General features: G+C 62.4%; 84 protein-coding genes, 1 tRNA gene and 2 pseudogenes. 40 read left to right on the forward strand and 47 right to left on the reverse strand.

All coding sequences use genetic code 11. The features are described from left to right. Window positions 1-48: 48 nt before the first annotated feature. Window positions 49-1,002: an IS21-like element helper ATPase IstB gene (istB, locus tag AC1RLZ_RS26595; protein WP_493191067.1), complete on the reverse strand. Its 954-nt coding sequence runs from the start codon at window positions 1,000-1,002 to the stop codon at window positions 49-51. Further along, window positions 891-1,343 (reverse strand): annotated as a pseudogene (locus tag AC1RLZ_RS26600) (DUF8359 domain-containing protein); the annotation flags it as partial. The gene istB and the pseudogene AC1RLZ_RS26600, both read right to left, overlap by 112 nt. Before the next feature lie 189 nt (window positions 1,344-1,532). On the opposite strand from AC1RLZ_RS26600, the gene AC1RLZ_RS26605 reads away from it, so the two are divergent. The 11 genes and pseudogenes from AC1RLZ_RS26605 to AC1RLZ_RS26655 all read left to right on the forward strand — a co-directional run bounded on the left by AC1RLZ_RS26605 (window position 1,533) and on the right by AC1RLZ_RS26655 (window position 10,493). Beyond that, window positions 1,533-1,688 carry a hypothetical protein gene (locus AC1RLZ_RS26605; protein ID WP_493191068.1) on the forward strand — a complete coding sequence of 52 codons (156 nt, stop codon included), beginning with the start codon at window positions 1,533-1,535 and terminating at the stop codon, window positions 1,686-1,688. A 411-nt stretch (window positions 1,689-2,099) separates the two neighbouring features. Next, entirely contained in the window at window positions 2,100-2,921 is an 822-nt protein-coding gene (locus tag AC1RLZ_RS26610) for a hypothetical protein (RefSeq protein WP_493191069.1), read from the forward strand. Window positions 2,922-2,969: 48 nt separating this feature from the next. Further along, on the forward strand, window positions 2,970-3,464 hold the full coding sequence (locus tag AC1RLZ_RS26615; protein ID WP_493191070.1) for a hypothetical protein: 495 nt from the start codon (window positions 2,970-2,972) through the stop codon (window positions 3,462-3,464). Between the two features lie 70 nt (window positions 3,465-3,534). Continuing rightward, window positions 3,535-4,587 (forward strand): DUF8359 domain-containing protein, encoded by a 1,053-nt coding sequence (locus AC1RLZ_RS26620; protein ID WP_493191071.1) that lies wholly within the window; start codon window positions 3,535-3,537, stop codon window positions 4,585-4,587. Between the two features lie 1,045 nt (window positions 4,588-5,632). Next, entirely contained in the window at window positions 5,633-5,893 is a 261-nt protein-coding gene (locus AC1RLZ_RS26625) for a helix-turn-helix domain-containing protein (protein ID WP_493191072.1), read from the forward strand. 372 nt (window positions 5,894-6,265) lie between these two features. After that, window positions 6,266-7,456, forward strand: coding sequence for an ABC-three component system protein (locus AC1RLZ_RS26630; RefSeq protein WP_493191073.1), 1,191 nt, complete (start codon window positions 6,266-6,268; stop codon window positions 7,454-7,456). Continuing rightward, window positions 7,453-7,959, forward strand: coding sequence for an ABC-three component system middle component 5 (locus AC1RLZ_RS26635; protein WP_493191074.1), 507 nt, complete (start codon window positions 7,453-7,455; stop codon window positions 7,957-7,959). Before AC1RLZ_RS26630 ends, AC1RLZ_RS26635 begins: the two co-directional genes overlap by 4 nt. Window positions 7,960-8,042: 83 nt before the next feature. Continuing rightward, a pseudogene (locus AC1RLZ_RS26640) lies at window positions 8,043-8,168 on the forward strand (ATP-binding protein); the annotation flags it as partial. 96 nt (window positions 8,169-8,264) lie between these two features. Then, window positions 8,265-8,792: a hypothetical protein gene (locus tag AC1RLZ_RS26645; RefSeq protein ID WP_493191075.1), complete on the forward strand. Its 528-nt coding sequence runs from the start codon at window positions 8,265-8,267 to the stop codon at window positions 8,790-8,792. Further along, window positions 8,678-9,880 carry a hypothetical protein gene (locus tag AC1RLZ_RS26650; protein ID WP_493191076.1) on the forward strand — a complete coding sequence of 401 codons (1,203 nt, stop codon included), beginning with the start codon at window positions 8,678-8,680 and terminating at the stop codon, window positions 9,878-9,880. Before AC1RLZ_RS26645 ends, AC1RLZ_RS26650 begins: the two co-directional genes overlap by 115 nt. 217 nt (window positions 9,881-10,097) lie before the next feature. Continuing rightward, complete coding sequence (locus AC1RLZ_RS26655; protein ID WP_493191077.1) at window positions 10,098-10,493, forward strand: hypothetical protein; 396 nt, start codon at window positions 10,098-10,100, stop codon at window positions 10,491-10,493. A gap of 172 nt (window positions 10,494-10,665) precedes the next feature. On the opposite strand, the gene AC1RLZ_RS26660 is transcribed toward AC1RLZ_RS26655, so the two are convergent. The 9 genes from AC1RLZ_RS26660 to AC1RLZ_RS26700 form a co-directional block, all read right to left on the reverse strand. Beyond that, the gene (locus AC1RLZ_RS26660) at window positions 10,666-12,909 is read right to left on the reverse strand and encodes an AAA family ATPase (RefSeq protein WP_493191078.1); all 2,244 of its coding nucleotides are present in this window, start codon (window positions 12,907-12,909) and stop codon (window positions 10,666-10,668) included. A 218-nt stretch (window positions 12,910-13,127) separates the two neighbouring features. Continuing rightward, the gene (locus tag AC1RLZ_RS26665; protein WP_493191079.1) at window positions 13,128-13,898 is read right to left on the reverse strand and encodes a metallophosphoesterase; all 771 of its coding nucleotides are present in this window, start codon (window positions 13,896-13,898) and stop codon (window positions 13,128-13,130) included. Then, entirely contained in the window at window positions 13,895-14,362 is a 468-nt protein-coding gene (locus AC1RLZ_RS26670; RefSeq protein ID WP_493191080.1) for a hypothetical protein, read from the reverse strand. Before AC1RLZ_RS26670 ends, AC1RLZ_RS26665 begins: the two co-directional genes overlap by 4 nt. A gap of 174 nt (window positions 14,363-14,536) precedes the next feature. Continuing rightward, window positions 14,537-15,112, reverse strand: a complete 576-nt coding sequence (locus AC1RLZ_RS26675) for a hypothetical protein (RefSeq protein WP_493191081.1) — start codon at window positions 15,110-15,112, stop codon at window positions 14,537-14,539. After that, window positions 15,109-15,438: an HNH endonuclease gene (locus AC1RLZ_RS26680; RefSeq protein ID WP_493191082.1), complete on the reverse strand. Its 330-nt coding sequence runs from the start codon at window positions 15,436-15,438 to the stop codon at window positions 15,109-15,111. Before AC1RLZ_RS26680 ends, AC1RLZ_RS26675 begins: the two co-directional genes overlap by 4 nt. A 662-nt stretch (window positions 15,439-16,100) precedes the next feature. After that, window positions 16,101-21,194: a hypothetical protein gene (locus AC1RLZ_RS26685; protein WP_493191083.1), complete on the reverse strand. Its 5,094-nt coding sequence runs from the start codon at window positions 21,192-21,194 to the stop codon at window positions 16,101-16,103. Window positions 21,195-21,602: 408 nt separating this feature from the next. Then, window positions 21,603-22,283, reverse strand: a complete 681-nt coding sequence (locus tag AC1RLZ_RS26690; protein ID WP_493191084.1) for a hypothetical protein — start codon at window positions 22,281-22,283, stop codon at window positions 21,603-21,605. A 14-nt stretch (window positions 22,284-22,297) separates the two neighbouring features. Continuing rightward, window positions 22,298-22,525, reverse strand: coding sequence for a DNA-binding protein (locus AC1RLZ_RS26695; RefSeq protein ID WP_493191085.1), 228 nt, complete (start codon window positions 22,523-22,525; stop codon window positions 22,298-22,300). Continuing rightward, window positions 22,522-23,103: a hypothetical protein gene (locus tag AC1RLZ_RS26700; protein ID WP_493191086.1), complete on the reverse strand. Its 582-nt coding sequence runs from the start codon at window positions 23,101-23,103 to the stop codon at window positions 22,522-22,524. Before AC1RLZ_RS26700 ends, AC1RLZ_RS26695 begins: the two co-directional genes overlap by 4 nt. A gap of 110 nt (window positions 23,104-23,213) precedes the next feature. Here AC1RLZ_RS26700 and AC1RLZ_RS26705 point away from each other — a divergent pair, with 110 nt between their 5' ends. The 5 genes from AC1RLZ_RS26705 to AC1RLZ_RS26725 all read left to right on the forward strand — a co-directional run bounded on the left by AC1RLZ_RS26705 (window position 23,214) and on the right by AC1RLZ_RS26725 (window position 27,692). Next, a complete protein-coding gene (locus AC1RLZ_RS26705) occupies window positions 23,214-24,362 on the forward strand; it encodes a tyrosine-type recombinase/integrase (RefSeq protein ID WP_493191087.1) in 1,149 nt (382 codons plus the stop codon). Window positions 24,363-24,667: 305 nt separating this feature from the next. Further along, complete coding sequence (locus AC1RLZ_RS26710) at window positions 24,668-25,984, forward strand: 30S ribosomal protein S2 (protein ID WP_493191088.1); 1,317 nt, start codon at window positions 24,668-24,670, stop codon at window positions 25,982-25,984. 30 nt (window positions 25,985-26,014) lie between these two features. Beyond that, window positions 26,015-26,959, forward strand: coding sequence for a metallophosphoesterase family protein (locus tag AC1RLZ_RS26715; protein WP_493191089.1), 945 nt, complete (start codon window positions 26,015-26,017; stop codon window positions 26,957-26,959). Window positions 26,960-27,196: 237 nt separating this feature from the next. Then, a complete protein-coding gene (locus tag AC1RLZ_RS26720) occupies window positions 27,197-27,325 on the forward strand; it encodes a DUF2937 family protein (protein ID WP_493191090.1) in 129 nt (42 codons plus the stop codon). A gap of 106 nt (window positions 27,326-27,431) precedes the next feature. Further along, window positions 27,432-27,692: a DUF2937 family protein gene (locus tag AC1RLZ_RS26725; protein ID WP_493191091.1), complete on the forward strand. Its 261-nt coding sequence runs from the start codon at window positions 27,432-27,434 to the stop codon at window positions 27,690-27,692. Between the two features lie 401 nt (window positions 27,693-28,093). On the opposite strand, the gene AC1RLZ_RS26730 is transcribed toward AC1RLZ_RS26725, so the two are convergent. Beyond that, complete coding sequence (locus AC1RLZ_RS26730; protein ID WP_493191092.1) at window positions 28,094-30,481, reverse strand: AAA family ATPase; 2,388 nt, start codon at window positions 30,479-30,481, stop codon at window positions 28,094-28,096. Window positions 30,482-31,281: 800 nt separating this feature from the next. After that, window positions 31,282-31,358: transfer RNA gene (locus tag AC1RLZ_RS26735), tRNA-Arg, on the reverse strand. Window positions 31,359-31,553: 195 nt separating this feature from the next. Between AC1RLZ_RS26735 and AC1RLZ_RS26740 the strand changes: the two genes are divergently transcribed. Continuing rightward, complete coding sequence (locus AC1RLZ_RS26740) at window positions 31,554-31,922, forward strand: hypothetical protein (protein WP_493191093.1); 369 nt, start codon at window positions 31,554-31,556, stop codon at window positions 31,920-31,922. Between the two features lie 280 nt (window positions 31,923-32,202). Next, a complete protein-coding gene (locus tag AC1RLZ_RS26745) occupies window positions 32,203-32,970 on the forward strand; it encodes a hypothetical protein (RefSeq protein WP_493191094.1) in 768 nt (255 codons plus the stop codon). A 21-nt stretch (window positions 32,971-32,991) separates the two neighbouring features. On the opposite strand, the gene AC1RLZ_RS26750 is transcribed toward AC1RLZ_RS26745, so the two are convergent. The 4 genes from AC1RLZ_RS26750 to AC1RLZ_RS26765 form a co-directional block, all read right to left on the reverse strand. Continuing rightward, on the reverse strand, window positions 32,992-33,456 hold the full coding sequence (locus AC1RLZ_RS26750; protein WP_493191095.1) for a CAP domain-containing protein: 465 nt from the start codon (window positions 33,454-33,456) through the stop codon (window positions 32,992-32,994). Continuing rightward, window positions 33,453-33,695, reverse strand: a complete 243-nt coding sequence (locus AC1RLZ_RS26755; protein ID WP_493191096.1) for a hypothetical protein — start codon at window positions 33,693-33,695, stop codon at window positions 33,453-33,455. Before AC1RLZ_RS26755 ends, AC1RLZ_RS26750 begins: the two co-directional genes overlap by 4 nt. Window positions 33,696-33,766: 71 nt before the next feature. Beyond that, complete coding sequence (locus tag AC1RLZ_RS26760) at window positions 33,767-34,024, reverse strand: hypothetical protein (RefSeq protein WP_246664137.1); 258 nt, start codon at window positions 34,022-34,024, stop codon at window positions 33,767-33,769. A gap of 488 nt (window positions 34,025-34,512) precedes the next feature. After that, complete coding sequence (locus AC1RLZ_RS26765; RefSeq protein ID WP_493191097.1) at window positions 34,513-35,514, reverse strand: 2-dehydropantoate 2-reductase; 1,002 nt, start codon at window positions 35,512-35,514, stop codon at window positions 34,513-34,515. Between the two features lie 133 nt (window positions 35,515-35,647). On the opposite strand from AC1RLZ_RS26765, the gene AC1RLZ_RS26770 reads away from it, so the two are divergent. Then, window positions 35,648-36,277 (forward strand): YidB family protein, encoded by a 630-nt coding sequence (locus AC1RLZ_RS26770; protein ID WP_493191098.1) that lies wholly within the window; start codon window positions 35,648-35,650, stop codon window positions 36,275-36,277. Window positions 36,278-36,307: 30 nt separating this feature from the next. Further along, window positions 36,308-36,577 (forward strand): GlsB/YeaQ/YmgE family stress response membrane protein, encoded by a 270-nt coding sequence (locus AC1RLZ_RS26775; protein WP_371423010.1) that lies wholly within the window; start codon window positions 36,308-36,310, stop codon window positions 36,575-36,577. A 64-nt stretch (window positions 36,578-36,641) separates the two neighbouring features. Here AC1RLZ_RS26775 and AC1RLZ_RS26780 read toward each other — a convergent pair whose 3' ends face one another. Next, window positions 36,642-37,433 (reverse strand): SDR family NAD(P)-dependent oxidoreductase, encoded by a 792-nt coding sequence (locus AC1RLZ_RS26780; protein ID WP_493191099.1) that lies wholly within the window; start codon window positions 37,431-37,433, stop codon window positions 36,642-36,644. A 263-nt stretch (window positions 37,434-37,696) separates the two neighbouring features. Between AC1RLZ_RS26780 and AC1RLZ_RS26785 the strand changes: the two genes are divergently transcribed. The 3 genes from AC1RLZ_RS26785 to AC1RLZ_RS26795 all read left to right on the forward strand — a co-directional run bounded on the left by AC1RLZ_RS26785 (window position 37,697) and on the right by AC1RLZ_RS26795 (window position 40,918). Then, window positions 37,697-38,761: an acyl-CoA dehydrogenase family protein gene (locus AC1RLZ_RS26785; protein ID WP_493191100.1), complete on the forward strand. Its 1,065-nt coding sequence runs from the start codon at window positions 37,697-37,699 to the stop codon at window positions 38,759-38,761. Between the two features lie 27 nt (window positions 38,762-38,788). Further along, window positions 38,789-39,949, forward strand: coding sequence for an acyl-CoA dehydrogenase family protein (locus AC1RLZ_RS26790; protein WP_493191101.1), 1,161 nt, complete (start codon window positions 38,789-38,791; stop codon window positions 39,947-39,949). A gap of 162 nt (window positions 39,950-40,111) precedes the next feature. Next, window positions 40,112-40,918, forward strand: a complete 807-nt coding sequence (locus AC1RLZ_RS26795) for an enoyl-CoA hydratase/isomerase family protein (protein WP_371423014.1) — start codon at window positions 40,112-40,114, stop codon at window positions 40,916-40,918. 77 nt (window positions 40,919-40,995) lie between these two features. On the opposite strand, the gene AC1RLZ_RS26800 is transcribed toward AC1RLZ_RS26795, so the two are convergent. The 4 genes from AC1RLZ_RS26800 to AC1RLZ_RS26815 all read right to left on the reverse strand — a co-directional run bounded on the left by AC1RLZ_RS26800 (window position 40,996) and on the right by AC1RLZ_RS26815 (window position 46,017). Beyond that, a complete protein-coding gene (locus tag AC1RLZ_RS26800) occupies window positions 40,996-43,122 on the reverse strand; it encodes an acetate--CoA ligase family protein (protein WP_493191102.1) in 2,127 nt (708 codons plus the stop codon). Window positions 43,123-43,239: 117 nt separating this feature from the next. Beyond that, complete coding sequence (locus tag AC1RLZ_RS26805; RefSeq protein ID WP_493191103.1) at window positions 43,240-44,001, reverse strand: VOC family protein; 762 nt, start codon at window positions 43,999-44,001, stop codon at window positions 43,240-43,242. A gap of 2 nt (window positions 44,002-44,003) precedes the next feature. Continuing rightward, the gene (locus AC1RLZ_RS26810) at window positions 44,004-44,792 is read right to left on the reverse strand and encodes an enoyl-CoA hydratase (RefSeq protein WP_493191104.1); all 789 of its coding nucleotides are present in this window, start codon (window positions 44,790-44,792) and stop codon (window positions 44,004-44,006) included. A gap of 55 nt (window positions 44,793-44,847) precedes the next feature. After that, window positions 44,848-46,017: an ABC transporter substrate-binding protein gene (locus AC1RLZ_RS26815; protein ID WP_493191133.1), complete on the reverse strand. Its 1,170-nt coding sequence runs from the start codon at window positions 46,015-46,017 to the stop codon at window positions 44,848-44,850. Between the two features lie 54 nt (window positions 46,018-46,071). On the opposite strand from AC1RLZ_RS26815, the gene AC1RLZ_RS26820 reads away from it, so the two are divergent. Further along, a complete protein-coding gene (locus AC1RLZ_RS26820; protein ID WP_493191105.1) occupies window positions 46,072-47,043 on the forward strand; it encodes a thermonuclease family protein in 972 nt (323 codons plus the stop codon). A gap of 69 nt (window positions 47,044-47,112) precedes the next feature. Then, window positions 47,113-48,576 (forward strand): M48 family metalloprotease, encoded by a 1,464-nt coding sequence (locus tag AC1RLZ_RS26825; protein WP_371423019.1) that lies wholly within the window; start codon window positions 47,113-47,115, stop codon window positions 48,574-48,576. A gap of 84 nt (window positions 48,577-48,660) precedes the next feature. Here the strand turns inward: AC1RLZ_RS26825 and AC1RLZ_RS26830 are convergent, their stop codons facing one another. From AC1RLZ_RS26830 to AC1RLZ_RS26850, 5 genes are all read right to left on the reverse strand, one after another. Then, entirely contained in the window at window positions 48,661-49,761 is a 1,101-nt protein-coding gene (locus AC1RLZ_RS26830) for a CarD family transcriptional regulator (protein ID WP_493191134.1), read from the reverse strand. Window positions 49,762-49,962: 201 nt separating this feature from the next. Beyond that, on the reverse strand, window positions 49,963-50,301 hold the full coding sequence (fdxA, locus tag AC1RLZ_RS26835; RefSeq protein ID WP_493191106.1) for a ferredoxin FdxA: 339 nt from the start codon (window positions 50,299-50,301) through the stop codon (window positions 49,963-49,965). A gap of 151 nt (window positions 50,302-50,452) precedes the next feature. Continuing rightward, entirely contained in the window at window positions 50,453-50,722 is a 270-nt protein-coding gene (locus AC1RLZ_RS26840; protein ID WP_493191107.1) for an RNA-binding S4 domain-containing protein, read from the reverse strand. A gap of 48 nt (window positions 50,723-50,770) precedes the next feature. Then, window positions 50,771-54,259, reverse strand: coding sequence for a helicase-related protein (locus tag AC1RLZ_RS26845; protein ID WP_493191108.1), 3,489 nt, complete (start codon window positions 54,257-54,259; stop codon window positions 50,771-50,773). 387 nt (window positions 54,260-54,646) lie between these two features. Continuing rightward, entirely contained in the window at window positions 54,647-55,495 is an 849-nt protein-coding gene (locus tag AC1RLZ_RS26850; RefSeq protein WP_493191135.1) for a DUF3108 domain-containing protein, read from the reverse strand. Window positions 55,496-55,962: 467 nt separating this feature from the next. Here AC1RLZ_RS26850 and rpmB point away from each other — a divergent pair, with 467 nt between their 5' ends. Beyond that, window positions 55,963-56,265: a 50S ribosomal protein L28 gene (gene rpmB / locus AC1RLZ_RS26855; RefSeq protein WP_089267758.1), complete on the forward strand. Its 303-nt coding sequence runs from the start codon at window positions 55,963-55,965 to the stop codon at window positions 56,263-56,265. A gap of 92 nt (window positions 56,266-56,357) precedes the next feature. Here the strand turns inward: rpmB and AC1RLZ_RS26860 are convergent, their stop codons facing one another. Beyond that, window positions 56,358-56,972, reverse strand: a complete 615-nt coding sequence (locus AC1RLZ_RS26860) for a TetR/AcrR family transcriptional regulator (protein WP_493191109.1) — start codon at window positions 56,970-56,972, stop codon at window positions 56,358-56,360. 69 nt (window positions 56,973-57,041) lie between these two features. On the opposite strand from AC1RLZ_RS26860, the gene AC1RLZ_RS26865 reads away from it, so the two are divergent. The 3 genes from AC1RLZ_RS26865 (at window position 57,042) to AC1RLZ_RS26875 (ending at window position 59,473) form a co-directional block, all read left to right on the forward strand. Then, on the forward strand, window positions 57,042-58,010 hold the full coding sequence (locus AC1RLZ_RS26865) for an NAD-dependent epimerase/dehydratase family protein (RefSeq protein WP_493191110.1): 969 nt from the start codon (window positions 57,042-57,044) through the stop codon (window positions 58,008-58,010). Between the two features lie 67 nt (window positions 58,011-58,077). Continuing rightward, window positions 58,078-58,887 carry a crotonase/enoyl-CoA hydratase family protein gene (locus tag AC1RLZ_RS26870; RefSeq protein ID WP_493191111.1) on the forward strand — a complete coding sequence of 270 codons (810 nt, stop codon included), beginning with the start codon at window positions 58,078-58,080 and terminating at the stop codon, window positions 58,885-58,887. A 118-nt stretch (window positions 58,888-59,005) separates the two neighbouring features. After that, entirely contained in the window at window positions 59,006-59,473 is a 468-nt protein-coding gene (locus tag AC1RLZ_RS26875) for a PepSY domain-containing protein (protein ID WP_493191112.1), read from the forward strand. 222 nt (window positions 59,474-59,695) lie between these two features. On the opposite strand, the gene AC1RLZ_RS26880 is transcribed toward AC1RLZ_RS26875, so the two are convergent. Then, window positions 59,696-60,328: an HAD-IA family hydrolase gene (locus AC1RLZ_RS26880; RefSeq protein ID WP_493191113.1), complete on the reverse strand. Its 633-nt coding sequence runs from the start codon at window positions 60,326-60,328 to the stop codon at window positions 59,696-59,698. A gap of 273 nt (window positions 60,329-60,601) precedes the next feature. Further along, complete coding sequence (locus AC1RLZ_RS26885) at window positions 60,602-61,540, reverse strand: AraC family transcriptional regulator (protein ID WP_493191114.1); 939 nt, start codon at window positions 61,538-61,540, stop codon at window positions 60,602-60,604. A 375-nt stretch (window positions 61,541-61,915) separates the two neighbouring features. Between AC1RLZ_RS26885 and AC1RLZ_RS26890 the strand changes: the two genes are divergently transcribed. The 3 genes from AC1RLZ_RS26890 (at window position 61,916) to AC1RLZ_RS26900 (ending at window position 67,223) form a co-directional block, all read left to right on the forward strand. Then, complete coding sequence (locus AC1RLZ_RS26890; RefSeq protein WP_493191115.1) at window positions 61,916-62,635, forward strand: SDR family NAD(P)-dependent oxidoreductase; 720 nt, start codon at window positions 61,916-61,918, stop codon at window positions 62,633-62,635. A 221-nt stretch (window positions 62,636-62,856) separates the two neighbouring features. Beyond that, the gene (locus tag AC1RLZ_RS26895; RefSeq protein ID WP_493191116.1) at window positions 62,857-64,362 is read left to right on the forward strand and encodes a sensor domain-containing diguanylate cyclase; all 1,506 of its coding nucleotides are present in this window, start codon (window positions 62,857-62,859) and stop codon (window positions 64,360-64,362) included. Window positions 64,363-64,487: 125 nt separating this feature from the next. Then, window positions 64,488-67,223 carry a bifunctional diguanylate cyclase/phosphodiesterase gene (locus AC1RLZ_RS26900; RefSeq protein ID WP_493191117.1) on the forward strand — a complete coding sequence of 912 codons (2,736 nt, stop codon included), beginning with the start codon at window positions 64,488-64,490 and terminating at the stop codon, window positions 67,221-67,223. Window positions 67,224-67,291: 68 nt separating this feature from the next. On the opposite strand, the gene AC1RLZ_RS26905 is transcribed toward AC1RLZ_RS26900, so the two are convergent. From AC1RLZ_RS26905 to cobS, 3 genes are all read right to left on the reverse strand, one after another. Continuing rightward, on the reverse strand, window positions 67,292-68,335 hold the full coding sequence (locus AC1RLZ_RS26905) for an esterase-like activity of phytase family protein (RefSeq protein ID WP_493191118.1): 1,044 nt from the start codon (window positions 68,333-68,335) through the stop codon (window positions 67,292-67,294). 48 nt (window positions 68,336-68,383) lie between these two features. After that, complete coding sequence (gene cobT, locus AC1RLZ_RS26910; protein WP_371421502.1) at window positions 68,384-70,285, reverse strand: cobaltochelatase subunit CobT; 1,902 nt, start codon at window positions 70,283-70,285, stop codon at window positions 68,384-68,386. Window positions 70,286-70,498: 213 nt separating this feature from the next. Next, window positions 70,499-71,506, reverse strand: coding sequence for a cobaltochelatase subunit CobS (gene cobS, locus AC1RLZ_RS26915; protein WP_493191119.1), 1,008 nt, complete (start codon window positions 71,504-71,506; stop codon window positions 70,499-70,501). 146 nt (window positions 71,507-71,652) lie between these two features. Between cobS and AC1RLZ_RS26920 the strand changes: the two genes are divergently transcribed. The 3 genes from AC1RLZ_RS26920 (at window position 71,653) to AC1RLZ_RS26930 (ending at window position 73,560) form a co-directional block, all read left to right on the forward strand. Beyond that, window positions 71,653-71,781: a hypothetical protein gene (locus tag AC1RLZ_RS26920; protein ID WP_371420729.1), complete on the forward strand. Its 129-nt coding sequence runs from the start codon at window positions 71,653-71,655 to the stop codon at window positions 71,779-71,781. A gap of 26 nt (window positions 71,782-71,807) precedes the next feature. Beyond that, window positions 71,808-72,458 carry a DedA family protein gene (locus AC1RLZ_RS26925; RefSeq protein WP_493191120.1) on the forward strand — a complete coding sequence of 217 codons (651 nt, stop codon included), beginning with the start codon at window positions 71,808-71,810 and terminating at the stop codon, window positions 72,456-72,458. 139 nt (window positions 72,459-72,597) lie between these two features. Beyond that, window positions 72,598-73,560, forward strand: a complete 963-nt coding sequence (locus tag AC1RLZ_RS26930; protein WP_493191121.1) for an acetyl-CoA carboxylase carboxyltransferase subunit alpha — start codon at window positions 72,598-72,600, stop codon at window positions 73,558-73,560. 159 nt (window positions 73,561-73,719) lie between these two features. Here the strand turns inward: AC1RLZ_RS26930 and AC1RLZ_RS26935 are convergent, their stop codons facing one another. Then, window positions 73,720-74,667 carry a GlxA family transcriptional regulator gene (locus AC1RLZ_RS26935; protein WP_493191122.1) on the reverse strand — a complete coding sequence of 316 codons (948 nt, stop codon included), beginning with the start codon at window positions 74,665-74,667 and terminating at the stop codon, window positions 73,720-73,722. 120 nt (window positions 74,668-74,787) lie between these two features. Between AC1RLZ_RS26935 and AC1RLZ_RS26940 the strand changes: the two genes are divergently transcribed. After that, complete coding sequence (locus AC1RLZ_RS26940) at window positions 74,788-75,612, forward strand: SDR family NAD(P)-dependent oxidoreductase (RefSeq protein ID WP_493191123.1); 825 nt, start codon at window positions 74,788-74,790, stop codon at window positions 75,610-75,612. A gap of 63 nt (window positions 75,613-75,675) precedes the next feature. Here AC1RLZ_RS26940 and AC1RLZ_RS26945 read toward each other — a convergent pair whose 3' ends face one another. Continuing rightward, entirely contained in the window at window positions 75,676-76,623 is a 948-nt protein-coding gene (locus AC1RLZ_RS26945) for a peptidylprolyl isomerase (protein ID WP_371420734.1), read from the reverse strand. Window positions 76,624-76,991: 368 nt separating this feature from the next. On the opposite strand from AC1RLZ_RS26945, the gene secA reads away from it, so the two are divergent. Together secA and AC1RLZ_RS26955 are read left to right on the forward strand one after the other, a co-directional pair. After that, window positions 76,992-79,838: a preprotein translocase subunit SecA gene (gene secA / locus AC1RLZ_RS26950; RefSeq protein ID WP_493191124.1), complete on the forward strand. Its 2,847-nt coding sequence runs from the start codon at window positions 76,992-76,994 to the stop codon at window positions 79,836-79,838. 201 nt (window positions 79,839-80,039) lie between these two features. Beyond that, entirely contained in the window at window positions 80,040-80,744 is a 705-nt protein-coding gene (locus tag AC1RLZ_RS26955; protein ID WP_493191136.1) for an MgtC/SapB family protein, read from the forward strand. 31 nt (window positions 80,745-80,775) lie between these two features. Here the strand turns inward: AC1RLZ_RS26955 and AC1RLZ_RS26960 are convergent, their stop codons facing one another. Further along, on the reverse strand, window positions 80,776-82,260 hold the full coding sequence (locus AC1RLZ_RS26960; RefSeq protein WP_493191125.1) for a L,D-transpeptidase family protein: 1,485 nt from the start codon (window positions 82,258-82,260) through the stop codon (window positions 80,776-80,778). A 425-nt stretch (window positions 82,261-82,685) separates the two neighbouring features. Next, entirely contained in the window at window positions 82,686-83,342 is a 657-nt protein-coding gene (locus AC1RLZ_RS26965) for a J domain-containing protein (protein WP_371420737.1), read from the reverse strand. Between the two features lie 136 nt (window positions 83,343-83,478). Between AC1RLZ_RS26965 and AC1RLZ_RS26970 the strand changes: the two genes are divergently transcribed. After that, the gene (locus tag AC1RLZ_RS26970) at window positions 83,479-83,751 is read left to right on the forward strand and encodes a BolA family protein (protein WP_493191126.1); all 273 of its coding nucleotides are present in this window, start codon (window positions 83,479-83,481) and stop codon (window positions 83,749-83,751) included. 159 nt (window positions 83,752-83,910) lie between these two features. On the opposite strand, the gene AC1RLZ_RS26975 is transcribed toward AC1RLZ_RS26970, so the two are convergent. The 9 genes from AC1RLZ_RS26975 to AC1RLZ_RS27015 all read right to left on the reverse strand — a co-directional run bounded on the left by AC1RLZ_RS26975 (window position 83,911) and on the right by AC1RLZ_RS27015 (window position 95,700). Next, window positions 83,911-84,132 carry a formate dehydrogenase subunit delta gene (locus AC1RLZ_RS26975; RefSeq protein ID WP_371420739.1) on the reverse strand — a complete coding sequence of 74 codons (222 nt, stop codon included), beginning with the start codon at window positions 84,130-84,132 and terminating at the stop codon, window positions 83,911-83,913. Beyond that, window positions 84,110-84,958 (reverse strand): formate dehydrogenase accessory sulfurtransferase FdhD, encoded by an 849-nt coding sequence (fdhD, locus tag AC1RLZ_RS26980; RefSeq protein WP_493191127.1) that lies wholly within the window; start codon window positions 84,956-84,958, stop codon window positions 84,110-84,112. Before fdhD ends, AC1RLZ_RS26975 begins: the two co-directional genes overlap by 23 nt. Before the next feature lie 15 nt (window positions 84,959-84,973). Then, complete coding sequence (gene fdhF / locus AC1RLZ_RS26985) at window positions 84,974-87,883, reverse strand: formate dehydrogenase subunit alpha (protein ID WP_493191128.1); 2,910 nt, start codon at window positions 87,881-87,883, stop codon at window positions 84,974-84,976. 12 nt (window positions 87,884-87,895) lie between these two features. Beyond that, window positions 87,896-89,467, reverse strand: a complete 1,572-nt coding sequence (locus tag AC1RLZ_RS26990; protein WP_493191129.1) for a formate dehydrogenase beta subunit — start codon at window positions 89,465-89,467, stop codon at window positions 87,896-87,898. Then, window positions 89,464-89,955, reverse strand: coding sequence for a formate dehydrogenase subunit gamma (locus AC1RLZ_RS26995; RefSeq protein ID WP_068729534.1), 492 nt, complete (start codon window positions 89,953-89,955; stop codon window positions 89,464-89,466). Before AC1RLZ_RS26995 ends, AC1RLZ_RS26990 begins: the two co-directional genes overlap by 4 nt. Before the next feature lie 188 nt (window positions 89,956-90,143). After that, window positions 90,144-91,043: a LysR family transcriptional regulator gene (locus tag AC1RLZ_RS27000; RefSeq protein ID WP_149529976.1), complete on the reverse strand. Its 900-nt coding sequence runs from the start codon at window positions 91,041-91,043 to the stop codon at window positions 90,144-90,146. A gap of 276 nt (window positions 91,044-91,319) precedes the next feature. Next, window positions 91,320-91,526: a hypothetical protein gene (locus tag AC1RLZ_RS27005; protein ID WP_371423252.1), complete on the reverse strand. Its 207-nt coding sequence runs from the start codon at window positions 91,524-91,526 to the stop codon at window positions 91,320-91,322. Window positions 91,527-92,006: 480 nt separating this feature from the next. Next, window positions 92,007-93,992 (reverse strand): O-linked N-acetylglucosamine transferase, SPINDLY family protein, encoded by a 1,986-nt coding sequence (locus AC1RLZ_RS27010; protein ID WP_493191130.1) that lies wholly within the window; start codon window positions 93,990-93,992, stop codon window positions 92,007-92,009. Window positions 93,993-94,194: 202 nt separating this feature from the next. Beyond that, on the reverse strand, window positions 94,195-95,700 hold the full coding sequence (locus tag AC1RLZ_RS27015) for a porin (protein WP_493191131.1): 1,506 nt from the start codon (window positions 95,698-95,700) through the stop codon (window positions 94,195-94,197). 348 nt (window positions 95,701-96,048) lie between these two features. Here AC1RLZ_RS27015 and AC1RLZ_RS27020 point away from each other — a divergent pair, with 348 nt between their 5' ends. Beyond that, window positions 96,049-96,594, forward strand: a complete 546-nt coding sequence (locus AC1RLZ_RS27020) for a MarR family winged helix-turn-helix transcriptional regulator (protein WP_371423249.1) — start codon at window positions 96,049-96,051, stop codon at window positions 96,592-96,594. Between the two features lie 43 nt (window positions 96,595-96,637). Here the strand turns inward: AC1RLZ_RS27020 and AC1RLZ_RS27025 are convergent, their stop codons facing one another. Then, a complete protein-coding gene (locus tag AC1RLZ_RS27025) occupies window positions 96,638-97,780 on the reverse strand; it encodes an alpha/beta hydrolase family protein (RefSeq protein ID WP_493191132.1) in 1,143 nt (380 codons plus the stop codon). Between the last annotated feature and the right edge of the window lie 99 nt (window positions 97,781-97,879).

A 97,879-nucleotide genomic window follows, 5' to 3' on the forward strand; every position in this document is an offset into this window, starting at 1 on the left:
GAGGGCTCAATGCTAACGGATCTTTCGCGCCTCGAGCGCTGACCGCAATTACGTCATCGTGTTCAAATTTGACCCCGGATCGGCGTCCAATTTTGACCCCTTTGATCGGGCTGGTTTGGCGGTAGCGCTCGTGTCGTCGGAGCCGGCCGGGGTTGCGGAGACGAGACGAGCGCGAGTGGCTTGATCGTCGTCGCGGCTTTTGAAGCGCCAGCTGTCGTTACCGGTCTCGACGATGTCGCAATGGTGAGTCAGACGGTCGAGCAACGCGGTCGTCATCTTCGCGTCGCCGAACACGCTGGGCCATTCGCCAAATGCCAGATTGGTGGTGACGACGACGGAAGTGCGCTCGTAGAGCCGGCTGATGAGGTGGAACAGCAATTGGCCACCGGATTGTGCGAACGGCAGGTAGCCCAGTTCGTCGAGGACGATGAAGTCCATCCGGGTCAAATGCTCGGCGACCCGACCCTGCCGTCCGCTTCGGGTCTCGATCTCCAGGCGGTTCACGAGGTCGACCACATTATAGAAGCGCCCGCGGGCACCGGATCGGATGCAGCTTCTGGCGATGGCGATGGCCAGATGAGTTTTGCCGGTGCCGGTGCCGCCGATCAGGACGGCATTGCGCTGCTGGGCGATGAAGCCGCCGCTGGCAAGGTCATTGACCAGCGTCTGGTTGATGGGAGTGCCCGTGAACTGGAAGTCCTCAAGGTCCTTCGCAAGGGGAAGTTTGGCGATGGTGAGTTGGTACTTGATCGAGCGGGCCTGCTTCTCGTTGATCTCGGCATTGAGCAGGTCGCCGACAATGCGCTGGGGTTCATGCTGACGCTTGATCGCTCGTCGTGATCGTTCCGCAGGACCTTCCGGCTCTTCAGCTCCTTCAAGCTCGCGACCGGCTCCATCGCGGACACGGATCCGGGGTCCAGCAGGCCGACGGCCGCATGTTCGCCGGCCGAGAGAGCCGCGACGAAGTGCGGCATGGTCAGCTTCCGCGGCTGCGACCACCACAATCCGTTGTCGAAGGACACGACATCGGTGGGCTCGCTGCCGTCGTTCCGGTGAATGCGGCACGCTTGCTGGAGTTCGGAAGATGGAGCCTCCCTGACGAGAACGGGGGTCTTCTCCCAGACGCGGCTCCGAAAACATGCCCTTTTTCCGACGGGAACGTAGACGACGGGGTAGCTGAACCTCACCACGATCGGTTTACCCTGGACGTATTCCTGCGTCTCTCGTTTCGTCCCGACGGCCCAAGGACGTCTGCCGGAGGGTGCGACGACCGTCAGAACGTGCGGTCGAACCTGTCCGCCTTTAGAAATTCGATGCCACATGCCTCGGTAGGAATCCTTCATGATCTCTCTCCCGGATCACACCCGTGGCGTGACGACACGCTGCAAGATGTCTGTTTTTAAGAAATCCGACAACACCGAGAATACACATTGAGGATCGCTCGCGCGCCTGAAGCGCCACCGAGACTTCTTCGAACTGTTTTCGGCGTAGCGCCATCACCCGACGACTTGGTCGCTTCGAGAGTGCTGCGTTTGGACGATCGCGACAAGGTCTTTGTTGAGGCGATCCATGAACGACGCCCTTTGGATCTCGACTTTATCGAGCAGCGGATTGAAGAAATCGACGCTTTGGATCCTTCGATCGAAGAGCGCGCCAAATCGTACATCAGGAGTCTGGAGCGAGCTTGAGCCGAAACTCCGCGGCGTACCCTCATCTTGGGCAGCTAATTTTTCCGGCGTACTACCCAGGCACCCGAACGCCGCTCCAGGTCCCGGAAGGCGTCGAAAGTCACGATAGGCGCTCACGTCGACGTTCGGCATCCTGAGTGGACCAACCCGATCCACGCGGGGGGAGGTACATCTGCCATGGATGCCAAGCTCTGGCAGGCGTCTCTGCCGACGACACGCGTTACGGCTGACTCAGCAGCATGAAGACGCCGTTAAATCTCGCGACAGACAATAGTAGCTGCTCCGGAAAGTTGTTACGAGTTTTCCACTTTTAGTAATTTCTACGAAAACTAATTTCGGTCCGAACCGCGCTATACATCGACGTCATAGTCTCGACGTCGATGGCGACGTCGCCTGCCGGAGTAGCAATCGATGTCGCTCTACACACTGTGCTCTGAAGACGCTCATGGCGAAACGACCTTCATCGGGAGCGGATTGACTCCGGCCCAGGCGGCGGAAGCGATCGCGAGCGATGCCGATAGATACCGGTCGTTCATGCATTCTACGGACTACGAAGCCGATGGATTTCGCTGCTTCGAATTCCGACGCATGTCGCGGACGCCGCCACACGTACTCGACTCCGTCGTCGTCACCGCGACCGTGCCGCTGACGCCGGACCCCGACGCCGATCGGAGCGTGGCCGCCCGCACGATCGAGGCGCAGATCATCCGGAACCACCGGTCGTTCTGGCAGAACCACGTCTACGAGGACGGGCGATATGCCGATATGCTCGCCTCCAGGGCCGAACGCCGGCGCGTCGCCGCGCTCGACCGCCTCATCACGACGCAGCTGATCTCGGCATTGGTCGAGCATGGTTACTCCATCAGGGCGAACGCATTGGACGACGATCCCGAGTTCAGGCGGTCCAGGAACGTCGAAAGGATCGTCGGACATCTGCTCGAACACGAGATGGCGGAGATCGTCGCCGTCAAGGGCAAGACCGATGCCGCGGTCAGGTTCATCTTCGGCGAAGCCGGGTGGGACGTCGTTCAGGACTACACGACGAACATCGAAAGCATCGTCGATTCCGTGATCGAACCGCATCTGCCCTGGAACAGGCCAGATGCGACGGCATCCGATCGCGCGGCCGCATACGAGGTCTTCGTCCTGCCCTCGCCCCGCACGGCCAGCGCCGAGGATATCGATGCGGCACTGGTCAGACTGACGGCAGGAATGTCGAAGATCTTCGGCTAGTCGGCATCCACGGCCGCCATACTTGAAATCGAACAGGAGCCAACGACGATGACGGGCATGAAGGATCTGCTGGACCAGGTCGGCGCGGTCATGAGCATGTCGCCCACCACGAGCGCCTACGCGCGACGTCATGGAATCCGTGCCGCCCCGAGACTGACGGTGACCGACGACGAGATCGGAGCCGGGATCGCGGCGTTGCTCGAGGAACGGATCCGCGGGAAGGTCGTCGTCGACATCGGCGGCGGACATGGGCTGTTGGGAATGCATCTCTCCGACATCGCCGCGCGGGTTTTCGTGATCGAGGCGAATGTCGTCTGGGCGATGAGCTATGTCGACCTCTTCCATCGTTCCAAACCGAAGAACCTGAACTTTCTTTTCGGCAGCGCTCAGGAATTCGTGGGGCAGATCCACGCCGACATCGCCGTCGTCGCGAGCCACTCCGATGTCGCAGGGATGATGTCGCTCGCGGCTGAATTCGCGCCGATTCAGATCGACGTCTACGGCGAACTCGTCGCGAACAATCCGGAGGCCTTCGACGCGTAGGCGCGCGAAGCCAGGATGAAATTCTAGATCGCCCATCCTCCCGTCGGAGCGACGGAAACACGGAATCGAAATGAAACACGCGCTCGTGACCGTCCGTATGGACTACCGCCAGGGATATGTCCGCAAGCATTGCCGAAAGGACGAAGAGACGCCCTTGTTCTCCCTGGAGCAGGTCGTGCTGCGCGAAGTGGATGTCTCAGAGGCCCCCATCGCCTACGTGGTGTCCGACCTCCGCTGCCCGTCGGACGTCTACGTCATCCGCGTCTATGACGGCGGCTTCTGGTGGCCGGTGAGAGGGGAGAATTCGACCCCGGAGCGATTCAGCGCCCTCGCGGCCGAAGGTCATGAAAGGACCGTAGGCGCCATGGGCGTGAAGAACGAGTACGGTCGGACGACGTTGGATGATTTTTGTCGGAACAACCAGATCCGCGAGTTGCTGTCGTCCACGGAGGACGCCGCACGTGCCCGCGTTCATCGAGCCGCCGCGCGGACCATCTTCTGCGGTGGCCGCGTCCTATTCGAAGCGGGACCGCCGGCCTTCGCACGGGCCTACCACGAACCTTTCATGCGCGTCACGCCACTCGCTCCCGACGTGGACGATCTCGGTGGACGCGGCTTCCTCGGCCTGTTGCCCGGGATATCTGCGTACAAGCGCGATGCCGCGGGCGCGGTCGGGACGGTTCTTGGCCTGGACGAGGTGGAGATCGAGCGGACGAGATTGCCCGACGGGCTCTATTCGCCCGAGGTCGGGCAGACGATCGAAGCCTTTGGCGGCACCGCGATGCCCGGCGCCGCGGCGTCGTTTTGCGAGACCGCGCTTCCTCGGGAGCTTCGCAGACGGCTCGCGAACGTCCCCGCCGGGGGCAAGGAATTGACGGTGCTGCTGAAGTCGTTGGATCCGGAACTGGAGAGCTGGCACGAAACGGAAGACGACGATCCGCTGATCGCCCGTCGGCTTCTCCGGAGGTTGGCATTCGGAACGGAGGAGTGTCTGAAGTACGAATTCCAGTTCGAAGCCGAAGCTGCGCGCGCGATCCTGCGGCGGTTGGCGAGGTACGGGCTGGCGGGCAGTATGGAGGATGCCGATGAAGCCGCTCTCCACGCTCTCGGCGAACTCATCTGAGGCAGCGCGTCGAATGTCGGTGCGCGGGGTCATGACGGTCACACGCTGTGCGTAGAATTGGTTGAGCGCCGCAGCGATACCCATCACCTCCGGGCGCTTGCGGTGATGGGTATCGCTTCGCTCAACCCATCCTTTGGCACCGCGTTTGTTCGCCACCTATAGCGCAGGCCCGCCAACGCCGTGCGGCGGTTGGCGTATTGGCAGTAGAAGCCCGACGAGCAGCTCGAAATAGACCGATTGTTCGTGCAGCTGGGCGCCGCACAGGAGGCGGGCGCGATCGAGCCCAGTGACGCATCTGATCAACGGCTCCGCGGTGGGGCCGATGATATCAGCGATGCTAGGCAGAACGATCTACGCGTCGAGCGAAGCGCAGGAGGCCTTTTTCGAAAAGGCGTGGAGGCTGTTCATCGATTGTGCACGAGGCCGCGGTCGTGGGGCGGACTAGCGAAGTGTGGCTCGTCGGCCCAGTTCGGCGCTTTGCGCAGGTTCGGGCTCGTTTCCGTCGGATGCCCGACGACTTCCACATCCGTGCGATCTTCTCGATCACCAGAGGCTTGCCCGCCTCGTCTCGACACGGCGGCGATGCGACCTGGCGATGTCGCGCCTTTCATCGGCGACGGACGCTCCGTCAATGCGGTTGAACAGGTTTTTGTTGCCTGGCCACCGGGTCGACCAGACGATCGGCCTGGTTCGGATCGTGATCGCCCAGATGGTGGGCCTCGGGGCCAGAATGGCGGTCTGTCCAACTTTTCCGGCATCTGCCACCCTTTCTTCTAGTGTTCTGCAACGCCAGCTCTGCGCGCTTTGAGATCTCCGACACCGCCTGTTCGGGTATCGAGTCGTCCCTGGCCTTTCGTGCGAACCTCGTCTCCACTGCCAATCTCCTTCTTCTCTTTTTGCAGTATGTGATATATCGCATAAAAAAATGGACGGCGCCATCGGATCCGGAAGCCATCGTTAACGGACGGTTAATTCGGCCTCTCGGTGGCGCTGACGGTCGTCGTTCGGCACTTGCTTTGCTCGACGCTTGCGGCGACGGTGCGCCATGGCTTTGAGCAAATTCGAAGAGAGATTTCGCGAGCGGGATTCGCCGGCGATAAAAGCGCTGGCTCCCAGGGTCCGCGAACTTCGGAAGCTACGGATGATGAGCCAAACGGGGCTCGCGGGGCTGATCGGACTGGACCAGAACGCGATCTCCCTCATAGAGAACGGAAGAGCGAACCCAACGCTGACCACGCTGGAGCTTTTAGCCGACGCCCTCGGCGTCACATTGCCGGAATTGTTCGGACCGGCACCGTCGAACTAGCGGAACGTATCTCCGGCGATGCCGGAAACGCCGAGCGGGGCCGCGGACCTGTCGGACTGTTTCCGATTTCACAAGATATTCGTCGATAAGGCAGCTTTAAGCCGCGGCGGACGGAGATCGTGGTGAAGGCGGGCGACCGAGTCAGGCGTCGACGTCGGAGGACCGCGCTCCAAGCAGCGCGCTGCAACGCCGCGCTGGGTCGCGGGATCGATGCTCTGGCGTTCCGCGATGTACGGAAGAAAAGCGATGTTTCGGCCTGCACCGCTACAGACGCTGGTCGCGCGCGAGATCAACCGTGGAGATCGGTACTCCAAGCTTTGCAATCATGACGGTACGGTCTAGAAAAGCGGCATTCAACGGAGCGAGGCGGCATTGTCGGAGGCGTTTCAATTCGCGGCCGTCGCGCGGCGAGAGTGCTGTGCCGACATTATTTTCGTCCATGGTCTGACGGGGCATGCGGTCGACACCTGGACGTCGACGGGCGCCGCCGAACCGGAAGGCCAATACTGGCCAGACTGGCTGTCTACCGATCTTCCCTCGCTGAGCATCTATACGTTGGGCTACCCCGCGAGCGTCTTTGCTAAGTGGGTGAAGCGGGAGATGAGCCTGCACGAGCGGGCGAAGAACACCCTGGAGGTGTTGGCCGGCTATTCTTTCGGGACGCGGCCGATCGTCTTCATCTGCCATAGCCTCGGCGGCCTACTGGTGAAACAGATGCTGCGGACGGCCGCCGAGTCGAACGACGACGGCTGGAAGCAGCTTGCCGACCGGTGCGCCGGCATTTTCTTTCTTGCGACGCCGCATACCGGCTCGACCTTCGCCGACTTGCTGAAGAGGTTCGCCGGAAGGCTGGCATCGGTGCACATCGACGGGCTTGAAACGGACAGCGCCGAACTGGACGATCTGAACGACAGCTTCAGGATGTTCTGCCACGGCCGCCGGATAGACGTCTGCGTCTATTACGAGAAATTCAGGACGCATAAGTCCGCGATCATCGTGGACCGCCACAGCGCCGACCCGGGCGTCGCCGGCGCCCCTCCGATCGCCGTAGATGCGGATCACGTCACCATCTGCAAACCGACCAGCCGAAACGACGTCGTCTATCTTGGCATTCTGCGGAGGCTCAGGCAGCTTTCGATCGAGCATGCGCCCGCCGCGGCGCCCGACGCGTTCGCGACGGACGGCCTGCACGAGCTCAGCGAGAACGACAGGCGCACACTTCTGGAGAAGATGGCATCCGCCGGAAGGGAGCACGAATACATGTTCGCGAACGACTCGCAGAATCGCTTCGCCCGCGAGTTCCTCCGGCAAGGTCTGATTACCAGCAGAGCTCAGCTCCATAACAATCTTCTCGCGGACATCGAACAACGCTTCCAGTCCCTCATATTCCATCCGCTGGTCTGCAGCGGTGCGGACAACGCGACCATAGCAGCGGCGATACAGCGGGATGTCATCGAGCCGCTCAGTTCGAAATACAGCGGCAACCAGGCGAGTGCGAAGACGATCATGAACGCGCTCTACTTCCTGACCGAACGGTGCCACATCAGATGGGATAGACCGTGAATTTCCGGCCCTGGCACGCGCAGCTCGACGTCTTCGACACGTTGCGGCGATATCTCGCGATCCTGTCGTCATGGACGGTCGCTTCGCCCCGGCGCGATCGTCTCTTCATCTCCGACTTCTATTTGGTGAACCCGAGCCTCCTGCATTCGACGCAGATGTCGTTGGAGGCCCGGCGGGCGTTCAACGGGTTGAGGATCCCGAAGCCCGACCAGACCTTTCTGGAATATCCATCTCCGCCGTTGCTCTATCACAAGATGGGTGGTGTCCAGACGCTGGCCCTTCATAACCTCATAGGAAGAGGTCTTTGCGAGCTGGATCTCGCCGATCAGGGGCAGTACCGACTATCCGGCGACGGGCGCGAGCTTGCCGCATCGCTCGGCACCCATCTCATCCTACCTCGCGAGCAGGCGGTTCTCACCTTCATCGTCCACGACTTCGCCGCCGTCGGTACGGACAAGGGCGGACTCAAGACAGCCACGGGGCTGAGGAGGCTCGGGACATGACCGCACGCCCATTCTTGGCCATCAGGCGCGTCCGGGTGAGCGAGGGCGGTTCGGTCGCCTAGGACCAGCGCTTCCACCTTGGCGTCAACGTCATCCGCGGCGAGAACAGTTCCGGCAAATCCACGATCGCCGATTTCATATTCTTCGGTCTTGGTGGTGAATTCGAGCGATGGAAGGATGCAGCCGGTAAGTGCACGGCCGTCAGAATCGAGATCGAAACCGCATCGTCCGTGCTCACGTTGCATCGGCCGGTAGGCAACAGGCTGGAGCCGATATCCGTATACTACGGCTCGTTCGAGGACTCTTTGAAGGCCGACATCGAGGCATGGCAACGTTTCCCGATCCGGCGGCCTCCCGGCGGAAAGGACCTCTCCTTCACTCAGGTGATGTTCAGAGCGATCGGCATTCCGGAAGCGCCCAGCCTCGGCAATTCGAACGTCACGATGCACCAGATCCTGCGCCTGCTGTATGCCGATCAGCAGACGCCGCCCGGGAGGCTTTTCCGGTTCGAGACCTTCGATACGCGGGACATCCGCGATGTCGTCGGACAGTTGCTCATCGGGGTCAACGGGTACGATCTCTATCAAGGCCAGATCAGAGTGCGCGAACTGAAGTCCGACTACGCCGATAAGAACCGGACTATCATGCCGCGGTCGCTGCGCTGCCTTCCGCCGAAGGGCTGTCGTCGGTGGCAATCCTCGATGCTCGGGGATCGTCGTTGGCTCAAGAGAAGTCGCGCCTTCTTCGCGAGATCGAAAGCGCCGACGCGTCGATCGGCGTCGCCCAGACCGAAGGCTTCGTTGCGGATCGTCAGAAGATGCAGAACCGGCTGAGGACCTTGTCCGGCACCCTCAATCGCACGGAACAGCAGGCGACCACCTTGTCGGACGAGATCGACGAGATCGTCCAATTCCTTTCGTATCTCGAGGATCAACTTGCGACCTTGATTGCTGCGGACGATCTCGCTGAAAAGCTCGGCAACATCGAGTTTCAGTTCTGCCCCTCATGTTTGAAGCCGCTTCACGAAGATAGGTCCGGCCATTGCATCGTCTGCCACACGGTACTGGACGACGACGCGGCGAGGTCCAAGTATTTCGAAATCAGAATCGACACCGAACTGCAGATCCGCGAGTCCGGTCAGTTGCTGGAGTCGAAAACAAGGGAGCTCGCGGATGAGCGGATCGCGGTCCGCAACCTTCGCCGCGATTATGCAGGCCTTCTTTCGGACTTCACGTCGAGATACGACGTCAGCAACTCTCCGCGCGAGAGTTTTCTGGCCGAGCGCAACAGGCGGATCGGCCGGATCGACTCGGAGATTTCCTATCTCGAGGAGATCAGGGCCCTGGTCGAGCGCATCGACGCGCTTTCCGCCGAGCGAGCGGCTTTGAACGACGAGATATCGCGATTGGAGACCGTGCAGCGGCGATTGTCTGCGTCGGCGACCGCCAGGACCTTGAAGGCGATGAACCTGATCGGATCGATCGGCAGCAATATCCTGAAGCAGGACCTCAAACGGGAGGACTCCTTCGACGACCCAAAACTCTTCTCCGTGAATTTCGCCGACGACGCCATGCTCGTCGATGGCAAGATGAACTTCGCCGAAAGCAGCAACGTGGTGCTCAAGAATGCCACCCTCGTGTCCATGCTGCTCGCGGCCTGCTACGACCCCGACTTCTGGCACCCGCGCTTCCTCCTGATGGACAACATCGAAGACAAGGGAATGGAGGATCTCCGCACCCACAACTTCCAGCGACTGATCATTTCCGAGGGACGGAAGGTCTCGGTACCGTTCCAGATCATCTTCACCACATCGACACCCGATCCCTCGCTCGAAGACAGTCCTCTGACGGTGGGTCCGAAGTACAGTCGACAGAGCAAGACGCTCGCCAACATCATCACGAAGGAAATCGAGAAACCCTGACGTCCTCACATCGGGGTCAGATGCTTTTTGTGTAGCGACCGACCGCAGACCGCGGCGGCGCACCGACACGGCGACGCAAGCCACAGCGCCGCCACCGGCCCTGGCGAACCGATCGAGAAGACGCCGCGGCGAACGCCACGAGTGCCGACGACCCGGGCCCCGCGCCCGCGGCATCGAGCGCCGCTGTTTCTCGACCGCGTCGGGTGCCGTCTACGCGATGGAATACATCACTTCGATCGTTCCGGAGACGGTGGCGGTGCTCGGTCCCGACGAAGGCGGCCATCTCGCCGCGGCGGCGGCTCGACTGGTCGGCATGCACACCTATCACGAGGTCGCCGTGCCGCTCGGCGGCATCGAGCCGGGTGCCGCGGGCTTCGCGAGCGCGTTCGCGCGTCTTTCGAGAGGCCAAGGCGATGATGCCGTATTCACCGACACGGGGACGGCGCGACGGTGGTTTAGACGACGTAGAACTGATGGACGAGCGCCCGTCGTTGTCGCCTGCCGTCCTCACGGCCTGGAACGAACTTGGAAGGGCGCGGCTCTCGTGCTCGACCGGTTCGTGCGTTTCGATCTCGTGAAACGCAAGGATCTCGGCGATCACGCATGGGAGTGAACCGTGGCTTAGGCTTTTTTTTGGGGGGGGGGCCGCAAGCGACGTCTGGACGCCTGATCGATCGCCCGTCCCGCTCCGTCGTTTCGCGTTCCCCCGCCGGCCCGCGCGCCACTATCGCGCGTGCTCCGCGATCCATTCCAGGGACCGTCCCGCGCAAACAGCGTCACCGCCGTCACTGCTTCGGCATGCCCGGCGTGAGGAGCGTGGCCACTTCGGTGCCATCGATGCGCCCCCGCTGCAAGAGACGCTTGGCGACGGCTTCCAACGCGTCGCGGTGGGTCTCGAGGAGCGCGCGGCTTGCCGCCGCGGCCTCCGCCAGTTCGCGGTGGACCGCCATCCGGATATCGTCGAAGGCGAGGAAGCTCAGCGCGTTCTGCATCGATCCGAGGTAAGTCAGAGGAGCCGGCCCGGCCAGTCCCAGACTGCCGGCCATCGCTGCGGCGATCGCGGTGGCCCGCTCCAGGTCCGAGCCGGCCATCCCGCCGGCGCCGTGGGAGCCGTTGCCGAGCAGCAGTTCCTCGGCGACCCGCCCGGCCAGCATCACCTGCAGACGGCGGCAGTAGTCTTCGCGCGTTCCGGCGAAATCGTCCCCGGTGGTCCGCACGGAGGCACCCAGGGAGGTGTCGGTCACCACGGTGGTGGCGAAGATGCCCTCCGGGCCGAAGAGCAGGACGTCGACGGTGATGTGTCCTGCCTCGTGGACCGCCGCGCGCCATCGCAGCTCCGGCGTACGGTCGTCCTCGCCGCCGATGACGTGCACCAAGTCGGCCACGGCGACGTGCCGGCCTGCATGCCGCGCCACGCGACGGGCATCGTTGACCAGCTTCTCGATGTCGGCGCCGGTGCGTCCCAGAACGGCTTCGGCGATCGGTCGGACGTCTTCATGTTCGAGATCGGAGCCGAGCCTGACGCGAAGCATCTTCTCGAGCTCGGTCACGTCCGGAAGCCCGATGCGGACGATCGGGTTGAAGCGCCCCGCGCGCAGCAGCGCCGGCTCGCAGTGCGACAGATCGTTACTGCATCCGATCATGATCAGACCTTCACGACTTCCCATGATGCCGTCGACTTCGGCAAGCAGACCGTCTACGACGGTGACTACGTAGTCGCGATGCGAATGCGTGACGCTTTTCCGGTCCACGAAGGCTTCGATCTCATCGATCAGCAGCACATGGGGCGCCGCGCGCGCGGTGGTGAAATCCTCCCGCATGGCGCGCAGCAGGTGGCCGAGGTGACCTTCTCCCGCGGATTGCCATTTGGCCAGACTGCAGCTGATGATCGGCAGGCCCATTTCGGCCGCCACCACGGCGCTGAATGTCGTCTTGCCGGTCCCCGGAGGGCCCACCAGGGCGATCGCGGACGAAACGGACGACCACGGCAGCTCACCCCGTCTCCATGCTTCGACATCCGCGATGGTCGACATCGCCCAGGTACGCGCCTCGCCCAGCCCGTGCAACTGCGACAAGGTGAGATCGCGCGACTTCTTCTGCACCTGCCTGCGACCGTGCAGGCGGCTCAGTTCGGCGACGCATTTGCCGGGCGACCGGTCGGCCCGCACCGCGATGATGAGCTCGTCGATCCCGATCCTGGAGGCGACATCTTCCCCGAAGACCGTCCGGACTTTCCTGCCGGTGACGATCTCGATCGTGCGCGCCACGACGACGGCGTCCAATCCCTGGATCTCGACGCGTGACGAGCATGCCTTCAGGAGGGCGTCCGGCAGATGGGCGCTTGCCTGCGGCGAGAACGCCAGCAGCGGCAAGCCCATCGACAGCGCCGCCAACGCTCCGGCCTGCGCGGGAGGCTTGTCGCGCGGTTTCGGCAGCTCGCGCACGACGAGGTAAGCGGCATCGTATCTCTCGCGCCGCGGCGTGCCCTCTGAGACGATCTTGTAGAACCGGGTCTCGTCCGGAAACAGAACGTCGTTCCACGTCGACACGATCCGGCTCAGCAGGATCTCTTCGGCGACGTCCACCACGATGACGGCGCCGGAGCGCATCGCATCGAGCAGCCCGGGACGCGCATCGAACGCACGGGCGAGAAGAAGGCGCGCGGCGACGCGGCCCGCGTCCACCGGTGCCGGTGCCCTGCCGGTCGTCTTCCGCGACGACACGAATTCGAGATTTTCGTTCGAATCGCCTTTGTCGTCCGCAAGGTCGCGAAGCCCGGCGAAGCCGCCACGGCGCGGCGGCGCACCTTTGGCCGGCGGTTTCCGTCCGGCCAGCAAGCCTTTCTCGCGGTCCGCAAGCGTAGTCCTAACGTGGCGCCGGTAGTCCAGCGACGCCCGCCATTCCCGTGCGTAGACCTCGGCCTCCAAGGGCCCCATCGGTGCGGGGGCGGCCGCGCCGCCGGCGCCGGGCGCGGCGCGCGATGAACCCGTCGGGGTCGCGCGGGTCTTCGTCTTCGTCTTCTTCTTCATCGTCATTCCATGGGTTGGTGGTGTCGCGGTCGGAGTCCGTCGTCGGACGCCATGGCGGTCGCAGCTTTTCGGGCGCGGCCATGGCGACGATCGACCTGAGATCGATCCTCGGGGTCCCTGCCGTCCTCTTGCGGGTAGGCCGTGCGTCGGCTCGGTGCCGTCCGTCGCCGAGCCGAGCGCGCCGGCGGTCGGAAGTCTCCGCGATGGGATGGCGGCGATCAGTCATCGGCCACCTCGATGGTGAGGCCGGGGTCGAACCCCGTGTCCTCGTCGGAGTATCCGCGAGGATTGGAGATGAGGCCCGTGATGCCCCGGCGGAAGCCGATCGCGTGATGCGTATGCCCCGTCAGCCACCACCGCGGTTGATACCGGTCGACGATCGGCAGCAGCTCCGATGCGTAGGCCGCGGCCGTGATGCTGCGCTGATTGGCCGGCGCCACGGCGTCCATCGTGATCGCGTGATGCGTCATCACCAGCGTCGCCGGATGGGGCTTCGCGAGCTCCGCCTCGATGTAGCGGCGGGACGCCATGTGCAGCTCCCGCGCCTCGATCGGCCGGAAACGCCGCCACGGATCCTTGCGCCAGGAGATGCGCTTGTGGTCGCGCAAGACGTCGGCCGCGCTGCGCATCGCCGTTTCGCGCAGCGCGTGACCGAACAGTTCGTAGTCCGTCCAACCGGTCGCGCCGATGACGCGCAGCGATCTGAAGATCGCGGTGCCGCATTCGAGCAGATGCACGCCCAGCTCGTCGGCGCGGCGGCGGCCCGCCTCGAGCTCGTCGGGATGGCAACGGCCGTAGAACTCGTGGTTTCTGGCGACCGTCGCCACCTCGGTGCGCGGAAACGCGTCGCGCAGATGTTCGACGGCCTTGCCGATGCCCGGGCACGTGTCGCCCGCCACGAGGACCAGCTCCGCGCCGGGCGCGAGCTCGGGAATGCCGCGGGCGCCGGGATCATCGATGTGGAGATCCGACATGAGCTGAACGATCACGATCCGACCTCCCCGTGCCGGACGCGGATCCGGACGGAGCCGGTCACGACCTCGGTCAAGGCGTGCGCGAGCCAGCTCGTGGCGATCCGTGCCTCCGCGGCGCCCGCGCCGGGCACCCGGCGCAGCACGTTCGACATCACAAGGCAGGCCGCGGCGCTTCCTTCCGCGGCGCAGACCGCCAACGCCGTCATCGCCGCGTCGAAAGGGGCGTCGTCGCGGCCAGGCGCGAAGAGACGCAGGACGACGCCGACAGCGGCGGCGGCATCCTGCGTCGCCGCGTCCTTCCATTTCGCCTCGCCGGTCATCCTCACCTTCGCCAGCGCCACCTTCATCTCGCGGACCGCGGCGGCGTCGAATGCCTCCGCCCGCCCGAACCGCCACCAGCTCGTGGGCGGTCGCAGCTGCAGGCGGACGGCACCGGTGCGCCGGCCGTCCGGCCGAAGCCGTTGCTTCGTCGATCCCATGTGCTGTCCTCCATCGAGGCACGGTTTCCCGATCGCGCGGAAAGTCGCGCGTTCGTCGTGCCTGCTTCCGAAATTGGTGGAGACGGCGGGCGTGCCGCTCGTCTCCCTTCCCTCACCTCGCCTCGCCACGCCGGGGCATGACCTGGCTCGCCGGGACACGCCCCGCCGTCTCCGTCACCCGTCGAGCACTTCGACGGTGTAGGTTCCGTTTTGCGGCCTCCAGTCTCCGAGACCGCGTGCGTAGCTCGCCAGTTCGTAGATCTCCCGCACCTCGGCGCGGTTCAGCAGCGACGGCAGGAATTGCGCCGTGAAGGTCGCGCTCCAGAAGTTGAAGCAGGGGCGAGTGCGCATGGTCTTCGCGTTGGTCACGCGGACCGGGACCCTTAGACGGAAACGCTCGTCCAGGTACAGTTCGTCCATGTCGCGGGAGCCCTCGTAGACCAGCGGCGCGTGCTCCTCCACGACGAGGCCGGCGGTCGCCTGGGGTCCGCGGCGGACGAGCCGCGCGGCCTGCACGAACGTCGCCATCAACGCCTCGCAGGGAATGCAGGGCGCGCCTTCGTGAAGCCAGAGACCGCCGTGCCATTCGACCTTCCCGATCTGCTCGTGATCCGCCTCCGTCTTCGCCTTCTTCGAGGTGAGGCGCTTGAGCTCCTTCGCGATCGGATCGAGCGGATCGGCGAGACGGGACGAGTGCATGATGAGCCGCCTGCGGCCGACGATTCGGATCCTGATCTGCTCGGCGTTCATCGCGACGGTCCCCGGGTGGGATCGTTGAGCGGCGTCCGGAAGTCGCGCATCGAGCGCACGTCGGCGCGCAGGGCGGGACGCCGGGCGTAGCGGCGACGGCGCAGGAAGCACGTCACCTCGACATGGCACGGGCGGCACAACGCGATCAGATCCCCTTCGATCTCGGCGCCGAGGCGTTCGTAGGTGGCGTGATGGGCTTCGAGCGGGGACGTCGCGTCGCCTTCCGCCGAGCAGATCCGGCATTTGCCGGCGGCCGAGGTCATCTCGAGGACGCGCGCGGGATTGGTCCGCCACTTCCAGCTGCCGATGTAGTTTTCGTAACGCATGTGGGCCTTCCGTTTGTATTATGGGATATATCACATATCCCGAAGCGAGACGATTTGTTAGCGCCATGTGCCCGAACCTCGCTTGCGTCTCTCGTGATGGTTAACGCGTGGTTAACGATCTCCCTAAATTTTTAGGCAATTGGCCGACACCTCGACGCGCGACGACGTGCTCGCGCCTATCCTGCTTGAGGCGGCGCAGCTTGCTCGGATTGATCAGGGCTTGCCGCGGGGACGGGCATCACGCGGATGAGATAGCGCCGATCGAGACCACGCCGCCGGGACGCATCGATCCCCCCCGGCGTCAAAACTCGGACGGCCTGGACGATGCACGGAGGACGATCTCGGCGTCGTATTCACGTCGGCAGGCGACCCCTCCGGCAAGGAGGCCGGTCGAGAGCCGCACGGGACGATGGATGAACGGCCGCGGATCGTGAAAGGCGGGAAAAACAACCACCGCCGTGCGCGGGAAGACGTAGGTCCGAAATCGCCGGGGCGATGGTCTAGGGGAGCCGGCATGAGCGTTCTGCCGCAGAGATCGAGGCGCTTCAGCTACCGGTCGTATCGGGCAAGATCTTCGTCGCGGCTTTGCCGGGATTTCCGCACAGCGGGCGGCGACGGGTCTTTCGGCATGCTCTCGATCCGCCTTCCGGTTCGGAGCCGCCTCAGGGCTCGATCGGGCTGTCGAACAGTCGCTGGGCTGCTTGGTCCAGCCGGTCGATCTCATGCTGATATGAGTGCTCCCAATTGCTCGCCCTGATCAGCAGCCCTTCGATCTTCACGTACGACCGTGGATCGCGTTCGAGCACCCGCGTGAGCCGCTCGCGGTGGTACCAACCCATCGGCATGCCCGAGACCTCGGCCAGCTTCGGTTGCCAATCCTTGATCTCCTCGAAGCGCGGATGCTCCGCGAGGCGGTCGAAGCCCCGCCAGAATTGATGGGCGGCGTCTAACCGGGGATCCGGATCGATCGGATCGAACCTGCCGGCCCAGCGGTGGAAAAGCGCGGCGAGCACGGGATCGATCTCCGGCCCCTCGATGCGGAGGGCGAGCGAGCAGAGGCCCTCGAAGATGTCGTCGGTGCCGGTGGAGGCGTAGCGCAAAAGGAAGGGCGCCAGACGGGCGTCCACGAAGCCCGCCACCGGCCGGGCGTGAACCGGATTGCACAGGAAGGGCAGCAACGCGTCGGGACGCGCATCGATCTCGGAATACAGGCGGTGGCTTTCGCCTTTCGCTCCGAGACAGGCCAGGAAGGCCGGCACGTAGGCGCTCGCGGCGTATCCCACGGTCAGATCCTCGTGCCATGGAACGACGTCCCCGGCCGGCGCGGCCGCCGAGATCGCAGGTCTCGCGACGAGGCGGATCGGATCGCCGCCGCCGCGCGAGGTGTGGGTCCGCCGGGATGCGACGTAGCCGTCGCGGGTGAAACTCACGCCCGGTGCGAACCGCTCCTCCGAATTCGACGCATCGTTGACCGGCGCCGCCAGCCGCACGAGGCGTTCGAACTGGTCGGCGCTTGCAGGTCCGAGCACGAGGGGGGCCGTGAGTGTCACGCCGCAACCGGGATCCGAAAGCGCGCGCAGGACCAGATCGCAGGCGGTCTCGCTCGGGGGCGACAGGGCCTCGGCGGACGGGGCCGCCGTGCCGGGGACCGGCCCGGCGTCCGGCACGGCGAAGCGTATCTCCTCGACGATCCGCTCCAGCCGATCGTTGCCGGCGACGGCGGACGATGCCACGAGCGCCTTCAATCGCGACTTCAGACCGTCGTCGCGTTCGGCGCACCGCAATCTCTCCAGCACGCCCTTGATGGAGATGAAGGCGCTGTCCGATAGCCCGATCTGCCGCTCGATCAGATCGGCTCGACCGCACATGCGCAGCGCGCGCAGAACCGACGCCTGCAGCATGGGTATGTTGAGCTCGTCGACGACCCGATCGGGGGCCTGCGCGGCCGAAGGCCACCCATGGTGCTGCAGCCTGTCGAACAGCCACCCGGCGGCGGCGGCGCCGGCCGGAACGCCGGCCGGGTCCATCAGGTCGGCGAATGTATCGTCCAGCAACGTTCCGAACACGTCGCAGAACAATGCCTTTCCCCGCATGAACGCGCTCGACACGTCGCGTGGCGAGGACAGAACGAGCCAGGAGACGTTCTGATGGCCCGCCAGGGACAAGTGCGCATCCAGACCGAACGGCGACCGTTCGCTCATCAGAACGGGGACCATGCGGCTCAGGGCGAGATCGTAGGGCAGCTTGCCGGCGGAGAAGACGGCCGCTCTGCGCAGTTGCCAGCCGAGTCTCCCGTCGCAGGCGATAGCGACGAGTTCGTCGGCGGAGGACGCATCGCGCACGCGCCCGGCCAGTATGCATCGCCAGAGCATCACGTTCGGGAAACCGGCGTGATCCGACCGCAGATCCGCCTCGCCGCGCGCTCCGGAGGCGACGATCGCCACCGCGAGCGACGCCGCGGAATCTCCGTCCCGGGCGTTCCCGAGCCTCCCGACCAATGCCGGCAAAGCCGGCCGCGCGCGGCGCCGGCTCAAGCCGATTTCGGCGCAGGTGCGGATGCGGCCGTCCGGGTGGGTCAAAGCCTCGATGAACAGCCTCGTGACCTCCGGCGAAGGCAGTTCGCCGAGCTTGAGCAACGCCGGAACGACGACCGTGCCGGGCGACTTGCCGTCCGCCGCCCTCATCAGGCGCGCGATCATCGGAAGTGCCTCGACGAACGGCGCGCGGCAGCACGCCATCGCGAAAGGCATGTCCCAGAGCTCTTCCGCCTCGCCGGCCGCCATCAGCCTCCGGTGCAGCGCCCCCAGATCGGCGCCGACGAGCGAAAGGACGACGAGCGCGAAGATCCGGTCCGTCATCGGGGCGGCGGCGTCGAACAACCGGGCTTCGTATCGCGGTTCGTCGTTGAAACCTGGAACCAGAGCGGGCGCCAATCGCGCCAAGGTACCGACCGCGCCGTCGCGCGAAACCAGCGGTTCGCACGCGGTGCCGATCGTCGGCTCGCCCAGACCGGCGAGAACCCGGATGGCGTTCAGCGATACGACCGGGGCCGCATCCGCATCGGCCAGTATCGCGACGCAGTGATCGCGGATTGCCCGGCGGACCGCCCAGATCGGCCCGGCGAACGGGCCGAGAAGAGGCGATCGGGTCGACAGCATGGCGGATACCTGCACCGGCGGCATGGCGGCGAGGAATTCGATGGTGTCGTCCATCGACCCGGTCCGCAACGAGAAACGTTCGAAGTGCCCGCCGCGGTCGTCGTCGGGATTGTCCTTGGCGAGAAATTCGAGGACGGGCTTCAGCACATCTCTGCGCCAGTCGACCACCATGAGCGGCATCAACGCACGCTTCTGCTCCCGTGGCCGTGCCGAAAACAGCCCGAGCGTGGCCGTGCCGATCCTGCACCCTGCGCGGCGGGCGGCGGTGGCTAGGCGGAAGATGCCGGATTGCAGCCGTCGCGGGTCCGGATCCGACGCCATCACGAGACAGAGGACTTCGTGCAGACCGTCCGGTTTCGTCTGGAGCAGCGCGTCGACCACCGCCGATCCCCACTGGTAGTCGTCGTGGAAACGCGCCATGTCCGCAGCGAGTACGGCAAGCAGCGTGGCGAAGTCGGGCGGCCCCTGAAGCCTTCGGAAGAGGTAGGCGAGCAGGTAGATCTCGCCTACGGGTTCGGCGGAGGCGACGAGCGGAAGCAGTTCGTGGGCGGATACCAGATTCAAGCGCTCGACATACGGGGCGAGCGCACCCCAATGCTCGCCCCGGAGGAATGCGTCGCGCGCCTGGTCGTGCGCCGCGTCTCGCATCCCGGCCTTTTCCAGGTGGAGTATCCGCGTCGTGACTTGTTCGCGCGTTCCGTACCACCGTGCCAAGGCCGCATGCGCGGATCTGCGCAATTCGATCGCCAGCAGGACTTCGAGGCCCGCCCGCACCGTCTCGTGCATCTCGAGCAGTCCTTCGCCGGACGAGCGCAACAGCCCCAATTCCGACAGCTCGTTGATGGCGAGGCCCACGTTGTCCTCCGGGAAGACGGCTTCCGCGTCCCTGCGCTCGAATGGCACGGCGAAACAGACGAGCTTCTCGGCGGCGGAGCGCGCGCCGGGCGTCACCCGCGCGAACCTTCGTTGTTCCGCCTTGGGAAGCACGTCCTGCGGATCGCTTCTGGAAAGCGCCGCCATGTCCGCCAGCGTCGGCGCCGCTGCGAGCGCGTTTGCGAGTCTGGCGAACAGTCCCGCCTCCCGCCCGGCCGTGACGCGCTGATGGATGTCCCACAATGCTGCCCGGTCGGGGGCCGGATGCCGCAAGGAGACCAGCTGCACGAACTCCTCGTAGGCGAATCCCCGGACGTCGATCCGGCGTATGCCGATGGTATCCCTCTCCGCGCGGTTGAGTTCACGGAAGGCACTGGCTTGGCCGAACGCTGCGACCCGGCAATGCGAAGGTCGCGGCTTCCGCGAAGCCAAAGCCCGCGCGAAGGTTGCGAGGTGGCGCGCGAAGACGTCGGAACAATCTCCGTCGACGAAATCAAGAAGGATGAGCGTTTCCTGCTTCAGTTCGGATAGATATTCCCCGAGCCGCGTCAACGTTTCGTCTTTGGAACCGACGGCGTCGATCGAGGCCGCGAACAGCTCCGGCGCTCCTGCGCGCCTGAGATGAAATCCGACGCCGACCAGCACGTCGCGGAACCTGGTCTCGCTCTTGACCTCGGCGTAGTACACCGCCCGCCCGGGATCCGTGATCTGGGCATGGCCGGTGATCTCGGAAGCGAGCATCGTCTTGCCCGAGCCGGAGATGCCGACCACTTCCACCGCCACGCCGGACCACGCGGTCGTCAGCGGCGCCGCGATGTCCGCTCTGTCGACGTGCCCCTGCTCGAGAGGCGGTGGCCGCCTGACCGTGATCATGTGGGGCCAGACCGAACGAAGCTCGAGTTCGAATTCCTCCCGGTCGAACCCCCGTCCCGGCATCTTTGAGATGTCGCTGATGAATCCGCGCAGATTGCGGAAGAGCGTGTCTTCGACCACGGTCCTGGGGAGCGCGTACTTCGTTTCGAGCAGACCGAAGACGCGCAGCGCGACCTCCTCCTCGCTGCCGTACGTGCAACGGATGGAGGTTCGAGCGAGAATGTCGGGAAGCGAAGCGTGCAGTCGCTTCGCCTCGGTTTCGTAGCGGGATGCCACGTCTCCGGGAGCGCCGCAGTTCTTCGCCTGAGTCGCGAATTCCGCGATGATCGCGGAGAGCGCGGCCGCCGCCTCCACCGACATCGTGGGCGGTGTCCTCACCCGCTCCAGCCGCCGTTTCGCCGCGGCGTCGAGCCGCGAACCCTTGATTGCCGAGGCCCGGGCGAGCGCGTGCACGACGGTCCAGTACGGGTGTGGCGCCTTCAGCGGAGCGTCGTCGCCGGCCTCGACCAGCGACCGAACGTCGGCTTTGACCTCGTCGCCGAGGATCCAGGACTGCTCGAAGGCATTGCCCGCGAGATGCGCGATCGTCTGGGGCAACAGGTCCGCTATCGTTTCGGACAACGTCCACGGAGACGGATTGTCGCGACCGTTCTGATCCTGCGTCGGCTTCTTGACCTGGACGTACCGACGTCGTTCGACCGGGCCGTCCATCCAGTGCAGATCGAGATCGTCGATGTTTTCGGGGCGCACCACGGCATTCGCGCCATGTTGGTCGAAGTGATCGAATAGCAGTTCCAGAGCGACCGTCGCCTGGTAGTCGAACCCTTTGATCGCGCTTATGCCGCCGGACATGACCTGAAATTCTCTGTAGTGCCGCTCGGATCGTATCCCGGCCTGGCCATCACGGATGCTTCGGGTCGCCGCGCGCTCGACGGCGCGCGATGCCTGGTCCGATCGGCGAGAGTCGACGCCGCGCCCGCCGACATGTGGATCTCCAAGCCGTTCTATAGCACCCATCTTTGCGGAAAAGTATCGGGCTCAAGCCCATCGGCTCCCTGTCGCGCGGAATATGCCGGCGGTGCCCGTGAGGCGCACGATACGCTGCTGAGGCGCGCGACGACGTTTGGCCGCGTCGAGAGCCAGGCGCGGAAACGATCCTTGCGGCCGGCGACGCCCAGGGGACCGCGCGACCCGAGCCGGACTGGATCTTCAGGCGTGGGGATGCATGGCGGCATCTGTGGGCCACTCGCGTCCGCGCGGCTACGACCCGCCGCGGCGATCGACATCGTCGGAATATCGCGGCGGAGCCATGGCCGCCGCCAGCTCGCGGATCGTCGCGTGAGCGACATCGAACTGCCATTCAAGCTCCAGCTCGACGTCGGTGAGCCTCACGACGCCGTCGTGGAGTTCGCGGAAGGCGCTGGCCGTCGAATACAGGTTGGTGACATCCAGGCCGGACGGTCGCAGGCAGATCGTGCCGTACAATTCATTCTGCGCACCACCGATCCTGATATGCGGTTGCGCCGGTGGAACATCGTCCCTGTCCGCTCCCAGCAGCTTGGCGAACTGCGGTCCGAAGGCTGGCTCCGCGTCGTCGATTTCGGCCGAAGCCGAGCCGCTTCCCTTGCGATCGACGTCCTCTCCGAACTGGCACTGGAAGTCCATGATGTACAGGCGATCCGCCGTTCGGGGCGTCCAATCTTCGACGGCGATTGACGCGAAAGCCATGAGCATGACCGCCAGGTCCCTGGCCGACGCATCCGCGTACCGGGCGTGATGTGGAATGAGGTTCGCGTCCAGCACGGCGTCCAGCCGCTGGCCGAGCAATCCGACGTCGATGTCGAGAATGCGCGCCGTCGCGTCGCGGAACGACGCGGAACGGTAGTGCGCGGCACGCGACCGTGCCTGGGCGTCGAAGGAAGGGTGATCCGCCTGATGCATCCTGGATTCCGGCTTCATTTCCGCGGCCGCTTTTCGTTGGCCTCTATCCATTCGAGAAGTTTCGTCTTTCGTGCGAACAAGGTCTGCCCGACCTTGAAAGCGGGCAGTTCGTGGCATTCCTTCAGGTGGTAGACCTTTCGCCGCAGACGCTCATCGACCGCGCCGAACAGGAAACGGGTGATCTCGTCGCCACCACCGAGAAGGTCGGCATCTGTCGGAAGTTCTTTCGTCGGCCTGCTCATGAACCCGCCAGGCACGCCGCGATCTTCCGCAACGTCGCATCGCCGCATTGGTGTATCCGGCGCGTATCGGCGGCGCCCTTCCGTCCATACGTCCAGACTTCTGAGAAGAGGCCGCGGACGCCCACGGTCATCGAGGCGAAAGGCTCGGGAGAATGGACTTCGAAACGCGCGAAGATGTCCGCGTCCCTGACGAACGGATTCTCGGAATGGCGGCGGACCTCATCTTCCCGCGCGAACAGCCCGAGCGCTGCGGCCAGGCCTTGCACGACATCGTGCTCCCGTTCGAGCTCGAGCGTGAACACAGGGAAGAAACGCCGGTCGTCGTATTCGTATTTGCGCGGCGCGCGGCGCACCTGATGCATGCTCGGAAGAGATTTCAGATCGAGGACGGTCTTCGCGCTACCCTGCACGGATTGGGATCCGAAGATCGCGCAAAGTAGAGCCGCACCGTCGGCGAAGGTCATGTCCGGCGCAGTCGGCCCGCGTCCCCCCACGCTCACCAGGCCTTTGTCGGCCTCCCTGAGCTCCCGCATGTATCCCGTCACTTTCGATATTGGCTCGCGCGTCGTTTCCGACACGCACTCCACCAACTTCCGAGAATTCGCCATCACACCACGCTTGACATACCGAGCCAAATGGGATTTTCCCATTAGTCAAATGGGATAGTCCCATTTGGAACGAGGGTCAAGTGGCAAACATCCGTAAACGCGTGATGCCGAGCGGTAACACCGTGTGGCAGGTGGACTATCGCGACCTCAAGAAGAAGCGACGGCATAAGCAGTTCCGGACGCGGCGGGAGGCTGACGCCTGGCTGGTCGGCGCGCGGACCGAGATCGCGGCGGGAACGCATGTGCCCGCCAGGGAGTCCGTCACCTTCCGCGAAGCGTCCGAGGCCTGGATCAAGGATTGTCGACGCAATCTGGAGCGCTCCACCGTGGACGTCTACGAGCAGAGGCTGAAGGACTACTCGGTGCCGTTGCTGGGCGACCGCAGGATTGGCGAACTGACGGTCGCCGATGCCACCAGGTTCTACGAGGACGTTCTCGACAAGTCCCTCTCCCGGGACATCGTCCGCCGCGTGCGCATCGAGGTCGGCGCCGTCCTCAGCTACGCGCAATCGATGGGCTGGGTCGTCAAGAACGTCATCAAGCTCACCCCGTACAAGCACGGCAAGCGGAAGAAGAAGCGGCCCCCGATGCCGACGATCGCGGAAGTGCACAAGACCATCGAGGCCACCACTGCCAAGTGGCCCGACTGGCTCGCCATGCTCTTCGTGCTCGTCTTCTGCGGTCTGCGGGGCTCGGAAATCCGCGCCTTGGCCTGGAGCGACATCAACTTCAAGACCAATCAGCTCTCGGTCGTGCGGCGCGCCGATCGGTGGGGAAACATCGACACGCCCAAGTCCGACGCCGGCACCCGCGACATCGTCTTTCCGAAGTTGGTGGCGACGGTGTTGAAGCAGTGGAAGACGCGTTGTCCCGACAGCCACCTCGACCTGGTCTTTCCGACGTCGAAAGGGACGGTTCAGAACCACTCGAACATCATGTGCCGGTGGCTGCGCCTTGCGCAGATCGCCGCCGGCGTCACGTTGAGGAAGCCGACCGCGAAGAACGGCTCCAAACAGGTCAAGACGGTGGCTAAGTTCGGAATGCACGCTCTCCGCCACTTCTGCGCCTCGGTTTGGATCGAAGCGGGTTTCTCGCCGAAACGCATTCAGACGATGATGGGTCATGCCTCGATCGACCTCACCTTCGACACGTACGGGTATCTCTTCGAGGCCCGCATGGACGTCGCGAAGGCGATCGAACGGTCCGCCGAGCTCGTCATGGGCGAGTGATCCGCAGCCGGGTTAGTGGATCGACATCGAGAGATTCCGCGGCTCGCTCCTGGCGCGGCGAAGACGGAACGTGTCGCCGGCGCGTCCTTGGTACTTGCGCAATGCCGGGCATGCTCTACGTTCAAACTTGTGGTGCTCCGGAAAGAACACCGACCGCGGTCCCGGGGCGGACCGGAGTTGCAAGCCTTTGACTTTAATGCACTTTTCTTCTATCTTAAGTGCGGCCGAGCGCCGGCTCGCTCTGCCCCGCACCCCGACGACGGGCGGCACGTCCTGCAAAACCGCCCCTGAGGCATCGGTCCACGATGATTGATCTCAAGATCGAGGGACTTCCGGCGACCCGCCGACCGCGGGGGAGCCCTGGACCGGACGACGTCGGAAGCGAAATCAAGATCGACGAGTCCGTTCTTCGCGCGGTCATGGTCGACGTGCGCGAAGTGGTCGCCCGCGGCGGAAACATCGTCTTCTTCGGAGCGGATTCCAAAACGCGCCGGGTCGCCAAGGAAGCCGCCAAACTTAGTTGTCAGCATTTTCTCGGCGATTGGATTCCGGGGACGCTGCAGAACTGGCAGGCGAACTTCGCGAGGCTACACGAGCTCGCCCACGTACTTTCGGACGCCGGCGAGGGGCGCAAACGCCCTGCGATCAGACGTCTGAAGCAGGAGCGAAACCGGCTGGCGCATTTTCTCGAAGGTGCGCACCGTCTGCACCAGCGTCCGGACATGATCATAGTCCTGGACGGCCTTCATAAACGCGAAGTCATCGAGGAGGCAGCCGGCGCGGGCATACCCGTGACGGCTTTCATCGCGGACGACGTCCGGGAGACCTCGCTAGTGAAGTGGGCATTGCCGGCCGAGGACGAGGCCGCGAGCCTGTGGGTGGGCCTGATCGTCTACGCCACTTTGGACGGGTTCGCCCGGCGCGTCGGCTATCAGGAGACGGCGGACCGGTCGTTCGATTTGGACATCTCTCTCGATTTCGCGCGCTCTTTCCACGATCTGGACGCCGCATCGGACGGTCCGCAGCGCCCTTCCGCGTGGGGGAAAACAGATCTCCCGAACCTTCACCTGCACGCTTTCGCAGAAGACGCCTTTGCCAGCCGCCCCGGCCGGACGATAGTGCCTGCGGGGACATTCGCCTCCCAGCCTTCGATGGAGGGCGCCTTCCGTCCAAGCGAGCGGCTCGTGGATCTGCTTCACCGCGGATTGAGGACGCATGCGAGCGTGCTGCACCACCAGATCGACGCGCAGGCTGACATCGAACTCCGCAGCGAGGCGCGGACGATGCTGGCGGAACGGATTGTGGAAACCATCGCCTCCTATGCCAAGCGCGTTCGCATGGCCGGCGACCACGCCGTTCCGCTCGTCGCCGAGCATGAAGGTTTTGACTACGCGTTCACTCTGGAATTTGCGGAAAATCTGCCATTCCGAATCGACACTCTGGAGACGGCTTTGGCGATCCTCGAGAACGATATCCGGGCGCATCTCGCGGCAGGCGGAAACATCTCTGGGCAGTGGGGACGGCTTCTGCTAAGCGGAAAAACCGTCACGTTCGATCTGAACGCGCGCAAGTCCGAGACCCACGAAGACTGGGAGAGGCCTGCGCGCATCGAGTGGAGCTGACGCCCACGCACTCGGCGATCTCCGCTAATCATGGCACGTTTCCGGCTTCTGCAGGTGACCGATCTGCACGTTTCGATTCCGCCCGACGTCGATGAGGGCGGCGAGTTGGCCCGTTGGATGGCCACTCAGCGCCTCAGTCCCGGAAGGGCCCGGCTGCCACTGCTCAGGGCCACCGCCGAATTCATCATGCAGCGGAGCGCGACGACCGACGCCCTGCTCCTGACCGGCGACCTCGCGGACGACGGCGAAATGCGCAATCTGTCGGCCGCACTCGAATTCCTGGAGGGGCAGCCTCATTCCCCCGCCGACTTCATGACCTCGGACGGCTATCCCACGGTCGCCAACATCGATCGCTCCCGGACCGCGGTCTTCGCCATGCCGGGAAATCACGATCGGTTCGAGGGAACGCTGAGACGGCCCGGCAGCCTCAACTTCGATGTGGTCTTCGCCGACTACTGGACCAAGGGGCTGGGCGGGGTTCAATGCCTCCTGCTTCCCAAGGCGGACGGCGCCTTGGGTCTGGTCGCGGCCGACTTCTGTCTGATGGACGGCGCGGCCTGGTCGCCGAGCATGTGGGGGAACGGCGAGTGCCATGTCGCGACGCTTGCGGGCCTGGAGCGCGAGACGCTTCGACTGCGCGAAGAGGCCGCCGACGTGGCGGTCGTATGGCTTCTCCATTTCCCGCCCTTTCTGGACATCGATCCTGGTCTGAAGCTCAGGTCCGCCGAGCTCGTGCTCGACAAGGCTAGAGAACTCGGCGTGAAGCACATCATCGCGGGTCACCTGCACCGCAACCAGGAAGTGGACTATGCCGGCGTGAAGGTCACCTGCACCGGAAGCGCGTCGAGCGACCTGCATCGCCAATACGGCAATTCGATTAGATTGTTCGAGTTCGAAGTCGCTCCCCAGGTCCTCCGGGCGTCGAGTTCGCTCTTCATCTACGACCGCTTCAACGCGTCCTTCATGCCGGCGTGAACCGAAGGCCCTGGTCGCCGGTGCGATCGGGAAGTCCGCCTACGAAGATTGGAACTACCTGCACGCGTCCGCGATTTCCCCCCCCCAACTGTTCGGGCGACATCGTCAGGCATCCGAAAACCCTCGATCTGGGGGCGATGAGCCGGCCGCGATTGCCGATTTCGCGGATCGCCAATAGATTCGCGATACGATGAGTCGGCTGGCCCGACGTTCATGCACGGAAAAGGAGAGGTCCACATGCGCATCCTCGCCATCGCCGCTGCGGCGATCGTTTCAGGCCTTTTCGCGTTCTATCTCTCGCAGGCACCGGAGTTCGCGCAGCAGTACTTGCAACGGCTGGGCGGCGCGATCAACGAACTGTCCTAGTGAAACACTTCGATGCGAGCGCCGCGCGGCGGAGGATGGACCGCGCGGGCGCTCTCGCCGTCATGGATAACAATGCGGAGCCCTTCATCCGGGATCAGGCCAGGACATGCGAGCCAACGTGGCACGGTTCGCGCGCCTGCAGGATCAGGAGCGGACGATGACACGGGCTGGAACGCTCAATCGCATCGTGACGGTGTCATTCCAGGCGGAGCCGGATCTCTACCGCCAGACTCGCGACAGTTTCGAGATGGCGTTTCGTCCCGACGGGTTGCTCCTCGGCGCACTGGGATTCATCCTATCAGGTGGCATTTGTCCGCTCGTGCTCGTCGCCTTCGCGCCGGCCCGCTCGGGCGCCGCGTCGGGCTAGACGGCCGACGACCCGTACCAGACGCTTCGCGCGTACTCCATGGTTCAGGGGTATTGGGCAAGTTTTGTGACTGTGTATTTTGGTTTCTGCCGGATCTGGCCGTAAACAGAAGATCGTAAGGCGATCGGGGCATACGACATCGAGATCAAGACGCTCAAGAAGAACGGACGTTCACAGCTACGATCAGCGCTGGGCATCTAAGGATCGTGTTTCCTGAACGACAATTGAATCACTGATACAATAATCGATTTGTCCTAGCAGCCGTTGCCGTCGCCTTCATTGCATGGTCGGGCCAGCGTGGCTTGCACGGCAAGCTTCGAACCGGTAGGCCCTTCTCTAACCGGCGCTGGTGAGCCAGTGTCACGCGTACGCATTTTTCTGCCGATCTCGGGCCGAATATCTCAGTCCGCTGTGGATCGAGAAAGAGCAAATGCATCCTTCAGCGCCTTGAGGGACGCCGCGAAAGCCTCGTACCCGACGATCGGCTCGCGTGGGGCACCATCGAGATTGTAGACCTTCCTGAGTTTGTTCAATTCCGATTTCACGACGTCAGCTTCGAGTGAGTCGTCGAGCACCACTTCAATGTTTTCCAGGCAGACCAGCCCTTGTTCCTTTGTTGCCTGGCTTGGATGATCGCGGAGGAAGATGGTCTGTTGGCGGTCCACTCGGGATCCGACCCGCTCCTTTAGATTTTCCCTTTCCGCCCGACGTCGTTGCGTATTCAGCGCTCGGAACAGGATCCGCATACGGTGAAGGAAAAGTTCGATATCTTCAGACAGCTCTTCTACCGGACTTCCCATGCGGCATTGATCTATCACGGCGCGGGCAAATCCGATTTTTTCGACATGCAGACCGTGACGGTCGGCGATAGCATTGACAGTGTCGAACACTCCCGTTCCGGTCGCCGCTTGAGCGCTGAACTCAGCTATCGTCAGCTTTGATGGCGCCATGTCCCGGAACTTGCTGACCTCCGTGAGGAAACCATTCGCCGCTGCAACGGCCAGGATCGGTGGAATCAGGTCTTCGATTTCGATGCTTGCCGGCTTGGTTTCGAACAACCCCTCGATGTCGCCGAGTTGAACGACGTGATCGCCGTCGATCAGCCTTCGCATTTTCCTGTCGTTCTTGCGCATCTGCCGCGTCGCCGCATTCCCGCTCTCGTCCGAATCCAACAGCACGATGACTGGCGGCTTGTCGGCATCGCGCCCGCGGATCAGATAAAGCATGTAGGGAATCTGGCTCGCTGACCCTGCTGGCACGAGTACCAAACGATTGAGATCGAGTGTTTCGCTCTCCGACCCGCCCCCGGAACGCGTCAATCTCGCTGCACCTGAGAGGATGATCTGGTCCGCAGCTCCCTCGATCAGCAGGTTGCAGGCCCCGATGAATGCCGTTTCTCCGACGAACGCGCCGAATGCCGAACGCAGCGGCTCGTAGTGGTTTTGGGTCGCGTTCCGGATGACCCGCGTTCCGTCGAGACCCTTTCCCTTCTCCAGCACCCGGATGCGATCGGCATGGTTTTTGTCGATAAGAAAGGGGGAATGCGTGACGAAGACGACTTGGATCGGCGCCACATTCGCCGCAGGGAAGGCGAAGTCGTCGAATATCTTCAGTAGGTCCTGCTGAGCCTCGGCGGAGAGGTACGTGTCAGGCTCGTCCATCAGCAAAATCTGCGAGCGCCGATGTGTGCGCTCACGCGATTGCGACTGGATTAGATAGGATAGAAAGTACTTCAGGCCACTGCTGCGCTCTCCGAACGTGTATTCGGTACCGGTGCGGTCCCGGATCGTGAAGACCAGGTCCATTTCCCGCGGTGTGACACGCAGTGAGAAATCCCGATCTTGAACCCACCATTTGGGAAAGTTGAGCTGCCTTGCCAGTTGCTCGTTGATGCGAGTCACCAGTGCATTGGCATGTCCATCCTCGCCCTCGGCGATCGCATCGGAAAGGTCTTTCAGCCGGGCCGGCTCCACGTTGCCGAGCCGGATGAGGAGGTCGCGTGCCAGGATCAGGGACTCTTGCGAGATCAGCTCTCCGGACTGCGTCAGTTTGCCGTTCGCTCCGAAATATGGATTGAGGGAGTTGAATATCGTCGGTGCGGCTTGCGCCAGTTGAGCGTGATCTGGTGCCCACTGGCGCGCAATGATACCGATGGATTCCAGAAGCGCGGATCGGGTGCTGCGGGATGCGAGCGCGCCGTTCACGGCCGTAGGGTCGAGGAGCCAATTCAACGGTACCGAGCTTGGAAGAGCGACGTCGGGATGGATTTCGAACGGTTGTGGCAGCACGTCATCGCCGAACGCGAGAGCCTGCTTGCCCTCCAGACGCTCCGCATGAAAACCGCCCTTTCCGTCGGGAAGGTGCACCACGAGAATTTCCGGCCCTTCCCTGAACATGAGGAAGTGCTCGAACACCTCAGGGCCGCCTGCAAGCGACGCCCTGATCTGTTTCGCTTCCGCTGGCGTGACTTCTTCCCATGAGACGCCCAGGTGGGGCCAGCACTCCTGGCCTCTTTCCACGTTGAAGAAGGGAGAATATCTGCAGAGGTCCCTCTGTTTGAAGTCCAGGCCCGTGATCGCCTTCTTGATGGCGCTCAACAGATGGCTTTTTCCCGACTCGTTCGCCCCGACGACGGTGGTGATCTCCCTGTCGACGGGTACTTCGACGTAAGGATACCAGGTGCCTGCGAAATGCTCCCACGGCTTCGGCTTGGCGTCCGGATGTGCCTTTCTGAGATGATCGAAGTTGAAGGATTTGTAGAACCTGGCGTAGACGGTTTTTAGCTTCATTGCTCGATCCGGTTGCGGCGTCCGGCCACGGATCTCCGAGAGCAATGACGCACCTTTCGTAGAACTAGTCATTCAGACTAATCACAACTTCAAGCATAGAAAACGCCCTGTGCGAGTTACGCACCGCCCAATATGGCCGCGGTCGTACTCCGGGTATATCTCGGGCGGACAGGCCCGACATTCCGAACGTCCTTCGCCGAAGCAAAGCATTGCGCTTCCTCTCAGGCTCCGTGTTGTGCGCTACGCAACAAGTCCTCGACGGCTCTCAATGACCCGCCACCGCTGGAGCCCGAACGCCCGTAACCAAAATCCTTACTTCCGGATCGCCGGTGGATGAGATCAGCGCGAAGCCGCGACCTACAACTATTGCGTCGACGCTAACATGCGCGCTTAGGGCAGAACTCGCATGCGAGCCGAAGATGGCCATCCGTGGCAGAGGCTACCAGCGTCTAGCCGATTGCCACCGACTGCCCACCGAAACGGATGGGCGCACCTACGGCTATTTTGCGGGGAGCAATTGAACGCTGCGGAGACGGCGGAAAACGGCATGTCTCACCGAGCAAGTGCCCGCGGCTTTTCGATGGACGCCATCGGAAGTGCGACGAGCTTATCCCATTGGCTGAGCTACCAGTGTTGCATCGGTGTTGCATGGAGCAGACGTGACTGTGTGTAACCCCTTGTTACTGCTCGAACCATACGGAGCACACGGAATCGACCGGATCGACCCGAAATCGATGTCTATGGCCGGCCGTCTTTTGCGGAAAAGCCCATATTTACGGGGATATTCGCGACTTTATCGTTGGCGATCCCGGGAAGACTCGAACTTCCGACCTACGGTTTAGGAAACCGTCGCTCTATCCGGCTGAGCTACGGGACCGCGATCCCGGTCAGGAGCACCGGGCATGGACAGTTCCATATCAGAGCCGTTTGATCATCGCTACCCATTGATAGCTCAAACAGGACGGGTCCGGAACTGACGTCACATTCCTTTGACAGGCCCGGACATCTATTGCGGAACGCCTCGTACCGCCCGTCGTTGGCTGGCTGTCACAATAACGATGGAGAATCCCACATGACAAAGATGAAACTTCTTGCCGCTGCTGCCGTGGCCTCTGGCTTGATGGCTACGCCGGTGATGGCAAAGGATCCGATGAATCGCCGGACACAGGCCACGCAGGAATATCGAGCCGAAACGGCCAATAACGGCTATCGTGATTCGGGCTTCTGGCCGGGTGACGTAACGGCAGGCGTAGTGGGCGGTGCCGTGGGTGTAGCCGGCACGGCCGGGGCCATCGCAACTGCGCCATTCCGGAACAGCTACAATTCCTATGACGGCTACAGTGGCGTCCAGCGCGATTCCTATGCAAAGCGCATGGGCTTCGTTTGTCAGCCGGGAACCTGGTTCCGCGGCGAGGATGGTCGACGGCACATCTGCCAGTAATATAACGGACATCTGAGAAAGGGGCGGCCCAGACGGACCGCTCCTTTTCCGTGCCTGTTGTCCGATAGAGTCGCAGACCCGCGAAACGAAACCACACGACCACTGTCGGACGTAGCTCATCGTGAACTACGTGTGGTCCCGTGTAGGTGATCGCGCGCTGTAGCGACGCGAAACTACTGTCGAGAACAGTTCGAAATACTGAGGTCATCAATTTCGGTGATATGAGAGCAGCAAGAGATCTCTGCCTGAAAGTACTTCCACATCAGTGCGGTATCGCGAAATGGCGCCGATCTACCGACTACATGACCGTACTGATGCGGTGATGCTGCACTTGCTCCAAAAGCGGGGAGAAGTAACACATCCGAGGTTGAAAAACGGCCCACAAATGGCGAGAATTGGGCTTGTTACCAACATCGGAACCCAAGTGGCTCATTCGTCCGCATACAAGTCGCTCACATTTGCGCTACTGACGACCGCATCATTCGCCGGTCTCGCGCTGATGTCTTCGCCTGCTCTTGCGCAATGGTGGACTGCCGCACCTGCGGACTATGAAGATTGCGCCGAGCGCATCGAGAAATCGACGGTTTCGAAAGACACCAAGGCTGCGGCGCTATCGGATTGCGAAAGCAAGTTCGCCGGACGGCGCAAGCGCGGCGGCGGCTATACGTATCACGACTTCATGCAGAACCGCAGCTTCGATATCGCTGGTCCGAACCCAACCACGGCCGAGCAGAAGGCGATCGACGAGCAGTACAAGACCTATCTGGACAATCAGCGTCGCAGCGTCATTGTCGCGGCCTTCGCTGAGAAACAGCGCGAGGTGCAAACCCAGGCCGCGCTCGAAACGGACTTTCGACAGACCGCGGAAACCCCAAGCGACGCGAAGCCAGTCGTGTTACCTCGTCCTCGGCCCAAGGTGCGTGCCAAGGAGCCGGACTGCGCGATCGAGCCGCTTACCTGCGGATGGTCCAAATTGTCATCGGGGCTGAAAGACATCAAGGACGCGCTCTTCGGCACGCCCGCGCCGAACAAGACCAAGCGCACCTGAACCATAACAACCCGTCAAGTATCAATCCGTGATGACCATCGCCCAGAACATCCGATAGGGCGACTTGGGATTGGTCACGTAAGCAACGCCGACCTTGCGTGCCCCGGGCATAAGCAGGTTCTCGCGATGACCTGGACTCTCTTCCCACTGCTTCAACGTTTCGGGAAATGTCAGGAAGCCCGCCGCGATGTTTTCAGCTGCTTTGGATTTGCGGAGCTTCCCCACACGTGCGGAGAAAACACCGCCGACCTCGTGGCTGACCTTGCCACTGGATGACATCGCCTGCGCCTGAGCAAGCGCGACCGCATTCAGCTTGCTGTCCAGCGTGACGGAGGAGAGTTTGTGCGCTCGGCGAAAGGCACTGATCTGGCTCGCATAATCCGCCGCTCTCGCCTCGACCATGGTGACCGCGATCAACGCGCCACACAGCACAAACGACCTCACGGGGCGGTAGTTCATGACAACCCCTTCACGGATCAGATTCAATGACCATACAGACGACGTGGCGCAGGACGTCGCGACAGCGGCTTGCGGGTATGGGCACGCGCCTGCGCTTCAGCGGCACGCCGTTGCTCGGCGAGCCGGGCATCATATCCCGGCGACGGGGTGACCGTCGGAGGGATCGCAAATGCAGGTGCGATGACACCGATGCCTGATATAGCCATGGCCACAGCGATAGTGGCGAAGAATTTTCGCTTCAAGATTCTAAAAAGCAGGGTTCGCATTGATCGCTCCACCCAGGAAAACGGCCCGAAGCGCTCACGCGCTTCAGGCCGGCTTCGGTCGGGACAGAAGCTTACTTCTTGGCCTTCTTGGCCTTCGCGGTCTTGGTCACCTTGGCGGCCTTTGTGGCAACCTTCTTCGCCTTGCGGCGGCGATGACCGAGCGGAATGCCGAGCTTGATGGCTTTCTGACGCAGCGAACCACCGGTACGCTTCATCTCCTTGGAAATCTTTTCGAGCGGTGTCTGGGCCTTCGAATGCGCCTTCAGGATCTTCACGTCTTCCTTGGTGTACTCGCGACGGACGAGTTTCTTTTTCGCTTTCTTGGCCATTGTAGCTCCGATTGTTAGTTGAATAATTCGACCGGCACACGCTTTGCCGATGATATGAAAGGATCAAACGCCCGGCCCAGCGCGCGAAACGCGAACCACCGTCAATCACGCGGCGTTCTATACTAAAGATATGGCGAATGACATAGCCCCAGATGTCACATCATGATGTTCAGTATTGAACTAGCCGTACTCCTGCGAGCCTTCTTCACGACGCGAACTGCTCCTCGTCTGCGAATAATGGGCTAAAAGACTCTTTACATCTCATTTACTGAGAATTCACCGGCGCGCATCGGCAATTGATATTTAACGAATAATCATCGGCTTGATGCGAATACAACGGATAATGGTACCATCGCATTGACTGGCATGCGCAATTGAAGCATTCGGATAGTTGAGTCCACCGATAGCAGCCGAAACGAATAGTAACATTCTCGTAATGATAGCGCGGAGGCCGGTTCAGCACTCCCTTCGGCCCCATCAATGTCGTGCTAACTGCGAATCTGATCCGGCGTGAGTGCGGGTGATCCCCTGCCTGACGTCTCTGCATGCTTGATCAATGTCATCACGCGCAGCGATAGTGGAGCCGTGATCTGATATTGCGCCGCCAGTTCAACGATGACACCCTGCAAATAGTCAATCTCGGTACGGCGATCGCGCTGCAGATCCTCCCACATGGACGAGCGCGCATTTGCGTCGATCTTCATAGTCCGCCCGAGCAGCATATTGAACAGGCTGTCGGGCAGCCGCAGCAAATGCGGCGTTAGCCACGCGGGGATCGGCGTCGCCGAGACGGGCTTGATACCGGCGACTTTCAGAACGGCAAGGCCTTCCGCCATTTGATCGGCGAATAACGAGCGCCACGCGCGCTGTGCCAGCTGCGACCGCAGCGGTGTATCCGACAGCGCATTGAGCGCGTTGTTCAAATTGACCAGCAGCTTACCCCACCGGACACCGACGATATCGTCGCTCGCTAGGACGGCAAGATGCGGTACGGACAGCGCCGAAGCAGTATCGGCCCCATCGCGTTCGATTACGATGTTTCCAGACGTTGCGCGGTGAACATGACCATCGCCCTTTGCGATGACATTAAATGGCACCATTCCGCCGAGGATGCGGCGCCCGGGCAGAGCTGCGCGGAGGACCCCAACATTGCCGACGCCATTCTGCAGGCTGACGACGATGGCGTCTTTCGCAGCATGATCCGCGATCAGCCTCGCCATCTCCGCCGTATCGCCGCTCTTGACCGCGACCAGAATAATCTTCGCCTCATTCATGAGGGCGGGGTCATCCGACAGTCGCAGCTGACCGGGGGCGAGACATCGATCGAGGCCCTCGAAGCTCGTCAGCCTCAGACCGTGCATCTCGATACTGTCCACGATGCGCCGCCGTGCTAGTATGGCAACGTCGCGGCCGGCTGCCGCCAGGACGCCGCCCACGAAACAGCCGATACTGCCGCCACCGGCGATACAAATGGGTCGCGTTTCGATCACGTCATCTCCCGTTCATCCGGCATCCGTTACTAGCAAAATGCCGCAGCGCTGCCTATCGGCGGAACCGACGCGCCTTGTAGACGTCATACCGCGCAGCTATGCTTTCGCCGGGCTGGCAGAACAGGAGACGATCATGGGTTTACTCGACATTCTGAACGGCATGGCCAACGGGCCGCGTGGCCCCGGCGATCCCAACGACAAAAGCGGCGGCATGTCGCCGATGACGATGGCGATCCTCGCGCTGCTTGCCTACAAGGGCTACAAACATATCACCGGCAATCAGCCGGCAACGGAAGGGCAGCCGCAACAGGTCCCCGCGCCGAATACGACCCAGGCCAGTGTGCCGGAAAGCGGCGGCCTCGGCGGGATGCTGGGAAGCCTCCTCGGCGGCAATACAGGCGCCAGTGCGGGCGGCGGCTTGGGCGATCTCCTGAAGGGACCGCTTGGCGGAATGCTGGCGGGTGGCGCAGCTGGCAGCGTTCTTAGTGGCGGCCTCGGCGACCTGCTCAAGCAATTCCAGCAGAACGGCCACGGTGACACGGCGGCTTCCTGGGTCGGCCCAGGCCCGAACAAGCAGATTTCGCCAAACGATCTTGGCTCCGCGCTTGGCGCGGATCAGATCAGCCAGCTGATATCAAGCACCGGCATGTCCCGTGAACAGCTTCTCGCCGAGCTGAGCAATGCCCTGCCCGATGCCGTCAATGAGTTCACGCCGCATGGCCGCCTCCCGACGGCAGACGAGGCAAAATCGCATCTGGGCTAGGGCACATTTAATAAAAGAGGGGACGTTGCCATGTTGTGGATCATTTTCGTCGGCCTGGTCGCCGGTATTATTGCGCGCATCCTGTCGCCGGGACCCAACAATCCAAGCGGCTTCATCCTGACCATTGTGCTCGGCGTCGCCGGCGCGTTTCTGGCGACCTTCGTCGGTCAGGCGATCGGTCACTATGGCCCGAACCAGGGGGCAGGCTTCATCACCGCCACCATCGGCGCACTGGTGGTGCTTTTTATCTGGAACAGACTTGTTGCCCGCAGGGTGATTTCCGATCCGGGCTCGCGATAAGCCGGCGGAAAAATAAGAGCCTCGGTTCCTGACCGAGGCTCTTTTGGCTTTCTTCGTATGCTTTTCAGCGCGTCGATTGCAGATGCATGCCTGCATCCATCCGCACCAGTTCGCCCGTCATATTGCTTGAGGGAGAAGTGGCGAGGAAACAGATGAGCCCTGCGATATCGTCAGCTGTCGAGGCGACCCGCAACGGCACTTTCGCAATCACCGCATCGCGCACCTTCGCTGCCGCTTCGGCACCACGTCCCTTGGTAAACCAAGGCGTGTCGATATAGCCCGGACACACCGTGTTGACGCGGATCAGCGGGGCCAGCGCACGCGCCAGCGAGAGCGTGATGGAATTCAACGCACCTTTGCTGGCCGCATAAGCCACCGATGATCCGGCACCGGTGAGACCGGCCATGGACGACACGTTGACAACGGCAGAGGACTGCCCCGATGCCCGAGCGCCGGCTTCCAGCAGGGATCGCGCAGCGCGCACCATCTGATATGGACCGATGGTGTTGATCGAATAAATCCACTGAAAATCTTCAGCCGAGAGACCATCGAGATCGTGGTGCGGAACGTGCTTGGTCACGCCGGCATTGTTGATCAGCGCATCGATGCGCCCCCAAGGCGCCGCAGCGGCAACGATCTTCTTGCAATCGTCGTCCTTGGACACGTCGCCCTGAACCACGATGACTTCGGTTGCACCAGCATCGCGACACAGCTCGGCGGTAGCTTCGGCCTCCTTCTGACTCGACGAATAGTTGATGACAATACGGGCGCCGTCCTTGGCGAGAATGGCCGCAGTCGCAGCACCGAGCCCCGATGCCGCCCCCGTAATCACGACGCACAAACCATCACTTGCCATCTGCATTTCCTCTGTTTCGCATCGAACCTTGACGCGATCTACCATAGTGCGATCGAGCTGGTATACAACGCAGGGCAAGTTCGCTTCGCGGAATTAAATTGCGCTGCAACAGGCACATATCATGCCGCCACTGCAGGTGCCTCTGCGGCCAGCCCGCTTGTCTTTGCACCGCCTTTTCCCCATCATGAATCATAAGAAAAGTGGCAGCACCCCATGCCCGGCATTCCCTGCCGAATGAGATGCGCTAGCAAACGGGGAACGCCTTGACGGACGCTGACAATATCGTTGCGGAAACTGCGGAACGTATTTTCGCCGATCTCGCTGACGCGCAGACCATCAATCGCGACAAGCAAGGTAACTGGAAGGCGCCGCTCTGGCAGGCACTGACCGATGCTGGCCTGCCGCTATCCTGGGTGCCTGAGGAGTGCGACGGCTCCGGCACCAGCATGGCCGAAGGTTTCAGCGTCCTCAGCGTCGCCGGCCGCGCCGGCGTTGCGGTGCCACTCGCCGAGACCATGCTGGCGGGCTGGCTGCTCGCGCAGGCCCAGATCACATCACCGGAAGGCATGATGACCGTCGCGCCGGCAAGCCCGCGCGATCGCCTCACGCTGAATACGGACGGCACCATCAGCGGCCGCGCGCGTGGCGTGCCGTTTGCCAAGAACGCCAGGCATATCGCCGTCGTCACTTCCGGCATCGGCGGTGCATCGATCGCATTGGTCGAGGCAAGCGCCTGCCGGATCGATAACGGTCTGAGCCTCGCGGACGATCCCTCCGACACGGTGAGCTTCGACAACGTGAAGCCGGTCGCGATCAAATCTGCACCATCGGGCTTCGATCAGAACTCGCTGTTACTGATGGGTGCCCTCGTGCGCAGCCAGCAAATTGCCGGTGCATTGGAAACAATGCTCGGCATCGGCGTGAACTATTCCGGCGAGCGCGTGGCGTTCGAGAAGAAAATTTCGAAATTCCAGGCGGTACAGCACAATCTGGCGAAGCTCGCGGGCGAGACCTCGGCAGCCCTCGCCGCTGCCAGCTCCGCGGCTGACGCCTTCTCCAGCGGCGCTCCCCTCGATGAGGCACTCTTCCTGGAGGCCGCCGCTGCAAAGATCCGTTGCTCCGAGGCCGCAGAGAAAGGTGCCGCCATCGCGCATCAGGTTCTTGGTGCCATCGGCTTCACGCAAGAACACATCCTGCATCGCTACACGCTGCGCGCGTTGGCATGGCGGGATGATTTCGGCAGCGAAAGCTACTGGGCGGTCGAACTCGGCAAGCTGGTCGCCGCACGCGGCGCCGACGAGCTGTGGCCCCTCGTCGCTTCGCGCTGATCGAACACAAGAAACGAGATCTTTCACATGACTGCAGCCCTTCGTTTCGATCCGATCCGCCTGCCGCCCGAATGCGAGCAGTTGCGCAAGGAAGTTCGCGCGTTCCTCGCCGAGGAGATTGCCGCCGGCACCTTCGATCCGCACAAGCCTCAGCGCGAGGACTCGGACAATCCCGAATTCAGCAAGCGCGTCGGTGAGCGCGGCTGGCTCGGCATGACCTGGCCCAAGAAATACGGCGGCCACGAGCGCTCGTTCCTTGAACGCTACGTCGTCACCGAGGAAATGCGCGTAGCCAATGCGCCGGTGCGCCGCTTTTTCGTCGCCGACCGCCAGAGCGGCCCGGTGCTGCTGAAATACGCGCCCGAGCACATCAAGATGGACATCCTGCCGCGCATCTGCCGTGGCGAGGTCTGTTTCTCCATCGGCATGAGCGAGCCAAATTCCGGCTCCGACCTGTTTGCCGCCAAGACCAAGGCCACCAAGACCGACGGCGGCTGGCTGATCAACGGCAGCAAGATCTGGACGACCTCAGCCCATATGGCCGACTACATGATCGCGATCTTCCGCACGTCTCCGCCGACCAAGGAAAACCGCCGCCATGGCCTGACCCAGTTCCTGGTCAATATGAAGAAGCCGGGGATCACGGTGAACCCGATCGCGCAGATCACCGGCCAGTATGAATTCAACGAAGTCGTCTTCACCGATCACTTCGTGCCCGACGACCACATGCTGGGCGAAATCGACAGCGCGTGGAAACAGGCCACCAGCGAGCTCGCTTACGAGCGGTCCGGCCCCGAACGTTTCCTTGAGACCTATTACGTGCTGACCGAACTGGTCCGCGCCGTTGGCCCGAAGCCTGACACCCGTAGCGCCGAAGGCATCGGCCGTCTCGTCGCGCAACTGCACACCATGCGCCGCATGTCGGTGTCGGTGGCCGGCATGCTGCAGGCCGGCAAGGAGCCCGTGGTGGAGGCCTCCATCGTCAAGGATATCGGCACGATCTGGGAACAACAGCTGCCCCATCGCGTGCGCGAGCTTGCCGCCTTCGTGGACGACACAGTCTCGAACCACGCCACGCTGGACGAGATGCTCGGCTTCGCCATCAAGACGGCGCCAAAACTGACCATTCAGGGCGGTACCACCGAAGTTCTGCGCGGCATCATCGCGCGTGGCCTTGGCCTGCGCTGAGACCCGTCGTTCCGGGGCGTACGCGCATCTTTGCGCGTGAACCTCAGCCATTCCAATTGGAGTGGCAGGGAACCTCGAAATAGTTGAACACACCCAGATTCGGGTTCGCGATCGCCAACTGGCGCCCGCTCCCCGGAATGACGACGAGAACCGAGGAAACAAATGACCACCTACAAAGATATCGGCGTCGAGACCCGGGGCCACATTGCGATCATCGAGATCCGCAAGCCGCCGCTGAACTTCTTCGACATCCTGCTGATCCAGCAGATCGCCAATGCGCTCGACGAGATCGACGCCAATCCCGAGATCCGCGCGACCGTGCTGTGCGCGCAGGGCAAGGCGTTCTGCGCCGGCGCCGATTTCAGCGATCCCAACCGCAAGGAAACCGAAGCGGCCGCCAAGAGCGGTGATCCCGCCGACAATCTCGGCTCCATCGGCCACCTCTATATGGAAGCCGTGCGTATCTTCCGCGCCAAGAAGCCGATCATCGCTGCCGTCCATGGCGCTGCCATCGGCGGCGGGCTTGGCCTTGCCGTGTCGGCCGATTTTCGCGTCACCTGCCCGGAAGCGCGCTTCGCAGCCAATTTCACCAAGCTCGGCTTCCATCCCGGCTTCGGCCTGACGGTTGCGCTCACCGAAGTGGTCGGCAAAAACAATGCGGAGTTGATGTTCTACACCTCCCGCCGCGTCGGCGGCGAGGAAGCCCTGAAGATGGGTCTCGCCAATGTGCTGGTGCCGCAGGCCGAGGTCCGCGACGCGGCCATCAAGCTTGCGGAAGAAATCGCCGAATGCTCGCCGCTCGGCCTGCTCTCCACCCGCGCCACTATGCGCAATGGTCTGGCCGACCGCGTGGCGAAGGCGACGGAGCACGAACTCGCGGAGCAGACGCGCCTGCGTGCCACCGAAGACTTCAAGGAAGGCGTTGCGGCGACTGCCGAACGCCGGGTGCCGAACTTCAAGGGGCGCTAAGTCCCCGTCGGGTTTGTTCTTCAAACCTCACTGTGAAATGGCCGGGTTCTCCCGGCCATTTTTATTCGACGGGCGCTTTAGTCCTTCCGCACCACCAACGCATCGACGATGGTGGCTCCCTCACCCACGGGATGCACGAGCACGGGATTGAGTTCGATCTCCGCGATCTCGCCCGCGAACTGCGCCGCAAGCTGCGAGATCTGCGCGATCAATTCCGCTGCTACTGACACGTCGGCCTTTGACGTCCCGCGAAAGCCATTCAGCAATGGCGCGGCCTTGAGTTCGCCCAGCATGGAGGCGGCCTCATCGGCACTTACCGGTGCCGGACGATAGACCACGTCCTTGAACAATTCCGCCGTCACTCCACCAAGGCCGACCATCACCATTGGTCCGAAAGTCTCGTCCAGCATCGTGCCGACGATGATCTCGATACCTTTCCTGGCCATCGCCGCAACCAGAACGCCCTGGAGCGCGGCTTGCGGTCGATGCTGCCGGACGCTGGCGAGCAGCGCATCGTAAGCGGCGACAGCTTCATTCGTCGTGGCGATGCCCACCCGCACGCCGCCGACCTCGCTCTTGTGCGGAATGTCGCGTGACTGGATTTTCATCACCAGGGGGAAACCGATCTTGACAATCGCTGCATCGAGCGCCGATCTGTCGGTGACCAGAACTTCGCCTGGCAGCGCGACACCGGCAATCTGAAGCAGCGTCTTGCTGTCGTATTCGGAGAGCGTCGGCGTGGCCAGATGCTCAACCAGATCGTTCGGCGCGATGGTAGCTGTGGCGACCGGCTCGGCCAGCTTGAACCTGGCGTGATCGACAAGTCGCCGCAACGCGACGCTGACATGCGTGAGGCCGGATAACACGACGACACCGGATTCGGCGAGACCTGTGCGCGCGAAGTTCGACGGCAGCGTGTAAGACCAGAACACCACCGGCTTGTTCTGCGCAGCGATGACGGGCTTCAGCTCCGGCGTCTTGAACGGCATCCGCGTCTCGCTCGACAGCGAAATCACCACTAGGATCGCATCGATCTCGTCAGACTTGTCGAGCAGTTCGATGGTCTTCTGCAGCCCACCACTATGCACCGCCTGGGCCGTGATATCGATCGGGTTACACGGCGACCCGTAGGACGGAATCAACCCGCGAATCGTCGCCTGAATGCCATCCGACAATTCCGGCACCTTCAGCCCCTGTGCCGAGATTGCATCGGCGCCCCAGATACCCGCCCCACCGGAGACGGTGACAACAGCGACTCGGTCGCCCTTCGGCAGCGGCGATGTGACCAGCACGGCCGCGATCGCCACCGCTTCGTCGAGATCGTTGGAGACGATGAAGCCATAGCGCGCGAACACCGCATCATAGGCGGCCGTCCAGCCCGCCATGCTGGCAGTATGCGAGGCTGCCGCGCGCTCACCAGCACCGGAGCGGCCGACCTTGGTCACGATGACCGGTTTGCCGAGTTTTGCCGCCTTGCGCGCCGCGGCGAGAAATTTGTCGACGTCGCGAATGCCCTCGATGAACAGCAGGATTACGTCGGTCGCCGGATCCTGCACCATGTAGTCGAGGAATTCGCCGGCGCCGAGATCGGACTCGTTGCCGGTCGAGATCACAGTGCTCAGAGCAATGCCGAGCGCCTTGGCGCGGTTATAGATCGCAAAGCCGATCCCGCCGGATTGGGCGACGATACCGATCCGCTTCGTGGTAGCGACCAGCCGCGACTGATCGGGCTTCACATCGACAGTCGGGCTGAAAGTCGCGGCAATGCCGGCGATCTGGTTGTAGTACCCCTCCGCATTCGGTCCGGAGATCCGCATTCCCGTACGCTTGGCCAGCGCCGCAATGGCATCCTGCATTGCGATCGAGTCGCCCCCCTCCTCGGCAAAGCCTGAGGAGATGATGATCGCATGCTTGACGCCGAGCTTGGCACACTCCTCCAGTGCGCCGAGCACTACACGCGCGGGAATGATCACGATGGCGAGATCGATCGGCCGCCCGATTGCTGCGATGGTCGGATAACACGTCAACCCATCGATATCCGGATAGTTCGGATTGACTGGATAGATCGCGCCGGAGAACTGGTTTTTGCGCAAGAAAGAGAGAAGCAGGCCGGGGATCTTCGTGACATCGCGGGAAGCGCCGATGATGGCGATGCTGGATGGATCGAAGAACGAGTCCAGCGGATGCGGACGTGTCACAGTCATGGCGCTTCCCGTTTATTGTTTATTGTTGTTGCCATAGCGTTTTCGAGCGAAGTGGATACCGGCTCGTTTGAAGGAAACGCGTCAGAACAAGAAGGGATCGTGCGGCGATTACCGCCCTCACGCAACGACGCGAAACGTGACCCCGGCCAGCAGAAATGCATCGCCAGCGCAGGGACAGCCCCGCTCCCGCGCACTGCCGAGCACCTGCGCGACGTCGTTGACCCGAAATGTGAGCCCGGTCATCGCCTCGGTCTTGCCCTTGGCGAAGCGCAAACAGCCGTTGGTGAACGCGATCTGCGGATCGTCATTCCTCGCCGAGGTCAGCGGCACGCCGATGATATTGCTCCAGTGCTGCGCCAGATCGTAATGGTCGGGACTCTGCAGTTCGACTTCGGTGAGCGCGCGCGTGATATCGTGGCGGATCGCCTCCTGCCAGTCCGGACCGGCCGGCGGATACGGCCCGAAATCGTCGTCGCTGTCTTGAGTATGATTGAACTCGATGAAGGCGGCTCGGCAATCACGTGGATGCAATTGCACGCCGTGATAGGGCGGATGATCGATCACATTGGCGGTGCGCACGCCGATGCTGGCGGCGAAGCGCCCGCGCTCGTCAGGATCCTCGCAGGACAGGATCACCATATAGCCGCCGCGGCCGCCTGATTTCTCTATGAACCGTCCGGCCGCCGTGCCCGGCCGGGTCGGCGCTACCACTTCGAGCAAAGTCGTCTCAACCGGCATCAGCGCATTTTCGAGGCCATATTTGCCGACATGGGGGTCGCGGTAGCAAATATCGAGGCCAAGAATGGCCGCGATATCGCTCACCACTGGCTCCAGATGCGGAGCGACCAGACAAACTTGCCGCAACCGCATCTGGCTCATGATCATTGCCCTCTGAAAACCGGCTTGCGCTTCTCGACGAAGGCCTTGGCGGCCTCCTTGTGATCGTCGGTATCGCCGCAGCGGGTATGATGGATCGCCTCGTTGTCGAAACAGGCTTCCAACGTCATCGTCTCGGCATTGTTGATGTTGGTCTTGATATAGCCGTAGGTGATGCTCGGACCCTGCGCGAGCGACATCGCGAGGTCGCGTGCCGCTGTCTCCACCTCGGCGTCATCGACGACCTTCGTCACCATGCCGAGCGCCAGCGCCTCCTGCGCACTCAGCACCGGCGACATCAGATAGAGCTCGCGCGCCTTGGCGCTGCCAAGCATCTGCGTGAGGAAGTAGGTGCCGCCATAATCACCGGAGAAGCCGACCTTGGCGAAAGCCGTGGTGAGTTTCACCGATTTGCTGGCGACACGGAGATCGCAGGACAGCGCGATCGAAAGACCGGCGCCTGCGGCCGCACCATCGAGCTGTGCAACCACCGGTTTCGGCATCTGGTGCAGAATGCGCGACACTTCCATGCCGCGGCGGAGATTGGCCCGCTTCGCCTCGAACGGCAGCGGCGCACGGCCGGCGGCCATCGACTTAACGTCGCCGCCGACACAGAACGTGCCGCCCGCGCCCTTGATGAGCACGGCACGGACATCGTGATCTTCCTGCGCGCGGCGGGCCGCCGCGACCAAGCCCTGTGTCATCTCCGGATTCAGCGCATTGCGCCGATCCGGACGATTCATGGTGATGGTCAGAAGACCGTTGTCGAGGTCCTGCAGGACGATGTCGCTCATGATTGCGCTCCTTGTTGTTGTTCTTGATCGTCCGACAAGCTTCAGACCCCGACGATTACTTCTTCACCAGCGGGCAGCGCGAGGCTTCCAGCGGCTGGAATGCCTGCTCAGCAGGGACTGTCGCGATCAGCTTGTAGTCATCCCAGCGCCCCTTGGATTCCGAGGGCTTCTTGACCTCGAACAGATACATATCGTGCACCATGCGGCCATCCTCGCGAATCCGGCCATTCTTGGCAAACATGTCGTTGATCGGCGTCTCTTTCATGAGTTTCATGACTGGAGCCGAATCCGTGGTACCGGCGGCTTTCACAGCCTTGAGATAATGCAGCACCGATGAATAGACGCCGGCCTGGGCCGAGGTCGGTACGCGCTTGGTGCGCTCCTGGAAACGCTTGGTGAACGCGCGCGTCTCGTCATTGAGATCCCAGTAGAATGCTTCCGCCAGGATCAGGCCCTGTGCGGTATCAAGACCGACACTGTCGATATCGGAGATGAACGCCAACAGCGGCGACAGTTTCTGTCCGCCGCTGCGTGTCAGGCCGAACTCGGCCGCCTGCTTGATCGCGGTGATCGTATCACCGCCGGCATTGGCGAGGCCGACCACCTTGGCCTTGGAGCTCTGCGCCTGCAGCAGGAAGGACGAGAAGTCGGACGTATTCAGCGGATGCTTGACCGAACCCAGCACCTTGCCGCCCGCCTTGGTGACGACCGCCGTCGTATCCTTTTCGAGATCCGCGCCGAATGCATAGTCGGCCGACAGGAAGAACCAGGTGTCGAGGCCGTTCTTCACAGTGGCGAGCCCGGTCACGTTGGCCTGCGCATAGGTGTCGAACACATAGTGCACGGTGTAGGGACCGCAGGCCTCGTTGCTGAGGCGGATCGAGCCCGGGCCGTTGAAGATGATGATCTTGTTGCGCGCGCGCGCGATCTCACTCGCAGCCAGCGCGGTCGCCGATGCCGCCACGTCGACGATTGCCTCGACACCCTGATTGTCGAGCATGTCGCGCGCGATGTTTGCGGACAGATCGGCCTTGTTGAGATGGTCGGCGGCAATGATCTCGATCTTGCGGCCCAGCACTTCACCACCGAAATCTTCCGCAGCCATCTTGGCAGCGGTCTCGCTGCCGACGCCCGTGATGTCCGCATACAGGCCCGACATGTCGAGAATGGCGCCCAACTTCAACGGCTTGGTCTGCGCCATGGCGCTTGTTGCCGCGAACGCCATTGCTGACGCCAGCAGACCCGTAATGATCTTCTTCAAAAGTCCCTCCCTCAAAACGTGCCGCAGCTTTTTGCGCGGTATTCGTTTTTGTTATCGCGATCATGCCGCAATGGAACAACAGCGGCAAGCGGCGGCGCAGCCAAGAATAGCTGCAATGACATCAAGGTTTTCCGCAAAGCGGAATGGATTGCTGGCTATGATAGACGAGAGGTTGACCGGAGCTCGCAAGGTGGCGTGATGCGTGCCGCATTTGCAAAATATGACGTGTCGCATGCCGCAACACTCTTGCTGGCAGCGATCGCCATTTCGACATCCGTGCAATCTGCGTCCGCCGCCAGCTGCATGTTCACCGCTCAGGGCGAAGGCCGCGTCGCCGACGTCATTGATGTCAGAACATTGCGTCTGAGCGACGGCAACGAGATCCGTCTGGCGGGGATCGAACCGATAGCCGACTCATCGAAGTCGACGAACGACCTCTCCGCATTGATTGCCGGCCGCGATGTCACCTTGTACGGCGAGAGCGACATGCCGGATCGCTACGGGCGGCAACCGGCTTTTGTCTTTGCCGATCCCGCTGCGCCCTCGCTGCAAGCCCAGCTTCTGGCGCAGGGCACCGCCGTCGCCTCTGGCACGATTTCCGACAAAGCCTGCGCGACGGAACTTGCTGCCGCTGAAAGCTCGGCCCGCCGGCTGAAGCGCGGAATCTGGGCTCAAACCAATGTCATAAAAAACGCGGAAAGTCCCGGCGATATCTTGGCCGATGTAGGGCGTTTCGGGCTGGTGGAGGGACGGGTTCTGTCGGTTCGTCAGGCCGGTACGGTGACCTACGTCAATTTCGGGCGTCGCTGGACTCAGGACTTTGCGGTGACTATTTCAAGGCGCATGATGACAGCCTTCGAGGCGGCAGGAATCACGCTTAAGTCCCTTGAAAGACGACATATTCGCGTTCGAGGATGGATCGAGAGGCGCGGCGGGCCGCGGATCGAGGCGCTCGGAGTGGGGCAGATCGAGGTGGTCGGGGACAATTAGACCGCTTGGACGAACAGGCTGCTTAGGCAGAGAGTGGACGACGTGACGGGTGTGGGACGGCAAACCAGCTTGAGCCGCCGCCTTTGGGCTGCGCCTGTTGTGCTGTGCGCCACGCTCACTTTATCGGCCTGCGGCGATGTCAGCCGGTTCGAGGCCGCCTCGTCAGTCAAGCCGACAATGCCGGCCAAGCCGCCGAAGCCTGCCGTGGTACAGACCCCGGCCGCCGAGAAAGAACACGAGCGCATCCTCGCATCCTATGGCGGCGCCTACGACGACCCGCGGCTGGAGTCACTGATCACCAAGACGGTCGATCGGCTGGTCGCGGCCTCTGAGCGACCGGACTTGGCCTACAAGGTCACGATCCTCAATTCCGGCGCCGTGAATGCATTCGCGCTGCCGACCGGACAGCTCTATGTTACGCGCGGGTTGATCGCGCTGGCCAGCGATACATCCGAGATTTCATCGGTGCTGTCGCACGAGATGGCGCATGTACTCGCCAAGCACGCGTCTATCCGCGAGGAACAGGCACGGCAGGCGTCGATCGTCACACGTGTCGTGACCGACATGGGCAGCGATCCCGATCTCACCGCACTGGCACTCGCCAAGTCCAAACTGACAATGGCGAGCTTCTCGCGCGCGCAGGAATTCGAAGCCGACGGCATTGGTGTCGGCATCTCGGCCCGCGCAAAATTCGATCCCTATGGCGCATCGCGCTTTCTCGCGGCGATGGAACGTAACGCCGCGCTGAAGGCCAGCCGTACGCCGCTCGATCCCCGCGCGCAGGACTTCCTGTCGTCCCATCCGGCAACGCCGGAGCGCGTGCAGAACGCACAGGCCAATGCGCGGCAATATTCCTCGCCTGATGGCGGCGAGCGCGACCGCGAGACCTATCTCTCGGCGATCGATGGCATCGTTTATGGCGAGGACCCGAGCGAGGGTTTCGTGCGCGGTCGGCGCTTCCTGCATCCCAAGCTCGGCTTCACCTTCCAGGCGCCGGAAGCCTTTTCCCTCGACAATACAGCGCAGGCGGTGATTGGCGTGCGCGAAGGCGGCAATCAGGCCATGCGCTTCGACGTGGTGCGCGTACCGTCCGAACAGACGCTGAGTGACTACCTGAATTCCGGCTGGATGGAAAATGTCGACAAGGCTACCACGGAAGAGCTGACCATCAATGGCTTCCCGGCAGCGTCCGCCATCGCGCGCGGCGACCAGTGGCAATTTCGCGTCTACGCATTGCGCTTTGGCAGCGACGTCTATCGCTTCATCTTCGCTGCCAAGCAGAAGAGCACCGAAAGCGAGCGCAATGCCCGCGAGACCGTCAATTCGTTTCGGCGCCTGACGCTGGCTGAGATTCAGGCCGCCCGTCCGCTGCGCATCAAGGTGATTACGGTGCAGCCCGGAGACACCGTGGAGTCACTATCGCATCGCATGAACGGCGTCGATCGTCCGCTGGAGCGCTTCCGCGTGTTGAACGGGCTCGAGAACAATGCCAGCGTGAAAGCCCGCGACCGCGTCAAGATCGTGGTGGATTGAGATCCACCCGGCTACTGCTCAATCGACAACAAAAAAGCCCGGCCTCTCGGCCGGGCTCTTCGTATTCAACTTGCGAGACGCTGCTTATGCAGCCTCATCCGCGGCGGCGACATCATCGTCACCATCACTGTCGGCATCATCAGCACCGGCTTCGGCACCTGCCTCAGCCTTGGCGCCGCGGCGCGGACTCTTGGCGAGCTGGCCTTCGATCTCCTTGACCGCTTCGGTCTCGGTGACGTGCTGGACCACAGCGATTTCACGCGACAGACGATCGAGGGCTGCTTCATACAGCTGACGTTCGCTGTAGGACTGCTCGGGCTGCGAGTCGGAACGGAACAGATCGCGCACCACTTCGGCGATGGCAACGATATCGCCCGAATTGATCTTCGCTTCATATTCCTGCGCACGGCGCGACCACATGGTGCGCTTGATGCGGGCACGGCCCTTCAGCGTCTCCAGCGCGCGCTTGACCAGCGCCGGCTCGGACAGTTTGCGCATGCCGACATTCGCGACCTTCGCGGTCGGAACGCGCAGGGTCATCTTGTCCTTCATGAAATTGATCACGAAGAGTTCAAGCCGGGCACCTGCAATTTCCTGTTCCTCGATGGCGAGGATCTGGCCAACACCATGCGCCGGATAAACCACGAATTCGTTGGTCTTGAAGCCTTGACGCTGGGTCAGCGGCTTCTTCGGCTCTTCGACGCGCGGGGCCGCAGCGGGGGCCGGCTTGGCGGCCACGGGCTTCGCAACAACCTTGGCGACTTCCTTCGGCGCAGCAGCCTTCACAGCGGGCGCAGCGACCGGGGCCTTGGCCACAGGAGCCTTTGCAGCCGTCTTCGGCGCAGCAGGCTTGGCAGCAGGGGTCTTCGAAGCAGCAGCCTTCGGAGCAGGTTTGGCAGTCTTATTTGGCATTGCACTTCTTTTATTTTTGGAGGACTTTTCAGCCGCAGCCTTCGCGGCGGTCCGGGTGTCCTTGACAGGGGCCCGGGCACGGCCTTTGGTGACAGAATTCTTCGCAGCAGGACCCTTCACAACGCGGCTGACCGCAGTTGTCTTCTTCAAAGTCTTAGGATCCAAGACTTTCGAAGAGGACGCTTTCTTCGAAGCAGCAGCCTTGGAAACACTCTTTTTACGCGTTTTCTGTGACACAGCCTGCGCGTGGAAACCGCCACGCCCCTGTTTGATGTTTTAAACGGGAACCTGGCAGGGCCAAATCGAGCGGCACCACACGGTCCAGCTTCTTGAATTGTGCCTATTATAGCACATTTCCCGCAAAAATCAATGATTTATGCCCCGTTGCAACCGTTCGGCGGCCGCTAACAGGTCATAATCAGGGGTAGGGTAAATTTCGCGTGGCGCCGGTAACCGGCAAAGAAAATGAGTCGCTTAGTCGCCGGTACCGGGTGCGGCCGAGAAATATTTCTCGAATTTGCCTTCCTGGCCGTCGAATTCCTTGGCGTCGCCCGGCGCTTCTTTTTTCTGAGTGATGTTCGGCCACGTCTTGGCGTGCTCCAGATTGATCTGCAGCCACTTCTCGATGCCACCTTCGGTGTCCGGCTTGATCGCGTCAGCGGGACACTCCGGCTCGCACACGCCGCAATCGATGCATTCGTCCGGATGGATGACCAGCATGTTTTCACCCTCGTAGAAGCAGTCCACGGGACACACTTCGACGCAGTCGGTGTATTTACATTTGATGCAATTGTCGGTGACGACGTAAGTCATCCAGAACTCCGGAAACGATCGATATTCAGTGTTTGCGTAGCGCACCCACCCCGCTGCCGCAAGTGATGCGGCCGGCATAGGTCTGGGCATTTCGACCAAGGGAAAAACCTGCCACGAAACCATCATTGGACGCGGTATATGGCCTAGATAGTTACTCCGGGAGGTGTTGCAAATCGGTATAGAGCACGCGCGCCGCAGTAGCATCGCCGCGCCTTTCCGAGAAACCCTCGACCTTCATCACCCGTATGGTGCGATCCAGCGCCACCGTGAGGACATCGCCGATCTTCACGCCGTGGCCCGGCGACTTCTCGCGCTCGCCATTGATGCGAACCTTGCCGCCTTCCACCAGCGCAGCAGCACTGGTGCGGGCCTTGACCACCCGCGCGTGCCACAGCCATTTATCGAGACGCTGGCGCTCCAATCGACACACCACCAAATGGCGGCACGGAGCCGCCTTGCATGACCTGCATCAATCCTTGCGGCCGCTGAGCTGTTCCTTGAGCGCGGCGAGTTTCGCGAAGGGGGAGTTCGGATCGATCGGACGGTCCCGTTCGCGCGGTGCGGCCGATGTGGCGAACGGACGGGTTGCCCCACCGCGATCACTGCCACGGCCCTCACGACCCTTGTCGCCGCCCTTGAAGGGGCCTTTGCCCTTGCCCTGGAAGCGTTCGCGCTCACGCGGCGGACGGCCACCATCGCCCGGCTTGTTGTCACGATTGCCGCGATTGCCGCGATTGCCACGGTTCGGCGCACCTTCGGCAGAGGCCGCGGCGGCCGGCGCATCGCTGCGCGGACGGCGGAACTCGTTGTTATTGTTGCGGTCGCGGCGGCCCTGGCCACCCCGATCATTACCGCCGCGGTCATGCCGCTCGCGCTGCGCGCCATCGGCTGCGGCGCCTTCGGCGGGAGCCGACTGCGACGCGCCCTGCGGGGCGTTGCTGTTGCGATGGTGGCGGTTGCGATCGTGGCGCGGCGGACGGCGCTCTTCTGAACGACCACCCGGACGCCAGACCTCGACCAGTTCGGGCTCGGCAGCGACGGCCGGAGCCGCAGCGGCTTCGCCCTCGGCAGGCGCAGCAGCATCCGACACTGCAGCGGCTTCGGTCCCGGCAGCAGTCCCGGTCTCGGCAACGGCCGCAGCGGACTCTGGCTGCGCGTCGACGGAAGCCGTCTCTTCGACAGGCGCAGCTTCCGGCGCGGTGCTGGGCACCAGCGCGACTTCGGGCAACAGCGATGCCGACGATACGGCGGCGGCTTCTTCAACCGGAGCTGCATCAGCAGTTACATCGGCGGCTGTCTCGGTCGGCGCGGTCTCAGCCACTTCAGCGGCAGCCTCGACCGCAATGACATTGTCCTCACCGGGCTTGTCAGACTCGGCAAGTCCCACCAGGGCATCGGGTTGATCGGCCGTCTTGTCGTCAGTCTTGTCCTCAATCTTGGGCTCGATCGGCGTCGTCGCAGCGACCGGCTTTGGCGGCGCCGGCGGCAATGGCGCCTTCTTCTCCATGCGATAGCCCAGGGCACGCAGGATCGAGGCGAAATCCTCGCCGGCGGAACCGGTGAGCGAGGTCATCGCCTGCGTCACCACGAAGTGGCGGCCATCGAAGGCACCGGCGGGCTTGTCGCCCGGCGAGGCTTCCCGCCAGGCCAGCGCTGGACGGATCAGATCGGCAAGACGTTCGAGAATATCGACGCGCACCGCGCGCTCGCCGCACTGGCGATAGCCGAGCACGCGATAGGCATCGCGATCGAGCAGCTTGTCGACCGGGAAGGACGTGCGGCCCGAGCCGGCGAGATGCTGCGCATTGGACAGCGCCGACATGTCGACATTGTCCTGCTTCTGCGCCCACAGCAGCGAGGCCAGCGAACGCGCCGCAGGCTTCAGCAGAGCGGGAATATAGATGTGATAGGCGCCGAAACGCACGCCGTATTTCCGCAGCACGGCACGCGACGGCTGATCGAGATCCTTCATCTCGGTCGCGATCTTCTGCCGCTCCAGCACGCCGAGCGCTTCGGTGAGCTGGAAAGCGATACCGCGTGCGATACCGGTAATGTCTTCGGCCTTGGTCAGGTCGAACAGCGGCCCGAGCAGCTTTTCGATATGCGTCTTCAGCCAGAGATCGAGGCGGGCCTGAACCGCATCGCGCGGCGCGCCGGAGAGGCGCTCGTCGGCGATGATGCGGAGACGGGGATGCAGCACGTCATCGGCTGCGACCAAACGGGCCACGGCATCGCCGGTCCAGCGCATGGTGCCGTCGGAGGCGAGCACGAACTGATCGTCCGGCGCGTTGCCGAGTTTCTCGGCGCGCGCGTCGATCTCGCCGGCCAGCGCCTTCAGCGCCGTCGCCTGCAAGGCCTTCGCATCCGAGCCAGCCTCGGCCGCATCGGGCAAAAATGTAAATCCGTCGAGACGGCCAATCACATGGCCCTCTACGATCACTTCGCCCGTCTTACCAATTTCAGTATTCAGCATCGTGTTTTCCCGCAAGCGGCGCATCAATACACTGGTACGACGATCAACGAAACGCTCAGTGAGCCTTTCATGAAGGGCATCTGACAGTTTATTTTCCAATTCGCGCGAAATTCCCTGCCAATGATCAGGATCTGAGAGCCAATCAGGCCGATTTGCCACGAATGTCCAGGTCCGGATTTGCGCGATTCGGCCCGATAACGTGTCGATATCGCCATCGGTTCGGTCTGCTTGCGCGATTTGAGTGCCAAACCAGGCATCGGGGATGCGCCCGCGCTTCATCAGGAAGTCGAAGATGGTGACTACCAGCTCTGCGTGTGCGGCAGGCGCGATGCGGCGATAATCGGGGATCTGGCAGGCATCCCACAATTTCTCGACGGCGGCCTTGCCCTGCGCCATCTCGCGCACATCGATGTCACGGACGGCATGATCGAGCACGCGCAGGTCTTCGGCGATCGGCGCACGGGTCAGCGCCTCGTGGCGCGGCGTTTCAGCCAATGACACCTGCAGCGACGCGATCGATGAGAAATCCAGCTTCGAATTGCGCCACTGCAGCACCTTCACCGGCTCGAAGATGTGGTTCTGCAGCTGATTGACCAATTCAGACTCGAACGGTTCGCAGCGGCCGGTGGTGCCGAAGGTACCGTTACGCGTGGCGCGGCCCGCGCGCCCGGCGATCTGCGCGAATTCCGACGGTGTCAGGCGACGGAATTGATAGCCGTCATATTTGCGGTCACTGGCGAATGCCACGTGATCGACGTCGAGATTGAGGCCCATTCCGACCGCGTCGGTTGCCACCAGGTAGTCAACGTCGCCATTCTGGAACATCGCGACCTGCGCGTTGCGGGTGCGCGGCGACAGTGAGCCCAGCACCACCGCAGCACCGCCATGCTGGCGCTTGATGAGTTCGGCAATCGCATAAACTTCGTCGGCGGAAAACGCGACAATCGCTGTCCTGCGCGGCTGCCGCGTGATCTTGCGATCGCCGGCAAATTCCAGATGCGACAGGCGCGGCCGCGTCACGATGCTGGCGCCGGGGAGCAAACGCTCGATGATCGGGCGCATGGTGGCGGCGCCGAGCAGCAGCGTCTCGTCGCGGCCGCGGCGATGCAGGATGCGATCAGTAAAGACGTGGCCGCGCTCCAGATCTGCGGCGATCTGGATCTCATCGACGGCCAGAAACGACACGTCGAGATCCCGCGGCATCGCCTCGACGGTGGAGACCCAGTAGCGCGGCTTCGCCGGCTTGATCTTTTCCTCGCCGGTGATCAGCGCCACGGCTTCGGGGCCGACGCGATCGACGATCTTGTTATAGACCTCGCGCGCGAGGAGGCGCAGTGGGAGGCCGATGATCCCCGACGAATGCGCAAGCATGCGCTCGATGGCGAGATGGGTCTTGCCGGTATTGGTGGGGCCGAGCACCGCGGTAACGCCGGCGCCGGGAGCCCTGCCGTTCGACAGCGTGGGCGGAGAAGACAAAAAGGCCATGTTTTTCAGATATTTCCGCGTCGCCGCCGGTCAAGACGGACACAGGCTGCGACGCTTCAGAGCCGCGTGTTTGGATGGTCTGGAACGAGTCCGGAACGAAAGCGGCCCGAATCGGTGACTCGGCACCTCCATGGCCGCATCACCCCAACATCTCGCGCTGACATTCTCCGGGCCTGACTAGATCAAGTTTGTGACAGCGCAACAAGGGCCGACAAATCCCTCAAGTTATGAACAGCGCACGGACTCCGATGGCGTTTGGAGTCAAGCCGGAATCCTGCATAAATCCTGCGGCATGTTTGCGACGATGCTCCGATGGCGCACTTTGTCTTGGTCTTGCGACTTTCCTGCGGCAGCGCCGGCGCCACCCGTCGATGCGCTAATTTCGGTTCAGTTCGTCCGGGCCACGGCCTTCGACGGCGCGGCTGACGTGACGAATTCGGTGGCTTCGAGCATGGCGACGCCGAGCGGGGTCGGGATCGTCATGCGATACGGCACCAGCACGCGGGTTCCGGCGATCGGCACCAGGGTCACTTCGATATTGCGTTGGGCGGCAATATATTTGATGGCGGCGCGGTCGGGCACATAGCCGGCGATCGGCGTGAAATAGACGGCGCAGACGATCGCGGGGCCACGATAGCCCTTCTCGGCCTTCACGCTTTCCATGCGCTTGTAGTCGAGCTTGAGATCGTAGCGCATGCGGCCGTCGAAGATCGACGTGCCGGTGCGGCAACTATCCGGCGTCATCAACTCTCCGGTGCCGGGCACGCGCAGCAGCGAGCCGGTCATCGGATCGATCACATTGCGCCGATGCGCATCGGTGATCGCGATCTTCTCGGGATCGAGCGGCGGCTCCGGCTCGATGGAGAACTCCTTCACATAGCCCGGCGTGATCAGCATCTTGATCGTCTCGGACTTCTTCGCGGAGGTGGTGGTGGCACTATAGGTCGACGGCACCAGCGCACCCGCAACCACGCGGCCGGTGGACTGGCCGGAGCCCGACCCGCCGGAAAACGCCTTCAGCAAACCGGCAGTGCCGCCACTGGCCGTCGCGGAATACTGGTCTTCATTGATGTCGATGGACCAGACACCCTTGCCGACCGCGATGCCGGCGAGGCTGGCTTCATATTTGGCTTCCAGCTTGCCGCCGGGCACCACCGCCTGCGCGGGCGCCAGAACCGGAGCCTGGGCCTGACTTTGCGCCTGTGCGGAGGCCTCGCCGGTCAAAACCGGCAGCATCAGGCCCGCGGCAACGGCGAACCGCGCGCCCAAGCGCACCTCAAAAAGCCACGCAAATCTCGGTGTTGCAGGCGCGGCCGCCCGCGCAGTCGTCACCGGTCGGGTCACAAAGCGGGGCGTGTGAAGGCTCACTTTTTGATATCACCTGGTCGGCGATCCCCGGCTCAAGGCGCAGGGCCGCATCGCTTCATTGGGATGGAGGGACCTGTTTCCGGCCCGAATACGTCGTTTATATGATGGGAACCGCGTTGAATTCCATGTGGTTTCCGCGCGTAGGACGGGTTATACAACGGCCCAAGACAGGGGTCTTTGCCGGTTTTGCCGCGACTTTAGCTGGCCGGATATCTTGACGGCCGTGGCCAAGCCCCCTATACGTCCGCCACTCCTGAAATGGACGTGATTTTGAACCCCTGCCCGGCTTTGGGCTCTTCGCCTTTTAGCTGCGGGGATGACAGAGGATTTTCGCCATGTCTCGGCGCTGTGAACTGACACTGAAGGGCCCCCAGGTGGGCCACAAGGTGAGCCACTCGAACATCAAGACCAAGCGCCGGTTTCTGCCGAACCTGGTCAATGTGACCTTCCTGTCCGACGTGCTGGGCCGCGGCGTGCGCCTGCGCGTGTCGGCGAATGCCGTGAAGTCGGTCGACCACCGCGGTGGCTTCGATGCCTATCTGATCAAGGCCCGCGAGAGCGAGCTGTCGCAGAAGGCCGTGCTGCTGAAGCGCGCCATCGAGAAGAAGAAGGCCGAAACCGCAGCAGTCGCGGCCTGAGCCTGACCCGCCGCTCACCTTGAGCGGACTGAAATTTGAAAACGGCCGGATCGCAAGATCCGGCCGTTTTTGCGTTTGGGCGAAAGCTCCATTTAGCTGTCGACTTTCGATCTATATTTGATCTCCCGAAAGCCCGTCCAACATACCTTCATAACAAGATCGACGATTTCGTCGCGACTCGGGCCTGGATGGCGAAGCCACCATTTTGCCAAGGCGTGCAGTCCTTCCTTGAGAAACGCGCCAGCGGCTTCGTGTTGCCAGGCGTCCCCGACGGGAAGATAGGATTTCAGGAGTTGCGAGATTGCAGCCGTCGCTCCCCCCTGTACGACACGCGACAGCTTGGCGGTGACAGGATTGCCTTGCGGTACGATCAGAAGGATTTTTGCTGCGTCGGGCTGCCCTTCAACGAATGCAAAGAAAGTATCGACCGCTAACTGGAACCTGAGCTCATCGCTGAGGGATGACTGTCCAATGGCATGACCCTTCGCCAGCAAATCGTCGCGGATCGAACGCAGCAGCGTCTCAAACAGCGCGTCCTTCGACGTGAAGTGGTCGTAGAGCACCGGCTTCGTAATGCCAGCTGCCGTCGCTATCCCGCTCATCGATGCGCCGTCATAGCCCTTACGGGCAAATATGCGAGTTGCTGCGGCGAGAATTCTGGTCCGTCGCTGATCCAGCGTAAGCCGCTTTCGAGGTCTTGATTTCATGCATAACCGGTTTAGTTTGGTTCAACCTACTCTAGGGTAGGTAACTTAGCGAAACTGGAGGAACCCGCCATGAAAATCTTCATTGCTGGCGCCACCGGCGCTGTGGGGCGTCCGCTCGTTTCCGCGCTGATTGCGGCAGGCCATTCGGTCGTAGGCCTGACACGCACGGCCACCAAGGTCGAATTCATCAGAAAGATGGGCGCGGAGCCGGTGATCGCTGACGGCCTCGATGCTGCTGCGATACAAGCGGCACTCGCGTCGACGAGGCCGGATGCCGTTGTTCACGAGATGACCGATCTGGCCGGGACGATCGACCTCCGGCATTTCGACCGGGTGTTCGCAAGCAGTAACGAATTGAGGACAAAGGGAACTGACATCCTGCTGACAGCCGCACGGGCGAACGGCGTTAAACGCTTTGTCGCCCAGAGCTACTGCGGTTGGCCTTATGCGCGCATTGGCGGCGCGATCAAAACCGAAACTGATGCGCTGGATCCCGATCCGCCTGCCGAACTCCGCACAACGTTGCATGCGATTCAATATCTGGAGCGAGCCGTCACCGACTCGGTGCAGCCGGAGGGTATCGTTTTGCGTTATGGCTCGTTCTACGGACCCGGCACGGGCATATTCGATCGTGCAATGCTGGAGCAGGTCCGTCATCGGCGCGTCCCGTTGATTGGCGACGGCATGGGATGGTGGTCGTTCGTGCATGTCGACGATGCAGCTGCGGCAACTGTCAAAGCAATCGAACACGGCAAGCCCGGCAGCATCTATAATATCACGGACGATGACCCCGCTCAGGTCAGGGATTGGCTTCCGACGCTTGCCAAGATCCTGGGTGCCAAACGGCCGCATCATCTGCCGGCATGGATAGCCCGAATAGTCGCGGGCAAGCATCTGGTTTCGATGATGACGCAGGTGCGTACGGGCTCGAACGCCAAGGCCAAGACGGAACTTGGCTGGCGACCGGCTTATCCATCATGGCGTTCGGGATTTTCCGAGGCCGCACATCGATCCATCGCGCAACTGTCTCCTGCATGAGCTGCGGTGCGACCCGCGCGACGAAAAAATGTTCTCTGCCCGGCGTAAACGTAAAGGAGATTGTGTCATGGAAAATCGCGTTCGCCTGTCGATGACAGATGGCATCGCCGACGTTCGACTCAATCGCGCGGATAAAATGAACGCGCTTGATCCGGCCATGTTCAAGGCCATCGCCGACACTGGCGCTCGTCTCAAGGAGGATACCAGCCTGCGTGCAGTGGTGCTGTCAGGCGAAGGTCGGGCTTTTTGTGCCGGGCTCGATGTCGAGAGAATCATTGCAACGGGGAAGGGCGAAAGCATTCTTCCATTCGCCGATCTCACCAAGCGCACGCACGGCATCGCTAATTTTGTCCAGCACATCGTCTGGATCTGGCGGGAGATGCCAGTTCCGGTGATCGCCGCAGTCCACGGCACCGCCTTCGGAGGCGGTTTCCAACTCGCGCTCGGTGCCGATTTGCGATACGTGGCGCCTGGGACACGGCTGGGCATCATCGAGAGCAAGTGGGGTTTGGTGCCCGACATGGCCGGGACTCAACTCATGCGCTCTCTTGCACGGGAGGACGTGGTCCGCGAACTAACATACACCGGGCGAATCTTTTCCGCAGAGGAAGCGCTCGCCTACGGGTTCGCCACGCGATTGGTCGCGAATCCTCTTGCCGAGGCGCTCGTCACAGCTCGCGACATCGCAGGGCGTAGCCCAAATGCGATCCGCGCCGCCAAACGGCTGCTCAATCAGGCTGTCGCGGGCGACACTCTCGCCGGCCTCACAGCGGAGACCAATGAACAGCGCGCGCTGATCGGCAGTACCAACCAGGTTGAGGCAGTTAGAGCCAATCTGGAGAATCGCGCGCCGCGATTTGCTGATGCTGCGATTTGAACCCACGCTTATGGGCAGCGCGTAGGACGGAATAGTGCAGCGTATCCGTCGACGCGTCTCCGGCGGGGCGGTTCATCGGAGACGATGATATCACAGGAGACATCATGGCCGGAAGGTGATGGGTATCGCTGCGATCGAGCGCCCTCTTCCCACAACATCGCCTCATTTCCTCCCGGAACGCAGTGCAGCGTGCATCGTTCTTAACCCGGTTGCGCCGCATGCGGCGCGTGGGACAGATGAGGAGATTTCGATGCAACAGATTTTGAAAAAAACCGTGTTTTCGAAGGCCTTGCTTCCGCTGGCACTGGCGGGCGCGATCGGTTCGGCTGCGCCGGCGTTAGCCGCCGACGTCTATGTCCGCCAGCCCGCCCCACGGGCGGCCATGGTGCCGGTCCCATCAGGCCCGCTGACGCTGCAGGACGCGCTGGCGATCGCCGCGGGGATCGGCGTGGTGACGGTGCAGAACACCCATTTCGACGACAATGAATGGGAGATCGAGGGCCGCGACAATTATGGCAAGTGGATTCAGGTCGATATCGATGCGCGCACCGGCGAGGTGCGCCATGTGGACCGGTCGATTATCTGATCGGGTGAGGATGTGATCAGGCGGCGCGCGATGAGCGCGCCGTTTGTTTTTGTGTGTGGGATGCTGCTGATGGCTTCCCTCCCCCTTGTGGGGAGGGTGGCGCGTAGCGCCGGGTGGGGGTGCCACGAACGCCGGAGCTTGCGGCCCCCCCACCCCGCCCTCCCCACAAGGGGGAGGGAGCATGACTGCCGGTGCGTCGTTGCTTAGGAGCGACGCCAGCGCCTACCCCAGCTTCAATCCCGTCGCAGCTTCGAGCTCGGCCAGCGCCTGCGCGGCTGAGGTCACCTTGATCGTGGTCATGCCGAGTTCGCGCGCGGGCTTGAGGTTGACGCCGAGGTCATCGAGATAGACGCAGGTCTTCGGATCGACCGCGAGTTTATCGGTCATCATCGTATAGATGCGCGGATCGGGCTTGCGCAGGCCGATCTTGGCTGACTCGATGACGTGATCGAACAGCACCATCACCTCGGCCACATAGAGCGCGCGGCCGTCCGTCGAGCCCATGGCATTGGCCGGCAGGTTGTTGGTGATGCAGCCGGTCTTGAACGCCGCCTTGATGCGGCGCAGCGCCTCGACCATCTCCGGGCGGATCTCGCCCTTCAGCAGCTTGACCACATCGCGGCCCGGCACTTCGGCGCCGAGCGCTTTGGACTCGGCAGCGAACAGCGCGTCGAAGGTGGCGAGATCGATTTCGGCGCGCTCGAATTTCGCCCAGGCATTCTCGAAATGGTTGTCCGCATTGGTGCGGCGGATGATGTCCTTCGGCAGGCCGTGGCTCTGCTCGTAATGCGCAAAGGCCTCGAAGGGCGAGGAGGTGATCACCCCGCCGAAATCAAAGATCACCGCAGAGATCATGGATGCGCTTGCTCCCTCTTTCTTATCCCCTCTCCTCCGCGACGCTGGGCGGGAGAGGGCCAGACAGGGGTTACGCGAAGTCGGAGCGTGCGGAAAGTCCCCCTTCTCCCGCCTTCGCTGCGCCATAGCTGATGCGTTGCATCGGCGTCTCTTTTCAAGAACGGCAGCCGGAGGCTGCCCAGGCACCCTCTCCCACCGCGCGAAGCTGCGCTCCGCCGGGGAGAGAGGGGAAGAAAAAGAGGGGCTCGCGAGGAGTCAGCGTGACAACGTCACTCACCCCGCGATGCGCGCCTCGCCTCCGAGCACGGGGCCGCGCGCGCTGCCGACGTCACGGATCGGCGGCTGGCCGTAGAGCCGGGCATATTCGCGGGAGAATTGGGACGGGCTCTGATAGCCCACCGCATAGCCGGCGCTGCCGACATCGAGGCGCTCCACCAGCATCAGGCGGCGCGCCTCGTGCAGTCTTAGCTGCTTCTGATACTGCATCGGCGTCATCGCGGTGACGGTCTTGAAATTGTGATGCAGCGAGGACTCGCTCATGCCGACGCGGTCGGCGAGATCCTCGATGCGGAGCGGGCTGGCATAGTTGCTGCGCAGCCAGGAAATCGCCTTGGCGACCTTGTTGCTCGGGCTTTCGGCCAGCGCGATCTGCCGCAGCCGCGCGCCGTAAGGGCCGACGAGCAGGCGATACAGCACCTCCTGCTCCAGCAGCGGCGCCATCACCGGAATGTCCTGCGGCCGGTCGAGCAGGCGCAGCAGCCGCAAGGTGGCGTCGAGCAGATCGGCGGAGGCTTTGGCGACGACCACGCCGCGCTCCGGCACGGCGGGATGCGCCGGCGCATGGGCATGGCCGTTGCCGAATCCCTGGCCGAACCGGCCGAGCACGTCCTTGAGATGCTGCGGATCGATGGCGAGGCCCATGCCCAGATGCGGCTCCGCCTCGGAGGCCTCGACGATGCAGGACGACATGGGCAGGTCGAGCGACACCAGCACATAATCGCCGGCGGCGTAGTTGTAGGTCTCGGTGCCCAGTTGCAGCCGCTTGGCGCCCTGCACCACGAGGCCGAAACACGGCCACTGCGCGGTATGCACGAATTGCGTCGGCTCGGCCTGACGCTTCAGGAACAGGCTCTTCATGCCCGCGGCATAATCGCTGCCATTGGCGGCGTAACGGGCAATGATGTCGGCAATCTCACGAATCGTCTCGGTCACACGCAAACCCCTCAGGCGGCAGGCCTTTTATGCCGAGGTCTATCTAGGTGCAGTGCCGTGGCCGGGAAATGGCTGCGCGATCACTTTTGCAGGATCGTGCAAAACAGATGCAGGATCGCGCTAACGCAGGCGTGCCTGCATTTGCGATAAGATCACCAGCCACAGAGCAGATCGGCGAGCCGCCCGCGGGCCTCGGATCTGCCAGGCCATACGGGTATCGGGTCGAATTCCCCGCCTTGCGCGTCCAGACAGTTGTCGGCGCGATAACGCCCGGATCGATTCCACCCAAATCTATGCACACGACTGACGACCAAGACAGACATCATCCCAATTCAAGGACATGCCATGACCAGACTGGCAGGAAAAGTTGCGCTCGTGACCGGCGCCGCGGACGGCATCGGCGCGGGCATTGCGCGGCGCTTCGGCGCGGAAGGCGCGGCAGTGATCGTGCATCACACAGATGATCCCCGCGGCGCGGCGCGCGTGGTCGCCGAAATCGTGTGGCGCGGCGGCCAGGCCATCGCCGTGCAAGGCGACACCGCCCGCTGGCCGGACGTGCGGCGGCTCTATGAGGAAATCGCGGCGACCTTCGGCCGGCTCGACATTCTCGTCAACAACGGCGCTTTCGCGCGGAGCGCGGTGGAAGATGTGGTGTGCGAGGACGAGCAGCGCCGGCAGCGCGAGCTCAAGGTGTTCGGCGCCATGCTGCTGTGCCAGGAGGCGGTGCGGATGTTCGGCATGGACGGCGGCAGCATCATCAACCTCTCGGCGCTCGATGGCATTCCGACAGCGCCCGCATCACTGCCAGACCCCGGCGCGGATGCCGCCATCGATGCCATGACCCGCGGGTTGTCGCGCGCCTATGGCACGCGCAATGTCCGCGTCAGCACCATCGCGCCCGGGATGCTCGGCCCGGAGGAACCCGCCGCCATCGACGTGCTCGACGGCAACGTGCGCAACCGGCAGTTCGTCGCTTTGCCCGCCGCGCGCAACCACACGACCGAAGGCATCGCCGACATCGCCGTGGCGCTGACCTGCGACGACACCGCATATCGCTCCGGCCGCGACATCATGGTGGCCGGCGCCATGCAGTGACGCCGGAAAACGGCTTTCCTGGCCCCCACCGATCCTATGGGCGTGCCCGCGCGGCACGCCCATATTTCATGTCGCGTATTCGCGGCCAAACCCTGCGAATTTTCTTCACTCTCCATTAACCGTCCGTCGCAAAACGGCGAAACCAAACTGTTGATCGTCGCGTAGCTGTCAAAGAATTACCGGTTGCGATGCTATGCATCGGTGATTGCAACGCAGTCCTTTTGATCGACGAAGCCATGTTCGCCCGCAATGCCACCGAAACGACTCGCCGGATTTCTCCGCGCTGGCTGCTGGCCGCTGCGGCGATCGTCGTTGTCGGATTCACCGCGATCTGCGGCAGTGTGTTGATGAGCATGCGGCGCGGCGACGAGAAGCTGGCGCACCAGACGCTCGGCAACCTCGCCTCCAGCATCGATGCCGATATCGCCCGCAATGTGGAACTTTACGATCTGTCGCTGCGCAATGTGGTCGCCAACATGACCGAGCCGGAGCTGGTCGAGATCTCGCGACCGATGCGACAATTGATCCTGTTCGACCACGCCGCCACCGCGCGCCATTTCGGCGCCATCCAGGTGATGGATGTGGCCGGCAATGTGACGCTGGATTCGTCGACGCTGGATCCGAAGCCGGAGAATTTCGCCGATGACGAGTTCTTCAAGGTGCACATGCGGGATCCGCTGTTCGGCCTCTATATCTCCAGGCCGATGCTGCATCAGGGCAGTTACGGCATCGTGCTGAGCCGCCGCATCGCCGCGCGCGACGGGACTTTTCTGGGCGTCGTCTCCGGCTTCATCCGCTACAGCTATTTCCACGAGATCGCCGATCGCCTGCAGCTAGAGCCGGACGACCTGATCACCGTCATCCGGCAGGACGGCGTGCTGATCATGCGCGCCCCGTTCGACATGGAGATCGTCGGCCGCGATCTCAGCCCGGTCCCGGGCGTACAGAAAGCGCTGGCCTATTTCTCCGGCTCCTATATCGGCGATTCCGCTATTGACGGCGTGCGGCGTCTTTTTGTCTGGCGTGAAGGCTCGCATCCGCTGATCGTAATGGTGGGGCGGTCCACCGACGTGATCTATGGCCAGTGGCGCAAGGAAGCGCTGCAGATCGGCGGCGCCATGGGCGCGCTCGGTCTGATCGCCTGCGCGCTGATGCTGATCCTGGCGCGCGAGATGGGCAAGCGCAGCGAGATGGAAGAGAGGATGGCACGCCTCGCCATGACCGACGGCCTCACCGGCCTCGCCAACCGGCGTCATTTCGACGTGGTGCTGGAAAAGGAATGGCAGCGCGCCCAGCGCAACCGCAGACCGATCTCGCTGCTGATGATCGACGCCGACCATTTCAAGGTGTTCAACGACAGTTTCGGCCATCAGGCAGGCGACCTCGTGCTGTGCGGCATCGCCTGGAGCATCGCCCGCCATGCCAAGCGCGCCAGCGACTGCGCGGCCCGCTATGGCGGCGAGGAATTCGCGCTGATCCTGCCGGGCCTCGCTCTTGCCGAGGCCGTCGAACTCGGCGAACGGATTCGCACCGAAGTGGGTGCGCTCGAGCGTGACGGCATGACCACGACCACGATCAGCGTCGGCGCAGCCTGCCTCGTGCCATCATCGCTGACGACCTCGAACGACCTGATCAGCAATGCTGACAGCGCGCTCTATGCCGCAAAAGCGCACGGTCGCAACCAGACCCGACCCGCCGCACCGCAGCAAAAAAGCCTTGCAGCGTAAGTAGATACCACTTGTACGGTTGCAATTAATTCCTGATTCACCTGACTTCCTAACGCGTCTTCCACCCTTGCCCGGGTATTTCTATCCCCGAGGGGTAGGGATCCATGCGGCTGCTGGGGAGGCGAATGACGAACGACGTGCGCGGTTCAGCGCCGGGCGCCGCCGAACATGGCTATGGGCGCTCGACGATCCGTCGCACGCCCGTGCGCTGGCTCGTACTCGTTGGCGCCGTACTGATCGTCACCATTGCCGCCGGCACGGCGATGACCGTGAACAATTTTCGCCAGCGCACGATCGACAATTCCAACCGCGAACTTGAAAACACCGTGCTGCTGCTCAGCCGGCATTTCGATCAGCAATTCCAGGATCTGCAGCGCATCCAGAAGAGCCTTACGGCTCATCTCCTCGCCAACGGCGTGATGTCGGTCCACAGCTTCGCCAGCAGCATGTCGAGCTACGAATCCCACATGATGCTGAAGTCGAAGGTGGATGATGAATTCGCCAACGACATCACCGTCCTCGACGCCGAAGGCCGTCTGGTCAACTGGACAGGATCCTGGCCGGCGCCGGATCTCTTGCTGGCCGACCGTGAATATTTCCAGAAACTCAAATCGCAAGACCTCACTGTTGACGACGAGATCGTGCAGCCGGTCCTGAGCCGCATCACCGGCAAGTGGAAGACGCTGTTCGCACGTCGCATCTCTGGGCCCAAAGGCGAATTCTTCGGCATCGTGACGCGCAGCGTCGAGCCGCATCAGTTCGAGAAGTTCTTTGCATCCGTCACGCTCGGCGAGAACGCGACCATTGCGATGTTCCACCGCGATGGCACCTTGCTGGCGCGCTACCCGCAGATGCCCTCGTCGATCGGCAAGGTCATCAATAGCGGCCCGCTGGTGCAGCACCTGCGCTTCAGCGACACGCCCGCGACCATCCGCACCGTCAGCCCCATCGACAATATCGATCGCCTCGGCTCCATACGCCTGCTGCAAAACTTCCCGGTCGCGCTGATCGCTACCACATCCGTGGATGGCGCGCTGGCCAACTGGCGCGACCAGACCAGCTTTCTAGTTACCCTCGCGACGCTGTCGGCCCTGATCCTGGCAGGTCTGATTTATCTGATGATCCGTCACATCCAGCGGCAGAACCGTGCTGCGCAGTTGCAGACGACGCTGGAGAAAATCCGCCTCGACACCGCCATCAACAACATGACACAGGGCCTGCTGTTGTTCGACGCGCAGGCGCGCGTGGTGGTCTGCAACCAGCGCTATATCGACATGTACAGGCTGTCGCGCGAGGTCATCACGCCAGGCCGTCCGTTCCGCGACGTGATCGCGCATCGCAAGGAGACGGGCTCCTTCGCCGGCGACGTCGACGCCTATGTCGCGGAGGTGACGCGCGACGTCGGACGCTCGAGCATCAATGTCATGCACACCGCGGATGGCCGCGCGATCCAGATCTCGTCGCGACCGGTCGCCGATGGCGGCTGGGTTGCGACCCATGAAGACATTACCGAGCGTCGCAACGCCGAACAGAAGATCGCACATCTGGCGCATTACGATGCGCTGACCGAGCTGCCGAACCGCACGCTGTTCCGCAACGAACTCGAACACGAATTGAAGCGCGTTGCGCGCGGCACCCAATGCGCGGTGCTCTATATCGACATCGACGAATTCAAGGGCATCAACGACTCCCTCGGCCATCCCGTCGGCGACGAACTGCTCAAGGGCATTGCCCTGCGACTGCGCACCTGCGTGCGCGGCTCCGATGTGGTGGCGCGGCTCGGCGGCGACGAATTCGCCATCGTGCAGACCGGCGTCGAAACCCATACCGACATCATCGATCTCGTCGGCCGGATCTATGATGCGATCCGCCAGCCATTCGATTGCCTCGGCCACAGTCTGCTCACCGATGCGTCGATCGGCATCGCGCTGGCACCGCGCGACGGCGCCGACCTCGATACGCTGCTGAAGAACGCCGACCTTGCGATGTACGGCGCCAAGGCCGACGGGCGCCGCACCTACCGCTTCTTCGAACCCGAAATGGATGCGCGGGTGCAGGCCCGCCGCACGCTGGAGCTTGAACTGCGTCACGCGGCCGGTGATGGCTTCGCCAAAGGCGGGTTCGAAGTCTATTATCAACCGCTGCTGACGCTGCGCGACGACACTGTCGTGGGCTGCGAGGCCCTGCTGCGCTGGCGTCATCCCGAACGCGGCATGATCTCGCCGGCCGAGTTCATTCCGGTCGCCGAAGATATCGGCATCATCAATGAGCTCGGCGAATGGGTAATGAACACCGCTTGCGCCGAGGCCACCAACTGGCCCTGCGACATCCGGGTGGCGGTCAATGTCTCGCCAGTTCAGTTCCGCTGCGCGTCACTGGCGCTGAAGGTGACCTCCGCCCTCGCCGCATCCGGCCTGCCGGCGCGGCGGCTGGAGCTCGAGATCACCGAGGCCGTGCTGATCCGCGACGACGATACCGCCCTGGAAATCCTGCACGGTCTGCGCCAGATCGGCGTGCGCATTGCGCTCGACGATTTCGGCACCGGCTATTCGAGCCTGAGCTATCTGCAGCGCTTCCCGTTCGACAAGATCAAGATCGATCGTTGCTTCGTGACCGATATTGCCGAAGCACAGGGGTCATCCTCGATCGTGCAGGCCGTGGTCAATATCGCGACCTCGCGCAACATGACGACGACCGCCGAAGGCGTCGAAACGCTCCGGCAGAAAGAATTGCTGCGCGCGCTCGGCTGTACCGAAATGCAGGGCTACCTGTTCAGCGCTGCCAAACCCGCAAGCGAGCTGCGCGACTTGCTGATCGCCCATCAGGCCAGGACGGCTGACGCGGCCGAGGCGGCTGCCTGACCGTACACAGCGTTTTCGAGCGAAGTGGATGCCGGTTCGCATCAGGAAAAAGCGTCACAACCGGGACTCTAGTCCAGCAGCGTGAACTGCATCAGCAGGGTTCGCTGCAGCATCGAGAAATTGTCGTCCGAGATCAGCGTCAGCACCGTGTCGCCCTCCGCTGTGACGTGCACATCGAGCCCCTCGAAATTGTCGATCTCGTAACCCAGATCGGCATCGAAGATCGTGGGTCCGTCGATGACGGCATCCGGCGCCACGGACGACAGCGGGATACGACGGATGCGCACCCCGGTGTCGCCGAACAGCGAGAACTTGCGTTCGAGCAACAGCAGATCGCCGGATGGCAGCAGCGCCGCATCGCTGATATCGTAGTTCTTGGTACGGCGGACCGAGAACGTTGCAGGCGCCTTGCCGCCAATCATCCAGGCCGAGATGTTGCCGGCGCTGTCGAGCCCGCGCTCCGAGATCGCAAGCAGCATGCCCGCCAGCGGCGATGTTCTGAACCTGTCCTTGCGCACCATCACCAGCGCTTCCAGGCTGCCATTGTTGGGCAGCTTGCGCATACCGGGCGGCTGCGGAATCGACTCGCCTTTGGCCCGTACACCGTCGCGGCCGAAGTCGAATTTCAGGATCTGATGAACGCGTTCGAGGCCGATATAGATCGTCGGTCCGTCCACCGCGATCGACTCGGTGTCGTACCAGCCGCGCGCCGCGATCGGCTTGCCGTCGGTGCCCAGCATCGGCGCCGCCTCGACATCAATGATGCCGACCATGGTATCACCGCTATAGGCGATCTTGCCGGTGAACCAGTTGCCCTTGTCGCTGATGGCGATGAAGCCCTCGCCCTTGTCATCGAGGCGAAGACCGGAGATGCCGCCGAAGTCCTTGTATCTCGACGTCAGGACCAATCCGCTGCGATATTGCAGCGATCCGAACCGGGTATGCGCCCGATCACGCGTATCGAAAGCCGGGATCGGCCGGGCTTCAATCTCGATGGCTACGGGCCCGCGTGCCGATGACGCGGAAGCCGTTTGCGCGCGGGCAACTGCAGGCAGCGCGATGCCGGCTGCAGCAGTCGCAAGAAAGGTGCGGCGGGTGAGATGAGGGGCCAAGCGGGACCTTGTAGGGTGGGCAAAGGGGCTCTTTCCCACCCTACCCTATCAATGCGTCCTGCGTCGCCGACCATGAGTCGGTGCCGGCCCCGCCGTTTCGTTGAACAGCTCCGCCAGCTTCTCGGTAATGGCGCCACCGAGCTCTTCGGCGTCGACAATGGTCACGGCGCGGCGATAGTAGCGCGTCACGTCGTGGCCGATGCCGATGGCGATCAGTTCGACCGGCGAGCGGGTCTCGATCTCTTCGATCACATAGCGCAGATGACGCTCCAGATAGTTGCCGGGGTTCACCGACAATGTGGAGTCGTCCACCGGTGCGCCGTCCGAGATCATCATCAAGATCTTGCGCTGCTCGGGCCGCCCAAGCAGGCGCTTATGCGCCCAGTCGAGCGCCTCGCCGTCGATATTCTCCTTGAGCAGACCTTCGCGCATCATCAGGCCGAGATTCTTCCGTGCGCGGCGCCACGGCGCATCCGCCGACTTGTAGATGATATGGCGGAGATCGTTGAGGCGACCGGGATTGGCCGGCTTGCCGGCACCGAGCCACGCTTCGCGCGACTGCCCGCCCTTCCAGGCCCGCGTCGTGAAGCCGAGAATCTCGACCTTGACGCCACAGCGCTCCAGCGTGCGCGCGAGAATGTCGGCGCAGGTCGCCGCCACCGTGATCGGGCGGCCGCGCATCGAGCCGGAATTGTCCAGCAGCAGCGTGACCACCGTGTCGCGGAACGTCGCTTCCTTTTCATGCATGAAGGACAGCGGATGATGCGGGTCGGTCACCACGCGCGACAGACGCGCGGGATCGAGGATGCCTTCTTCGAGGTCGAAGTCCCAGGCACGGTTCTGCTGCGCCATCAGCTTGCGCTGCAGGCGGTTGGCGAGACGCGCGACGACGCCCTGCAGATGCGCGAGCTGCTTGTCGAGATAGGAGCGCAGCCGTTCGAGCTCATCGTGATCGCAGAGGTCTTCAGCCGCGATGACTTCGTCGAATTTCGGCGCGAAGGCGTGATATTCCGGACCGCGCGGCTCGTTCTTGCCGTGCGAATTCGGGCGCGTGGCTTCGCCGGGCGTCTCGTCGTCGCCCATCTCGCCATCTTCGTCGAACGTATCCGACGCGGAGGCCTGCGCGCTCTCCATCGAGCTGTCGGACATTTCCTCCGACGACTGTTGCGCCTGATCGGCGCTCATTTCCTGCGAGGCGTCGCTTTCGGGCGAGCCTTCGGCGCCGGCCTGATCGTTCTCGCCTTGGCGCTCGTCGTCCTCGCTCTCCTCGTCATCCGGCTCGGCATTGCGATCGTCGCCGAGTTCGAGCACCGACAGCAGGTCATGCACGGCATCCCCGAACTTGGCCTGGTTCTCCGCGAACTGGTCGAGCTGGTCGAGGCGATCGCTGATCTTGTCTTCGAGGATCGGACGCCAGAGATCGACCATCTTCTTCGCGGCGGCCGGCGGCGCCATGCCGGTCAGACGCTCGCGCACCAGCATCGCCAGCGCATCGGCCAGCGGCGCATCGGCACGATCCGTGATTTCGTCGAACTTGCCGCGATGAAAATGATCGTCGAGCATCGCGGTGAGATTTTTCGCCACGCCAGCCATGCGGCGCGAACCGATCGCCTCGACACGGGCCTGCTCGACGGCCTCGAACACCCCGCGCGCCTGCGGATTGCCCGGCATCAGCTTGCGATGGACCTTCGGATCGTGACAGGCGAGCTTGAGCGCGATGGAGTCGGCATGGCCACGCACGATGGCGGCATCACGCTTGCTCATTTTTCGCGCGGGTTCAGGAAGACGGGCTTTGCCCGGTGCGAGACCCGGCCGCTCGGCGGCGAAGGTCACTTCGAGCTCGGGCGCCTTGGCGATCGCGCGCAAACACGACGTCACCGCGCGCTTGAACGGCTCGGTCGGCGCCTCCTTGGAGCCGGGGCGGAATTTGTTGGTGGTCGTCGTGCTCATTGCTCGGTTTCTCCGCGGCCTCTTATCCCTCTCCCTTGCGGGGTCTGGCGGACGACTTCGTCCGCCATGGGTGGCCGGCCGCAGGCCGGTCGGGTTGGGGGGTGCCCCGCGGAAGACCGGCGCCTGGGGTACCCCCACCCCGGCCTCCGCTTCGCTCGGCCGCCCCTCCCGCAAGAGGGGAGGGAAACTACGAGCGTTCTTCGCAACAAGAACTTACGTCAGCGCCACGTTGACCGAACTCTCCGGCAGCTCCGCGTTGAAGCAGCGCTGATAGAATTCGGCGACCAGCGGACGCTCGAGCTCGTCGCATTTGTTCAGGAAGGTGACGCGGAAGGCGAAGCCGATATCGTTGAAGATGTCGGCATTCTCAGCCCAGGTGATCACCGTACGCGGGCTCATCACCGTCGACAGATCGCCATTGGCGAAGGCGTTACGCGTGAGATCCGCGAGGCGCACCATCTTGTTGACGATGTCGCGGCCCTCGGGGTTCTGATAGTGCTTGGCCTTTGCCAGCACGATCTCGACTTCCTCGTCATGCGCCAGATAGTTCAGCGTAGTGACGATCGACCAGCGGTCCATCTGGCCCTGGTTGATCTGTTGCGTGCCGTGATACAGGCCCGACGTATCGCCAAGACCGATGGTGTTCGCGGTCGCGAACAGGCGGAACGCCGGATGCGGCTTGATCACCTTGTTCTGGTCGAGCAGCGTCAGGCGGCCGGAGACCTCCAGCACGCGCTGAATGACAAACATCACGTCCGGGCGGCCAGCGTCGTATTCGTCGAATACCAGCGCAACATTGTGCTGCAGCGCCCAGGGCAGAATGCCGTCGCGGAACTCGGTGACCTGCTTGCCGTCCCGGACCACGATGGAGTCCTTGCCGACCAGATCGATACGGCTGATGTGGCTGTCGAGATTGACGCGAACGCAGGGCCAGTTGAGACGGGCGGCGACCTGTTCGATATGTGTCGATTTGCCGGTGCCGTGGAAGCCCGTCACCATCACGCGGCGGTTGCGCGAGAAGCCGGCGAGAATGGCAAGCGTGGTGGCGCGATCGAACCGGTAATCGGGATCGGCGTCCGGCACATGAGGGTCGGATTGAGAGAAGGCAGGCACTTCGAGGTTGGAATCGATGCCGAATACCTTGCGCACCGAGACTTTGATGTCGGGTATGCCAGTCAACGCGTCGGGCTTTTCTTGCAGTTTGGTCGAGGCGGCGGTCATCAATCCTCCGTGGTCCCGGATATCCCGAAACCAGTCTAGTAATGGCTGCGGATGGGGTGCTGTGTGGAACGTAGCAGAGAGCCGCGGCAGGACAAAGCCCACGACGCCATCAAAGTTCCCGAATGTTATCATCTAGATAGGTTGTGATGATGGTTTTTGAAAGCCAGCCCTGCAAATCGGACGCAGCTGGGATGCCAATGAAACTGCATGGCAATTCAGGGATCGATCTGCGCGGCCCGCAATTTGATCCGTATATTGGCATTACCATTGGTTGAGGCGCCTGGCGCCGGATCGGATATTCGTGACGTCCTTCATCGAGTCCCTGACCCATTTTGTCGCCGCACATAGCTGGCTGGGTTACCTCACTATCTTCCTCGCTGCTTTGCTGGAGGCGGTGCCCGTGCTTGGCACCTTCATTCCCGGCACAACCATCATTCTGGCCTTGAGCGCCCTGATCCCGGCAGGTGACCTCGATCTGGTAGCGGTGCTGCTGGCTGCCGTGGCGGGCGCCGTGCTCGGCGACGGCGGCGCATTCTGGATCGGGCATGTCCGGCAGCGGCAGCTGCTCGATGCGTGGCCTTTATCGAACTATCCGGGCGTGGTGGCGCAGAGCGAGGCCTTCTTCCACCGCTTCGGTACGCTGGCCGTCTTCCTCGGCCGCTTCGTCCCGCCGATTCGTGCTTTCGTGCCGGTCACCGCTGGCGCGCTGGGCACTGCGCCAGCAAGATTCTATGCCGCGAACATTCCCGCGGCACTGCTCTGGGCGCCGGCGCATGTGCTGCCCGGCGTGCTGGCCGTATCGGTCCTGGATCGCCATGGCGGTATCGTCGGCCTAGAAGGCCAAGCCAAACATTACTGGATTCAGGCCGTGATCGTCGTGGCCACGCTGGCCGGCGCCGCCATCTGGTGGTGGCATCGCCACAAGCGCAACACAGCAATGGAATCGTCATAAAAAGGCATTTGAACGTTGAAATATCTCTTTGATTTTTCAGAGTAAATGACGCCTTCGCGGCTTGACTTGCAGCCCCGATTGACTTGAAAAGCCTGCACCGGCAGTTTCGCCCGCCGTCCGTCCTTCCCATATCCAGTGAATGTCCGAACCCATGCGCAGCTACCTCGACTTTGAAAAGCCCGTCGCCGAGCTGGATTCCAAGATCGATGAATTGCGCACGCTGGCCGCCGGCGGCAGCGACATCGGCGAGGAGATCGTGCGCATCGAGGACAAGGCCGTCGCCGCCTTGCACGAGCTCTATGCGAACCTGACGCCGTGGCAGAAGACCCAGGTCGCGCGACATCCGCAGCGCCCGCATTGCATGAATTACGTGGAAGCGCTGATTACCGAATTCACGCCGCTCGCCGGCGACCGCAAATTCGGCGAGGACGAAGCGCTGGTGGCCGGCTTCGGCCGTTTCCGCGGCGAGAGCGTCTGCGTGCTCGGCCAGGAAAAGGGCAACACCACCGAGAGCCGCCTCAAGCATAATTTCGGCATGGCCCGCCCGGAAGGTTACCGCAAGGCTGTGCGCCTGATGGAAATGGCCAACCATTTCGGCATTCCCGTACTGTCGCTGGTCGACACAGCCGGCGCCTATCCCGGCATCGGCGCGGAAGAACGCGGCCAGGCTGAGGCCATCGCCCGCTCGACCGATGCCGGCCTCGGCCTTGGCGTCGCCAATGTTGCCGTGATCATCGGCGAAGGCGGCTCGGGCGGCGCCATCGCCATCGCCACCGCCAACAAGGTGCTGATGCTGGAGCACGCAATCTACAGCGTGATCTCGCCCGAAGCCGCATCCTCGATCCTGTGGCGCGACTCCTCGAAAGCGCAGGAAGCTGCGACCAACATGAAGATCACCGCGCAGGATCTGCTGCGTTTCGGCGTGATCGATTCCATCCTGAAAGAACCGCCGGGCGGCGCGCATCGCGACCCCGCGGCCATGATCGCAACCACCGGCGACGCCATCGCGCAGGCCTTCAACGACATGCGCGGCATGGACTCGGCGAGTATTCGTCAGCAGCGCCGGCAGAAGTTTCTGGATATCGGCCGCAAGATCGGCTGATCTTTCTTTTCCCTCCCTCAAGCAGCGAAGCTGTGCGAAGGGTGGGGTGCCTCCACAAGCGCGTGAAGCTGTGGCACCCCCACCCCGGCCAACGGCCGACCCTCCCCACAAGGGGGAGGGATTTCACGAACACCTCAGCACAACACGTCTTACCGCGTCTCAGGCCTCCAATTGCGACCGCGCATTGCGGCGGATCACCTGCGGCGGTTGGCCATAGGCGCGCAGAAACGCGCGGCGCATGCGGTCGCGATCGGCAAACCCCGTCTGCTGCGCGACGGTGTCGATGCGATGCCGGCTCTGCTCCATCATCAACCGCGCGGCCTCAAGCCGCAGATGCTCGACGGCCTTGGCGGGCGATTGGCCTGTCTCGGCGTGAAATGCGCGGCTGAACTGGCGCGGGCTGAGATTTGCGGCATCGGCGAGGTCATTCACCGTCAGCGGCTTCTGCAGATTGTCCCGGGCAAAGGCGAGTGCACTCTGGATGCGATCCGATTTCGGCGCCAGTTCAAGCAACGCGGAGAACTGCGACTGGCCGCCGGCGCGACGGTGATACACGACCATCTTTTTCGCAATGCTGCGCGCGGCGTCTTCGCCGAGGTCGGCCTCGACCATCGCCAATGCGAGATCGATGCCGGCGGTCATACCCGCCGACGTCCAGACCGGACCATCATTCACGAATATGCGGTCTTCATCGACCTTCACTTTCGGAAATCGCTTTTGCATGTCGCGCGCGTAAAACCAATGCGTCGTGGCGCGCCGCTCATCGAGCACACCGGCTTCAGCCAATACGAAGGCACCGATACAGATTGCAGCAACACGTCGGGCGCGCTCGGGCGCCTGTCGCACGAAATCGATCATCCCGGGCGTCACAGGTTCGACGGTCAGACCGCCGCCGATGATGAGCGTGTCATAGGCGTCGGCCGCATTGAACGGCTCCGTGGCCACGCTCATGCCCAGCGAGGTCGAAACCTGGCCGCCATTTTCCGAGAGCACGTGCAGATCATAGGCAGGCTCGTCGCCAAGGAGATTGGCCAGCTCGAAGACTGACATGCCAGCAAAGCTGATGGGAGAGCAGCGGGGGGAAACGACAAGACCGATGCGTTGCATGCGCCTTCTCCCTCAAAAAAACGTCCCAAAACGCCGTTTATATGACATTTGAGACGCGCTCGGGCAAGCCTAGATTTCCTGACACGGCCGTTGCGGCCGAGAGCATTCAGGAGAACGACAATGACCATTTCACAAGGTACGGCACTGATTACAGGCGCCTCAACGGGCATTGGCGCCGTTTATGCGGACCGGCTGGCCAAGCGCGGTTATGATCTCATTCTGGTAGCGCGGAACCAGGACCGTCTGACGGCCTTGGCCAGGCGACTGACCAGCGAGACCGGACGATCGGTGCGCACGCTGCCCGCCGATCTCGGCAACAAGGCCGATCTGGCAAAGGTCGAAGCCGCGCTGCGCGACGATGCGAGCATTACGATGCTGGTCAACAATGCCGGCGTCGGCGCGGTAGCGCCATTGCTGAACGCCGATGTCAGCAAGATGGAAGACATGATCACGCTGAACATCACCGCGCTGACGCGGCTGACCTATGCCGCCGCGCCCGGCTTCGTGGCGCGGGGCCGAGGCACGATCATCAACATCTCGTCGATCGTTGGCATCGGCGTGGAAATCCTCAATGGCGTCTACGGCGCCAGCAAGGCTTATGTGCTCAGCTTCAGCCATTCTCTGGTGCATGAACTCGCCGACAAGGGAGTTCGCGTGCAGGCGGTGTTGCCGGGCGCAACGGCCACTGAATTCTGGGATATCGCGGGCTATCCGCACCGGAACATGGATCAGGCAACGGTGATGCGCGCCGACGACATGGTCGACGCTGCATTGGCTGGCCTCGATCAGGGTGAACTCGTCACTATTCCGGGCCTGCAGGACGGCGCGGACTGGACCCGCTTCGAAGCAGATCGCCGCGCGCTCTCGACCAAATTCGGTCGTGCGACGCCGGCGCCCCGCTACCACGTGACGCAGCGGCAGCGTGTCGCCGAAGCGCAGGCCTGAAATCGCGCACAGGCAGCAAAAAGCCCGCCCTCTCGACAGAGGGCGGGCTATTCAGGTCCAAAATTACTTCTTGGCCGGAGCCATCTTGCTGTCGGCCGGCTTCGGTGCGTCCTTGGCGGCCGGTGCAGGTGCTGCAGCATCTGCAGGCTTGGCAGGCGTCGCAGCAACCTGATCCATGCGCTCGACCTTGGCACCTTCACGCAACTTGGTGACGTAGTCAGCCTGCGCCTTGCGCACGACATACTGTTCGATCTGCGGCTTCACCTGCTCGAATTCCGGCGCCTTGCGGTTGCGCTTTTCCTCGACCTTGATGATGTGCCAGCCGAACTGCGACTTCACGGGGTCCGAGATCTTGCCCGGTTCCAGCGCGAAAGCGACCGCGGAGAATTCCGGCACCATCTGGTCCTTGGTGAAGAAACCGAGATCGCCGCCATCGGCCGCGCCCGGATCCTTCGACTTCTTCTTGGCGAGCTCGGCGAAATCGGCGCCCTTCTTCAGCTCTTCCGCGACCGTCTTGGCTTCAGCCTCGCTCTCCACCAGAATGTGGCGGGCATGGACTTCGGCTTCGCCGGTGATCTGCTTGGCCGCGTCTTCATAGACCTTCTTCATGTTGTCGTCGGTCAGGGCTTCCTTGCCCTCGACCGCCAGAAGGTTGTCCATGAGCAGACGGTTACGGGCGAAAACCAGCTTGGACTTGAAGTCCTCGCGGTCGGCGATCTTCTTGTCCTCAGCCGCCTTGGCGACGATCTTCATGTCGATCAGGAACGACAGCACATTGTCCTTCCGGGTCGCGGGATCCATCTGGGCGAGGCTCGGGCCGAGCTCTTCCTCGGCAATGGTGACGTCGCTCTGACGGATTTCCTGGCCGTTGACCTTGGCAAGGACCGGATTGGCGTCCTGCGCGTAAACCGGGAAACTGGTGAGGAAGGCCACCGCAACGGCGCCAGTCAGGGCAGCCAGGGTGCGGCCCGGGCGCAGGCCCGGCTTAAGAGCGGGCGATACGAAGGTCATGGAAAATCCTTATCTCGGATAAGAGCCTGTTGGGGACGGCGGACACTCTCCCAAACGTACCGTCTTGGCAACGCGAAAACTCTGTCAAAATGATGAAATCCTTGACAGGTTCGCGCCGTTGACAACCCCCCACACGGGCCATATCTCTCCCCGACCGGGCCGGTGGCGAAGGCGCGATTTCGGCCGCGCCGTGGTCATTGAACCCCTGATTGCCCTGCTCCCACTCATCTCCCGGGGTCTTGCTTTTTTGGCTCCCCGCACCGGGGTCCAGACAGCAATCCGCCACAGACTTTGGATATGACGAGGCTGGGCGACCGCTGCACCATTCCACGGCTTTCGGGCCGCATTGCTAAAGACAGGATTTCGTGATGATCGGCGCGCTCGCCCGCAAGTTCTTCGGCTCTGCCAACGACCGCCGCGTCAAGGGATATCAATCGCGCGTCGCCGCGATCAATGCGCTGGAGCCCGAAGTCTCGGCTTTGTCCGACGATGCGCTAAAAGCGCGCACCGCCGAGTTCAAGGCGCAGCTCGAAGCCGGCAAGACCCTCGACGATCTGCTCGTCCCCGCTTTCGCCACCGTCCGCGAAGCCGCCAAACGCACCCTCGGCCAGCGTCACTTCGACGTGCAGCTGATCGGCGGCATGGTGCTGCATGAGGGCGACATCGCCGAGATGAAGACCGGCGAAGGCAAGACGCTGGTCGCCACCCTCGCCGTCTATCTGAACGCGCTCGCCGGCAAGGGGGTGCATGTCGTCACCGTCAACGACTACCTCGCCAAGCGCGACAGCGGCTGGATGGGTCAGATCTACTCGTTCCTGGGCCTCACCACCGGCGTGATCGTTCACGGCCTCGACGATGCCGAGCGTCAGGCGGCCTATGCCTGCGACATCACCTACGGCACCAACAACGAATACGGCTTCGACTATCTCCGCGACAACATGAAGTACCGGCTGGAGGACATGGTCCAGCGTGGCCACTTCTACGCCATCGTCGACGAAGTCGACTCGATCCTGATCGACGAGGCACGCACCCCGCTGATCATTTCGGGCCCGCTCGACGACCGTTCGGAATTCTACAACACCATCGACACCTTCCTGCCGAAGCTCGAAAAACTCACTGACTTTGAGGTCGACGAGAAGCAGCGCACCGTGACGCTGACCGAAGCCGGCATGGAGAAGATCGAAACCCTGCTGCGCGATGCCGGCCAGCTCAAGGGCGAGACGCTGTATGACGTAGAGAACGTCTCCGTCGTGCATCACATCAATCAGGCGCTGCGCGCCCACTCACTGTTCAACCGCGACAAGGACTACATCGTCCGCGACGACGAAGTGATCATCATCGACGAATTCACCGGCCGCATGATGCAGGGCCGCCGCTATTCGGAGGGCCTGCACCAGGCGCTGGAAGCCAAGGAACACGTCACCGTCCAGCCGGAAAACCAGACGCTGGCCTCGATCACGTTCCAGAACTACTTCCGCATGTACAAGAAGCTTGCCGGCATGACCGGCACGGCTCTGACCGAAGCGGATGAGCTGTTCGACATCTACAAGCTCGAAGTCGTCGAAGTGCCCACCAATGTCGGCATCGGCCGCATGGACGAGGACGACGAGGTCTATCGCACCCAGGACGAGAAGCACGCCGCCATCCTCGCCGAGATCGAGCGCGCCAATGCACGGATGCAGCCGGTGCTGGTCGGCACCGCGTCGATCGAAAAATCGGAAGTGCTCGGCGAGTATCTGCTCAAGAACGGCTACAAGCTGATCGACTTCACCAAGCCGAAGGCGATGGACAAGCTCTATGCGGCCGCGCGTTCCGGCAAGCCGGCGAAACTGTTCGCAGTGCTGAATGCGCGCTTCCACGAGCAGGAAGCCTATATCGTTGCCGAAGCCGGCGTCCCCGGCGCCATCACCATCGCCACCAACATGGCCGGCCGCGGCACCGACATCAAACTCGGCGGCTCGGTTGAGATGCGCGCGCAGATCGAAACGGCCGACATCACCGACGAAGCCGAGAAAGCCGCCAGGATCGCCGAGATCAAGGCCGAGATCGAGCGCTTCCGCGAGACCGTGCTGAACGCCAAGGAAGTGGTCGAGATCGAGCCCGCCAAGGGCAGCAAGCCGGCCAAGACTGTCGAGAAGCCCGGCGGCCTCTACATCATGGGCTCCGAGCGCCATGAATCACGCCGCATCGACAATCAGCTCCGCGGCCGCTCCGGCCGTCAGGGTGACCCCGGCCGCTCCAAGTTCTTCCTGTCGCTGGAAGACGACCTGATGCGCATCTTCGGCTCGGATCGTCTCGATACGATGCTGACGCGCCTTGGCCTCAAGGAAGGCGAAGCGATCATCCATCCGTGGATCAACAAGGCGCTCGAGAAGGCCCAGCAGAAGGTCGAAGCGCGCAACTTCGACATCCGCAAGAACCTGCTCAAATATGACGACGTGCAGAACGACCAGCGCAAGGTGATCTTCGAGCAGCGCGTCGATCTGATGCAGAACGACAGCGTCGCCGAAACCGTCAACGACATGCGCCGCGCCTTCGTCGAGGATCTCGTCACCAAGCACGTGCCGGAAAACCAGTATGCCGAGCAGTGGGACGTGGCCGGCCTGAAGGAAGAGCTCAAGCGCGTGCTCGACCTGGATCTTCCGGTGGACGAATGGGCCAAGGAAGAAGGCATCGCCGACGAGGAACTGCTCAACCGCATCGAGCAGAAGGCCGACGAGCACATGGCTGCCAAGGTCGCCCAGTGGGGTCCCGACGTGATGCGCTATGTCGAGAAGACCATCCTGTTGCAGACGCTGGATCATCTGTGGCGCGAGCATCTGGTGATGCTGGATCACCTGCGTCAGGTCATCGGCCTGCGCGGCTATGGCCAGCGCGATCCGCTGCAGGAATACAAGGCGGAAGCCTTCAACCTGTTCGAGGCGATGATCGCCAATCTGCGCGAAGCCGTCACCGCACAATTGATGCGCGTCGAGATCGTGCCGCCGGACGTGCAGCCCGATCTGCCTGTCATGGAAGCCCACAAGCTCGACTACAACACCGGCGAAGACGAGATGGCCTTCGCCAATGCGGCGCTGGCACCGATGGGCCAGCAGCAGCCGGCCGTCGCCCGCGATCCGAACAACCAGGACACCTGGGGCAAGGTCGGTCGTAACGAGGACTGCCCGTGCGGTTCGGGCAAGAAGTTCAAGCACTGCCACGGGCGGTATGCGTAAACTGACCTCCGGGTAGATCGCGAGACCATCTGAAATCCCTCCCCTTCCGGGAGGGATTTTCTTTTGGGCTGTAGGTTCCAAGCATTCACGCAGCCAAGCACTGCGCCAGATAGCGTTGACGACGATTGGACAACGCGTTGCAGAGGACTAGCCTACTCCATCGCGCCGACACGAGCGGCGCAGGAATGAGGGGGCGTGTCGATGATGTCCAATTCCGAAATGCTGATCCGACTGATCTCCGCCGCAGCACTTGGCAGTCTGATCGGTTTCGAGCGCGAGCGGCTGCTGTGGGCCGCGGGCATTCGCACACATATGCTGGTGTGCGTCGGCTCCTGCCTAATCATGCTGGTCTCGCAATACGGCTTCTCGAACGTCCTCGCTCAGGATCATGTCGTGCTTGATCCGTCGCGTATCGCGGCGCAGGTGGTGTCCGGCATCGGCTTTCTCGGTGCTGGATCGATCCTGGCGCGCGGCGAAATCGTCAAGGGGCTGACCACGGCGGCAAGCATCTGGACGGTGGCGGCGATCGGCCTTGCGGTGGGCGGCGGATTATATCTCGCGGCCGGCGCATCGACAGTGATCATTCTGATCATCCTCGTCGGTATCAAGCCGCTCGAGGAAGCCTATCGCTCGCGCAACCAGACCTGCATGCTGAAGGTTGAGGTGGAGAACAACAGCCTGACGCCGGAATTGCTGCGCGAAACCTTGTCGCTGCGCTCCAGCCAGGTGAAGCGCTTCCTCGTGGAAAGCCGAGATCCTCAAGGCACCGACCAGCTCTCGATCCTGCTCAGCAAGGTCTCGTCACAGGATATCGCCAGCTATCCTTCGAAGCTGCAGGAGCTCGATGGCGTGAACCGGGTGAGCATCGTGAAGCGTGCGAGCAACAACGGCGCCAATCACACGTAAGCGATATATCTGAGGGGAGAGCGACGCGCGTTTAGCGCATCGCCGAGAAGCGATCCGAGAACGAATTCGCGGACACGACGGGCGCAGCGCCTGACAGCGCAGCCGTACCGCTGCCGCCGCCGGAGGCTGGCGCGGATGGTTCGGCCGACAGCGTCGGCTTGAGCGGCGGACGCGGGGTGGCGGCGACCGGCGCGGGTGCCGGTTTCGATGCCGTAGCGGCGGCAAGTGCCGGGCTGGCCTTGGCCGCAGTCTTCGGCTTGGCGGAAGGGACCGGCACAGCTGGCGCAGCCGGAGGCGGCGTCGTCGCCGTGGTTTCCGAACCGCCGATACCGACCTTCTTGGCGAGGCTGCTGAAGAAGCCACCATCCGACGAGGCCGACGCAACACGCGTAGAGGGTACGGCAGCGACCGGCTCTTCCGATGCTGCGAACAGCGAGGCCGAATAGGAGGTCGTCGCTGCAGCGGTCGCCCTGGGCGGATTGACATGCGGTGGAATGGTGCCTGGCGCGCGTGAATAGGCAGCCGTCTGCATGCCCGACGGCTCCGGATCCGACAGGCCGGTAGAAGCATCAGGCAGCTTGGCGGCGAAGACGCGGTTCATGCCGCCGTCGATATCGGGACGGCGCTGCGCGACCGGCGTACCCTTGGCGATCAGTTCGGCAATCTTCGCATCGTCCTGCGCCTGCTTGGCGGCGACGGCATCAGCGATCTCCGCCGGGACCTGATAGACCGGGCACTTGGCAGAAGCGTTGAACACCAGCGGCTTGGTCGAGCCTGCAGGTGCGGCCGGATCGAACACATACTTGTTCTCGCAGAACTCGACCTTCGGCTCCTGCCGCGTCACTTCGAAATGATCATAGCCCTGCTTGATCATCTTCCAGAACGGCATGTTCGGGTTGTTGCGATGCTTGGCCATGTTCACCGGCGTCATCTTGAACGGAAACGCCGCAAACTGGAACGAGCGCTGCCCGCCGAAGAAGGACTCACGACCCAAAGAATAGATCTCGGCGATCTGTTCGTCGGTCATAGCGAAACAGCCGCGCGACGAGCAATCGCCATGCACCATCAACTGCGAGCCGGTGCGTCCCAGCGACTTGTCGAAAGCGTTGGGGAAACCGGTATTGAACGAGAGATAGTAGGACGAGCGCGGATTCATCTGCGCCGGCGTGATCGCATAGAAACCTTCCGGTGCCTGACGATCGCCTTCCTTGACCTTCGGACCGAGATCGCCGGACCAGCGGCAGATCGGATAGGTCTTCAGGAGTGCAAACTGGCCGGAGCGATTCTGCTTCCAGACTTCGAGTTCGGCTTCCTGCTTGAACACACGGACCAGTATCGGCGACTGCAGGTCCATGTCCTTTTCAGCCATCTCGGCGACAAGCTTGGGAGGAACGGGCTGATTGGCTTTGGCGTTGCTGGCGAGCGACATGTCTTCGCCATTGCAGCCGGCCAGCACCACGCCTGTCGCAAGTACGACTGACGTCAGCAGCGCGCGAACAAGCGAGCGATGTTTCAAAGCTAAGCTCCGCAGCCGACGGGACGTCGACACCCCAAGGAATAAAGACAAATGAGCCCTTATTCGCACGCAAATATTAGCCTTAAGGCCTCCTGCTCGCAAGGCAACTGGCCGTGAGCAGCAGGTTCCGTTCCGGCGATGGTCAATAGAGATTGAAGATCTGAGGCCGGGCGGAATTGCGGCGGGATTTGGCGCGGGAGCTAATTAAGAGGGCGGAGACAGGGTTATGCTTAATGGTTTGGCAGCGCTCTGAGCCACTCCATCAAGTTCTCATGGTATGGAGGCGCCGCTTCGGCGCCATCTCGAACCATGAGATGAGGAAGCTGGAGCTCACCGCCATCCCAGCGAATGGCCCCGCCACCCGCAAGAAGACGCACGCCTTCGGCGTGCTTCTCAGGACGCGGTAGGAAGTCTGTTGAGGGTGCTTATGAACCCCGGACCACCGTCTTCAAGTAATTGTAAGCCTTGATGATTTCGATCAACCGGTCCTCGGTGGAGCGGTCGCCGCCGTTGGCGTCGGGGTGGTGCTGCTTCACCAGCGCCTTGTACTGCGCCTTGACGTCTTCCAGCGTCGCGCTGGGGCCGAGACCCATGACCTGCAGCGCCTTACGCTCGGCATTGAAGATCTTGCGGGTTTCTTCCTTGATCGGCTGCTGCGGCTTGCGGGCCCGGCCACGACCCATGCCCATGCCGTTCATCTCGTTGAACATGGCGAACGGGTCGATGGCCCCGTCCAGATCGGGCTGCGCCGCCTTGCTGCCGTCCTTGGAGCCGTTGGCGCCCATCTTCCAGGTCGGACGATGGCCGGTCAGCGCGTCCTTCTGGTAGCGCGCCACCGCATCCGGAGCCATGCCCTGGAAGAAGTTGTAACCCTGATTGTATTCGCGGACGTGGTTCAGGCAGAAGTGCCAGTATTCCTTGTCCTGCGCGCGGCCCTTGGGCGCACGGTGCGGACCCTTGTTCTTGCACTCGGGCCATTCGCACATAATAGCTTCTTCGCGCGCAGCGGCCTGCTGCTTCGCGCTCAGCTTGTTGGGCTTGATACGGATGCTGTCGAAGAATTTGGATGAGTCGATGGGCATGGCTGACTATGACAACGCAATGCAAAAAGCTTCAAGTCTTGACATTCGGATTACCTCGTTCGGCGCGCTGCGCCGCACCAAGTGGTCGCCACATCGTGATTGACCATGAGCCGCGCGAACCGCTAAGCCGGCCATCATGACCATGAAAGATAACATCACAAAGAAGCTGACAGAGGCTTTCGCGCCCCAGCGGCTCGACGTGACCGATGAATCGCATCTGCATGCCGGTCACATGGGCCACCGCCCGGAGGGTGAAACCCACTTCAGGGTCAATATTGTGTCGGAGGCCTTCGAAGGGAAGAGCCGGATCGACCGCCATCGCATGATCAACGAGCTGCTGGCGGCGGAACTGGCGGGAACGGTGCACGCGCTGGCGTTGAAGCCGCAGACGCCGAAGGAAGCTGGCTAGGTTTCGTCGCGACGCCCTGCACGGTCATTCCGGGCCGCGAGTACCGCCTGGCGATTGCGCCCCCGGAATCTCGACCCGGGAGTCTCCGACAGCGCCATGCCACATCCAGATTCCGGTGCACGTGCGCGAAGACGCGCCCCGGAATGACAAGCGGGTAGCCTACTTCTTCAGCGTCGCCAGCGCATCGCGCACATTCGGCTTCAATCCCGCGCCGCCGGCATCCAGATGCTCAAAGATCTTCTTGCGCATGCGCGGATCCCAAAACTTCCTGATGTGCTCGGCGATCCCGGCCACGGCATGGTCGTGGCCCTGACTGTCGAAGAAGGAGCCAATCTGGTTGGCCATGTAGATCAGCCGGTCAGGCGACGTCGATGTGTGCATGTTCACTTCCCGATGCGTCCGCGACCACCCGGTGCGGATGCGTAAAGACTTCAAAACCGTCGGCGCGCGCGATGGCGGCCAGCGTGATGCCGGCAGCCTCCGCCATACGGATCGCCAACGCGGTCGGCGCCGAGACCGAGACCATCAGAGGCGCGCCGATGGCGGCGGTTTTCTGCACCATCTCCACGGAGACGCGGCTGGTCAGCAGCACCATGCCCTGGCTGGTATCGATCTCAGATTGGACATTGCCCTGCGCCAGCGCGCCAGCCAGCTTGTCGAGCGCGTTGTGACGGCCGACATCCTCGCGCAAAGCGACGATGCCATCCGCCGGCGTCCAGAACGCAGCAGCATGGACAGCGCGGGTCTGGATGTTGATCTTCTGCAGCGGCGACAGCAACTCCATCGCCGCCATGATCTGGTCAAAAGAGAAGGTGCCACCGGGCGCCACGACGGCTGCAGGCTTCACGGCTTCCGAAATCGAGTCGATGCCGCACAGACCGCAGCCCGTCGGCCCTGCAATCTGACGCCGCCTTGCACTGATGCTCTCAGCCGTCTCGGCTGCGAGCCACATGCGCAGTTCGACGCCGTCGTCGAACGCCACGGCTTCGAAGCTCTGGATCTCGTCGGCAGACGCCACCACGCCTTCGCTGAGGCTGAAACCGATGGCGAAGTCGTGCAGGTTGTCAGGCGTCCCCATCATGACGGCATAGGTGCCGCCATTATAGGTGATCGCCAGCGCTGTCTCTTCCGGCACCGCGCGCAGCCCCTCGCTGACGCCGGACCGGCGCCAGATCTTGCGGGGGACTGAGCGAACCGGCTCGTGCATCTCTGGTCTCCAGGCCTACTCCGCAGCTTCCACCACGGGCATGGCGATCCGGCGCGACTGGCGGGCCTGCTCTTCATATTCCTTCTGCCACTCGGACGGACCGTTCGAGGGCGAGATCTGCACCGCCGTCACCTTGTATTCCGGACAGTTGGTTGCCCAGTCCGAGAACTCGGTGGTGATGACGTTGGCCTGCGTCGTCGGATGATGGAAGGTCGTATAGACCACGCCCGGTGCCACGCGTTCGGTGATCAGTGCACGCAATGTCGTTTCGCCGGCGCGGCTCTGCAGCCTCACCCAGTCGCCATCACGGATGCCACGCTGCTCCGCGTCGTGCGGATGCAGCTCTAGACGATCCTCTTCATGCCAGACCACGTTCTCGGTGCGCCGTGTCTGCGCGCCGACATTGTACTGGCTGAGAATCCGGCCGGTGGTGAGCAGCAGCGGGAAGCGTGGCCCGGTGCGCTCATCGGTGGCGACGTATTCGGTGAGCATGAACTTGCCCTTGCCCCGCACGAAGCCGTCAATGTGCATGATCGGCGTGCCCAGCGGCGCCTTCTCGTTGCATGGCCACTGCACCGAACCCAACTCATCAAGCTTCGCAAAGGAGACGCCGGCGAAAGTCGGCGTTAGCGCCGCGATCTCGTCCATGATTTCTGACGGATGATTGTAGTTCATCTCGTAGCCCAGAGCCTTGGCGAATCCCAAGGTGACTTCCCAGTCCTCGAGCCCGTTCTTCGGCGCCATCACCTTGCGGACGCGCTGGATGCGGCGTTCGGCATTGGTGAAGGTGCCGTTCTTCTCCAGGAAGGTGGAGCCGGGGAAGAACACATGCGCGTAGTTCGCCGTCTCGTTCAGGAAGAGATCATGAACGATGACACATTCCATTGCCGACAGTGCGGCGACCACATGCTTGGTGTTGGGATCGGACTGCAGGATGTCCTCGCCCTGCACGTAAAGGCCCATGAAGGTGCCTTCGGTGGCGGCATCGAACATGTTGGGGATGCGCAGGCCCGGCTCGGGATTGAGCTTCACATTCCACATCGCCTCGAAGGTCTCGCGCACCGCATCGCCCGAGATGTGGCGATAGCCCGGCAGCTCGTGCGGGAACGAGCCCATGTCGCAGGAGCCCTGCACGTTGTTCTGGCCGCGCAACGGATTCACGCCCACACCCGGCCGGCCGATATTGCCAGTGGCCATCGCCAGGTTGGCGATCGCGATCACGGTGGTGGAGCCCTGGCTGTGCTCGGTGACGCCGAGGCCGTAATAGATCGCGCCATTGCCGCCGGTCGCAAACAGACGCGCGGCCGCACGCAGCTCCTTCGGATCCACGCCGGTCATGATGGCAGTCGCTTCGGGGCTGTGGTTCGGCTGCGCGACAAACGACGCCCAGTCCTCGAACTCGCTCCAGTCGCAACGCTCGCGGATGAAGGCCTCATCAGCGAGGCCTTCGGTGACGATGACATGCGCCAGCGCGGTGAGCACGGCAACATTGGTACCGGGCATCAGGGGCAGATGGTGCTGCGCCTCGATATGTGCCGAGCGCACGATGTCGGTACGGCGCGGATCGACCACGATCAGCTTGGCGCCGGCGCGCAGCCGCTTCTTCAAGCGGGAGGCAAACACCGGATGGCCGTCCGTCGGGTTGGCACCGATGATCATCACGACGTCGGTGTCTTCCACCGAGTCGAAATCCTGCGTGCCAGCTGAGGTACCGAAGGTCGAGGACAGGCCGTAGCCGGTCGGCGAATGGCAGACGCGCGCACAGGTATCGACGTTGTTGTTGCCGAAGCCGGCGCGGATCAGCTTCTGCATCACGAAGACTTCTTCATTGGTGCAGCGTGACGACGTGATGCCGCCAATGGAATCGCGGCCATACTTGGCCTGGATGCCCTTGAACTTCTTTGCCGCGAAATTGAAGGCCTCATCCCAGGACACTTCCTGCCATGGGTCCTCGATGCGCTCGCGGATCATCGGGTTGAGGATTCGTTCCTTGTGGTTGGCATAGCCCCAGGCGAAGCGGCCCTTGACGCAGGAATGGCCGCGATTGGCCTTGCCATCCTTATACGGCACCATGCGCACCAGCTCCTCGCCGCGCATTTCCGCCTTGAAGGTGCAGCCGACGCCGCAATAAGCGCAGGTGGTCACAACGGAGTGCTCTGGTTGGCCAATCTCGATCACGGCCTTCTCGGTCAGCGTCGCGGTCGGGCAGGCCTGCACGCAGGCGCCGCAGGACACGCATTCCGACCCCAGGAAGCTCTCGCTCATGCCCGGCGACACGCGACTGTCAAAACCGCGGCCGGAGATCGTCAGTGCGAAAGTGCCCTGCACTTCCTCGCAGGCGCGGACGCAACGCGAGCAGACGATGCACTTCGAGGGGTCATAGGTGAAGTACGGATTGGATTCGTCCTTCGCCATCCAGTGATCGTTTTCGCACGCTTCCGGCGAATTGTGGGTGTGCTTCGGACCGCTCTTGGCGAACACGTGGTTCTCGCCGTCATAGCCGTAGCGCACGTCGCGCAGGCCGACCGCGCCGGCCATGTCCTGCAATTCGCAGTCGCCATTCGCAGCGCAGGTCAGACAGTCGAGCGGATGATCGGAGATGTAGAGCTCCATTACGCCCTTGCGAAGCTTCGCCAGCCGCTCATTCTGGGTGTGGACCACGAGGCCTTCCATGGCCGGCGTGGTGCAGGAGGCCGGCGTGCCCGCGCGGCCTTCGATCTCGACGAGACAGAGACGGCAGGAGCCGAAGGCATCCACCATGTCGGTGGCGCAGAGTTTTGGAATCTGCGTGCCCATCTCCATGGCAGCGCGCATGATCGAGGTGCCCTCGGGCACCGAAACGCTCTGTCCGTCGATGGTCAGCGTGACCATCTTTTCGGACTTCGAGCGCGGCGTACCAAAATCGATTTCGTGAACGAGCGACATCTTGTTGCTCCTTTACTCTGCAGCCTGAAGGCGCGTAGGCGCCGGGCCGAAATCATCAGGGAAATGTTTCAATGCGCTCATCACCGGATACGGCGTAAAACCGCCCAGCGCACAGAGCGAGCCGAACTTCATCGTGTTCGACAGATCCTGCAGCACAGCGATGTTCTCGGCGACGCGCTCACCGCGGCGGATCTTGTCGATCGTTTCGACACCGCGGGTGGAGCCGATGCGGCACGGCGTGCACTTGCCGCAGGATTCGATGGCGCAGAATTCCATCGCGAATCGTGCCTGCTTCGACATGTCGACCGTGTCGTCGAACACCACTATGCCGCCATGGCCGATCAATCCGTCGCGCTTGGCGAAAGCCTCGTAGTCAAACGGCGTGTCGAACAATTCGCGCGGGAAATAGGCACCGAGCGGACCGCCGACCTGCACCGCGCGGACCGGCTTGCCCGTAAAGGTGCCGCCGCCGATATCGTCGACCAGTTCACCGAGCGTGATGCCGAAGGCGACTTCAAAGAGGCCGCCAAATTTGACGTTGCCCGCGAGCTGGATCGGCATCGTGCCGCGCGAGCGGCCCATGCCATAGTCCGCATAGGCCTTTGCGCCGTTATCGAGAATGAACGGGATCGCCGCAAAGGACAGCACGTTGTTGATGACCGTCGGCTTGCCGAACAAGCCCTTATGGGCCGGCAGCGGCGGCTTGGCGCGGACGATGCCGCGGCGGCCTTCGAGACTCTCAAGCAGCGAGGTTTCCTCGCCGCACACATAGGCACCTGCGCCGACGCGAACTTCGAGATCGAACGAATGCGCCGAACCGTTGATCCTGTCGCCGAGATATCCGGCGCGCTTGGCGGCTGCGATGCCCGCATTCATCGCCTCGACGGCGTGCGGATATTCCGAGCGGATATAGATGTAGCCCTTGGTTGCACCCACAGCGATGCCCGCGATGGTCATGCCTTCGATCACCACGAAGGGATCGCCTTCCATGATCATGCGGTCGGCGAAGGTGCCGCTATCGCCCTCGTCCGCATTGCAGACGATGAATTTGCGATCGGCCTTGGTATCGGCCACCGTCTTCCACTTGATGCCGGTCGGGAAGCCGGCCCCACCGCGGCCACGCAGGCCGGAGGTGGTGACATCGGCAATGATGCCGGCGCTATCCAGCGCCAGCGCACGCTCGAGGCCCTTGTAGCCACCATGTGCGATGTAATCCTGAACCGAACGAGGATCGACCACGCCGCAGCGCGCAAAGGTCAGACGCGTCTGCTTCTTGAGCCACGGAATCTCCTCCGCGACACCAAGACACAGCGCGTGCTGGCCGTTTGCGACCATCGCATCGAGCACCGACGCAACGTCTTTCTCTTCGACCGGACCGAAGGCGACGCGACCTTCCGGCGTCGCGACTTCGATCATCGGCTCAAGCCACAGCAATCCGCGCGAACCGGGGCGAATGATCTCGATGGCAAGCTTGCGCGTCGCGGCCTGTGTCTCGAAGGCAGAGACAAGTTCATCGGCACCGACGGAAACAGCGGCCGCATCGCGCGGAATGTAGATCTTCAGAGTTTTATCAGACGATGTCATCGCTGTGCCTCCGCGACCAGCGCATCGATGCGCTTCTCATCGAGGCGGCCAACCAGACGGCCGTCCAGCATCGCCGATGGCGCCGTGGCGCAGAGCCCGAGGCAGTAGATCGGCTCCAATGTAACGCGCTGATCCGCCGTCGTATTTCCAAACTTTACACCCAATTTCGCTTCCGCGCGCGCCGCAAGCGCATCGCCGCCGGCGGCCTGGCAAGCTTCGGCCCGGCAGATCTTCAGCACATGCTTGCCGGCCGGCTCGTGGCGGAAGTCATGGTAGAAAGTGAACACGCCATGGACCTCGGCGCGGGACAGGTTACGCGCCAGCGCGATCATCGGAATTGCCGGCTCCGGCACGTAACCGAAGGCTTCCTGCATTGCATGCAGGATCACGATCACACCGCCTTCCACATGAGACAGGCTTTCGATGATCTCGGTGCCGCGATCGGCACTCCAAGACTCATAAGCATTGGGCTCGTAGGCTGCGTTCATCCCGGTACTCGATTAATCCAATGACTGGAAAACCGATCAGAATTGGAATCGATCCAAAGATCAATAAAGCTGTCTCATGCTGCGATACGGAAATGGTATCGACAGCCGGCGAAACCAATGAATTTGAAATGGTTAGCCTGGTTGCGACGCGGTAGGTGCTATGCAGCAACCCATCATCAACCGCCGCCTCACGCCTCCAGCGACGGCGCCACTTCGCGGGCGATCTGCACCAGCGTCGCCACCAGGGGGGTCATGGGATCGCGCTGAGGCACTACAAGACCGACGCCGTAATTCACCACGGGATCGACGATCGGAATCATGCGCACCGAGTCGTTGGCGGTCAGACCCAGCGTCTCTGCCAGCTTGGCCGGCATCACGCTCGCCCAGCGGCCGGTCTTTACATGGGTATAGAGCACGATGATCGAATTCGACGTCAGCATCGGCATCGCCTCGGCACCAACCGACTTCAGGGCACGATCGATAATGCGGCGGTTCTGCATGTCGGGGGTCAGCAGGCACAGCGGCACCTGGCCGACTTCGCTCCAGGTAACCGTCTTGCGATCGCCGAACATGCTGTCCGGCGAGGTCAGCAGCCGGTAGCTTTCTTTATAAAGCGGGATCGACCGCACTTTGCCGAGCGGCTCGTTCTCGATGTAGGTCAGCCCGGCATCGACTTCGAGATTTTCGAGCAGACCAAGCACTGCCGCCGATGTGCAGGACACGATCCGAAAGCGCACGTCAGGATGCCGCGCGCGGAATGGCGTCGTCAGCGACGCTACCATGCCGAGGACGGTGGGAATCGCAGCGATGCGGATCTCGCCCGAGAGACTGTCCTTGAGGCCATTGATTTCCTGCTTCATCGCGCGGGCATCGCCAACGATGCGGCGTGCCCAATCGAGCGCACGTTCGCCTTCCGGCGTGAAGCCCTGGAAGCGCGATCCGCGCTGCACCAGCATCACGCCGAGCATGTCCTCGAGCTGCTTGAGGCTGGTCGACATCGTGGGCTGCGTCACGCCGCAAGCTTCCGCGGCGCGGCCAAAATGCCGTTCCTTCGCCAGCGACAACAGCAGTTCAAGTTTTTCGATCAAGGGACGCCCCGCTCCGACCACATCATTATTGCCGAGGTACGGCGCGACGATCGCGTGTGTGGCCTTCGGTATCCGCCCTCAAGGCAAAGCATATGGCGCGAAGCTGTCAGCCTGCAACCATCGCAGCGACGCAGGCGGAGATCAGCCCCGGGCAAGCTTCCCGCTTCAAGATATCATCTGGTTGGGGTCTTTCGGCGGTCTGCTTCGTCGCGGGGTCCACGGCCCCGGCGACGACAGCAAACGGCAAGTGCGATCAGCAAGAGGGCTGATCCGAGATCAACCCAGGCGGCTGATCTGCTCTTCGGTCACGACGCGCTCGATGTTCTCGGACTTGCTCTTGATCCGGTAACGCGGGCGACCATCGGCTTCGATCGGAAGGCGAGATGTGATGGTGTAAATGCTGCGTTCCTTGACGGTGGAACGGCCCTGCGGCCCCTGCAGCTGGTGGTGAACGTCCTCATTAATTGCGTAGTTATGCGCCATTATTCATACTCTCCACGATGAGCGGCTTTTAGCCACAACTTGCTCAAAAAGCAAGAAATCTCTAGCAATTTCGGTCAGATAGCTCGTCAGTCCTGATATGCAACGATGCGCAACAGGTCATAATCTGGATGCCTTTGCGACAGATTCGATCCTATGCAGCCGATCTGTTCAGCAGCAATTCCGTCGTTTTCAGAGAGGGTTGGACTGATTCAAGGGCGTGCCGCCATGGCACAGTTCCGCTCCCTTGGTGCGTTGGTAATGAATCATGGAACCAGCCGCGCTACCCGAATTGGGGCCCCAAAAGCCGAAAAACCACCGGCAGGGCATTGCCGGTGGTTTCGGAGATTTACATCAGAGCGCGCGAGTCTCCTTGAAGACCTAGGGCCGTCAAAAAATTTGCCGGCTGCGCACGAAAATATTACATGAGCTAGAATGTTGAGCGCAATACCTGATTTGCTCAACCAAATATATTATTGGCGTTTAGTCAGCGGGAAACATGATATGGCCCGGCGCCAGGCCTGCCCGGGCTCGCTCGGCCATCTTGCGAAATGCTGTTTCGATATCGCGCGCCAGACGCCGGGTGTTGAAGGCCGGCATTTTCAGACGATTGGCAGATAACTTCTCCCGGATCGACGATAATCGCTCCGGATTCCGCGCCAGTTCGATGGCCATGCGCTCATAGCCATCTCGGTTCGCCGCAATCAACTCCGACATGCCCAGATTCCGCAGAAGACTTGCGGCGACGCGCCCTGCAAAGGTTTCTCCGCGACACGTCAGCAAAGGCAATCCAGCCCATAATGCGTCGCTCGCTGTCGTATGCGCGTTGTACGGCAACGTATCCAGAAACAGATCCGCGCACCGATGCCGCGCCAGGTGCTCGGCCGGCGACATGCGCGCAGCAAAAACCAGGCGCGCGGGATCGATGCCCCGTGCTTGCGCTTCGCGGCGCAAATTCGCCACGGCCGCAGCGCTGTCCTCCAGCAACCAGAGGACGCTGCCGTCAATGGCTGAGAGAATCCGCATCCAACTGTCGAAGACATTGGGCGTGATCTTGTAGGCATTGTTGAAGCAACAGAACACGAAGCCCTGCGCAGGCAACCCGACCTCGGCACGCGTGAATACACGTGTCGATATCTCTCGGCGATCGTCATTGGCCTGATAGCAATTCGGGAGCCAGGCGACTTTCTCGCTATAGAACTGCCGGTGCTCGGGCGGCAGGACATGCTGATCGGCGAGGATGTAATCCATGAAGCCCGCGCCGAGCGTGCCGGGAAAGCCGAGATAATTGACCTGTACCGGCGCGGCCCTGCGCGCGAACACGCCGGTGCGCTGCTCACCGAAATAGCCGTTGAGATTGACGAGGATGTCGATGCGCTGCGCGCGAATGGCGTCCACCGCCTGCGGATCGCTCAGTGTGGAGATATCAACGATCCCATCCACGGCACCAGCGATGCGTCGCCTGATGTCGCTGCCGTCGTCGTGCCCGTTGTCGATGGCAAAAATCTCGAATGCGCTTTTATCGTGCTGCTCTAGCACACCGACCAGCAACAGCGAGGTCGCCTGCTGTCGAAATTCACCGGACAGATAGCCGACGCGGATTTTTGCATTCGGCCCGGCCGGGGAAGCACGCAGCAGCGGGGCCTGCATGGGAAAACGCGAGGCGTTGGTCAGCTCGGCGCAGCGCTGCAGACTGCGTTCCGAGGTGGCAACGCCCTGCCAGCCGAATGGCTCGGCTGCCAGTTTGCCGGCAGCAAGATCAGCCTCGATCTCGGCAATCAGCGCATTCGTGTCCTGCCAGTTGCAGACCAGCATCTTCTGATGCAACAGATTGCCTTTCAGCAACGGCATGTCCGGATTGAGTTGATGCGCGCGACCATAGGCCTCCGCCGCTTCAGCCGGCATCCGCATCTGGCCAAAGATATAGCCGCGGCCAAACCAGGCTTCCGCTAGATCGGGCTGCAAGGCGAGCGCCGCCTCGCAGGCTGCGAGCGCATCGTCATAGCGCTTCAACTCCGCCAGCGACTTGCTTTTGTTGAAGAAGGCCGCGGCATAGCGCGGATTGAGCGCCAGCGCGCGATCGAAATCCGCCAGCGCAGCCGGGTAATCGCGCAGATCGTTCAGAACCGTGCCACGGTTATTCAGCGTTTCGGCATTACCGGGATTGAGCGCCAGCGATTCGGTGAAACGCTGCAGCGCCTCGTCCGGTCGATTCAGCGCCTTCAGCACTAGGCCGTAATTGTAGAACGCGGCATCCGATGTCGCATTGATGCGCAGGGCCGCCTTCAGATGCGGCTCGGCCTCCGCATGGCGCTTCAGCGCGACCAGCACGATGGCCAGAATATTCAACGCGGGAAAATGCTTCGGATCCCTGCGCAGGAACCTGCTGAACCCGCGTTCGGCATCCTGCAGCCGGCCCTGCTGGAAGGCGGCGAATGCGCTTTGAAACAGTTCAGCTGGAGAGGCCATGATTTCGCGGACTTCGGGCTTTGCAGGCTGCCGGGCCAAGGATGACGTCGCCGGTATAGACGCCCGCCTCTGTGGCGTCGAGAACGCCGGGCGCAGTCGCCCGAGAGACAAACGCCCTTTGGGCCGCGAAAAGCAAAAACCCCCGGCAGTTTCCTGCCGGGGGTCTTTGTTTCAAAGACTGGTCGTCGTGAGACGATCAGAATTAGAAGGAGCGCAGGATCTGCACCGAACCATTGTAAGCGTTCTGACTGGAGAGCGCGTAGCCACCAACCGGGGTCGCCTTGCCGGTCACAACACCGTTCCAGGTGCCACCGAGGTTCTGCTCGAGACGGCTATAGGTGAATTGAGCCGACAGGGTCAGGTTCTGGACTGGGGTCCAGGCGGTACGGGTACCGATCTGAGCCAGGCCGAGGTCGAAGTTACCAGTCGAACCGACGAGCGAGCCGTTGTTCGAACCGCCGGCCACTCGGGCCGGGTCGAAGGCAGCGGCGAGAATGGCGTTACCACCAGCACCATACGAAATATGGCTGTAGTTACCGAACACCGAGGTGCGCCAGGCCGGGTTCCAGTAGTGCTCGTAGAACGCGCTAACCTGCCACGCGTCGCTCTGGATGATCTGGCCGCCATTGGTGTAGACGCCGTCGAGGACGTAGCCGAAACCAATCGTATTATCGGTGATCTTGGCATAACGACCGCCACCGTTGGTATCTGTGGTGCCGCCGAAGATGTACTTGGCAGCGCCCTGGGCGTAGCTGGCTTCGATCTTCAAGCTGTCACCTGCGCCGGTGGGCAGGTTCTTGAACTCGACGGCACCCGTCACAGCGAACCCGTAGGAGTCGTCGGCGTGGCCGCCAGCAGCGCCAATAGCGCCGGTGTAGAAGTTCGGAGTGATCGTATGCATCGCGGCAGCGAAATGCAGGGTGCCCCAAGCCTGATCGAGACGGAGATTACCCACAACGTCCGGAATGTGATTACCACCGTACGAGTTACCGGTGAAGGTGTTCGACGCGGCACCATAGGAGTTGGCAGTGTTGGCGCCGAATGGACCAACGAGCGCTGCCGTGTTGTTGTAGATACCTGCGTTGCGATAGGGCGACGCGTTCTCAAGCGAGATCGTGCCCGACACGCCGTTACCGAACGAAGCGGTGTAGGCGATCTGCGGCAGACCGGTCGCATTGTTTGAACCGGCGTTGAAGCCCGACGAGATGTACGGCTTGGCGAGCGCCCACTGGGGATCGAACTGCGAGACGGCCTTACCGAAGGTGAAGCCGGCGAACTGGATGAACGCGTAGTCGACTTCGGTGTAACCACCGGCGATCGATTCACGATCCTGGAGGAAGTCGAACTGAATGTTCGCGTAGGTACGAACCACGCCGTATTCGGTCGCAGTGCGGGTGTCCGTCGTCAAGTTGATGCGTTCACGAGTCGAGTAGTAGTTCTTCGCGTACGTACCAGCGCCGCCGGCACCACCCTGCCAGAACGGAACGTCGTAAGTGCCGCCGTTGAAGGCAGTGTCCAAACGAATCGCGCCGCCGATCTTGATGCAGGTATCGGTGCCCGGGATGTAGTAGAAGCCTGCGCCGTAGAGCGAGCAGATCTTCACGTATTCAACTGCCTTGGCCTTCACCGGAAGATCGGCTGCCTGAGCTCCGCCGATGGCGATCAGACCCGCCGCCGAGCCGAGGATAAGGCTCTTAATCATCGTCATGTTAAACCTCCAAGTTGTCCAAAAGGGAAGGTTCCGGATCTGCCAGACGCGAGCGCCCGAAGATTTAGTCCCCCAAGTCCCCAAACTAACCGCCTCAGCACTTCGCGCTTTCGGAAACACCCGCATAACGCGAGGCACTCAAGCGAACTACTTCAACGGGACGATCGAGGGTTGCCCCATCGCCGGAACCGACAATGCCTGCGCAATTCTTAGAAGCAAAATACTTTATGAACTCAGGTAACTTTATCGCGATGCAGTGTGGTTTCCCAGCAACACACGAAATCGTGGTTTGCTCGTCACAATTCACTGATACAATTATAGAATTCTAAGAAGTGTTAGGACTATGGAATGGCCGGCGGGGCGACAGCGACTATGCGTGGGGGATCTCCGGGCTGGAACGAAAATGACCTTTCGATTTTTGTGAGCGGGCAGAATCAGGAAGTCATTCGACAGTTCATCTGGGATATCGCATCCATCAACGTTCATCTCGAAGGTATCCGCCAGTTCTGGGCAAAGGAACTCGGCATCAGCGGGCCGCAATGGATGATCCTGATGGCCGTCAGCGACCTCGATCGCGGCAACGGTGTTCCGGTCAAGGACGTCTCGGCCATGCTCCATGTCGACCCGTCTTTTGTCACCACTCAGTCTAAAATGCTTGAGAAGAATGGCTTCATGCAGCGCGTTGCGTCCCGCGAGGATGCCCGCGTCGTGCTGATGTCACTGTCCGACAAGGCCAGCAAAAAGATCTCCGCGCTCTCGACCCGGCGCGAGTCGATCGGGGATTTTATTCTCGGAGATATCGACGAGCAGGCCATGAAGGAGATCGCACAGCACATGTCCCAGCTGAAGAATCGCCTCGAAAAAGCGACACTGATGCTGGAAGTTAATAGCTGAACATCGCCGGCGAGCAGCGGGTCAATCGACCGAGCCGGGACCTCTATTTCGCCCTTGCACCCAGGCGATCGACAATCCAGTCGAAGATGAACTCGTTACCCACGGTCGGATTATCGATCTGGGCAGGCGAAGCTACCGTTTCCGACGCGCGGAAGATCTTCAATTCGATGTCGAGGCCGTTTTGTTTCAGGACGCGGCAGCATTCCGTGACGTGATCGACATCGAGCCAGTCGCGCTCGCCCATCGCAACCAGGACCGGGCATTTGATATTGGCGGCAACACTGCTGCTGTTGAAGCCCTCGATTTCGCTCGGACAGCCGAGACCCGCCCGGCCTGAAATACGACTGGCGATAAATGCGCGCTCGTGAAGCTCCCAGATTCCGGCATCACACACAGCGGCTGCAAAGCGATCGTCGAGATTGGCGCCGCGTGTCGCAAAGGCGGCTCCCAGGCCGTCGCCGAAGATCGCAATTCGCTCTTGATCGATATCGACACGGTCGGCCAGGAAATCGACCCAGCCGCTGATTGCGGTTTCGACGTCATATCGACAAGGCGACCCGATCATCTCCTGGCTATAGGATTGACCGGGCAAATCGACGAGCAACAGCGAGAGACCGCGTTCCAGCGCGTAGCTGGGCACCCTGTGCAGATGCTCTTCCTTGTAGTGGCCTTGCCCAACGACGCAGAGAACGACCGGCGGCGGCCGCGTCGCGTGCCGCGCAGGAACGAAGTATCCCTGCAACACACTGTCCCGCCACGGGATCTCGACGACCTCGCCGGCAGGCGTTGTATGCTGCACGTAAAGTCGGGCGCAATCCTGCATCAAGGCGATGGCTGCGCCTTGCCGCGGATCGCTGCAAGCGAGCATGACCTGAGCGGTGCGGTAGTAGTTGGTCGCACGCAGCCAGTTGCTCAGCGCCGTCGGGATGCGGCCGCTGGCCAGCGCCTCCGCGGCGCGCTCACGGTTGATATCAGCCGCGTTATACCATTCGCGGTACCAGCTTTCGTCATCGCGCGGATTGATGCGCTCCGCCGCCAGGAAACATTCCGAAACGGTACTTCCGCCTTCCTGCGCCGCGCGCAGCACGCGCAGGAACTGCAGCGAGAAGTCCTCATGGCCTGGCCATTGCTGCCAGCCGCGCGCCCGTGGCGACGGGACGGCCCTGCCGAAATCGATAATGGTCACATCCCTAGCCCCAGACGGAGATGGGGATGTCCCGGTCGCTGTTGAAATTGTGAAGTAGGCGTTGCTCGCCTTGAGCCTGTTAGGCTCGGGGTGTCGAAT

The organism is Tardiphaga sp. GW822-FHT04G09 (genome assembly GCF_058800725.1).

What these genes read in the sequence shown, in the direction of transcription:
- AC1RLZ_RS26610 (WP_493191069.1), top strand. Translation starts at nt 2,100, where the DNA reads ATGTCGCTCTACACACTGTGCTCTGAAGACGCTCATGGCGAAACGACC.
- AC1RLZ_RS26615 (WP_493191070.1), top strand. Translation starts at nt 2,970, where the DNA reads ATGACGGGCATGAAGGATCTGCTGGACCAGGTCGGCGCGGTCATGAGC.
- AC1RLZ_RS26620 (WP_493191071.1), top strand. Translation starts at nt 3,535, where the DNA reads ATGAAACACGCGCTCGTGACCGTCCGTATGGACTACCGCCAGGGATAT.
- AC1RLZ_RS26625 (WP_493191072.1), top strand. Translation starts at nt 5,633, where the DNA reads ATGGCTTTGAGCAAATTCGAAGAGAGATTTCGCGAGCGGGATTCGCCG.
- AC1RLZ_RS26655 (WP_493191077.1), top strand. Translation starts at nt 10,098, where the DNA reads ATGGAATACATCACTTCGATCGTTCCGGAGACGGTGGCGGTGCTCGGT.
- AC1RLZ_RS26660 (WP_493191078.1), bottom strand. Translation starts at nt 12,909, where the DNA reads ATGAAGAAGAAGACGAAGACGAAGACCCGCGCGACCCCGACGGGTTCA.
- AC1RLZ_RS26670 (WP_493191080.1), bottom strand. Translation starts at nt 14,362, where the DNA reads ATGGGATCGACGAAGCAACGGCTTCGGCCGGACGGCCGGCGCACCGGT.
- AC1RLZ_RS26675 (WP_493191081.1), bottom strand. Translation starts at nt 15,112, where the DNA reads ATGAACGCCGAGCAGATCAGGATCCGAATCGTCGGCCGCAGGCGGCTC.
- AC1RLZ_RS26680 (WP_493191082.1), bottom strand. Translation starts at nt 15,438, where the DNA reads ATGCGTTACGAAAACTACATCGGCAGCTGGAAGTGGCGGACCAATCCC.
- AC1RLZ_RS26685 (WP_493191083.1), bottom strand. Translation starts at nt 21,194, where the DNA reads ATGTCCGGCGGCATAAGCGCGATCAAAGGGTTCGACTACCAGGCGACG.
- AC1RLZ_RS26690 (WP_493191084.1), bottom strand. Translation starts at nt 22,283, where the DNA reads ATGCATCAGGCGGATCACCCTTCCTTCGACGCCCAGGCACGGTCGCGT.
- AC1RLZ_RS26695 (WP_493191085.1), bottom strand. Translation starts at nt 22,525, where the DNA reads ATGAGCAGGCCGACGAAAGAACTTCCGACAGATGCCGACCTTCTCGGT.
- AC1RLZ_RS26710 (WP_493191088.1), top strand. Translation starts at nt 24,668, where the DNA reads ATGATTGATCTCAAGATCGAGGGACTTCCGGCGACCCGCCGACCGCGG.
- AC1RLZ_RS26715 (WP_493191089.1), top strand. Translation starts at nt 26,015, where the DNA reads ATGGCACGTTTCCGGCTTCTGCAGGTGACCGATCTGCACGTTTCGATT.
- AC1RLZ_RS26720 (WP_493191090.1), top strand. Translation starts at nt 27,197, where the DNA reads ATGCGCATCCTCGCCATCGCCGCTGCGGCGATCGTTTCAGGCCTTTTC.
- AC1RLZ_RS26725 (WP_493191091.1), top strand. Translation starts at nt 27,432, where the DNA reads ATGCGAGCCAACGTGGCACGGTTCGCGCGCCTGCAGGATCAGGAGCGG.
- AC1RLZ_RS26730 (WP_493191092.1), bottom strand. Translation starts at nt 30,481, where the DNA reads ATGAAGCTAAAAACCGTCTACGCCAGGTTCTACAAATCCTTCAACTTC.
- AC1RLZ_RS26740 (WP_493191093.1), top strand. Translation starts at nt 31,554, where the DNA reads ATGACAAAGATGAAACTTCTTGCCGCTGCTGCCGTGGCCTCTGGCTTG.
- AC1RLZ_RS26745 (WP_493191094.1), top strand. Translation starts at nt 32,203, where the DNA reads ATGGCGCCGATCTACCGACTACATGACCGTACTGATGCGGTGATGCTG.
- AC1RLZ_RS26755 (WP_493191096.1), bottom strand. Translation starts at nt 33,695, where the DNA reads ATGCGAACCCTGCTTTTTAGAATCTTGAAGCGAAAATTCTTCGCCACT.
- AC1RLZ_RS26760 (WP_246664137.1), bottom strand. Translation starts at nt 34,024, where the DNA reads ATGGCCAAGAAAGCGAAAAAGAAACTCGTCCGTCGCGAGTACACCAAG.
- AC1RLZ_RS26770 (WP_493191098.1), top strand. Translation starts at nt 35,648, where the DNA reads ATGGGTTTACTCGACATTCTGAACGGCATGGCCAACGGGCCGCGTGGC.
- AC1RLZ_RS26775 (WP_371423010.1), top strand. Translation starts at nt 36,308, where the DNA reads ATGTTGTGGATCATTTTCGTCGGCCTGGTCGCCGGTATTATTGCGCGC.
- AC1RLZ_RS26780 (WP_493191099.1), bottom strand. Translation starts at nt 37,433, where the DNA reads ATGGCAAGTGATGGTTTGTGCGTCGTGATTACGGGGGCGGCATCGGGG.
- AC1RLZ_RS26790 (WP_493191101.1), top strand. Translation starts at nt 38,789, where the DNA reads ATGACTGCAGCCCTTCGTTTCGATCCGATCCGCCTGCCGCCCGAATGC.
- AC1RLZ_RS26795 (WP_371423014.1), top strand. Translation starts at nt 40,112, where the DNA reads ATGACCACCTACAAAGATATCGGCGTCGAGACCCGGGGCCACATTGCG.
- AC1RLZ_RS26800 (WP_493191102.1), bottom strand. Translation starts at nt 43,122, where the DNA reads ATGACTGTGACACGTCCGCATCCGCTGGACTCGTTCTTCGATCCATCC.
- AC1RLZ_RS26805 (WP_493191103.1), bottom strand. Translation starts at nt 44,001, where the DNA reads ATGAGCCAGATGCGGTTGCGGCAAGTTTGTCTGGTCGCTCCGCATCTG.
- AC1RLZ_RS26810 (WP_493191104.1), bottom strand. Translation starts at nt 44,792, where the DNA reads ATGAGCGACATCGTCCTGCAGGACCTCGACAACGGTCTTCTGACCATC.
- AC1RLZ_RS26815 (WP_493191133.1), bottom strand. Translation starts at nt 46,017, where the DNA reads ATGGCGTTCGCGGCAACAAGCGCCATGGCGCAGACCAAGCCGTTGAAG.
- fdxA (WP_493191106.1), bottom strand. Translation starts at nt 50,301, where the DNA reads ATGACTTACGTCGTCACCGACAATTGCATCAAATGTAAATACACCGAC.
- AC1RLZ_RS26845 (WP_493191108.1), bottom strand. Translation starts at nt 54,259, where the DNA reads ATGGCCTTTTTGTCTTCTCCGCCCACGCTGTCGAACGGCAGGGCTCCC.
- AC1RLZ_RS26850 (WP_493191135.1), bottom strand. Translation starts at nt 55,495, where the DNA reads ATGCTGCCGGTTTTGACCGGCGAGGCCTCCGCACAGGCGCAAAGTCAG.
- rpmB (WP_089267758.1), top strand. Translation starts at nt 55,963, where the DNA reads ATGTCTCGGCGCTGTGAACTGACACTGAAGGGCCCCCAGGTGGGCCAC.
- AC1RLZ_RS26860 (WP_493191109.1), bottom strand. Translation starts at nt 56,972, where the DNA reads ATGAAATCAAGACCTCGAAAGCGGCTTACGCTGGATCAGCGACGGACC.
- AC1RLZ_RS26865 (WP_493191110.1), top strand. Translation starts at nt 57,042, where the DNA reads ATGAAAATCTTCATTGCTGGCGCCACCGGCGCTGTGGGGCGTCCGCTC.
- AC1RLZ_RS26870 (WP_493191111.1), top strand. Translation starts at nt 58,078, where the DNA reads ATGGAAAATCGCGTTCGCCTGTCGATGACAGATGGCATCGCCGACGTT.
- AC1RLZ_RS26875 (WP_493191112.1), top strand. Translation starts at nt 59,006, where the DNA reads ATGGGTATCGCTGCGATCGAGCGCCCTCTTCCCACAACATCGCCTCAT.
- AC1RLZ_RS26880 (WP_493191113.1), bottom strand. Translation starts at nt 60,328, where the DNA reads ATGATCTCTGCGGTGATCTTTGATTTCGGCGGGGTGATCACCTCCTCG.
- AC1RLZ_RS26900 (WP_493191117.1), top strand. Translation starts at nt 64,488, where the DNA reads ATGACGAACGACGTGCGCGGTTCAGCGCCGGGCGCCGCCGAACATGGC.
- cobT (WP_371421502.1), bottom strand. Translation starts at nt 70,285, where the DNA reads ATGAGCACGACGACCACCAACAAATTCCGCCCCGGCTCCAAGGAGGCG.
- cobS (WP_493191119.1), bottom strand. Translation starts at nt 71,506, where the DNA reads ATGACCGCCGCCTCGACCAAACTGCAAGAAAAGCCCGACGCGTTGACT.
- AC1RLZ_RS26920 (WP_371420729.1), top strand. Translation starts at nt 71,653, where the DNA reads ATGATGGTTTTTGAAAGCCAGCCCTGCAAATCGGACGCAGCTGGGATG.
- AC1RLZ_RS26930 (WP_493191121.1), top strand. Translation starts at nt 72,598, where the DNA reads ATGTCCGAACCCATGCGCAGCTACCTCGACTTTGAAAAGCCCGTCGCC.
- AC1RLZ_RS26935 (WP_493191122.1), bottom strand. Translation starts at nt 74,667, where the DNA reads ATGCAACGCATCGGTCTTGTCGTTTCCCCCCGCTGCTCTCCCATCAGC.
- AC1RLZ_RS26940 (WP_493191123.1), top strand. Translation starts at nt 74,788, where the DNA reads ATGACCATTTCACAAGGTACGGCACTGATTACAGGCGCCTCAACGGGC.
- AC1RLZ_RS26945 (WP_371420734.1), bottom strand. Translation starts at nt 76,623, where the DNA reads ATGACCTTCGTATCGCCCGCTCTTAAGCCGGGCCTGCGCCCGGGCCGC.
- secA (WP_493191124.1), top strand. Translation starts at nt 76,992, where the DNA reads ATGATCGGCGCGCTCGCCCGCAAGTTCTTCGGCTCTGCCAACGACCGC.
- AC1RLZ_RS26955 (WP_493191136.1), top strand. Translation starts at nt 80,040, where the DNA reads ATGATGTCCAATTCCGAAATGCTGATCCGACTGATCTCCGCCGCAGCA.
- AC1RLZ_RS26965 (WP_371420737.1), bottom strand. Translation starts at nt 83,342, where the DNA reads ATGCCCATCGACTCATCCAAATTCTTCGACAGCATCCGTATCAAGCCC.
- AC1RLZ_RS26970 (WP_493191126.1), top strand. Translation starts at nt 83,479, where the DNA reads ATGACCATGAAAGATAACATCACAAAGAAGCTGACAGAGGCTTTCGCG.
- AC1RLZ_RS26975 (WP_371420739.1), bottom strand. Translation starts at nt 84,132, where the DNA reads ATGCACACATCGACGTCGCCTGACCGGCTGATCTACATGGCCAACCAG.
- fdhD (WP_493191127.1), bottom strand. Translation starts at nt 84,958, where the DNA reads ATGCACGAGCCGGTTCGCTCAGTCCCCCGCAAGATCTGGCGCCGGTCC.
- fdhF (WP_493191128.1), bottom strand. Translation starts at nt 87,883, where the DNA reads ATGTCGCTCGTTCACGAAATCGATTTTGGTACGCCGCGCTCGAAGTCC.
- AC1RLZ_RS26990 (WP_493191129.1), bottom strand. Translation starts at nt 89,467, where the DNA reads ATGACATCGTCTGATAAAACTCTGAAGATCTACATTCCGCGCGATGCG.
- AC1RLZ_RS26995 (WP_068729534.1), bottom strand. Translation starts at nt 89,955, where the DNA reads ATGAACGCAGCCTACGAGCCCAATGCTTATGAGTCTTGGAGTGCCGAT.
- AC1RLZ_RS27005 (WP_371423252.1), bottom strand. Translation starts at nt 91,526, where the DNA reads ATGGCGCATAACTACGCAATTAATGAGGACGTTCACCACCAGCTGCAG.
- AC1RLZ_RS27010 (WP_493191130.1), bottom strand. Translation starts at nt 93,992, where the DNA reads ATGGCCTCTCCAGCTGAACTGTTTCAAAGCGCATTCGCCGCCTTCCAG.
- AC1RLZ_RS27015 (WP_493191131.1), bottom strand. Translation starts at nt 95,700, where the DNA reads ATGACGATGATTAAGAGCCTTATCCTCGGCTCGGCGGCGGGTCTGATC.
- AC1RLZ_RS27020 (WP_371423249.1), top strand. Translation starts at nt 96,049, where the DNA reads ATGGCCGGCGGGGCGACAGCGACTATGCGTGGGGGATCTCCGGGCTGG.